This window comes from Streptomyces sp. CWNU-52B, from assembly GCF_047444975.1.
GTDB lineage: Bacteria > Actinomycetota > Actinomycetes > Streptomycetales > Streptomycetaceae > Streptomyces.
The window spans coordinates 113,065-225,807 of sequence record NZ_JBLFJV010000011.1; the positions used below are offsets into that span (position 1 = coordinate 113,065).

Here is a 112,743-nt window from a genome sequence, read left to right on the forward strand (position 1 = left end):
CGCCGTTCGGGGCGAGTGCGCGGACCCGTTCGACGAGGTTGTCGCCGTAGACGAGGGCGGTGGCGCCGAGAGAGGTGACGTAGTCCTGGTTGGCGGGCCCCGCGGTGCCGATGACGTGGGCGCCGCGGGCGGCGGCGAGCTGGACGGCGATGGTGCCGAGGGCGCCGGAGGCACCGTGGATCAGCAGGGTGTCGCCGGTCTTGACGCCGAGGAGGTCCAGGACGCGCTCGGCGCCGTCGCTCGCCACGGGCAGCGCGGCGGCGTGGGTCCAGTCCAGACCGGCCGGCTTGGGGGCGAGGACGGCCGGGTCGGCCAGTGCGTACTGGGCGTAGGAACCGGTGTCGGACCAGCCCAGTACCTCGTCGCCGACCTCGAACCCGTCGACGCCTTCACCGAGGGCGTCGACGGTTCCGGCGATCTCGCCGCCGGGGACGGCGGGCAGGGTGGTGGGGAAGATGGCTTCCATGACTCCGGAGCGGATCTTGCCGTCCACCGGGTTGACGCCGACGGCGTGGACCCGGACCCGGACCTGACCGGGGCCGGGCTGGGGCACCTCGATCTCCGTCTCGTGCAGGACCTCGGTGCCGCCGAACGCGTTGAAAACGATGGCCTTCATGGCTGTTGTCTCCTTGGTGGATCGGTTGATGGATCGGTTGGTGGGGCGGTCCGGCGAACCGATTAGGTGGCTAGACACATAAAACGTAGCAGTAATTAGGTGGCTAGCCAAGTATTCGGGTGAAGTGGTGCCACGAGATGGATTCGCGTCAGGCGCCGGGTGCGACGATGACGGCCTTGCCGTGCAGCCCGCCTGCGGCGGCGCGGGCGTGGACGTCCGGCAGCTCCGCCGGTGGCACCCGCTGCGCGACGTCGACGCGCAACTCACCGGCGTCGATCAGGGCGTCACGGTCCTCGCCGGTCTGCTGGCGCCGATGAGGGACCACATGCGCTCGACGCCGCCCCGCTCGGCCGTGCCGCGCCGTCGCAAGGGCGACGCATCAGGACTCGGCTCCGGCACCTGCTCGCCCCGTCACCTGCCGGTGGTCCGTGCGAGGACGCCGGGCAGCCGTTCCACCTGGGCGGGGTCGGCCAGGGTCCCGCCCAGCGACACCGCGGCGGCTCCCGCGTCGAGGAACTCCGCCGCGTTGTCCAGGTGCATTCCACCGGTGGCGACGAAACGGGCCTCGGGGAACGGGCCGTGCATGGCCCTGATCCACTCCGCGCCCAGGACGGCCGCAGGGAAGGCCTTGAGCCAGGTCAGCCCCAGGGCCAGGGCCTGCTGCACCTCGGTCGCGGTGGCCACGCCGGGCAGGTGCGGCAACCCCGCCGACAGCGACGCCTGTGCCACCTCGCGCGACAGGCCCGGGGACACGGTGAAGCGGGCCCCCGCACGCTCGACCTGCGCCACCCCCTCCGTCGTGGTCACTGTGCCCGCGCCCACGACCGCTTCGCGCTTCTCGCCCGCCTCCACCGCCGCGCGCAGTGCCCGCAGGGAGGCGGCGTTCTGTACGGGCACTTCGACGAGTCGGATGCCGCTGTCCCAGGCGATGTGGCAGAGCTCGACCGTGCGGTCGGCGTCGAAGCCTCGCAGGATGGCCATGAACGGCGCCGCCCCGAAGGCGGTCGCGAAGGTGTCTGCCGGTGGTGTCACGATGGTGTCCGTCCAGTCTTCGGTCGGTGATCGTCAATCGTCCGGGTCGTCCGGGTCGTCCGGGTTGTCGGGGTCATCGGTTGCCCGTGCCTGCCGGGTCCGGGGCGGGCACTCACCCCACTGTGCGCAGGGACGACGCGTCGGTGTGGTCGCCGAGGGATCCCAGGGCGAACGCCGCCACGCGATGCCCTGTCAGCAGGCGCTCGCGGGGGTCGGCCCCCTGGAGCCAGGCCGACAGGTACCCCGCCGCGAACGCGTCCCCGGCACCCACCGGTTCGACCACCTCGGCCGGCTCGGCGGGGACGAACACGCCGCCGCGCGCACCCGGTTCGAAGAGCGTCGCACCGATGTCGGCGTTCTTCACCACGATGCTCACCGAGGAGCCGATGAGGTCGCGTACGTCCTCGGGAGTGGCGACATCCCAGACCGCCCGCGCCTCGTCGAGACCGACGAAGACGACGTCGGACCGCCTGGCCAGCGCGAGCAGGGGAGCGCGGGCGGTGTCGGCGTCCCAGAGCCCCGGCCGGTGGTTGACGTCGAACGAGCGCGGCACGCCCGCCGCGCCCGCCCGGGCCAGCAACTCGGTGGCGGTCGCCGCGCAGCTCGCCGACAGCGCGGGCGTGATCCCGGACAGGTGCACCAGCCGCGCCGAGGCGACGGGGAGGCGGTCCAGGTAGGTGGGGGTCAACCGGGACGCCGCGGAGCCGGCGCGGTAGTAGTGCACGCGGGTCCCGTCCGGAGCGGGGTCCTTGAAGAAGACGCCCGTGGGCGCGGCGGGGTCCCGTTCGACGTGGCGCACATCGACACCGGAGCGGCTCAGCTCCGCCAGCACCCGGTCGCCGAACGGATCGGCGCCCACCCGGCTCGCCCAGGCCGTGCGGTGACCGAGGTCCGCGAGGTACTGGGCCACGGTCGACTCGGCGCCCGCCACCGCGAGGGCCGCACTGCGGGAGTCGGCGAGGGGCTGCCCGTCCATCGGTGTCAGCGACACCATCGACTCTCCGAGGCACAGCACTTCGGCATCGGGCACGGGAGACCTCCGCATTGATCGTTCTGGATCGATGAACACACTCGACGGATCTGACTCTACGGATCTGACCCGACCCGACCTGATCTGGGCTGACCTGACCTGGCTCACGGGGATCACGGACGGGCGAGGTGCGGTGAGTGTCCGTCGCCACGCACCGGAAGGCGCGGTAAGGCGTAGTATGAATATTGGAGTGCACAACAAAAATGTTGCACACTCCAATATTTTTCCACCGAGAAGGCCCGCGAAGGCCGAAACAACCGACAAGGATGTGCTTGCGATGCTGCTCGTCACCACCGCCGGCAAAGTGGGTGCGGAGACCGCGCGCCTGCTCGCCCGGCGATCGGAGCCCGTGCGGATCCTCGTCCGCGACCGGGGGAAGGCGTTCGCACCGGCGCAGGCCGGTGTCGAGGTCGTCGAGGGGGATCTGGAGGTTCCGGCGACCGTCGACGCGGCGATGCGCGGTGTCTCGGCCGTGGTTCTCGTCAGCCCGGCGATTCCCCGCCAGGAGCTCAACGTCGTGAACAGCGCTGTTCACGCGGGTGTCGGTCACATAGTGAAGATCACCGGTGAGTCGTCGTCCGACTCACCCATCGCCCGGAGGCGTGGTCAGGCCGAGATTGAGGCCGGGCTGATCGCCTCGGGGCTCGACTACACGCTGCTGAAGAACAACGCGTTCATGCAGAACTTCTTCGTGCAGGCGCCGTCCATCGTCACGGCGAACAGTTTCGGCTCGTCGGCGGGGGACGGCCGAATCGGCATGATCGACGCTCGGGACGTCGCCGCTGTCGCGGCGGAGATCGCCGTCTCACCCGAACCGCACAAAGGGAAGACCTACTGGCCCACCGGTCCGGAGAGCCTGTCCTACGTGGAAGCGGCTGTGGTGTTCTCGAAGGTGCTCGGCCGGCGGATCAGCTTCCGGCCTCTGACGTTCGACGAGCAGAGGGGGGCGATGGCCGCCGCCGGGCTGCCCGAAAGCGTCGCCGAGGACAACGCCAGGGCGCTCGCCCTGTTCGCCCAGGGCGACGCCGACTACACCACCGACGACGTGCGGTCGATCCTCGGCCGGCCGGCCCGCACGTTCGAACAGTTCGTCACCGACCACGCCACGGCGTTCTCATAGGGGCAGTGCGGTCGGTCTTCCTGGCGCCGGGCGGAGTCGGCCGGGGCAGCCCGCGGCCGGCCGGGTCACCGGGGGGTGAGCCAGTGATCGAGTTCGTCAAGAATGTTCTCGACCATCGGATACAGCTCGCCGGCGATCTCCGCCTGGCCCAGGCCTTCGCGGGTGCGTCGGGCGACATGACTGACGATGAACTGGAACACGCCGGCCAGCGCGATCCCCTGGAACTTCGCGATCTCAGGCCTCACCGGCGTGCTGTCGCCGATGGCGGCGGCGAACGCCGCGGCTTGGCGGTCGGTCAGTTCGAGCGCCAGCCGGTAGACGGTGGGGCTGGCTCCCGCCAGGTGACCGAGTTCGCCGCGCCAGAGAGCCGGCGAAATGCTGCCGATTCCGGCGACGAACTCAAGGACGAAGCCGCGGACGGCGGCCACCGTGGTGACGTCGGCCGGGCGGGAGCGGATCAGGTCGCACAGGCGTTCCTGGATCTGCTCGTCGCGATCGGTGACCAGCCGTTCCTTCGTCGGGAAGTAGTTGTAGACCGTCTGCTCGGCGACTTCGGCCTTGCGGGCGACATCGCTGACAGAGACGTGCTCGTAACCGTGATCGGCGAACAGGCTTGCCGCGCAGTCGGCGATGAGCCGCCGCGTACGAGCCTTCTTCCGCTCACGCAGTCCCGTTCCGTTTCCGTCCATCCCGACCAGGTTAGCGCCGCGTGGACCGTAGGAATTTCGAGATCCAGGAAGTGAGAAACGACATGAACCCGCGCAAGGAGTTCCGGACAGGGCGACTGCTCATCTCCGCGGTGGCGATCACCACGGCTGTGGGGCCCTTCGCCGCCGACTGGAACGAGACCCACATCCACAACCCCGACTGGCCGCCGCACGCCAAGTTCCACAACGCCCAGACCATGAGCCTGGGACTGTCGCTGGCCGCCACGAGCCTCTACCACCTGTGGAAGAGGCCGACGGCCGGAAGCCCCACCCGTGAAGGACTCGACACCGCGGCCGTCTGCGCGAGCCTCTACTGGCTCACCCAGATCTCCGCCCTGGCCTATCCCGGCTCCGCCGCGGTCGACCCGCCCGGCACGGCCAGGTTCCCCCAGGGCAAGTTCGCACTGCCGTCCCTGGCGCTGGTCGGACTCGGCTACGCCCTGGAACGCACCCGCACCCGCACCCGCTCCCGCAGTGTGCCGCACGGCCCACAGGGATGGCGCGTCAACCAGCCTTGAAGGCGGGGTGGACCTCCTCGACGCGGTCGCGTCTGGTGTACATGTCCCAGTAGAGCGCGGCGAGGTCGGCCGGGTCGACGACAGGGAACGCGGCCGTCATCTCCGAGGCGCCTGCCGCCTCTGCCGCCTCGCTGCCCTCGATGAACGCGGCGACCGAGAGAGTGCCGGCGTAGATGCCGGATTCGGCGAGTTCACCGTTGAGGGAGTAGAGCCAGTTTCGGGCGGCCGCCATCAGCGGGCCGACTCCGCTCGCTCGGGGCAGGGGGTGGACCGCGGTGGCGCCGGTGGTCATCAGGAACGCGCCGTCGCCTCGCTCCTTCCACTCCGGCAGCACGGCCTGGACGACGGCCAGCGGCGTGAGCAGGAGCAGCGGGACACCCTGGACCAGGGTGGCGGGGTCCAACTCGGCGGCCGGGGTGAAGTGGACGCTGGGGATCGGGCCGTAGACGACCACGTCGATCCGGCCGAACCGCTCGCGTACGGCCTCGATCAGGTCGGGGATCTCATCGGGCTCGGACAGGTCGGCGGCGAAGCCGGCCGTGTCGATTCCCTCGGCACCGAGCTGGTCTACCAGGGCGTCAAGGCGGTCCTTGCGACGCGCCACCAGGGCGACACGGAAACCCTCGGCGGCGAAGCGTCGGGCGACGGAGGCGCCGAGCCCCTGGCCGGCACCGAAGATCGCGATCACTTTGGACATGGAACTCTCCTCCGACTGATGCGGCAGTGGTGGTGGTTGACGGAGCGTGGGGCGCGGACGGCCCGGTCGACGGCGTCAGGCGGCTCGCCGTGCGCCGAAGGCCGTGGCGAGGGCGCGGGCCTTGTCGTGAGCGGCCGTCATGGACGCCTCGTGCAAGGGGAGGAGAGGGGCCAGGGCCGGAGCGGTCGGGGCCATGGTCAACTCGGGTGTCACGGTGGTGACGTCCAGGCCGAGGACATGGCCCAGCACGGCTTCCAGGGTGGGCACCACGTGGTCGAAGCCCTCCTTGGGAGTGCCGGGCCCGTAGCCGCCGCCCCGGGCCGAGATCACCAGGGCAGGGCGGCCCGCGGTGGGGGAAGCGCCGGTGAGGTTCAGGGTGCGTTCGCTGATGATGATCTGGTCCAGCCACGCCTTGAACACCGAGGGCATCGACAGGTTGTACATCGGCACCGTGAACAGGTACGCGCCGGCCCCGAGGAACTCCTCGATCAGCTCGTCCTGGAGGGCTGCGGCCTCGGCCTGCTCGGGGGTGTGCCGGTCGGGGGCGGTGGCTCGGGCGGTGATGCCCGCCGCCGTCAGATGGGGCACCGGGCGGGCGGCGAGGTCGCGGTGGACGACGGGGCCCTGCCACTGGTCGCGGAAGGACCGGGCGACCTGACGGGAGACGGAGGCCTCGCCGAGCGAGGAGGAGTCGATGTGCAGCAGGTACGACATTGCGGCAGCGCCTTTCGAGGAGTACGAGACGGGTGAGTGGGTGATCTCGGGCCAGACCGCTACCTTCACGGCCTGACCTCCAATTCCTCTTATTTGTTCGTAGCGCCATGATGCGCCAGTATGAAAGGCGTTACAAAAGGCACTTCGGTGTGCGCGACGGAGAGGAATGGGTGCCATGCAGGACGGCGCAGGTACGGACATGGCGGCGGCGATCGGGCCGTGCGCGGGCATTCCTGCCGGTCACATGGCTTTCATCCGGCAGATCCTCGACCGGGTCGGCGACAAGTGGAGCATGCTGATCGTCGCCGTCCTGGAGGACGGCCCGCTGCGGTACACCGAACTGCAGCGCCAGATCCCCGGCATCTCCCAGCGCATGCTCACCCACACCCTGCACCAGCTGCGGGAGGACGGTCTGCTCACACGGACCGCCTACGCCGAGGTGCCGCCACGAGTGGAGTACGCCCTCGCCCCGCTCGGTCGCGGCCTGCACGAGATCGTCATGCAGCTGATCGGCTGGGCCGCCGACCATCACGACGAGATCCGTGTCAACCGCGACAGCGCGGGCGCCGCCGCCTCGTCCCGGTCGCGAGCCGGAACCGGAGCCACCGAGGCTGCGGCGAAGCGGTGAACGGGGCCCAGGTCACGAACCGCGACCCGTCCTGACCGCCGAGCCGGAGGCGGGCACGCGGACCGGAATCTGAAGTGCTGTCACTCCCAGACCACGATGTTGCGCCGCACCGGCACCGACGACGCGTCCGCGGCGAACAGTTCGGGTGAGTGCGCGCGGATGCGCTCGATGTCGTCGAAGACGGCTCGCAGGTGTGTACGCATGGCCGCGCGGGCGAGCGGCACGTCCCCGGCCACGATCGCGTCGAAGATCTCGCGGTGCTGGGCGACGAAGACGGCCGGGGACACGTTCTCGTGGAGGCCGAGACGGCGGGCCCGGTCCAGGTGGCTCTTGGCGGCGGCGACCGTCGTCCAGACGTTCCCGTGTCCGCTGAGCCGCATCAGGCCCTGGTGGAACGCCTCGTCCAGATCGAAGAACTCCTCCAGGCCGAGGTCCGCGTGCCGCTGCCGGTCCAGGTTGTCCCGCAGTTCCCCGACGACCGCGGGGTCGATCTCCGCGGGCAGGTCGTCCAGTGAGGCGAGTTCCACCGCCTCCCGCAGGAACTGCGCGTCGGCGACCTGCGCCGGATCGACCCGGGACACGAACGACCCGATCTTGGGAAAGACCTGCACCAGGCCCTCCTGGGCCAGCAGGATCAGGCTCTCCCGCACCGGCGTGCGGCTGACGCCCATCGACGCGGCGAGTTCGTTCTCCGAGAGGGCGGCGCCCGGAGCGAGTTCGAGGGTCAGGACCATCTGGCGCAGTTTCAGATAGATGTCGCGCCGGTTCGTCCGCCCGTTCGTTTGAGCCATGGGCACATCGTACGTAGAACCGCGGCACAAGTATTGCCGTACTGCGCGACAAGTGCTTGTATACAAGTGCTTCGCGACCGGAGCGGGGTGCCGTGGGGTCCGCTGAGCGCCAGGAAGTGCCCGAGAGGCAACGAGGAACACCGAGGAGTGCCTGTGAGCAGGATCGAAAGTGTCGAGGTCTTCGTCGCCTCGCCCGGCCGTACTTTCGTCACGCTGCGGATCACCACCACGGACGGAGTGACCGGCCTCGGCGACGCCACGCTCAACGGCCGGGAACTGGCCGTCGCGAGCTATCTGCGCGATCACGTGGTCCCGCTGCTGATCGGCCGTGACCCGTCCCGTATCGAGGACATGTGGCAGTACCTCTACAAGGGTGCCTACTGGCGGCGCGGGCCCGTCACGATGACCGCGATCGCCGCCGTCGACACCGCCCTGTGGGACATCCTCGGCAAGACGGCCGGACTGCCCGTGTACCAGCTCCTCGGCGGCCGGTCGCGCACCGGCGTACTGGTCTACTCGCACGCCAGCGGCACCGACGTACCCTCGCTCCTGGACGACGTCGAGCGCTATCTGGAGCTGGGCTACAAGGCCGTACGGGCCCAGGCCGCCGTGCCGGACGTCGGAGGCACGTACGGGGTGCGCAAGGGCAAGGTCTACGAGCCGGCCGCGACCGAGCTGCCCGACGAGCAGCCCTGGGACACCGAGGCCTACCTCGACTTCGCGCCCAGGTATCTGGAAGCGGTGCGGGAACGCTTCGGCTTCGGCTTCCACCTCCTGCACGACGTGCACCACCGGCTCACCCCGAACGAGGCCGCCCGGTTCGGCAGGAGCGTCGAGGCCTCCCGGCTGTTCTGGATGGAGGACCCGACCCCGGCCGAGAACCAGGAGTCCTTCCGACTGATCCGCCGGCACACCACGACCCCGATCGCGGTCGGCGAGGTGATGAACTCGATCTGGGACGTCCAGCACCTCATCACCGAACAGCTCATCGACTACGTCCGCACCACCGTCGTCCACGCGGGCGGCATCACACACCTGCGCCGGATCTTCGACCTCGCCGCGCTCCACCAGGTACGGACCGGATCCCACGGCGCCACCGACCTCTCGCCCGTCAGCATGGCCGCCGCCGTGCACCTGGACATCGCCGTGCCGAACTTCGGCATCCAGGAGCACATGGGCCACCCCGACGAGACCGCCGAGGTGTTCCGTACGGGGGTGACGTTCGCCGACGGCATGCTGTACCCCTCCGACGCGCCGGGCCTCGGCGTCGAGTACGACGAGAAGGCCGCCGAGCGCTACCCCTACCAGCGGCGCTACCTCCCCGTCGCACGCCGTCTCGACGGCACCGTGCACGACTGGTGAGCGCCGACGAACTCCTCGGCCGCGCGGTCCTCCCGCGACTCGCGCCCGAGCAGCGGCCCGCCGTCGACCCGGCCGGACTGCGCACCCGCGTCGTCCACTTCGGCCTCGGCGCCTTCCACCGGGCGCACCAGGCCGTGTACACCGAGCACGCTGCCGCCCGCTCCGGCGAGCCCTGGGGCATCACCGCGGTCGCGCCCCGCTCGGCCGCCACCGTGCGCGCCCTGCGGAACCAGGACTGCCTGTACTCGCTCACCGAACGCCGCCCCGACGGACACCTCACCCGCGTCGTGGGCTCGGTCGTCGGCGCGCTGGCCATAGGCCCCGACGCCGAGGCCGTCGACGCCCTGCTCACCGACCCGGAGGTGACGGTGGTGACCCTGACCGTGACGGAGAAGGGCCATCACCGTTCCCCCGCGACCGGCGGACTCGACCTCACGGCCGGGCCCGTCGCCGCGGACCTCGCGGCCGGACCCGACGGGCCGCTCACCACGGTGGTGGGGCGGCTGGCCGCCGGACTGGCCGCCCGGATGCGGGCGGGCGCGCCCCCGGTCGACGTCGTGTCGTGCGACAACATGGCGGACAACGGCGCCGCGCTGGCCCGGGTGGTCCGCGACTTCGTCCGCGCGTCGTCCTGGCCGGACCGCACACGGATCCTGGACCTGATGGCCGGGGCCGTCGCGTTCCCCGCCACGGTCGTGGACCGGATCGTGCCCGCGACCGGTGAGGCCGACCGGGTGGCCGCCGGCGCCGCACTCGGCGTACGCGACGCGCTCCCCGTGACGGGCGAACCGTACCGCCAGTGGGTGCTGGAGGACTCCTTCGTCGCGCCCCGGCCGCCCTGGGAGCTGGACGGCGCCCTGTTCGTCCCGGACGTCGCGCCCTACCAGCTCACCAAACTGCGGCTGCTGAACGGTTCGCACTCCGCGCTGGCCCACCTCGGTACGGCCGCCGGGCTCGGCACGATCGCCGAGGCCATGACGGCGGACTGGGGCGAGCGTCTCGTACGGGCCCTGTGCGCGGAGGTGTCTCCGACGCTCCCCGCGGGCGGCCCCGACCCGGCCGCGTACGCCGACGACCTCGTCGTACGCTTCCGCAACCCCGCCATGCGCCACCTGCTGCGCCAGATCGGCTCCGACGGATCGCTGAAGGTCACCGAGCGCTGGCTGCCGGCCCTGCGCGAACTGCGCGCCCGCGGCGCGAGCACCCCGGTGCTCGAACTCGCCCTCGCCGCCTGGGCGCACGGCACCCGCCCGCGCGACGCGTCCACGGCCGAGGCGTCCGAGACCGCCTCGTCCACGGTCGGCGCGTTCGCCGCCGGCGCGCCCTGCGACCCCGCCGCCGAGGCGCTCGCCGCCTGCTGGGGGTCCGCCACCCGCCCCGCCGAGACGGTACGCGCGCTGCTGCGCGTCCTGGGCGCGCCGGATCTGGCGGACGACGACGCCCTCACCGCCGCCGTCGCGGACCGGCTCCCCGCACTGCGCGCCGGACGCGTCGAGATCTGACCTGGGATCCGAGCGCGCGACCGAGCGCGTGACCGACCCGCGGATCCGCTCGCCCCCGCTCTCCACCCTGCCCCAGGTGTCCGAACGCCGCCCCCCGTCCCCAACAGCTCTCCCGGTTCCGAACAACGGAGTTCACGATGAAGGACAGCGTCATAGCCGCTCAGCAGACGCCTTCCGCCCAGCGCAGTACCCGCGATCTGACCCGCGCCGCCGTCTCGGGCTGGCTCGGCACGGCCATGGAGTTCATGGACTTCCAGCTCTACTCGCTGGCCGCCGCGATCGTCTTCAACAAGATCTTCTTCCCTGATGTCAGCCCGGCGATCGGGCTGATCGCCGCCATGGCCACGTACGGCGTCGGATACGTCGCACGGCTCGCCGGGGCCGTCTACTTCGGGCGGATGGGCGACCGGGTCGGCCGCAAGAAGGTCCTCTACATCACCATCCTGCTGATGGGCGCCTCCACCACCCTGATCGGTGCCCTGCCCACCTACGCCACCATCGGCCTCCTCGCGCCGATCCTGCTCGTCGTACTGCGCCTGGTGCAGGGCTTCGGCGCGGGCGCCGAGATCGCCGGGGCCACCGTGATGCTCGCCGAGTACGCGCCCGCCCGCCGGCGCGGTCTGATCTCCTCGCTGGTGTCGCTGGGCACCAACTCCGGGACGCTCGCCGCGTCGGGCCTGTGGGCGATCCTGCTCGGTGTGCTCAGCGAGGACCAACTGCTGTCCTGGGGCTGGCGGCTGCCCTTCCTGCTGAGCTTCCTGCTCATGATCTTCGCGGTCTGGGTGCGGCGCAGCCTCAAGGAGAGCCCGGTCTTCGAGGAGCGTCCCGACGTCGTGGACGGTGTGGCGCTGGCCCGCGACGAGGTCGAGTCCGTGATCGCCACGGCCGACGAGCACGAGGGCGGTGTCCTGGCGGCGGGGATCCGGCAGCGCAAGGGCAAGGCGTTCTTCCTCGCGCTGGGACTGCGCTTCGGCCAGGCGGGCAACTCCGGCCTGATGCAGACGTTCCTCGTCGGCTACATCGCCACCAACCTGGCGGTCGGCCGCTCCGTGCCGACGGACGCGATCGTGTACGGCTCACTGGCGGGCTTCGCCACGGTGCCGCTGGTCGGCCTGCTGGGCGACCGCTTCGGACGCCGCTCGGTCTACCTCGCCCTCTCCGCCCTGACCGTCGTCCTCGCCTTCCCGGTGATGCTCCTCATCACCTCCGGCTCGACGCCGGGCGTGATGATCGGCATGGTCCTCGGCCTGAACGTCGGAGTCCTCGGGCTGTTCTCGCTGGAAAGCGTCACGATGGCCGAACTCTTCGGCTCCCGCACCCGGTTCACCCAGCTCGCGCTCGCCAAGGAGATCGGCGGGATCCTCGCCACCGCGATCGGCCCGGTCCTCGCGGCCACGCTCACGGCCGTCACCGACAGCTGGTGGCCCATCGCCGCCATGCTCATCGTCTACTCGCTCATCACCCTCGTCAGCGCGTACCTCGCGCCCGAGACCCGCGGACGCGACCTGGTCCGACTGGAGGACGCCGTATGAAGACCACCACCGAGCCGGGCCCCGGGCCCGTGGCCGGCGCGGACCCCCGGATGCGGGCGGTCGTGGTGCACGGTCCCGACGACGTACGGATCGACGAGCGGGCCCGGCCCTCGCCCGGCGCGGACGAGGTGCTGCTGGCCGTGGAGTGGGGCGGGATCTGCGGATCCGACATCGCGTACTGGAAGAAGGGGGCGTCCGGTACCGCCTCGCTCGCGCACCCGCTGGTACTGGGACACGAGTTCGCGGGCCGGATCGCCGAACTGGGCGACCGGGTCACGGGGCTGCGCGTCGGGCAGGCGGTCACCGTCCACCCGGCCAGGCCGGTGGGCGACGGCGTCCTTCCCGAGCGGATCGCCGGCCGGACGAACCTCTACCCGCGCGTGCGCTACTTCGGCTCGGCGGCCTTCGACCCGCACACCGACGGCGGGTTCAGCGAGTACCGGACGGTCCACGCGGCCCAGATCCGGCCGCTGCCCGCCGGCGTCACCACCGAACAGGGCGCACTCGCCGAGCCGTTGGCCGTCGCGCTGCACGCCGTCGGCCGGGTGCCCGACCTGCGCGGCCGTACGGTCCTGGTCAACGGCTGCGGACCGATCGGATCCCTGGTCGTCGCGGCGGCCGGGTACCGCGGTGCGGGCCGCGTCGTCGCCGCCGACCTGGCGGCGTCCTCGCTCGCCGTCGCCCGCGCCATGGGCGCCGACGAGACGCGCGACCTCGCCGCGGGCGAGGGGCTGCCCGAGGACGTGGACGTGGTCTTCGAGGCGTCCGGCGCCCCGGCCGCGCTCGGTCCTGTGCTGCGGGCCACGGCGCGGGGCGGCACCCTCGTCCAGGTGGGCAACCTGCCCGGTACGGCCGTGCCCGCGGCCCTGGGCGACCTGGTGACCCGGGAGATCACCTGGATCGGGTCGTACCGCTTCGTCGAGGAGATCGACGACGCGCTGCGTGCCCTCGGGGACGGTCTGGACGTGGCCCCGCTGATCACCCACCGCTTCCCGCTGGAACGGGCCGCGCAGGCACTCGCCGTCGCCGCCGATCCGGGCAGCGGGAGCAGCAAGGTGCTGCTGCGGCTCGCCGCCGAGGGGTGACACGGCGCCGCGACGGACGACCCGCCGTCCGAACCGCGCGCCCCGCCCGCCGGGCGAGCGTCCGTGCTGTCCACCCCGTCCGCCCCACGCAGCCCGTACACCCCGTCCAGCCCGTCCACCAGGAGAGTGAGCCCCGTGTCCCTGCCGTCCCCTTCCCGCGCCGTCGACAGCCATGAGCGGGTGGCCGACGTCGTGTGCGTCGGCGAGACGATGGCCGTTCTCAGCCCACCGGACGCCCGCCCGCTCGCCGAGCAGTCGACGCTGAGCATGGCGGTGGGCGGTGCCGAGTCCAACGTCGCCTGCGGGCTGGCCGGACTCGGGCACCGCGCCGCCTGGCTGAGCCGCGTGGGCGACGACCCGTTCGCGCGCCGCATCCTGGCCGAGCTGACCGCGCGCGGCGTGGACGTGAGTGCCGTGGAGACCGACCCGCGGCGCCCGACCGGCGTCTACTTCAAGGACCCGAACCCCGGCCCCGGCCCCGGGGAGGCGTCGGACCCCGGCCGCGGTCATCCTCGTACGCACTACTACCGCGGCGGGTCCGCCGCGTCCGCGATGGGGCCGGACCTGGCCCGGCACCCCCTGCTCCGCAGGGCCCGGATCCTGCATCTGTCGGGTGTCGCCGCGGCCCTGTCCGACAGCTGCGCCCGTCTGCTGGAGACGCTGCTCGCCGGACGGCACGACCGCGGCGCACCGGGTCCGCTCGTCTCCTTCGACGTGAACCACCGTCCCGCGCTCTGGCGGGTCCGCGGCACGGACGCCGCGCGGAGTCTGCTGACGCTCGCCCGCGCCGCGGACATCGTGTTCGTCGGACGGGACGAGGCCGAGGAGGTGTGGGGCACCGCCCGCCCGGACGACATCGCGGAACTGCTCACTCCCGCACCCGTCGTGGTCGTCAAGGACGCCGAGCACGGAGCGACCTCGTACGCCGGGGGCTCGCGGACGTTCGTGCCCTCGCTGCTCACCGAGGTGGTCGAACCGGTCGGCGCGGGTGACGCGTTCGCCGCCGGATACCTGGCCGGTGTGCTGGAGGGCCGCGACGAACGCTCCCGGCTGCGCCTCGGTCATCTGGCGGCCGCCGCGGCACTGCGGACGAGGGACGACGTACCCGCCATGCCGCCGCGCACGGAGACCGACCCCTGTCTCGCCGTGGACGACGACGCGTGGGCCGCCACGGCACGCCGCTGATCCGCGAGGGGCAGGAGAGACACAGCAGAGGCACAGGGGAGGGGACAGGGGAGGGAACGGCGAAGGAATCAAGCCAACGGGTGGCCGAACAGGGCAGATTGGGCACGGAAGATTCACCTGAGCCGAGTCGTGAGGAATAACGTGGGCGCCCACGACTGGTGTTCGACGGTTCGTGGTTCTCACACTACGTACGCACAGGAGCGTCCATGACTGATGAGGCAGAGAACTCCGACCAGGAGACGCTCTCCAGGATCGATACCTCCGTGCCGCAGTCGGCCCGGATCTGGAACTACTGGCTGGGCGGCAAGGACAACTACGAGGTCGACCGGGTGGCCGGCGACGCGTTCCGCGCCGTCTTCCCCGGCATCGAGACCGGAGCGCGTGCCGCCCGGTACTTCCTCGCCCGCGCAGTCCGCCATCTGGCCGCCGAGGAGGGGATCCGGCAGTTCCTGGACATCGGCACCGGACTGCCCAACGTCGACAACACCCATCAGATCGCCCAGCGGGTGGCACCCGAGAGCCGGATCGTCTACGTCGACAACGACCCGCTGGTGCTGGCCCACGCCCGCGCGCTGCTCACCAGTACGACGGAGGGTGTCACCAACTACGTCGACGCCGATCTGCGCGAGCCGAGCGCGATCGTGCGCGAGGCCGCGAAGACGCTGGACTTCGACCAGCCGGTCGCTCTCATGCTGATGGGCATCCTGGGCCACATCGAGGACTATGACGAGGCGCGCTCGATCGTGCGGCAGCTGGTGGACGCCCTGCCGTCCGGCAGCTACCTCGTGCAGTACGACAGCACCGACACCAGCGCGTCCTACGTCGAGGCCATCCAGGGCTACAACGAGGGCGGCTCGATTCCGTACATCCTCCGCAGCCCCGCGCAGCTGGAGCGCTACTTCGACGGTCTGGAACTGCTCGAACCGGGTGTGGCGTCGTGCTCGCGCTGGCGTCCCGACACCGAGGCCCTGGGGCTGCCTGCCGAGGTGCACCAGTACGGCGGTGTGGCCCTCAAGCGCTGAGCCCGTCTGGGCCGGCCGTCGCCCGGCCGGCCCCCGGGCCCGGGCTCAGGTCTCCTGGAGGACGCGGTGGAGGATCGTCGGTGTCTCGTCCGGTGACTCGGCCTCTATCACCAGGCGGTTCATGACATCCCAGTAGCGCTCGATCTCGGCGGGCTTGTCGGGGTAGAGGGCGCCGGCGAGCTGTTCGAGGTAGACCATGTCGGGCAGCTGGCCGCCGGGCAGGCGGAGGATGGTGACCGGACCGCCCTCGGCGGCGTAACCCCCGCTGAGGAACGGGATGATCTGGACGGTGACCTGCGGGAGCCGGCAGATCTCGATGAGATGCCTGAGCTGGGCGCGCATCGTGCCGGCGCCGCCCACCGGGCGACGGAGCGCCGCCTCGTCGATGACGGCCCAGAGCCGGGCGGCCGGCTGCCGGTGCAGGATCCGCTGGCGCGACATCCGCAGCGTGACACGCCGCCCGATCTCCTGCGCGTCGGCGTCCGGGTGGGCGAGGCGGAGGGTGGCGCGCGCGTAGTCCGGGGTCTGCAGGAGGGCGGGAACGCGTTGGACCTCGAAGCAGCGGATGACGCTCGCCGCCTGCTCGGCCCCGAGGTAGATCTGTGTCCAGGAGGGCACCACGTCGCTGTAGTACTGCCACCAGGCAGGGGTGTTGGCCTCTTCGGCCAACGCCAGCAAGGTGGCGCGCTCGGCGTCGTCCGTGACGCCGTAGAGGGTGAGCAGGTCGGTCACGTCACGCAGTTTGAACCCGTGGCGGCCGGCCTCCAGTCGGCTGATCTTGGACCGGGAGGCGCGGATGAGGTGCCCCGCGGCCTCACGGGAGATCTCCTTCCGCTCCCGCAGCGCGCGCAGCCGGGCGCCCAGCACCAGGCGCGGCACCACCGGACCGGCCGAGTGGCCGTCCATGACCCTGGTGTCCGACGGTGAACTCAACGCCTCTGCGGTGCCCATGGGCTATCTCCCTGCGGTGGACGCAACGTGGCGGCTTTCGAACATCGCGCCCGGCCATCCTAGAAGGCGTTCGCAAGACCGCCCGCCCCGGCCCGGTCGCTGCCTGGACGGGACCTGGACGGGACCTGGGCGGGGGGCCTGGTCCGGGCCGCCCCACCGCGCTGTTTGAGCCGTGCGGCTCAGGGCTTCGAGCGGGACACCTCGTCCAGTCTGCGGGCCCGCGCCGCCTGCTCGAACGGGGTGTCACCGTGCGCCCTGCGGTCACCCAGCGAGGCGTACAACTCGGCGATCGCGGTGGAGTCGTGGTGGGAGACCAGCTCGGCGAGCTCCGGTGAGACCGTCGTCAGGATCTGCCGGAACCGGATCTCGGCGAGCGGCCCCAGGCGGTCGTAGATCTGGGCGAAGACCCACTGCGCGCGGGGCCGGTCCCAGTCGGGCGGCAGCAGTTCGGCCGGCAGGTCCGGGTCGGTCTCCGGGAAGCGCCGCCAGGCGACCCGCAGCTCGGTGCGCGTGCGCAGCGCCTGCGCCGGGCTGATGAGACCGGCCTCCAGGTTGTCGAGCACCGACTCGTAGCGCTCGATGAAGCTCCGGTACTCCTTCGTCAGCGTCGTCAGGTCGAAGGCGGACGTCGGGTCGCCCTGCCGGCTCCCGCCGGGCACCGTGGCGCAGCGCAGCACGGTCGCCGTCCCGATGCCGAGTTCCCGCAGCAGTTCCTGCGCGTCCTCGCCGAGGTCACGCGGTGACACCCACACCCCGTCGTAGAGTGCGGCGAATCCCAGCACGCGCAGCCGGGAGCGCAGAGCCGTGCGCAGACCGCGGTCCTGTTCGGGGACGGAGAACGCGACGACCGTCCACTGGCCGTCCCACTCGGGCGCGGTGGCGCCGAACGTCAGCATGCGATGGGTCCGCTCGACGATCACCTCGGAGGTCCGCGCGGGGATGCCGTACGCCGTCGTGCGTCCGCTGCGCGAGGTGTCCAGCAGGCCGCGGGCCACGAGCCGGCGCATGGCCGCCCGTGCGCCGTCCGCCGTCACGTCGAAGTCGGAGAGGAGCCTGACCAGCGCGGTGGCGGGGATGTGCTCGTCGCGCCAGTACCAGAAGTCGCCCAGCAGGGAGGTCAGCAGCAGCTGGGGTTCGGCCCCGTTCTGGGCCCGGGGCAGCTCGGCCTTCGACGGGTCCTTCCCCATGGCACCTCTGTTTCTGGCAGGCCTTCAGGTCGGACTGAAGTATCGCACGACTCTTGTCATAGGCGACACCTCGTGCGACGCTCGGCATCGATACCGACAATGACGCGGATCTCACTTCATGCAAGGGAACGCCTTCATGCGTAACTTTCGAGCCCACCGGCGGTGGCGAACACGTAGCACGCTCACCCTCGCGATGATCTCCGCGCTGGCTCTCGCCGGCTGCGGTGCGTCCGAGGAGGAAGGCACCTCGTCCCCGGCCGTCAGCGCGGTGCCCGCACTGCACGACGCCCTGCCCGAGTCCGTCAAGGACTCCGGTGTCCTGCGCTTCGCGGGGGACTCGCACCCGCCCTTCCGCTCCGTCGGCGCCGACGGTTCCGTGACGGGCATCGACAGGGACCTTCAGGAGGCCCTCGGGCAGGTGCTCGGAGTGCGTACCGAGGTCAAGATCGTGAACAACCTCCCCGCGGCGCTGCAGGGCATGCTCAGCGGGCGCTACCAGGCGTTCAACGGACCGGTGCAGGCCACGGCCGAGCGCGAGCGCCAGTTCGACACCGTCACCTGGATGACCAGCCGCACCTCCTACGTCCTGCCGAAGGCGGCCAAGGGCGAGGTCTCCTCGGCCGCCGACCTCTGCGGCAAGAAGGTCGCCGTGGTCAAGGCGAGCGTCGTGGAGGGCCAGCTGGCCAAGCTGTCCAAGTACTGCGCGGCCCAGGGCAAGAGCCCCGCGAAGTCGATCGGCCTGGACGACACCAACGCCACCCTGCTGGCCGCGCGGTCCGGCCGCGCCGACGCCGCCGGGATGACCCAGGCCGCCGCCATCGACGTGTCCAAGACCCAGTCGGACACGTACGTCTACGTGACGCAGACCGAGGAACAGGGCGCCACCACCGACTACCTCGCCCTGCTCGTGCCCAAGGACAGCGGGCTCGGTCCCGTGGTCCATAAGGCCTTCCAGGAACTCGTCGACAACGGCGAGTACCGGCGCGTCATGGAGCACTGGGGGCTGAAGGACGTGATGGTCGACAAGCCCGTCCTCAACCTCGCCAGTGAAGAGAGCTGAACCGTGGCAGGACCGATCTCCCTCAAGGACAGTCCCGTCGGCGCGCACGCCGACGACGTCGCCCGCGCGACGAAACGCGTGCGGCCCTGGCGCGTGGCCGGCGGCGTGCTGCTCGCCGTCGTGGCCGCGCTGCTCGTCCGCTTCCTGGTGACCAACCCGCGCCTGGAATGGGACGTGGTCGCGGACTACCTCTTCGACCCCTCCGTGCTCTCCGGCCTCGGCACCTCGGTGTGGCTGGCCGTGGCGGCCACCGTCATCGGCGCGGCCGTCGGAGCGCTCCTGGCGGCGGCCCAGCTGTCGGACTTCGCCCCCGTCCGGTGGGCGGCCACCCTCTACATCGGCGTGTTCCGCGGCATCCCGCCGCTCGTACAGCTCATCTTCTGGTTCAACCTCGCCTACCTCCTGCCGCGGATCTCGGTGGGCGTCCCCTTCGGCCCGGAGTTCGTGTCCTGGGACGCCAACGACGTGATCACCCCCGTGACGGCCGCCGTGATCGGCCTGTCCCTGGTGGAGTCGGCCTACATGGCGGAGATCATCCGGGGCGGCCTGCTGGGCGTGGAGCCCGGCCAGCGCGACGCGGCCCGCGCGATGGGCTTCACCCCGGCCCAGACCTTCTTCCGGGTCGTACTGCCCCAGGCCATGCGGGTGATCATCCCGCCGGGCGGCAGCCAGTTCATCAGCGTGCTCAAGGGCACCGCGCTCGTCTCGGTGATCGCCATGGCCGACCTGCTGCACTCGGTCCAGGTCATCTACAACCGCACCTACCAGATCGTCCCGCTGCTCATCGTGGCCTGCCTCTGGTACCTCGCCGTGGTCACCCTCTTCACCGTCGGACAGCGCTGGCTGGAACGGCACTTCTCCCGCGGCCACACCACGAGCGGCCCCAGCACGGGCGGCCGTACCGCGGGCGGCCACGGCCGCCGCCCGAAGAACACCCTGGACGGAGCGTCCGCATGACCGGTGAGCCCGCCCTGCGCGTGCGGGGCATTCGCAAGAACTTCGGAGACCTCGTCGCCCTCGACGGCGTGGACCTCGACGTCGCCGACGGCGAGGTCGTCACGGTCATCGGACCCTCGGGTTCCGGCAAGTCGACCCTGATCCGGTGCGTGCACCAGCTGGAGACGATCGACTCCGGCGCGATCTACCTGGACGACGAACTCCTCGGCTACGAACGGCACCGCGGCGCGCTGCGCCCGTTGAGCGCCCGCCGCGTGGCCGCCCAGCGCAGCCGGATGAGCATGGTGTTCCAGCAGTTCCACCTCATCCCGCACTTCACCGTGCTGCGCAACATCACCGAGGCCCCGGTACGGGTCCACGGCCGCTCCCGGCAGGACGCCGAGGCCCAGGCCCGCGACCTGCTCGGCCGGATCGGGCTCGCCGACCGTGCCGACCACTACCCGCGCCAGCTCTCCGGCGGCCAGCAGCAACGGGTGGCCATCGCCAGAGCCGTCGCGGCCCGGCCCCGCGTCATGCTCTTCGACGAACCCACCAGCGCCCTCGACCCCGAACTGGTCGACGAGGTGCTCGGCGTGATGCGCCAACTGGCCACCGAGGGCATGACCATGGTCGTGGTCACCCACGAGATCGCCTTCGCCCGCGAGGTCGCCGACCGCTGCGTCTTCATGGAGGCCGGCCGCGTCGTGGAGAGCGGGCCGCCCCACACCATGCTCACCGCCCCCGGCACCGCACGCCTGCGTGCCTTCCTGGCCCGGCACCGCGAAAGCACCGAACCCACTCAGGAGCACGCCTCATGATCACTGTCGCCTCGGTCGGGGACCTCATCCTCGACGAGCCCGACCCGGCCTCGTTCCTGGCACCCTCGGCCGCACTGCTGAGAGCGGCCGACGTCACGGTCGGACACGTCGAGGTACCGCACTCGACCACCACCGTCCAGCAGAGCAGCGACGTGCCCGCCCCGCCGGCCGACCCGGCGGCCCTGTCCGCGCTCGCCGACGCCGGCTTCGACATCGTCACACTGGCCGGCAACCACATCTACGACGCCGGTGACGTCGGTGTCGCCGACACCGTCGCGCACGCCCGCCGGGCCGGCCTGCTCCCCGTCGGAGCCGGCGCCGACCTCGACGAGGCCAGGACACCCGCCGTGATCGAGCGCGGCGGACTGCGGATCGGCGTGCTCTCCTACAACTGCGTGGGACCGCGCGAGTCCTGGGCCACCTCCCGCAAGGCGGGCTGCGCCTACGTCCACGTCCTCACCCACTACGAACTCGACCACGCCAGCCCCGGCGGCCCACCGAAGATCTACACCTTCGCCGCCCCGGAGAGCCTGGCCGTCCTCGAAGCGGACGTGGCACGCCTGCGCGAGGAGGCCGACGTCGTCCTCGTCGGACTCCACAAGGGAGTCGGACACACACCGGCGGCCGTCGCGATGTACGAGGGACCGGTGGCACGGGCCGCCATCGACGCCGGAGCCGACGCCGTGTTCGGCCACCACGCCCACATCATGCGCGGCATCGAGACCTACCGCGGCCGGCCGATCTTCCACGGACTCGGCAACTTCGTCACGGTCACCCGCGCCCTGACCCCGGTCGCCAACAGCCGCTCCAGCGCCGAACTGACCGAATGGGCCCGGCGGCGCACGAAGCTCTACGGATTCGCCCCCGACCCCGACATGCCCGCCTACCCCTTCCACCCGGAGAGCCGCAACACGGCGATCGCCTTCTGCCGCTTCGACGGCGAAGGGCTCGTCGAGGCGGGCTTCGAACCCTGCTGGATCGACGACTCGGGCCGCCCGGTGCCCTGCGGCGACACCGACGAGGGCCGACGCGTCGCCGACTACGTCGAAGGCATCACCCGCGCCGCGGGGCTCAACGGCCGGTTCGTCCGCGAGGACGGCCGTGTCCTGATCCAGCTGAACACCGAAAGGGCCTCATGAGCGACCAGCCACTTGCCGGACGGACCGTCATCGACCTGACCACCGCACTCGCGGGGCCCTACGCGACCCTGCTGCTCGCGGGCCTCGGCGCCACGGTCATCAAGGTCGAGAACCCGGCCACCGGCGGAGACTCCTCGCGCAACAACGCGCCCTACGTGGGCGGCGACGGACTGTCGATGAGCCGGCAGGGGCCCGACGACATGTCGGTCTCGATGCTCGCCCGCGGCCGCAACAAACTCAGCGTCACGCTCAACCTCAAGGACAGCCGCTCCCAGCGGGTGTTCGCCGACCTCGTCCGCGACGCCGACATCCTCGTGGAGAACTACAGCCCCGGAGTCACCGGACGCCTCGGCATCGACTACGCCGCCGTGCACGAGCTCAACCCCCGGCTCGTCTACACGTCGATCACCGGGTTCGGCAGCCAGGGCGGACCCGGCTCGGGCAAGGCGATGGACTCCATCATCCAGGCCCTGTCCGGGGTGATGATGACCGCGGGCGAACCGGACGAGAAGCCGGTGCGCTTCGGCCTGCCCGTCGGAGACATGCTCGCCCCGCTGTTCGCGGTCATCGGCACCCTGTCGGCCCTCATGCAGGCCGACCACACCGGCGAGGGCCAGCACGTCGACGTGTCCATGCTCGGCGCGCTCACCTCCCTGGTGGCGTGCGAGCCCTTCGACGCCTTCGAGGCGGTCGGCATGCCGCAGCGGACCGGGGCCATGGTGCCCCGCCTCGCCCCCTTCGGCATCCTGCCGACCGCCGACGGACACCTGGCGCTGTCCGCGCCCACCGACGCCTTCGCGCACGGAGCCCTGCGGGCGATCGGCCGCCCCGACCTCATCGACGACGACCGCTTCCGCACCCGCGACCAGCGAGTCCGCCACGCCGACGAGATCCACCACCTGATACGGGAGTGGACCCGGGCGCGCCCCACCGCGGAGGCGCTGGGTGCCTTCACCGCGGAGGGCGTTCCCGCGGCCGAGGTGCGCGAGCCACGGGAAGCCGTACAGGACCCGCTGGTCCAGCAGCGCGAGGAGGTCGTACCGGTGACCCACCCCACGCACGGCGTCGTCCCCGGTCTCGCCACCACCGGCGTGCCCATCCGGTTCTCCGCCGCGCGGGCCGGCTTCGACCGCCCTGCCCCGGCCCTCGGCGAACACAACGACGTGGTCTACCGGGAGAAGCTCGGCTACAGCGCCGAGGACGTCGCCGAGCTGACCGCCGAGTCGGTGATCTGACCCGGCCTCGCCCGAGTCACGCGCCCGAGCCACCGGCTCCATCGCACCCCGCACCCCCTGGAGGCACCCCCATGTCCGCTGCCCTGGCGCAGCTCACCTCCCACGGCACCGACCGCACCGCGGCCGCCGACGCCTGGAGAGCGCGCGGTCACGGCCGCGTGATCGGGTACGTCGGCGCCGACGTACCCGTGGAGTACATCAGCGCGGCCGGCCTGCTGCCCCTGCGCCTGTCCGGGAACCCGGACGCGCCGAGCACGGCGGGCGACCGGTATCTGGGCACCGGCCTGGACCCCGTGGCGCGCTCGGTCCTCACCCGGATCGTCGGCCGGGAGTACGGCCCGCTGGACGGGATCGTCGTCTCCCGGGACTGCGAGGCGTCCCTGCGGCTGTTCTACGCACTGCGCGAACTGCGGCGCGTCGAGCCGGCCTCGGCTCTGCCACCGGTGCACCTGGTCGACGTGCTGCACCTGCCGCACCGGACGACCACCCGCTATGTACGCGCCAAGCTCGACCAGCTGCGCGCCACCCTGGAGACCTGGGCCGGCCGGCCGATCGCCGACACCGCGCTCAGCGAGGCGACAGCGGCCCACGACCGGCTGCGGGACCTGCTCACCGGCGTCGCCGCCCTGCGCAGAGACCGCCCGGCCCGGCTCACCGGCACCCAGGCGCTGTCCGTGGTGGCCGCGACGACGGCCCTGCCCGTGGAGCGCGCCACCGCACTGCTCGAACAACTCCTCACGGAGGCAGACCGGCTGCCCGAGCACGAGGGGCTGAGGGCGTTCGTCACCGGAAGCTCGCACGACACGGCCCACGTCTACAGCGCGCTGGAGGACCGGGGATTCCTGGTCGTCGGCGAGGACCACGACTGGGGAGACCTGCTGTTCCTGCGCCGGACCGGAGCACCGACCGAGGCCGCGCTCGCCGAGCGCTACCAGTACAACGGCCCCGCCGCGCCCCGGGCGTCGATCCGGGCCCGCGCCGCGCACACGAGCACCGCGGCACACGCCTGCGGCGCGGAGGTCCTCATCGGCTACGCACGCGTGCACGACGACGCCCCGCCCTGGGACCACGCGGCCCAGGAGACGGCGAGCGGCCTGCCGGCCGTGCGGCTGTCCCGGCAGCCCTACGGCGCCCTCGACCAGGAAGCGGCCGACGCGCTCGCGGACCTGCGCCCGCACGCGGAGGCGGCCCGATGAGCGCCCGGCTGACCTCCGCCTCGGCGGCCACCGCCTACCAGCGGCAGTGGTTCGCCGACCTCCAGCGGGAGGTGGCCGACGGCGGGGACCTCGCCCTGGTCAACGCCGACGCCCCGCAGGAGATCTTCCGCACCATGGGCATCCCGTACGTCGTCAACCAGTGGTGGTCCTCGGTCGTCACGGCCAAGCGCCGCGCCCAGGACTACCTCGGCCTGCTCCGCGCACGCGGGCTGCCCGACGACAGCGAGCAGTACAGCTCCATCCCGCTGGCCTCGGCCTTCGACACCGACCCGGGCTCCGCTCCCTGGGGCGGGCTGCCCCGGCCGTCCATCGTGCTCGCCGAGACCACGGGCGACGCCTCCCGCAAGATCTTCGACATCTGGGACACCCAGCCCGGGGTCTCCTTCTACCCGTTGGAGAGCGCCGCCGAGAACGACGTACCCACGCGCTGGTGGGAACTCATGCCGCGGAACTGGGAACAGGCCGTGGGAACCGACCGGCTGGACCTCATGACCGGTGAACTCGAAGGGCTCATCCGGTTCCTGGAGCAGACGACCGGCCGGGTGTTCTCCGAGACCCGCTTCGCCGAGGTCATGGCCCTGGTCAACGAGCAGCAGGAGTGGAACCGCCGCACCCGCGACCTGATCGCACGGGCCCGCCCCTGCCCCCTGCCCGTCAACGACAGCATCCCCAGCGTGATGATCCCGCAGTGGCACCGCGGCACCACCTGGGCACGCGACGCGGCCCGCGCGTTCCACGACGAGGTGGCCGAGCGCGTCTCGGACGGGACGGCGGTCTGCCCCACGGAGAAGGCACGCCTGATGTGGGTCGGCCGGGGGCTCTGGTTCGACCTGGACTTCTACCGGCGCTTCGAGGCCGACCACGGCGCGGTGTTCGTGTGGTCCATGTACCTCGCGATCGCCGCCGACGGCTATCTGCGGTACGGGGACGATCCGCTGCGCGCCCTCGCCGCCCGCTTCGCCGCGTTCTCCGACCAGCTCTACACCCCGCCCTGGTCGGCGGAGTGGTACGTCAAGGAGGCACGTCACCACGGTGTCGACGGCGTCGTGCACCTGGTGTCACAGGACGCGCGGGGCAGCTACTTCACCACGCGCGCGCTGGAGGCCGCCGGCATTCCCGTGCTCGAACTGCACGCCGACAACGTGGACGCGCGCAGCGCCGACCCGGACCACCTCACCCGCACCGTCGGCGACTGGCTCCAGCGGCGTGTCCTGCCGGGTACCTGAACCGGTGTCCGAGCCTGTGCCTGAGCCGGTCCCTGAACCCGTGTCCGAATCCGATCCCGGACCCGCGTCCGGACCGCTGCCCTCCATGCCGGCGGTGCTCTCCGGGGCCCTGGCCGCCCTGTTCGTCGGCTCCCTCACCAACACCGTCGTCGGCATCGCCCTGCCGACGATCGCCGGCGAACTCGGCGGCCAGGACCAGGTGCCCTGGGTGGCGAGCGCCGCCCTGCTCACCATGACCGTGGCGACCCCGCTGTGGGGCAAGGCCGCCGACCGGCGGGGCCCCAGACCCCTGCTGCTCGCCGCGCTCGGGGTGTTCGTGGCCGGCTCCCTGCTGGCCGGCTGCGCTCCCTCGATGAGCGTGCTGCTGGCGGGGCGGGCCGTGCAGGGCGCCGGGACGGGCGGCATCCTCGCGCTCACCAACGCCCTCGTCGCCGGGCTGGTCCCGGCCCGCGAACGCGGCCTGTACACCGGCTGGTTCGGGGTGTCCTTCGGGACCGCCTCGGTCGCGGGACCACTGGTGGGCGGGCTGCTCGTGGGTGCGCCCGGACTGGGCTGGCGCTGGTGCTTCCTCGGGGTGATCCCGGTGGCACTGGCCGCGGCGGCCCTCGTACGGCTCGCGCCGCACCACGTGCCGAAGAGCCCCCGCGGCGGCGTCGACGTGCTCGGTGGCACCCTGCTCGCCGGGGGTGCCTCGGGCCTGGTCGTGCTGCTGTCCGCGGGAGGCAGGGCCTGGCCCTGGGCGTCCTGGCCGACCGCCGCGCTCGGTGCCGGAGTGCTCGTCCTGGCCGCGGCCGGGGTCCGGCACGAGCGGCGCGCGTCCGATCCGATCCTGCCCCCGCGACTGTTCCGGCGACGCAGCTTCACCGTGGCGTGCGCGACCAGTTTCCTGGTCGGCGCGGTCATGTTCGGCGGTGTCATCTACCTCCCGCAGTATCTGCAGGTGGTCCGGGGGCACGGCCCCACCTCGGCGGGGCTCCTGATGCTGCCCCAGGTCGGCACGATGATCGCGGCCTCGGCCCTGTCCGGCTACCTGATCAACAGAACCGGCCGCTGGAAGGTGTTCCCCGTCACCGGCTGCGCCCTGGTGACGGCCGGCGCCGTGCTGCTGTCACCGATCGCGCCGGACACCTCCGTGTGGTGGCTCGCCGGTGCGATGGCCCTGCTGGGAGCCGGCATCGGACTCACCCAGCAGGTGCTGGTGCTGGCCGCGCAGAACTCCGTCGACGCCGGTGACGTGGGGGTGGCCGGGGCGGTGGTCACCTTCAGCCGCACCCTGGGCGGAACGGTCGGCGTGGCCGCGTTCGGCGCGATGATCTCGGGCCGCCTGCGGTCCGGCCTGCCGTCCGGCGAGAACCCGCGTGACCTGCTCGGCACACCGGAACACGTCGCCGAACTGCCGTCCCAGGTGGCCGAGTCGGTCCGGGTCGCCTACACGGCGGGGCTGGCGTCGGTGTTCCTGCTGACGGTGCCCCTGGCGGCGATCGCGCTCACCGCCGTCCTGCTCGTCAGGGAGACCCCGCTCGGCACACGCGGGCGGGGCTCCTGACGAGCCGTGTCCCTGCGAACGTCAGCCGAAATAGGGGCGGTTGAAGACCGGCGGCCGGTAGGACACGTACCGTCCGGGGGCGTCCTGGGCCGACTCGGTGAGCCGGTTCAGACTCCGCGGCGTGGCCGTGTCGGCCCAGCGCCCCGTGGACAGACGCTTCGTCATGACGGTGATGGCGGCGACCTGTTCCTCGGGGGTGAAGGTGCAGTGCCCCACCGTGTCGAGGTAACTCTGCCGCAGCAGCGCCGACTTGCCGGCCTTGCGCGCCGCGAGACCGTAGGACTGCTGCTGGGCCACGGTGGAGATCTGGTCGCCGACCGGGTTGACCGTGAGCACCGGGATCCGCAGGTCACCGTCGAAGACGATGCCCTTCTCCAGGTACTCCACGGCGGACGGCTCGGCCGGGATCCTCGGCGTACGGGCCAGGGTCCGCAGGTCGGCACGGATGTCCAGGCCGGCGCGCGCGTACAACTCCCGTACGGTGCGCCGCTGTTCCGTGCTCGCCGCCGCGAACTGGCGGGAGTAGTCGACCCCGGTGTTCCATGACGGGTTGCCGCCCGCCAGTGTCTCGATGGCACGGCGGCTGCTCATCGCCTGACCGATGTACGGCTGGGCGCCACCGGACAGGGCGAGGTACATCCCCTCCTGGACGGCGTCCGGGTCCGCGGGATCGGGTTTCGGCGTCGCGCCCCCGTCCGGGGCGAGTCCCCAGCCCGGCAGCTGGCCGATCGCCGCGGCCAGCGCGATCCGGGCCCGGCCCCGCGGGGTCGCCTGGGCCTCGGCGAGCGCCGAGGTCCAGTCCTGCGTGGCCTGCCCGGTGTCGGCGGGGATGCCGGTGACCGGGAGCGAACTGCCGTCGAAGAGCAGCGACTTGAGTGTGAAGACGGTGTCGAGCTTCTGGTTCCACTGCCCGACGGCACCGCCGAGGCCGCCGCAGAACGGGACCGCCGCGTCGAAGACCTCGGGGTGGACCTGCGCCGCGCCGGCCGAGACGAAACCGCCCATGGACTTCCCGGAGGCGACGGCCCACCGGGGCCGGCCGACGGCGTCCTCGAACCGTTCGAGGGCGGCGGCCTGGTTGTCGACGGCGGCGGCGATGTTCCAGCCCGTGACGGTACGGGTGGTGCCGCCGACGGCATAACCCCGCTCGGCCAGCCGGCCGGTCAGGGGCTCGTCGGCGGCTCGGCTCGCGAAGTCGAGGTCGACGATCACGATGCCGTTCCAGCGGTCCGGAACGACGAACCGGTACGGCGTGCCGTCGGCCAGTTCACCGCCGGTGCACACCACGCCGTCGGGGGACCCGTCGGGGCAGGGCTGTGTGTCGCGGGCGGTGGCGGAGGCGGTGGCCGGGGCGGCGAGTGCCGCGACCCCGACGACCGCCAGTTGTACGGCGACGGCCCGGCGAAGGCGTCCTGACGACATGGCTGTCCTCTTCTTCGTGTCATGTGTGTTCTTCATGGGGTGGAGCCGGGTGCGGGGTGGCGTTCCGGCGGACCTCATCGCACGACCGGCAGGGTGACGGACGACACCTGGGACGGCGCGCGGTACACGGTGTAGACCGGCGCGGGGCTCACTTCGGTGCGGGCGCTCTCGCGTACGTCGGCCCCGGTGATCGTGATCCGCAGCCGGTGTCCGGCCGACACGGTCCGGGAGAGCGGCAGCATGTCGAAGTCGACGCGCTCCGTCCCGTGGGCGGGCATCGGCTCCGCGTCGCGCGCGTCGCCGCGGTGCCAGGGCGTGCCGAGCACGTCGTACGGCGCCCGCTGGGTGTCGCGCAGCGTCAGACGGAGCCGGCCGTCGGTGAGAATGTGGACGGTACCGTCCGGCGCGACCTCGGAGAGATAGGCGAAGACGTTGCCGTCCGGGACGGTGGACGACATCCGCAGGGACACGACGGGGTGACCGGTCAGTTCCGTGTCCCGCTTCAGCGGCGCGGTGGTGTAGGTCAGCCCCTTGGCGTCCTGCGGGCAGGTCTGTTCCTGATCGAGCGGCTCGGGGCAACCGACCGAGTAGTCGACGGTGTAGTCGTCACTGCCGCCGTGTCCGCGCGGCCGGTCGGGGCCGAGCCGGCCGTCGTTGACCGACTCGACGGTGCCGCTCGTGCCTCCGTCGAGGTAGTAGCGGGTCTGCCGCGCGTGCGGGGCGGGCGGCCACTGTTCCGCGTCGCGCCACTGTCCCGCGGCCCTGAGGTTCCTGGTGCTTGTGGTGCTCTCGGCCGTCCTGGCGGTGTTCGCGTCGTCGGGGAAGTCGTCGGAGGAACCGGTGTAGTAGTGGACCGGCGGCTCTTCCATGATTCCGTTGTCGACGCCCTTGAGCCAGTAGTCGAAGAACCGGTGCCGTTCCGCGACGATGTCGAACCCCTCGCTTCCGCAGTGCGGCCACGGGCCGACCAGCACCTTGTGCGGGTTCGTCAGGCTCGCCGCGCTGACCAGGCTCTCCTTGCGGAAGTCGTCGTCCCAGCCGTCGAAGCTGTAGATGGGGACACCGGAGCGCTCGATGGCCTCCTTGTACGTGGCGACGCTGTACTCCCGCCACGGCTGGGTGTCGACCGAGTCGACATGGCTGTCGCGGTAGGGGGCCGACCGCCACATGTCCCGCAGCGAGGTGTTGGCCTGGTGCCCCTCCACGGCCTGGCGCAGCAGCGCGCCGTCGGGGTCGGCGTCGACCGGGAGGTTCAGCAGGTCCTCCTCGCGGGTGCGGTTGGGGCCGATGCCCCAGTTGGCGCGTATCCCTCCCCGCTGGAAGGCGTCGTACTTGTGGAACGAGTAGTTGCCGGCGAAGACGGCCTTGAGGTGGGGTGCCCCCGTGGTCGCCGCCTGCATCGCGGCGTCTCCCGTGTTGGAACAGCCGAACACCCCGATCTGCCCGTCGCTGAAGGACTGGGCGGCCAGCCACTCGGTGACCTCGTGGGCGTCGTCGGCCTCCGCGCGCGGGTGGTAGCCGGTCATGGTGCCGAACGAGGCTCCGTTGCCGCGCCGGTCGACGAAGGCCACCACATAGCCGTACGCGGTGAGTTCGGCCATGCCGCTGGTGACGCCGCGCAGACCGACCGAACCGTCCGCGGCGCGCGAGGCCCGGCTGAGCTGGTGCTCCCAGACCACGGGGAAGGGCCGGTCGACCGGCCTGCCGTCGATGGCGGGCCGGTACATGTCCACCGCCAGCCGGGTGCCGTCCCGCATGGGCAGGTACTGCGAGGTGCGTACCCACTCGTCGTAGAGAACGGGGGAGTAGCCCGCGTACCGGCCGGGCCGCGACACCCGTTCGCTCGTGGTGGCTGCCGCCGGCGCCACGGACAGGGGCGCCAGGAGGGAGGCCATGAGCGCCGCCATGAGCACCGTGGTCAGGAGCCGCCTCGTCGACGCGAGGGGCCGGCGGATGCCGGAACGGTCGCCGGAAGGAGTGGCTGAGGGAGAACGGGCGGAACGTTTCACAGGCTGACCTCTTCGTCGAGCTTCCTGGAGACCTGTCAGATGTCACTGGGAGTACGCTCGGAACAGAATGGTCTTCTTGTGATTCGATCGTCAACGTTAGTGTCGCCTATTATTTCTGATGAGACGTCACGGCCGTCGTCGCCCGGTTCGGACGACCAGTGATCCGTCCTCGATCCAGTTCCAGGCCTGGCCGATGTGGTCGCCCGCGAGGTGGGTGGGAGTCAGGCGCGGAGCAGGCCGGCCGAGACCGTCCACAGCCGTTCGGCCGTGGACGGGTCGAGCGCCCATGCCTTGACCCCGTGCGGGTGCCGCGCGAGGTCGGCGTCGTCCGGGACGGTGTAGGCCTCCTGCGCGTCGTCGAGGTAGTGGCCACCCGAGTGGGCGAACTCCGGGGCCACGGCCGCGACGACGCCGGTGGCGGCCCCCTGCTCGACGGTCTTGTACGTGAAGACTCCAGCGGCCTCGGCCGCGTCGAGCGACTGCCGCTGCCGCGGGGTGAAGTGGCGCTGGAGGCCCGTCGCGACGCCGCCCGGGTTCACCGCGTTGGCGACGATCCCGTCGGACGCCCAGCGGCGGGTCGCCTCGACGGCGAACAGGGAGTTCGCCGTCTTCGACCGGGCGTACGCGATCTGCGGATCGTAGGCGCCACGTTCGAAGTGGAGGTCGTCGAAGCCGACGCCGGCACGCATGTGCGCCGTCGAACTGACCGACACGATCCGGGCCCCGTCGCGGTCGGACGCTCCCCGGGCCAGGGCGTCGCGCAGGCCGAGGGTGAGTGCGAAGTGGCCGAGGTGGTTCGTGGCGAACTGCAATTCCCAGCCCTCACGGGTTCGTTCGAGGCCGCCGGTGACCACGCCCGCGTTGTTGATCAGCAGATGGAGCGGGCCGGTCCACCCGTCGGCGAATCGCGTGACGGTGGACCTGTCGGCGAGGTCGAGGTGGACGACCCGGGGCCGGATCGGGTGCCGGGTCCCGCTGGTCGACCTCTCGATCGACTCGGCGACGGCGGCGCCCGCGGCGGTGTTCCGGACGGCGAGCGTCACCTCCGCCCCCGCGGCCGCCAACGCGCGAGCCGTCTCGGCCCCGATTCCGGAGGAACCTCCTGTCACGACCGCGCGCACGCCGGTGAGGTCGACACCTCGCAGCACGTCGTCAGCGGTGCTGGAGGCGGTGAACGGGGTGGTGACGGGGGTGGTGACGGAAGGGGTGACGGCCGTGCGGCCGGGTTCGCGAGGAGTCATGACGCGACTATACGTACTGGATCTAATTTGTATAGTAAGTGTCGTACTCGTATGCTCGCCCCATGAGCAGTCCCGATGCCAGTCCCGATGTCGGCCACCCGCCGTCGGCAGCCGTCGGCACCGACCGGCGGGCGACGGTGCTGGACTCCGCCCTGGTCACGTTCGCGCGCTTCGGATACCGGAAGACCTCGATGGAGGAGGTGGCCCGTGGGGCGCGCATCTCCCGGCCCGGTCTCTACTTCCTGTTCTCCTCGAAGGAGACGCTGTTCCGAGCCGCGGTCACCCAGGCCCTGGAGCGCGACCTCGCGGCGGTCGCACACGTCCTGGCCGACACCGGCCGCCCCCTCGCGGCGCGGCTCGTCGAAGCGTTCGACCAGTGGGCCGGGCGCTACGTCGGTCCGCTGACGCGCGATGTCTCCGTGGTCATCGAGGACAACCCCGGCCTGCTCGGGGCGGTCGTCGAGACCGCGCCACGACGTTTCGAGGAACTGGTCACCGACGCGATCGCCGTCGAGTCGACGGCGGGACGGGAGACGGCCCTGCCGGTGGCACAGACGCTGATCAGCGCCTCGATCGGCCTCAAACACCAGGCCCCGACACGGGAGTTCTACCGCGAACGGCTGGAGACCGCCGTCAGCCTCCTGACGCGCTGAGGCCACGTCGCGCGGCACCCGGAAACCCGGGCGGACCGGTGGCCCGGCCCGTAGCGCCTCAGATCAACCCGGCCCTGATCGCGTACGACACGGCATGGGCGCGATTGCGGGTCCGGGTGCGCTTCATCGCGCCGTACAGGATGTAGCGCACCGTGCGTTCGGAGTACGAGAGTTCCGTCGCGATCTCGTCGCACTGCTTCCCCTCCGCGATCAGACGCAGTACGTCCACCTCGCGGGAGGTCAGCTCGGGTGCCGTCCGGACCCGGGCGGTGGTGACGCTCCGGCCCGTGCCCTCGGCGTGCCGCACCCGACACGCAGACACCTGGGGCGGGAGCGGCGCCGGCTCGTCGCCGGCGGCCACCGCGTGCACGGAGCGGGCGAAGACGTCCGGGCTGCAGAAGTCCCACCACACGACGGCCCGGACCCCCCGCCTGCGCGCCGCCGACATGTCGGCCCGCCACTGCTTGCCCACCACGACGAGGAAGCGTGCGCCGGGCTTGTCGCACAGGCGGTGGAGCAGGTCGAGGGCGGAGGCGTCCGCCACGTCCACGGCGACCACGATCGCGTCGGCCTCGCTGATCCTGTCCGGCGGCAGTTCCTGCAGCCGCGGGTCCAGGGCGACGAAGCCGGCCAGTGCGGCACGGACCAAGGGGGCGGGCGCGTGAATCGCCACGCGCACGGTCTCGGTGAGTACTTGCTGAGGCACGCGCCCTCCCGACTCGCACCTGTGGTCGCACCCGAGCGCTGTGGACGTCCACGAGGTTCAGGGGAAGATGCTGCCACCTGCGACGACCCGACATCCGTGCCTGCGGCTCGTCGTGCCTCAAGCGAGGGAAATCTGGCGCGAGCGGCCGGCGGACTCCCGCAGCCGACCTGTCCCGAGGCCGAGCCGCGGGCGCGAGGCCGAGCCGCGGTCCCGAGGCCAGAGGGTCCGGCCGCGGCTGCGGGCCGAAGAACTTCCTGTACAGAACGGCAAGGTCTGCGGTGACGGCTTCACCGCGGGCGCGGGCCGCACGACGATGGCGTGAGAGCGCGCTCTGACGCACCGCCGGATGTGCGTCCGGCGGTGTCCGCCGTTGTCCGTCGTCGGCCGGTACACGTCGGGAGCGGAGTGTGCGCGCCGGTCTCCGTGGATTCCACCGTCGGTCCGGCGCGGCCGGAAACAGCGCGGACCGGCCTGCGGGGTGCCGTGCAGCCCGTGACGTCTCCTGCCAACCTCTAGTCACAAAGGTAGTCGCATGATCCCGTCCATCGTCCTGTCCGTGGTGCTCGGCCTGGTGCTGCTCGGGGCCGCCGCCGCACTGACCCGGCGCAGACGCAACTCCTCCTCGGAACAGGCCCGTACCGCCGCGCCGCGTACCGACCGCAAGGCGCTCGAAACGGTCGCGCTGGGCCTGCGGGCCGTGGCCGAGGGGCGGGTGCACGGCGCCCGCCCGCTGCCCGATGTGCACGCCGTCGTCCACTCGGGACAGCGGCTCACCTTGCGGCTCGCGGTGGCCGACGTCGCGCCGCCCGCGCCCTGGACGGCGGACGTCTCCGGCAAGGAGTGGTCGCTCGACCCCGCGAGCCTGCGCGGAACGGGCAACTCGGGCGACGGGCCCACACATCCGTACTCCCTGACCGTCACCCTCGGCCTGCACCGGGGGGACCGGGTGCTGGTCGACCTCGCGCAGTTGCCGGGGCCCATCGCGCTGACGGGTGACGACAACGAGGTGCTGCGGCTCGCGCAGGCCCTCATCACCGAAATCGTCTCGGGCCCGGTCGGGACCCTCGCCACGGTCGTCCTGGTGGGTTCGGCGACCACCCCCTCGGTGACCGACGGACTGGGCGGGCGGTCGGCCCGGCTGCACACCGCGGCCGACCGCGAGGAAGCTCTGGACCTCGAAGCCGGCAAGCCGTCCCGGGCCCTGTCGTCGGCGACGGCTCTCCAGACCTCGCAGCGGAACAGGGTCAGGGACGTGACGGCCGTGACGCACGGCCGCCGGCTCTTCGTGGTCACCGCCGCCCAGTTCCGCGACGAGCGCTGGGTGGACGCCCCGCTGCGTGCCACCGACGCGCTCCTGGTGCTCGGCTGGATCACCGACGCCCAGTGGCAGATCGGGGTGAACTCCGACGGCTCCCTGGACACCGGCCGGCTGGGTGTCCACGTCGACACCCACACGGCTCGCATCTCCTGAGACCTGGGACCTGAGACGCAGTTGTGGTCCGGGGCCGCGGAGCCCCGGTCGGCGGCCGGGGCGGTGGGCAGACCGCGCCGCCCCGGCACGTCACCGGCCGCCCGGCGCCGGCCGCCCGGACCCTGTGAAGGAACCCCCGGCCGTACCGGACGCACCGTCCGGCACCACCAGGCCGCGGTCGACGAGGCTGCCGTCCAGCCAGGCCGCGGCCAGCTCCGCCCGCGAACGGCACCCGGTGCGCTGGAACAGCCGGGTCAGCCGCCGCTCCACCGTCTTCTCGCTCGACGCGAGCCGTGCCGCGATCTGCCGGTTGGTCGCCCCGTCGCTGACCATCACGGTCAGCCGGACGTCCTCCTCGCTCAGCGGACCCTTGGCCGGGCGCGCTCGCGGCAGGACGAGGCTCCGCCGCCGCGCCATGTGACCGAGCGTCGTCAGGGTGGCCCGCCCGATGCCCAGTGACTGCGCGATGTGCGAGGCCTCGGCCAGCCGCTGCTCGGAGTCACCCCCGATCTCCACCAGGCACAGGCGGCAGAGCAGACCCATGTACACGTCCCCGCGCAGGTGCGCCGAGCGGAGGGCGGCCAGCGCGCTGTCCACGTCGCCGTGCACCAGACCGCGGCCGAAGAGCACCGCCTCGCGCGTCCTGAGGGAGCCCATCTCCTCGTGCAGCGCCTCCAGTTCGGCCAGCGCTCCAGGCATGGGCTCGGGCCTGCCCTCCAGCAGGGCGTAGGTCAGATACCGCAGCTGCACCTTCTCGACGCCCGCGAGCAGACCGCTCCCGCGAGCCCGCCGTACGCCCTCACGCGCTCCCGCGAACGCCTCCTCCACCTGACCCGACCAGTACCGCAGCCCCAGCCTCGCCCAGGCGACGAGCGGGTGGGCCACCGTGTCGGGGACCAGGTCGAGCCAGGCACGGGCCTGCCCCAACTCCCCGCGCGCGCAGTGGATCTCGGCGGCCAGGGCTCGGGCGGGCTGTGCGGCGGCGGCCCGTGTGCCACGGGTCCGGCTCCGTGCCTCGATCCGGCGGGCGGACACCAGGGCCCGGTCCCAGTCACCCTCCAGATAGGAGCGCACCATGGAGTGGTACCGCGCGGCGGTGCTGTCTCCCGCCCCCGTGTAGCGGTCGCCGAGCACGGCGGACAGGGCGTCGGCGAGGTCCGCGTGCGTGGCCGCGTCCCGCAGCCGGTCCAGGGTGTGCGCGCCGTTCTCGTCGGCCGTACCGTGCGCGTCGCGCGCACCGTCCTTGTCGGGCCCGCCGTTCTTGCCGGTCCCGCCGTTCGTCTCGGGCGGCAGGGAGCCGAGCGCGTTCAGCAGGTCGGCACGGCTGCTCGCGGAGGCGGCCAGCAGCCGCAGTTCCGCGGGCGAGGGCAGCGGCCCGGATCCGGACCGGCGGCCGGTCACCGGGACCTCGTGGGCGCCGCCGTCCGGCCGGTGCGCGACCCGGCCCAGCCCGTACGGACCGGCAAGGGCCGCGAATCCGGCGAGGGCGGGCAGGCGGGGGAGACCGTCGGCGCTCCGAGGACCCACGCCGTCGGCGTACGGCAACCGGTGCTCGTGCAGCGCCGCCAGCGCCCACACCCCGGCGACGTACGCCAGTCGGCCGCTCACGGCCCCGCCCCCGGGAGCCCCGCCCCCGCCCAGGCAGTCCCACAGGGGTTCGCCCAGGGCCAGCGCGCCGGCGTGGTCGGCGTGGCGCAGGCTCAACTCGGCGGACTCGTACAGCACACCGGGCGTCCTGCGGTCGTGCGGAGTCAGGCGCCGCAGCGCCGAGGAGTAGGCGCGGACCGACCGCGGCCAGTCGGACCTGGCGTCGGTGCGGGCCGCCGCCAGCAGCACCTCCACCGCGAGCGCGTCGTCCAACCTGGTCCCGGCGGCCGTCACATGGTCGGCCAGCCGGGGGTAACCGCCGCCCGCGGTCTCCGCGCCCAGCCGGTCGCTCAGCGACCTGGTGATCAGGGCGTGCAGCGACGACACGTCGTGGTGGGTGGGCAGCGCGCGCAGCGCGGCCGCGAGCGCGGGCACCGCGAACGACGCCGTGCCGTCCCCGTCCACGACCAGGATCCCGTCCCTCACCAGCGGGGTCAGGGCCCGGTCCAGGAGACCGGCCCGCCGGGGGCCGCCGGGCTTCAGCCGGTGCAGGTCGTCCAGCCGTATCTCGGCGTGCTCAAGGGTGCGCGCCACCGCCGCGGCGGCGGCCAGGGCGGTCGCGTCCGGCGGGCCGTCCGGCCAGCAGAGGCGGCGCAGTTGTGCCAGGTCCGCGGTGAGCCGCAGTGCCTCCCGCGGCACGGTCAGGCACACATGGCCGCCGAGTTCGAGGAGGTCGCCGTGCTCGTCCAGCGCGTCGAGCAGCGACAGCACGGCCTCGGGGGTGCCCGCCATCGGGCCCAGCGCACGCAGCACCGCCGTCACCAGGGCCGGTTCGACCGGCATGCCCAGCCGCCGTACGACCAGGGCCTCGACGTCGGCGGGCCGCAGTGGCGGCAGTTCGAGCAACCGGTCGGCCGCCGCCGCCAGTTGAGCGGCACCGCCGTCCTCGGGGCGTACCGGCCGGCCGGCCATCACCATCGGTACGCCGACCGGCGGGAACACCCGCAACAGCAGGCCGAGCGCGGAAGCCGTCGCGGAAGGTATCCGCTCGACGTCGTCGACCAGCAGCGCGAAGGGGGTGTCGCGGGCCGTGCTCGTGAGCGTCTCGCTGACGGTGGACAGCAGGGTCAACTCGCCGTGCTGCCCGCCGGGCTGACGCGGTGTCCGGCGGCCCGAGCTGATCCGGACGGTGCTCCGGCGGCTGTGGACCCGGGTGAGCGCGCTGTGGACGCCGTCGGCCAGGGCGCTCGCACCGGGCGCGCCCGCACCGTCGTGAAGTCGCAGCCGCAGGACCCGGGTGCCCTCCTCGGTCACCGCCGACCGTGCCTGTTCGAGCACGGCGGTCTTGCCCGTACCGGCCGCGCCGACGACCAGCAGGGCACGAGTGGGAGGACCCGCGGACGTCAGTGTCCGGGCCACCTCACGGATCTCGCTGTCCCTGCCCATGACAGATCCGCCGTCACGCACGCTCATGCCTCCCGATCCGGTGCCCCGCCGGTGGACGACCGCCAGGCGCAGGGGCGTTCACGGTGCCCTGGCTTCCCTGAGCGCACTGCCCGCCGGGCCGGCCCACAGGTGAACAGCCGCAGGTGAACGGCCACCGGCACATGACCATAATGGCTGTCGCCGGTCGAAGGCCCGGACACGGGCCGCCCGGCGCGGGCCGGCGAGGAGAGCGCGGTGGACCATGACTGCTCCGTCCGGAAACCCCTGGCTGCTCCACGGGGGAACGGCCGTGAGCCTGGACCGCACGACCGACCGGCTGGTCGGCCGCGCGCGGGAGTCGTACGAGGTCCACGGCGTCCTGAGTGATCCGGACGGGCCGCCTCTGGTGCTGGTCCGCGGTGAACGGGGAGCCGGGCGCACCGCGTTCGTGCACGCGGTCGGTGAACGGCTCCGTGCGCGGGGGACGGCCGTGCTCGCGCTGGACTGCGTGCAGGGCGACGACGCACGGCCGCTCCTGCTGGCGCTGCGGCTGATCATGGCGTTGGCGGAGCACCGGCCCGCGGCGGCACAGGTCTCGTCGGCGGCCGCGTCACCGGCGGCCGACGCGCTGCGGGCCGCCGAGCAGCGTGACGGGCGGACGATGGCCGGGCTGCTGCGTGCCGCTCTGGCACGGCCCGTCGCCGCGCCCGTGCTCGTGGTGATGGACGACCTCCAGCATGCCGACGCCGCTTCACTGGCCGTGCTCCGCGAGGCCAATCTCGCCCAAGTACCGTCCACCGTCCGGCTGTTGGTCTCGGCGGTGGGCCGCGGCCGTCCAGGTACGGGCGGCGTGGGCGAGGACACCTTCACCGCCCTGGCCGGCGTCCGGGGGACCCACACGGTCGTCCTGCCCCGTCTCGGCCCGGACGAGACCACCGCGATGGTGGCGCGGCGCCTGCGGGCCACCCCCGACACGAGCCTGGCCCGCCGCGTGCGGGACCTCACACGCGGGGTCCCCGGGGCGGTCGACGCCCTGCTGTCCGGATGGACGCGGCAGGGCGAGATCCGGGTCGCCGACGGCCATGCCTTCGTCGGCGCGAGGACGCCGGCACCGGTACTGCCGGACACCGACCGGTTCGTGACGGCGCTGGACGCGCTGGGGGAGCCGTGCCGGACGGTGGCCGGGGCGCTGAGCATCCTGTGGCCGCTCGGCGGACGGACCGCGGAGCTGATCGCGGCCTCGACCGGACTGTCCGCGGACGCGGTCGACGACGGGGTCCGCGCCCTGATCGCCGCGGAGATCGCCGAACCCCTGCCGGCGCCCGACGACGCCACCGCCACCGCCACCGCGGCTGAGACCGAGACCGCGACCGACCTCGCGACGGGGACCGCGACCGCGACACGAGGCTGGCGGCTCCGTCTTCCGCTGACCGCGCACGCCGTTCGCGAGCGGCTCGGGCCGCTGGAGCGCAGCCGCCTGTCCGCCACCGCCGTGGAGGCTCTGTGGGCCGACCGGGACGCGGCCCCCGCCCCGTACGCGCGAAGACCCTCGGTGGAGGAGGCGGCCCTGCCGCACGAGGCCGACGCGGTGGCCTACCTGGCCGACCGGGTCGCGGAGGCCGGGTCGCTCATCGACCTCGACCGTGCGGCCGCCGAACTGACGGCCGCGGCACGGACACTGCACCCGGACTCCGAGGGCAGGGGAGTGCTCCGGTGGTGCCGGGCGGCCGGCCACCTCGTCGAGCGCCCCGCCGACCGGGTCGCCGCCCTCCACCGGTACGCCAAGGCCGCCTACAACGCCGGGGACCACAGGACCGCCCGGACCATCGCCGAGTCGATCCTGCGCAACCTGGCGGACGTCCTCGATCCGCGGGCCCTGCAGGACACCGCGGCGCTCTTCACCGCGGCGACGGCCGACGACCTGGACTGGCGGGCGCTGTCCCGGCTGGCCACGGCGCGGTGGTGGGAGGAGCTGCGGCTGCCCGCCCTGGCCACCGTGACCGGCCGGGCCCTGGCCCTCGGCCAGCTGGAGAGGTGGCACGACGTCCTGGACCTGCTGTCACGCACGGAACCGGTGTGGACCGCCGATGCCGCCGTCCGTGCGAAGCCCGGCTACTTCCGCGCCGTGGCGGAACTGGCCCTGGGCCGCCCGGCGCGGTTCCGGGACGCACTGGCCTTTCCCGAGGCCCCGTACCTCGACGAGGGGCACGTGTACGCGCTCGTCACCGCCATGTCCGACGAACTGCTCAGCGGCCGGGACCTGGGCGCCGCGCAGAGCCTGCTGGACGCGCAGGGCATGGGAGCCGACGGGCTGCCGCCGCCCAGTCTGTTCCTGCGGCGCCACCTCCAGGGCCGGTGGGACGAGGCGCTGGAGGCGGCCCGCTGGATGCTGGCCAACAACCGGACCGGCACTCTCGCGGCGGACCGGCATCTGATCCCCGCGCGGACCTCGGGCATCCTGCTCGCCCGGGGCCGCACCACGAGCGCCCGGCGTCTCCTCGACAGCGCGCGCGGCCGTGCCGAGGGCCCGCTGGAGTACTCACTGGACGCCGCCGAGGCGGAGCTGCTGCGGACCCTCGGTGACCCGGCCGGTGCCGTGCGGGTGCTGCGTCACGGCCTGGACGCGGCGGCCGCCCGCGAGCACGTCGCCGGCACCGGCGAACTGTGGGCGGCGCTGGCCGAGGTGCACGCCGAAGAGGGGCGCACGGGCGAGGCGGCGACCTGTCTGGCGCGCCTCGAAGGAATCGCCGGCCGCTCGGGCAGCGGCCGGACACGGCTGAGGTATCTGCTCGCGTCGGCCGGGGTCCGGCGGCGGGACGATCCGGGCAGCGCGGCGCGGAGCCTGCGGGAGGCCGTGGAGCTGGCGCGCTCGCGCAGCCAGCCGTTCGAGACGGCGGTGACCCTGGTCGCCGCGGCCGACGCGGGCGCGGGCCCGCCCGAACTGCTGCACGAGGCCTACGAACTGTTCGGCCGCACCGGCGCCGCACTGTCGCGCTTCCGCACCAGGGCCGCCATGCGCGAGGCCGGGATCACCGTCCCCGGGCGCAGACAGGCCACCGACGAGAACGAGCAACTGCTGGCGACCCTGATCGCGGAGGGGCTCACCAACCGCCGGATCGCCACGGTGCTGCGGCTCAGCGAGGACGCGGTCGCCAACCGCCTGACCCGCCTGTTCACGCGCACCGGGCTCCGGTCCCGCACCGAGGTGGTCACGGCGGTGCTCACCAACTACCGCGTCCACGGGCACCCGGCGGCTTCGTAGACGGCGGCCGGAAGCGCGCTTGTTAGCCTTGAACGTGATCAGATACCCCATACCCACGCGGACTCCACGATGAGCACCGTCGCTTCCCCCGGGCCTGGCTCTCCCGGGGCTGGCTCCTCCGCGCCCGGTGCCTCCCCGCTCGGCGCCGCGACCACGCTCGCCGAACTCACCCGGGACCCCCACGCGCGACTGGCGCTGCTGCGCGCGCACGAGCCCGTGTCCTGGCTGCCCGAACTGGACGGCTGGCTGGTGACCCGGCGTGATCTCGCGCTGAGCGTGATGCGGGACGCCGAGACCTTCACGGTCGACGACCCCCGGTTCTCCACCGCGCAGGTCGTCGGGCCGAGCATGCTGTCCCTGGACGGCGCCCCGCACGCCCGCCACCGCGAGCCGTTCACCGCGCCCTTCCGACCCCGCGCGGTGCACGAGGGCTTCGCGTCGTTCATCGAGCGGGAGAGCGACCGGCTGATCACCGCACTGGCCCCGGCGGGCACCGCCGACCTGCGACGGGCCTTCGCGGGACCGCTCGCGGTCGCCGTCGTGACCGAGGCGCTCGGGCTGGTCGGCACGAGCACGGCCACGGTGCTCTCCTGGTACGACTCCATCGTGGCGTCGGTCTCGGACATCACCGCGGGACACGTGGCGGGCCCGGCCGGCACCGCGGCGTACGCCCGGCTGCGGGCCGCGGTGGAGGCCACCGTCGCCGACCGCGACGAGGCCTCGCTGCTCGTCTCGGCCGCCGGGCGGCTGACGGTGCCCGAAGTGGCGTCCAACGCCGCGGTCCTGATGTTCGGCGGCATCGAGACCACCGAGGGCATGATCACCAACGCGCTGCTGCACCTGCTGCGCCACCCCGGCCAACTCGCCCTCGTCCAGGCCGACTCGGAGCTGCTGGACAACGCGATCGAGGAGTCGCTGCGCCTCGAACCGGGCGCGGCGGTCGTGGACCGCTACGCCACCCGCGACACCGTCCTCGGCCCGGTCACCGTCCGCCGCGGCGACCTGGTCACGGTCTCCCTGACCGGCGCCAACCGCGACCCGGCGGTCTTCCCCGACCCCGACCGCTTCGACGTCCGCCGCGAGAACGCGCGCCTCCAACTGGCCTTCGCCCACGGCGCGCACCACTGCCTCGCCGCCCACCTGGCCCGCCTGGAGACCCGTATCGCCCTCAAGGACCTGCTGGCCCGCCTTCCCGCCCTGCGCCTCGACCCGGACCGTCCCGCCGCCGCGTCCGGCCTGGTCTTCCGCAAGCCGCTCAGCCTGCACGTCCGCTGGGACCGTCCCGTCTGACCGGTTCGGGCCCCGAGGGCCATTGCCGCCCGGTCCGAGTCGTCCGAATCTGGAGGCACGTGCCGGGCGGTGAGGAGGACGGGTGATGACGACGGACAGTGGCGCACCGGACGCCGAGCGGCGACGGCTGGCCGAGGCCGACGAGGGCACGGTGCCCTGGCGGCGCTGGGGGCCGTATCTGAGCGAGCGGCAGTGGGGGACGGTCCGGGAGGACTACAGCGCCGACGGCGAGGCCTGGTCGTACTTCACCCATGACCAGGCCCGCTCACGCGCGTACCGCTGGGGCGAGGACGGTATCGCCGGGGTCAGCGACGACAAGCAGCGGCTGTGCCTCGCCCTGGCCCTGTGGAACGGCCGTGACCCGATCCTCAAGGAGCGGATGTTCGGCCTGACCAACAGCGAGGGCAATCACGGCGAGGACGTCAAGGAGTACTACTTCCACCTCGACAGCACCCCCACCCACTCGTACATGAAGTTCCTCTACAAGTACCCGCAGGGGGAGTTCCCCTACGGCGACCTGGTCGCCGCCAACCGGGCCAGGGGCCGCCGGGACGGCGAGTACGAGCTGCTGGACACCGGGGTCTTCGACGAGGACCGCTACTTCGACGTGTTCGTCGAGTACGCCAAGGCGGGCCCGGAGGACCTGCTGGTCGAGATCACCGCGCACAACCGCGGTCCGGATCCGGCCACGCTGCACCTGCTGCCGACCCTCTGGTTCCGGCACACCTGGTCCTGGGCCGGCGGCACCGCCGTGCCGTCCCTGCGCCGGACGCCCGGCGGGATCCGCGCCGACCACGAGGAGCTGGGCACCCGTTGGCTGTACGGCGACACGGACGCACCGGCGCTGTTCACGGAGAACGAGACCGACAACGAGCGGATCTTCGGCAGCGCGAACCCCACCCCGTACGTCAAGGACGGCATCGGCCGGTACGTCGTCCACGGTGACACCGCGGCCGTGAACCCCGCAGGGACCGGCACCAAGGCGGCCCTGCACCAGGTGCTCACCGTGCCCGGCGGCGGCAGCGCCCGCGTCCGCCTGCGCCTGACCGACACCGAACCCGCCGATCCCTGGCGGGAGTTCGACGCGGTGCTGGACGCCAGGCGGGCCGAGGCCGACGCCTTCTACGAGGGAGTCCATCCGGAGGGGACGAGCGAGGACGAGCGGCGGCTGGTCCGGCAGGCGCTGGCCGGGATGCTGTGGAGCAAGCAGTACTACCACCTCGACGTCGAGCGCTGGCTGACCGAGCACGGCGTCGACCCGCTCGCCGCCGACCCCCGCGTCCGCAACAGCGCCTGGTACCACATGGTCAACGACGAGATCATGTCGATGCCGGACACCTGGGAGTACCCGTGGTTCGCGGCCTGGGACCTCGCCTTCCACGCGGTCGCCCTGGCCATGGTCGACATCGGGTTCGCCAAGGGCCAGCTGGACCTGCTGCTGCGCAGGCTCTGTCTGCATCCCAACGGCCAGATTCCCGCGTACGAGTGGAACTTCGGCGACGTCAACCCGCCGGTGCACGCCTGGGCGACCCTCTTCGTCTACGAACTGGAGAAACAGCGCACCGGACACGGCGACCGGGCCTTCCTGGAGAACGCCTTCCACAAGCTGACGAAGAACTTCACCTGGTGGCTCAACCGCAAGGACGCCGACGGCAACAGCGTCTTCCAGGGCGGCTTCCTCGGCCTCGACAACATCGGCGTCTTCGACCGCAGCGCGCCCCTGCCGACCGGCGGACAGCTCGACCAGGCCGACGGCACCGCCTGGATGGCGCTGTACTGCCAGAACCTCCTGGAGATCGCGGTCGAACTGGCCGCGGACAACCCGGTGTACATCGAGCAGGCGCAGACGCTGTTCGAGCACTTCGCGTGGATCGCGGTCGCCATGAACCGCGTCGGCAAGGACAACGAGAGCCTGTGGGACGAGGAGGACGGCTTCTTCTACGACGTGCTGCGCCTGCCCGACGGCGACGCGGTCCGGCTCAAGGTCCGCTCCCTGGTCGGGCTGATCCCGCTCGCCGCCACCAGCGTGGTCGGCGGCTGGGCCGACCGGCGCTTCCCCGAACTGGTCTCGGGGGCGCGGGAGTTCATCGACCGCCACCCGGCCGTGCGGGCCGTCCTCGCCTCCCGGCACGTCCAGGGGCCCGGCGTGGGCGGACGGCATCTGTTCGCCCTGTTCGGCGAGGACCGGCTCCGGCGGGTCCTGGCCCGCATGCTCGACGAGGAGGAGTTCCTCGGCCCGTACGGTATCCGCTCGCTCTCCCGCCACCACGCCGCGCACCCGTACACCTTCCAGGTACAGGGGCGGACGTACGGTGTCGGCTATCTGCCCGCCGAGTCGGACTCGGGCATGTTCGGCGGCAACTCCAACTGGCGCGGCCCGGTGTGGTTCCCGGTCAACATCCTGCTGGTGCGCGCCCTGCTGAACCTGCACGCCTATCACGGCGAGGACTTCACCGTGGAGTGTCCGACCGGATCGGGGCGCCGGATGACCCTCTACGAGGTCGCCCGTGAGATCTCCGACCGGCTCACCGCGACGTTCCTGCGCGGGCCGGACGGCCACCGCCCGGTGCACGGCGCCCAGGCGAAGTTCGCCAAGGACCCGCACTGGAAGGACCTGCTGCTCTTCTACGAGTACTTCCACGGCGACAACGGCGCCGGCCTCGGCGCCTCCCACCAGACCGGCTGGACCGGGCTGGCCGCCGTCACCGCGACCCTGTTCCGGCTGGTCGGCTCGGGGGACTGGGGCGCCCTGCGCGAGGAGCCCCTGTCATGACGGTCGTCCACGAGATCAACACCCTGATCTGGCTCGGGGAGCTGAGCGAGCGGTACGGGCGGCGCGTCACCCTGGGCGGGGTGCCCGGCGAGGTCTGGGACGAGGTCGCACGGCCCGGCATCGACACCGTGTGGCTGATGGGCGTGTGGGAACGCAGCCCGGCCGGACTGCGGATCGCCCTGCGCGACGAGGGACTCCGGGCGTCGTTCCGCGAGGCACTGCCCGATGTCACCGACGCGGACATCACCGGATCCCCGTACTGCGTACGGAACTACGTCGTCGACGCGTCGCTCGGCGGACCGGCCGGGCTGGCCGAGGCACGCGCCCAACTCGCCGCACGGGGACTGCGGTTGATCCTGGATCACGTACCCAACCATGTGGCGCCCGACCACCCCTGGCTCACCGAGCGGCCCGACTGCCTGATGCGGGGCACCGCCGACGACCTGGCCCGCGCGCCGGACGCCTTCGTCGAGGCCGGCGGACGGATCTACGCCCGGGGCCGCGACCCGTACTTCCCGCCCTGGCCGGACGTGGTCCAGCTGAACGCCTTCAGCGACGGGCTGCGCGCGGCGGCCGTGGACACCCTGGTGTCCATCGGCGACCAGGCGGACGGCGTGCGCTGCGACATGGCGATGCTCCTGCTGAACGACGTCTTCGCGAAAACCTGGGGAGAGCGGGCCGGCAAGCCGCCCGAGGACGACTTCTGGGCGTACGTCCTGCCACGGGTGCGCGCACACCACCCGGACCTCCTCCTCGTCGCCGAGGCGTACTGGGACCTCGAAGGGGAACTCCAGCGCCAGGGCTTCGACCACTGCTACGACAAACGCCTCCACGACCGTCTGCTCCACGAGGACGCCGCGTCCGTCCGCGCCCATCTGCGGGCCGACCCCGGCCACCAGCACGGCCTGGTCCGCTTCCTGGAGAACCACGACGAACAGCGGGCCGCCGCCTGCCTGCCCGGTGGGCGCGGGCGCGCGGCGGCCGTGGCCGTGGCGACCCTGCCCGGCGCGACACTCTGGCACGAGGGGCAGTTCGAGGGGCGCCGGGTCCGCCCGCCGGTGTTCCTCACCCGCAGGCCCCGGGAGCCCGTCGACGAGCCGCTCCACGCGTTCTACGGCAGTCTGCTGCCCGCCGCGGACGCCGTACGCCGGGGCACGTGGCAGCTCCTGGAGCCGACCGGCTGGCCGGACGACGACACCCACCGCGACCTGCTGGCCTGGACGTGGACGCATCCGGACGCGCGCCACCTGGTCGTCGTCAACCACTCCGACCGGCCGGCCCAGGCGCGCGTGCCCCTGCCGTGGGACGACCTGCGGGGCCGCCGCCTGCTCCTGACAGACCTGCTCACGGCCCGGACGTACGACCGCGACGGCGACGAGCTGGCCGACGCCGGTCTGTACGTGGCACTGGACGCCCGGCACAGCCATGTCCTCGCCGTCGAGCCGTCGAGGGCGGCCCTCACCGGCCGGGAGCCCCCGCGCGCAGTCCGTCCATGACGAGGTCCAGGAGGCGGTCGGCGCGCGACTGCCAGTCCCCGTGGGGGTCGAGCTGCCACAGGCCCGCGATGGCGAGGAGGAAGTCGTCGCCGGTGATTCCCGGGCGGATGGTGCCGGCCTCCTCGTTGGTGCGCAGGAGCAGCTCCGCCGCTGCCGTCACCGGAGCGGGTTCCGGTTTCGCCGGGCTGTTCGGCGCGCTGGTGGCCTGCCGGATCGCGTCCGCCAGACCTGCCTTGGTCATGGCGAAGCGGGCCAGGTGGTCCATCCACGCACGCAGGGCCCGGTCGGGCGCGTACCGGCAGAGCAGCTCGGTGGCGGCCTCGGCGACCTGCTGCATCTCGTGGCGGTAGATCTCCAGGACGAGCGCCTCGCGGTTGGGGAAGTTGCGGTAGAACGTGCCCTGCCCGACGCCCGCCTTCTTGGCGATCACGCTGAGCGGCGCGTCCGCGCAGAGCGTCAGCTCGGCCACGGCCACTTCCAGGATGCGCTCGCGATTTCGCTGTGCGTCGGAGCGCAGAGGTGTGTCCTTCTTCTGCTGCACTCGTCCTCCTCACGGGCTCGTGGCCGAAACCCGTCCTTGCTAAGCGGACAGCTGTCCATTACGTTTTCCGAGTGAGCGGACAACTGTCCGGTTAGGTCCACCTTACTAGTGGGTGGCCTCTGTGGACAGTGGTCGGCGGCCGGGGCCGGCCCTCCCTGCGCGCATCCTGCACGCTTCTGGCCCGCCGCCGCTACACGGCGTCCTCTCCCCCCGTCTTCCCGATGTCACATCCCCCCACCCGATCCCGAGCACCACGTCTTTGTGTTTTCCGTTCTCTCTGCCTGCCGGACCGTCCGCGCGACGGGGTCCGGGAATGCGAAAGAAGGCTGATCATGGCCGCAGCGCCCACGTCGACGTACAGCGCCGTCACGCTGAACATCAACGGCGAGAAGCACACGCTGACCGTCGACCACCGCACCACGCTCCTCGACGCCCTGCGTGAGCGCCTCGATATGACCGGTACCAAAAAGGGCTGTGACCAGGGTCAGTGCGGCGCCTGTACGGTCCTGATCGACAAACGCCGCGCCGTCTCCTGCCTGCAACTGGCGGTGGCGGCCGAGGGCCGGGAGATCACCACCATCGAGGGTGTCGCCGAGGGCGACCAACTGCACGCCGTGCAGCAGGCGTTCCTCGACCTCGACGGATACCAGTGCGGCTACTGCACGCCTGGCCAGATCTGTTCGGCCGTAGCCGTCATCGAGGAGCACGCCGCCGGCTGGCCGAGCGCCGTCACCGACGACGTACGCCCCGAGGCGGGACCACCGCCCCTGACACCCGACGAGATCCGGGAACGGATGAGCGGGAACCTGTGCCGCTGCGGCGCCTACGTGTCGATCGTGCAGGCCGTCGCCCGCGCCGCCGAGGCCGACGCGGCCGCCCGTGCCGCGGACGGCGACCTCACCGCGCGGAGCACGCCCGCCGTGAAGCACGAGGGGGCGGCGGCATGAAGGAGTTCACCTACGAGCGCGCCGACGACGTCTCCGGCGCCCTGGCACTGCTCGACGCCGACCCCGACGCCCGCTTCCTGGGCGGCGGCACCAACCTCGTCGACCTGATGAAGACCGGCGTGGAACGCCCCGGCCGCCTCGTCGACGTGCGCGAACTCCCGCTGGACCGCGTCGAGTCCACCGAGGACGGCGGCCTGCGCATCGGCGCGACCGTCACCAACAGCGACCTCGCCGCGCACCCCGAGGTGCGGCGCGCCTACCCGGCGCTGACGCAGGCCGTGCTGGCCGGCGCCTCCGGGCAGCTGCGCAACATGGCGACCGTCGGCGGGAACCTGCTGCAGCGCACCCGCTGCGGCTACTTCGCCGACGTGACCAAGCCGTGCAACAAGCGGGTCCCCGGCAGCGGTTGCCCCGCGATCCAGGGCGAGCACCACAACCACGCGATCCTGGGCGCCTCCGACCACTGCGTGGCCACCCACCCCTCCGACATGGGAGTCGCGCTGACGGCCTTCGACGCCGTCGTGCACTACGAGACGGCCGACGGCACGGGTCAGCTGCCCCTCACCGAGTTCTATCTGCCGGTGGGTGACACCCCGCACCGGGAGACCGCCCTGCCGCCGGGAGCGCTGATCACCGGCGTGACCCTGCCACCCGCCCCGGTGGCCGCCAACTCCCGCTACCGCAAGGTGCGCGAGCGTGCCTCGTACGCCTTCGCGATCGGCTCGATCGCCGCCGCGCTCGACGTCCAGGACGGCGTCGTACGGGACGTGCGCCTGGCCTTCGGGGCGGTCGCGTCCCGGCCGTGGCGTGCCCACGCGGCCGAACAGGCCCTGATCGGCGGTCCGGTCGACGCCGAGGCCTTCGCCGCGGCCGCCGACGCCGAACTGGCGGCCGCCCGGCCGCTGCCGCACAACGGATACAAGGTGACCCTGATGCGCAACCTCGTCGTGGCCGTGCTGAGCGAACTCGCCGAGGAGGCCGGCCGATGACCACCACCACGACCGGGATCAGGGCGGTCAAGGCCGTCGGCAGCGCGCACACCCGCGTGGAGGGCCGCGACAAGGTCACCGGAGCCGCCCGCTACGCCGGCGAGATCCCCTTCACCGAGCTGGCCCACGGCTGGCTGGTGCTGTCGACGATCACTCGAGGGCGCATCAGCTCGATCGAGGACGCCGCCGTCCTGGAGATGCCGGGCGTCCTCGGCGTCCTGCACCACGGGAACGCCCCGCGGGTCGACATCGACTACACGAGCATGCTCGGCATGTCGCCCGACCCGACGATCGCCGTCTTCCAGCACGACCGGGTGCCGCACGCCGGGTGGCCGGTGGCGCTGGTCGTCGCCGAGACCTCCGAGCAGGCCAGGGAGGCCGCCGAGGCGCTGGTCGTGCATTACGAGGAGGAAGCGCACGACGTCACCTTCTCCGGCGACCACCCCGACGCGTACTCGATCGCCGGCGCCGGCGGTCCGGGCGTCACGGGGAAGGGGGACCTCGAAGCCGGACTGGCCACGTCCGCCTTCGTCGTGGACTCCGAGTACTCCACGCCGGAGGAGCACCACAACTCGATGGAGCCCCACGCGGCGACGGCCCACTGGGACGGCGGCCGGCTGGAGGTCGTGGACTCCAACCAGGGCACCATGTGGGTCGCGGCCGAACTCGCGAATCTCTTCTCGCTCGACCCGGCCTCGGTGCGGGTGCGCTCCGAACACGTCGGCGGCGGCTTCGGCAGCAAGGGCGTCCGCGCGCACCAGGTGGCCGCGGTGATGGCGGCGACCGCCCTGTCGCGCCCCGTCCGCGTCGTCATGACACGGCGTCAGATGTTCTCGCTGGCCGGCTACCGCAGCCCCACGACCCAGCGGGTGCGGCTCGGCGCCGACGCCGAGGGGCGGCTGCGCGCGCTGGACCACAGCTGCCTGAGCCTCACCTCGACCGTGCACGAGTTCATCGAGTCGGGCGCCGGTCCGGCGCGGACGATGTACGACGCGCCCGCCCACCACACCGCCAACCGGGTCGTACGGCTCGATGTGCCGAGCCCGACCTTCATGCGTGCTCCCGGTGAGGCGCCGGGGTCGTTCGCGCTGGAGTCGGCGTTCGACGAGCTCGCCGAGAAGACCGGCATCGACCCGATCGAACTGCGTCTGCGCAACGAGCCCGAGGCGGGTCCGGTCTCCGGGCTGCCGTTCAGCACCCGCAACCTGCCCGAGTGCTTCCGGGAGGGCGCCCGCAGGTTCGGCTGGGCCGACCGTGACCCGCGTCCCGGTGTGCGCAGGGACGGGCGCTGGCTGCTCGGCACCGGGACGGCGGCGGCCTCCTTCTTCGCGGGAGCGGCGCCCTCCACGGCGGCCGCGACCGCGGAGGCGGACGGCACCTTCACCGTGCGGATCAACGCGGCGGACATCGGAACCGGAGCACGGACGGCGCTGACCCTGGTCGCCGCCGACGCCCTCCAGGTGCCGACCGACCTGGTGCGCGTACGGATCGGCGACAGCGACTTCGGCCAGGCGATGATCGCCGGCGGTTCGATGGGCACCCGCTCGTGGGCCTGGGCCGTCACGGCCGCCGCCGAGGAACTGCGGGAGCGGGTGGCCCTGAGCGACGGCATCCCGCCGGAGGGCATCACGGTCCGCTCGGACACCACCGCGGCCGTCGGAGCCCTCACGCAGAAGGAGCGGCACTCCTTCGGGGCGCAGTTCGCCGAGGTCGCCGTGGACGTGGCCACCGGAGAGGTGCGGGTGCGCCGGATGCTCGGCGTCTTCGCCGCCGGCCGGATCGTCAACCCGCTCACCGCCCGCGGCCAGCTCACCGGCGGGATGATCTGGGGCATCTCCATGGCCCTGCACGAAGAGGCCGTCAGGGACCAGAACACCGGCGCCCTCTACGGCGCCGACTTCGCGGGCTATCACGTCGCCTCGAACGCCGACGTGCCGCTCGTCGAGGCGGACTGGGTGGACGACCCGGACCCGGACGACCCGGTCGGGATCAAGGGCATCGGCGAGATCGGCATCGTGGGGGCCGCGGCGGCGATCGCCAACGCCGTCTGGCACGCGACCGGTGTACGCCACCGGAGCCTGCCCATCCGGCCCGACCGCGTGCTCACGGCAGGCTCGCATGCTTGACATCGCCGACGAGCTGGCCCGCTGGACCGAGGAGGGCCGGGAGTTCGCGGTCGCCACCGTCGTGTCCGTCGGCGGCAGCGCGCCGCGCGGGCCGGGCGCGGCCCTCGCCGTCGACAGCGAGGGCACGGTCATCGGCTCGGTCTCCGGCGGCTGTGTCGAAGGCGCGGTGTACGACCTGTGCGTCCAGGCGCTCCAGGACGGCGAGAGCGTCGTGGAGCGGTTCGGCTACAGCGACGAGGACGCCTTCGCGGTCGGACTGACCTGCGGCGGGGTGCTCGACATCATGGTCACCCCGGTCGGCGCGCAGGCACCGGCCCGCGAGGTGCTCCGGTCGGCCCTGGTGGCCGCCGCCGCGGGCGAGCCCAGGGCGCTGGCGCGGGTCGTCCGGGGCCCGGCCCGCCTCATGGGCAGGGCCCTGCTGGTGCATCCCGACGGGACCTACGAGGGGTCGTACGGCAACGGCTCGGCGGAGCTGGACCGGACGGCCGCGGCCGAGGCGCGGGCGATGCTGGACGCCGGCCGGACCGGCACCCTCGACCTGGCGGAGGACGGCACGAACTGCCCCGGCGGGCTCACGCTGCTCGTCGAGTCGAACGTGCCACCGCCGCGCATGATCGTGTTCGGCGCGATCGACTTCGCGGCGGCGCTGGTGCGGGCCGGGAAGTTCCTCGGCTACCACGTGACGGTGTGCGACGCCCGTCCCGTGTTCGCCACCCGGGCCCGCTTCCCCGAGGCCGACGACCTCGTCGTCGACTGGCCGCACCGCTATCTGCGGGGTACCGCGACCGACGGGCGCACGGTGCTGTGCGTGCTCACGCACGACGCCAAGTTCGACATCCCCCTGCTGGAGCAGGCCCTGCGGCTGCCGGTCGCGTTCGTCGGGGCGATGGGCTCGCGCCGCACCCACGCGGACCGTGACCGCCGGCTGCGGGAGGTCGGCCTGACCGACCGGGAGCTGGGACGGCTCAGGTCGCCGATCGGGCTCGATCTCGGGGCCCGTACGCCCGAGGAGACCGCCCTGTCCATCGCGGCGGAGATCGTCGCGGCCCGGCGCGGTGGAACCGGCGTCCCCCTCACGAGCTCGCAGACCCCGATCCATCGCGACGGGGCACGGCGGGAGGCGGCGGAGGCCGCCTGACGACCCGTACGACCCGGCCCCGGCCACCCCGACCGCCGTGCGCGGCGAGCGGGTGTCCGGGGCCGACCCATGGGCCGGTGCGGCGGCGGATCCCGGCCCGCTGTCCCCGCCGCCTGCTGCCCGCCGCGCGGGGTCACCCGTCGGCCCGCCATGGCCGACCATGAGTCACCCGACGCGCGCCCGTGCCGTCGGGCAGTGGGCGGCGGCCGGTGCCACCGGCACGCCCGGATCGCATCGGCACGCGCGCGTCCACGGGCGAAAGAGGGACAGACGTCCTGGGCCCGCTGCCGCTCCACGAGCCCGGCGCCGAGCGTGGCCGCCATGTGGGCGCCGTACTCGGTACAGGCCCGTGCCCCGACGACCGCGACGGAGCGCAGCGCCCATAACCGCAGGCTGGGCAGCCCTCGCACCCACAGCCCCGCCGGCCTCGCGTCCCCGAGATCGTCCAGCTGCGCGGGCCACTCGGCGTCGCCGGGACACCCGAACCGTGTCCCGCCGGCAGGGGCGACCGCGCCCCTCGTGCACGGTTCCGGCCCACGTCTTCGTCCGCGAGCTCCGCCGTGGGCCAGCGGCGCGCGGCAGGCGGGCGAGGCCCGGTCGGGTATCTCGCCGGACGCCGCCGCACGCAGCGCCGTCCTCGTCTCCGGCGCGCCCCGGACCTCGCCCCTGGCGGTGTCGACGGGGCCGGCCACATCGCCGCGCGCCGCCTCCGCTGATCGCGTCCGGGTCTTGCCCGGTCGCCGGAAAGACGTCACACTGATACCGAACGAATGGTCGGTAGGGAAGCTGGTAATCGATGACCACGACACACTCCGCCGAGACGGCCCTCCCGGAGCAGTTGTTGCAGGAGCACTTCGACGCGACGATCGCGCGGGACCAGCGGATCGAGCCCCGCGACTGGATGCCCGACGGCTATCGCAGGACGCTCGTGCGGCAGATCGCGCAGCACGCGCACTCGGAGATCATCGGCATGCAGCCCGAGGGGGAGTGGATCACTCGCGCCCCGTCGCTGCGCCGCAAGGCCATCCTGTTCGCGAAGGTCCAGGACGAGGCCGGGCACGGGCTGTATCTGTACTCGGCCGCCGAGACGCTGGGCGCCGACCGCGCGGACCTGACCGAGCGGCTGATCGAGGGACGCCAGAAGTACTCGTCGATCTTCAACTACCCGACACCGACCTTCGCCGACGTCGGGGTGATCGGCTGGTTCGTGGACGGCGCGGCGATCTGCAACCAGGTGCCGCTGTGCAGGAGTTCGTACGGGCCCTACGCGCGCGCGATGGTGCGGATCTGCAAGGAGGAGTCGTTCCACCAACGGCAGGGCTACGAGCTGCTGTTGACCATGATGCGCGGCACCGTGGCGCAGCGGGACATGGTCCAGGACGCGGTGGACCGCTGGTGGTGGCCCTCGCTCATGATGTTCGGCCCGCCCGACGGCGACTCGCCCAACTCGGCGGCCTCGATGGCCTGGAAGATCAAGCGCCACACGAACGACGAACTGCGGCAGAGGTTCGTCGACATGACGGTCCCGCAGGCCGACAAGCTCGGTGTGACACTCCCGGACCCGGACCTGCGCTGGAACGCGGAGCGCGGCCACCACGACTTCGGCACCCCCGACTGGTCCGAGCTCAAACGAGTCATCGGCGGCGACGGACCGTGCAACGCACAGCGGACGGAGCGCCGCAGGTCCGCCCACGAGGAGGGCGCCTGGGTCCGGGAGGCGGCCACGGCCCACGCGGCCAAGCAGGCGCGGCGCGCGCGTGAACGCGAAGGAGCGGTGGCATGAGCGACTCCGTCCCGGGCGCCGCCCCGGAGCCCGGACAGGGCGCCTCCAGAGGCGACTGGCCGCTGTACGAGGTGTTCGTGCGCGGCAAGCGCGGGCTGAACCACGTCCACGTGGGGTCCCTGCACGCGGCCGACGACACCATGGCCCTCACCCACGCGCGCGACCTCTACACCCGCCGCAACGAGGGCGTCTCGATCTGGGTGGTGCGCTCGGAGCACATCGCCGCCTCCACCCGCGACGAGAAGGACCCGTTCTTCGCGCCGAGCGCCGACAAGGTCTACCGCCACCCGACTTTCTACGACATCCCCGACGACGTCCCGCACATCTGAGGAGCAGGGCATGAGCGACGACCATGTCTACCTGTCCCTCGCCGAGGGACACGAGGACGACGCCCGCTGGGCGTACGGCACCGGCTTCGAGGACCCGCTGCACGGGGTGGACACCACGGTGCCCGAGGGCGTCGACGCCGGCCGGCTGGCCGCGGACTGCGTGGCCCTCGCCGACGACGCCCTGGTGAGTGCCCAGCGGCTGGCCGAGTGGACCACCCGCGCCCCCGAACTGGAGGAGGAGGTCGCGCTCGCCAACATCGGCCTCGACCTCCTCGGCCAGGCCCGCCTGCTGTACGCGCGAGCGGGCCAGGCCGACGGCACCGGGCGCGACGAGGACGCGTACGCCTACTTCAGGGACGCGACGGACTTCCGGAACGTACGGCTGGCCGAACTGCCGGGCGGCGACTTCGCGTTCTCGGTCGTGCGGCTCCTCATGCTGTCCAGCTGGCGGCTCGCGCACTTCGAGGCACTGTCGTCGCACCCCGACCCGGTCCTGGCGGCCGTCGCCGCGAAGGGCGTCAAGGAGCTGACGTACCACCGGCAGTACGCGGCCGAGTGGGTGGTGCGGCTGGGCGACGGTACGGACGAGTCGCACCGTCGTACGCGCGGGGCGCTGGAGCAGGTCGCGCCGTACCTGGGCGAGTTGTTCACGGCGTACGACGTACGGGACGAGGTGGTCGCCGTACTGCGGCAGGTCACGGAGACGGCCGGACTGCCCATGCCGGTGTACCGGCCGCTGCCCGAGGCCGGCCGGAGCGGGGAGCACACGGAGCATCTCGTGCCGCTGCTGGCCGAGTTGCAGAGCGTGGCCCGCGCGCATCCGGAGGCGACATGGTGACCGTACCGACAGATCTGTCCATGGACGTACGGCGCGCCCGGCGCATCGCCGAGCAGGTGCCGGACCCCGAACTGCCCATGCTCACCCTGGCCGACCTCGGCGTCCTGCGCGAGGTCCAGGTGACCGGGGACGGCACCGCGGTCGCGAGCCTGACGCCGACCTACTCGGGCTGTCCCGCGATGGCCGAGATGCGGGCGGACGTGGCGGCACGGCTGCGCGGCGCCGGCTTCGCGCGCGTGGAGATCCGTACGGTCCTGGACCCGCCGTGGACCAGCGACTGGATCACCCCGGAGGGCCGTCGCAAGCTCACCGAGCACGGGATCGCGCCGCCGGGAGCCGCACCCCGGCACGCGGCGGGTCCGGTGCCTCTCGTGCTGACGCCCACCCGCCGCACGGTGGCGTGTCCGCTCTGCGGTTCGGCGGACACCGAGGAGACCTCCCGTTTCGCCGCCACGTCCTGCAAGGCGCTGTGGCGCTGCCTCGCCTGCCGCGAGCCGTTCGAGTACGTCAAGGAGATCTGATGCAGGGGATGCAGGGGATGCAAGGGGCGGAACAGCCGGCGCAGGAGAAGCAGCAGGGGAAGCAAGGGGGAGGCCCCGCTTCCGCTTCTGCGGTGTCCGCGGTGTCCGCGGTGCGTCCGCGGGTGCGTCGCCGCCCGGCCTTCCACCCCCTGCGCGTCGCCGCCGTGCGGCCGCTGTGCGAGGACGCGGCCGCCGTGAGCTTCGAGATCCCGGCCGGGCTGGCGGCGGAGTTCACCTTCGCGCCCGGACAGTCGCTCACCCTGCGGCGCGAGGTCGGGGGACGCGACGAGCGGCGTTCGTACTCGATCTGTTCCGCGGCAGGTTCGGCGCCCCGCATCGGCGTGCGCGTGGTGCCGGGCGGACTGTTCTCGGCGTGGCTCGTGCACGAGGTGCGCCCGGGGGACACCGTCGAAGTGATGGCCCCCACCGGCACGTTCACCCCCGACCTCAGTACGCCAGGCCACCATGTGCTGATCGCGGCCGGCTCCGGTGTCACGCCGATGCTCTCCATCGCCGAGTCCGTCCTGGCGGCGGATCCGCGCTCGACGGTGACCCTCTTCTACGGCAACCGGCGCACGGACACCGTGATGTTCGCCGACGAGCTGGCGGATCTGAAGGACCTGTATCCGGCGCGGTTCCAGCTCGCGCACGTGCTGTCCAGGGAGCCCCGCGAGGCCGAGCTGCTGTCGGGCCGCCTCGACGCGGAACGCCTCTCGGCGCTCGTCGGCTCGCTGGTCGACGTGACGGCGGCCGACCACTGGTGGCTGTGCGGACCGCAGGGCATGGTGGCCGACGCCCAGCGGGTCCTCGGCGGCCTGGGCGTGCCCGGCGACCGCGTCCACCGGGAGCTGTTCTACGCCGAGGACGAGCCCGCACGAGAGGTACGTCACGAAGAGGCCGCCGTGCTGGGGCCCGTCAGCCAGGTCACCGTCACACTCGACGGGCGCTCCACCACCTCGGCCCTGGTCAGGGACCGGAGCATCCTCGAAGGCGCCCAGCGGACCCGCCCCGATCTGCCCTTCGCCTGCAAGGGCGGGGTCTGCGGCACCTGCCGGGCCCTGATCACCGACGGCAAGGCCGACATGCGCCGCAACTTCGCGCTGGAGGACGCCGAGGTGGACGCGGGCTATGTCCTGACGTGCCAGTCGTATCCTGTCTCGGAGACACTGACGGTGGACTACGACAGCTGACGTGAAGCCGAGTGCCGCGGCGGGGGTCTCGACGTCGGCCCCGCGCGTCTTCGCGAACATCGACTCATAAGTCGGCCTTATGGGGTCATAGATCCAACCCGGCTACTGACTTAGGCTAGCCTTAGTTTAGGCTCCCGGTGAGTACTCCTGATCACCGCTCGAAGGGAACCTGATCATGCCTCGCCCCCTGCGGGTAGCCATAGTCGGAGCCGGCCCCGCCGGGATCTATGCCGCCGACGCGCTGTTGAAGTCCGCAGTGGCCGTCGAGCCCGGTGTCTCCATCGACCTCTTCGAGCGGATGCCCGCCCCGTTCGGCCTGATCCGCTACGGCGTGGCCCCCGACCACCCGCGCATCAAGGGCATCATCTCGGCCCTGCACCAGGTGCTCGACAAGCCGCAGATCCGCCTCTTCGGCAACGTCGACTACCCGGGCGACATCAACCTGGACGACCTGCGCGCCTTCTACGACGCGGTGATCTTCTCCACCGGGGCGACGGCCGACCGGGCCCTGGACATACCCGGTGTGGGCCTCGACGGCTCGTACGGCGCGGCGGACTTCGTCTCCTGGTACGACGGGCACCCGGACGTGCCGCGGACCTGGCCGCTGGAGGCCGAGAAGGTCGCCGTTCTCGGCGTCGGCAACGTCGCACTCGACGTGGCGCGCATCCTCGCCAAGACCGCGGAGGAACTGCTGCCGACCGAGATCCCGCCGAACGTCCACGAGGGGCTCAAGGCCAACAAGGCCCTGGAGGTCCACGTCTTCGGCCGCCGGGGTCCGGCGCAGGCCAAGTTCAGCCCGCTGGAGCTGCGGGAGCTGGACCACTCGCCGAACATCGAGGTCATCGTCGACCCCGAGGACATCGACTACGACGACGGCTCGATCGCGACCCGGCGCGGCAACAAGCAGGCCGACATGGTCGCCAAGACCCTGGAGAACTGGGCGATCCGCGATGTGGGCGAGCGGCGGCACAAGCTGTTCCTGCACTTCTTCGAGTCGCCGACCGAGATCCTCGGCGAGGACGGCAAGGTCGTCGGCCTGCGCACCGAGCGCACCGCCCTCGACGGCACGGGCAACGTCAAGGGGACCGGCGAGTTCAAGGACTGGGACCTCGGCGCGGTCTACCGTGCCGTCGGCTACCTGTCCGACAAGCTGCCCAAGCTCCCCTGGGACGTCGACTCCGGCACGGTCCCGGACAAGGCGGGCCGGGTGATCGAGGAGACCGGCGACCACCTGCGGTCGACGTACGTCACCGGCTGGATCCGGCGCGGTCCCGTGGGCCTCATCGGCCACACCAAGGGCGACGCCAACGAGACGGTCGCGAGCCTGCTCGACGACCACACGAACGGCCGTCTGGGCACTCCCGCCTCGCCGGACCCGGAGTCGGTGGACGCGTTCCTGGCCGGCCGGAACGTCCGCTACACCACCTGGGAGGGCTGGTACCGCCTGGATGCCGCCGAGAAGGCGCTGGGGGAGCCCCAGGGGCGCGAACGGGTGAAGCTCGTGGAGCGTGAGGACATGATCGAGGCGAGCGGCGCGTAGGCGCGGGAGCGCTGATTTTCCAGATCCCCAGGAGTGGCCCCGCTGTGACAGCGGGGCCACTCCCTTTTTGTGCCGCCCCGGGTGGCGGCTTGCTTTGTGAAACCGATCGGTTTACCGTCTGGGCATGGACGGAAACCGATCGGTTTCCGCGTGCTGAGGTTCGGAGAGTGTCATGACCGCAATCGAGGGTTCCGTCGTCCTGGTGACCGGCGGCGGCCGGGGCATCGGCAAGGCGCTGGTGGAAGGACTCTTCGACCGGGGAGCCAGGAAGGTGTACGCCACCGCCCGCGACCCGCGCACCGTCACGGACCCCCGGGCCGTGCCGCTGGCCCTGGAGGTCACCGACCCCGAGTCCGTCGCGGCGGCCGCGGAGCAGGCGGGCGACGTCACCATCCTGATCAACAACGCGGGCGTCTCCATGAGCACGTCGTTCCTGGAGTCGCCGGTCGAGGACATGCGCAAGGACTTCGAGACCAACTTCTACGGGCCGCTGCTCACCGCCCGTGCGTTCGTCCCCGTGATCGAGCGCAACGGCGGCGGCCACATCCTGAACGTCCACTCGGTGCTGTCGTGGATCGGCCTGGCCGGCTCGTACAGCGCGTCCAAGGCCGCGCTCTGGTCCCAGACCAACTCCCTGCGGCTGGACCTCGCCCCGCGGGGGATCGGCGTGACGGGTCTGCACGTCGGGTATGTCGACACGGACATGACCGCGTCGATCGACGCGCCCAAGTCCTCTCCCGTGGACGTGGCGGCCCAGGCGCTCGACGGCATCGCGAGCGGGGCCTTCGAGGTGCTGGCCGACGACCTGACCCGGCAGGTCAAGTCCGGCCTCTCGGGCGACCTGTCGGTCCTGTACCCGCAGTTGGTCGCCTGACCGCCCCGGTACACTGATCGGTTTCCCGTTGTCGTGCGCCGGAGGTAGCCTCGCTCCCATGGCCACCAGTACGGACAAGACATCCACGAGGGACCGGCTGCTCGACGCGGCGATGGAACTCTTCTACCGCGACGGCGTCTCCCTCGGCGTCGAGGCGCTGTGCCGGGCGGCCGGGGTGTCCAAGCGCTCGATGTACCAGCTCTTCGCGAGCAAGGACGAGGTGCTCGCGGCGAGCCTGGAGCGGCGTGCGCCGGAATACGGCCGGATGCTCCACCTCGGCCCCGAGGACCCCCGGCCGCCCAGGGAGCGGATCCTGTACGTCTTCGAGCAGTTGGAGCGGGCGTCGGTGGCGGACGACTACCGGGGCTGTCCGTTTCTGTCGGCCATGGTCGAGCTGAAGAACCCCGAGCACCCGGCGAGCGTCGTGGCCCTGCGGGTCAAGGGCCGGCTGGTCGAGGCGTTCCGGGCGGACGCCGAGCACGGCGGAGCCCACGACCCCGACCTCCTGGCCCGCCAACTCACCCTGGTCTTCGACGGGGCGAGCGCCAGGGCGGGCGCGAAGGCGGAAACCCTGGAGGGCCTGACGACATCGACAGCCAAAGCCCTCCTGGACGCGGCAGGAGTGAAGTAGCCACCCCTGAGCGTCCCCGCCCCTTCAGGGACGCGGGGAACGGCGCGCCAAGCCCCCACGCTCCCACAGAACCCAGCCAAGGCCCGGCCCCGCCCTTTCAGGGACGCGGGGAACGGCGCGCCGAGCCCCCACGCTCCCGCAGAACCCAGCCAAGGCCCAGCCCCGCCCCTTCAGTGGCGCGGGGAACGGCGCGCCGAGCCCCCACGCTCCCGCAGAACCCAGCCAAGGCCCAGCCCCGCCCCTTCAGGGGCGCGGGGAACTGCGCGAAAGGCCCCCACCGTCCGGCAGACGACCGACAAGCTCAGCCCACCCCCCTCGACGAACCCCACGTCACCCCCGGGCCGAACGGCCGATCGACTCCACCAGTGGCAGCACCCGCCGCGGCACCCTCTCCCGCAGCACCACCTCCGTCCGCGTGCGCACAACCCCCGGCAGGCTGATCAACGACTGGATCACGTCCTCCAGATGCCCGTTGTCCCGCGCGACCACCCGCGTCAGCAGATCCCCGCCACCGGTGATCGAGAACGCCTCGATGATCTCCGGCACGGCGGCCAGCGCGTCCCCCACGTCGTCGAGATTCCCCTGGGTGACCTCGATGTGCACGAACGCGAGCACCGGATGCCCCAGTGCCGCCGGGGAGAGTGAAGGCCCCGTCCCGGTGATCACCCCGTCCCGCTCCAGCCGGTCGAGCCGCGCCTGCAGCGTCCCGCGGGCGACCCCGAGGACACGGGCGTACTCCCGCACGCTGGTGCGCGGCTGTTCGAGGAGAAGCCGGAGGATACGGGTGTCGAGCTCGTCCACGGCCATGGTCCGTTGGCCTCCCTCTGGTCGCCGATGATCGTTCTCGACTGTACCAATGGCCCAGCATCTCGTCGGCCTGTTGAGCCACTGTCCCGCTCCCCCCTAACGTAGGGGTATTGATGGCGTCGTGACGCGCCGGACGGCAAGGAAGCCGCACCGGACCAACGGCGCCATTCCCATGCCCCCGGAGGTGCCGAGGGAGTGTGGTCGACGCGAGACGGGGGCGGGCTGCCGACGGTGAAGAAGATGTTCATGGCTCCGGATCCGGGCCTGGTACGGCTGCGGATCTCCCTGCGGGCGGTGCTCGGCATCGGCCTCGCCGTGACCGTGTCGGAGCTCGCCGGCCTCTCGCTGCCCGCCTCGATCACCGGCGGCCTCACCGCGCTCCTCGCGCTGTTCACGGTCGGCGACGCGACCGTGCGCGGCCAGGCGGTCACCACCGCCCTGCTCCCGGCCGTCGGCTTCCCCGTCCTGGCCCTCGCGGCGGTGCTGCACGCGGTACCGACCCCGCGCGACGCGATCTGGCTCGTGGTGATCTTCTGCGGGGTGTACGCCCGCCGCTGGGGTCCACGCGGCCACGCGCTCGGCATCTTCGCGTTCATGACCTTCTTCATCGCCCAGTTCCTGCACACGGTCCCCGCCGAACTGCCGCAGCTGTACACCGCGATGGCCCTGTCACTGGCCGCGGCCTCGGTGGTGCGGTTCGGCGCCTGGTGCGTCGAGAGGCGCACTCCGGCACCGGTCACGCCCATCGCACCGGCCGCCCGCGGCCTCCTGCGGCCGACCACCCGCCAGGCCTTCCAGGCGACGGCCGCCTGCGCCTTCGCGATCGCCGCGGGCCAGGTCCTCTCGCACGAGCGCTGGTACTGGGCCGTCGGCACCGCCTGGTGGATCTTCGTCAACACGTCCTCGCGCGGCGAGACCCTCGTACGCGGCTTCCGGCGCGTCCTCGGCACGGTCGCCGGCATCGCGGCCGGGCTGCTCGTCGCCGTACCCCTGGACGGCGCCCCGGCGCCCACGGCCGTGATCGTGGCCGTCTGCGTCTGGGGCATCTTCTACACCGCGCCGCTCTCGTACAGCTGGATGATGTTCTTCGTCACCGTGCTGGCCGGCCTGCTGTACGGACTGCTCGGTGTGCTGGATCCGGCCCTGCTGGCCCTGCGGGTCACGGAGACCGGCGTCGGCGCACTCGGCGCCGCGCTCGCCGTCGCCGTGATCCTGCCGGTCACCACGCACGCGGTCACCGACCGCTGGGTGGGCCAGGCGGTACGCGCCGTGCACGGCTGCACCGCGGCGGCGGCCCGGCGCCTCGCCGGTGATCCCGACGCCGATCCCGCGCCGCGGGCGGCGGAGCTGGAGGCACTGCTCGGCCGGGTCCGGTTCACGCTCGCGCCCCTCGTGCACCCCCTCAACCCGGCGCGGGCCCGCAAGGAACGCGCCCGTCAGGTGCTCGCGCTCCTCGACGACTGCGCCCGGGAGGCACGAGGTCTCGCGGCCGTCGCCGCCGACCCGGACGCCTCCCACGACGCACGCCTCACCGCCGCCTGCGGACGTGTGGAGACGGCGGTGGAGGTCCTGGTCGGGGCGGTCCCGGAACGCGCCGTGACGGTGACGACCGACGTGCCCGGCCACCACCCCGGGGCGGAGCAGGCCCTCGCCCACCTCCACGGCCTGGAACGGGCGCTCGCCGCCCTGGCCGCACCGCTGCGCGGCTCGCTCGTGAGCGCCTGAAGACCTGAAGACCTGAACTCCTGAGCGCCTGCCGTGCGGGCGGTCGCGCGGTGAGGCGCAGCAGGATTCGGCTTGGTCTAGGCCATTCGCTGCTACCGTCGCCCCCAAGTATCGGGAGCACCGAGAGGGGACGCAGTGGCGATCGGCGGCGGAGCGCGGCGACGGGCGTACATCGGCTCGTTCACGGCGGCGGGGGGCCTGGGCGTGCTCACCGCGTCGGTGGACGGGGAGAGCGGCGCGCTGACGCCGCTGAGCGCCGTGAACAGCGTCGCCGACCCCTCCTATCTGGCGCTGTCGCCCGGCGGGGACATGCTCTACGCGGTGAGCGAGACGACGCAGGGCGCGGTCGCCGCCTACCGGGTGAAGGGCGACGAACCGTCCCTGGCCGGCCCGTTGGTGCCGGTCGGGGGCAGCGGGCCCACCCATCTGAGCCTCTTCGACGGGCACGTGCTGACCGCCAACTACGGCTCCGGCAGCGTCAGCGCCCTGCCGGTGCGCCACGACGGGAGCCTCGGCGCCGTCTCCGGTGTGCTGCGCCACGAGGGCACCGGCCCGCACACGCAGCGCCAGCAGGGCCCGCACGCCCACCAGGTCCAGCCCGATCCGAGCCGCCGGTGGGCGGTGAGCGTCGACCTGGGCACCGACTCGGTGCGGGTGTGCGCGCTGCGCGACGGCACGCTCGCCCTGCACCGGGAGATCGCGCTGCGGCCCGGCTCGGGCCCCCGCCACCTGGCGTTCCACCCCGACGGCGAACGCGCGTACGTCCTCAACGAACTCTCGCCGACCGTCACCGCCTGCCGCTGGGACGCCGTCAGGGGCGCGCTCAAGCCGGTGGGGGAGTCGTCCGTGCTGCCCGACCTGCCGGACGCCGACGCCTATCCCTCCGGCATCGTCGTCTCGCCCGACGGCCGCTTCGTGTGGACCGCCACGCGCGGGCAGGACGTCGTCTCCGTGCTCGTGCCCGGCGCGCCCGACGAGGGGCTGAGGCTGGTCGCCACGGTGCCGTGCGGCGGCGTCTGGCCGCGCGCGCTCACCCTCGACCCGACGGGCCGTTTCCTGTACGTGGCCAACGAACGCTCGGGGAACGTCACGTGGTTCACGGTGGACCCCGGCACGGGCGTCCCGCGGCGCGGCGGGTCGGTCAAGGCACCGGCGGCGTCCTGTGTGGTGCTCGACTAGGGCATCTTCAGCGGACCACCTGGCGGGGTCCGCCGGAACCCCGAAGGGCCCGGCTCCGGAAGCGGAGCGGGCCCTTCGGGGTTGGTGCCTGCGCGGGGCCGCCTCGTCAGCGGACCGGCGCGCCCTGCGGCTGCGGCGGCGTGATGCCGAGCGCCGCCGTGTACTTGGCGAGCGCCAGCTTGCCGATCGCCGGGTACGCGCCCAGCGCCTCGGCGGCGGAACAGTCCGCCTCCTTCGCCGCCTCGTCGAGCAGACCCGGGTCGAGCTCGGGGCCGATCAGGTACGGGGCGAGCGCCAGCTGCTGGGAACCGGAGGAACGCAGCTGCTCGGCGATGGCCGCGATCGCGCCCTCCTCGTCCAGCGCCGCCGCCATCACGGGCACAGCGAGCCGCGCGGCGAGCAGCATGCCGGTGATCCCGGCCGCCTGCACGGCCTCGTCGCCGCCCACGGACGCCAGGATGATGCCGTCCGCGGCGGTCGCCACGGTGAACAGCCTGGCCCGGTCGGCGCGCGCCAGACCGGCCTCGGAGAGGCGCACGTGCAGCGCCTCGGCGAGCAGCGGGTGCGGACCGAGCACATCGGTCAGGTCGGCCGCGACACGGCTGTCCATGACGGCCTGGCGGACGCGGCGCAGCAGCGCGCTGTCCGGGCCGGCGAGCAGCGGTACGACCACGGCCACGGGCCCGTCGGGCTCCTCCACGTCCACGCCGGCCGCGCGGGCCTGCTCGAAGCGGGCCGCGCGCTCCTCGGCGGCGTGCGCCAGCACGGTCTGGAGGGTGAGGAACTCGGAGTCGTCGCCCTCCAGGTACCCGATCCGGGCGTCGAGGCCGGGCAGCTCGGAGCGCGCGATGCTCACGACCTCCTCGGCGAGCCTGCGGGTGGCGGTGCTGGGCGTGCCCGGCACCGCGAGGACGAGCGCGGGCGCGCCCTCGGGAGCCGCCAACGGTTCCGGTCGGCGGTGCCGGCCGGGCTGGCGGGGTCGCGGCATTCGTACTGGCAGGCCGGACGCGGGCCCAGTGGGGGAGCTCATGGCGCCGAATGTTACTGGTTTCCTGGGCTCCCCTGTTCGGGGAGGGTGCAGGTGAGCGGTATCCGTCCGGTTTTGTCTGATGAGTTACGCCCAGATTGATCTCACTGGTTATCTGTGGATCACGGTGAGCGATTATCTGAACGGGTGTTCGAGGTGATCGTGGGTGTCCGTGCCGTCCGTCGCGCTGCCCGTGGCGTCCCGCACGACGTACAGCATGCTGTCGTCGCGCGGCAGTGTCAGCCGGTCGTCGGCCAGCTCGACGGCGATACCGACCGCACCGTCCAGCGGGTCACCCGCGGCCGGAACCTGACGCGCGTACGGCAGCCGGTCGGCGAGCGCGGCCCGCAGCGGTACGAGGAGGGGGTCGCCCATCTTGAACAGCCCGCCCGTGAGGGCGAGCCGCACCTCGCCCGGGGTCTCCCCGCCTTCCGCCTCCGCCGGTGCGGGGCACACCGCGGCGGCCGAGTCGGCGATGTGCCGGGCCGCGGCGGCCAGGATGCCGGCCGCCGTCGGGTCGCCGCCGTCGGCGCAGGCGGCCACCTCGGGTGCGAAGGACGCGAGGACGGCAGGCCGGTCCGGGCGCGGATAGAGCTGTCCGGGGAGGGCCGGGGCCGAGCCGAACACGGCCTCGGTACGCGCCAGGAGCGGCGCCGAGCCCTCGGGCCGCCCGTCGTAGGCGCGCAGGGCCGCGTCGAGCCCCGCCCGGCCGATCCAGGCCCCGCTGCCGCTGTCGCCGAGCAGGTGGCCCCAGCCGTCGGCTCTGCGCCACTCACGCAGGTCCGTGCCGATCGCGATCATCCCGGTGCCGGCCGCGACGACCGCGCCCACCCGCTGTCCCAGGGCGCCCGTGTAGGCGGCTACGGCGTCGGCCACCAGGGCCAGCCGCCGTACGCCGAGTTCACGGGCCAGTCCGGCGGGCAGGTCCGCGCGCAGGGAATCACCCAAAGTGGTGAGTCCCGCGGCGCCGACGGTGACGGCCCGGAGTGTGCCGACCTCCGCGTCGGCCATCAAGCGCCGTGCCATCGGCACCAGTTGCGCCAGCAGATGCCCGGCGTCGATACCGCGCGGACCGGTGCGTACGGGCTCCCTGGAAGCCAGTGGCGCGGTGACCCGGCCCCCGTCGACAGCGAGGACGACCCGCAGCCCCGACCCGCCGGAGTCCACCCCCAGCACGCCCGACCCGCCGCCGGGACCGGTCACGGCAGTCGCCAGTCCACGGGTTCGCCGCCCTGCCCCGTGAGCAGGTCGTTGGCCCGGCTGAAGGGGCGTGAGCCGAAGAAGCCGCGGTCCGCCGACATCGGCGACGGATGCGCCGACTCGACCGACGGCAGGCTGCCCAGCAGCGGCCGGGCGTTGCGGGCGTCGCGCCCCCACAGGATCGACACGAGGGGCTTGCCCCGCGCGGCCAGTGCCCGGATCGCCTGCTCGGTGACCTCTTCCCAGCCCTTGCCCCGGTGGGCCGCCGGCTTGCGCGGGGCCGTGGTGAGCGCCCTGTTGAGCAACAGGACGCCCTGCCGGGTCCAGGGGGTCAGATCGCCGTTCGACGGCGGGGGCAGGCCGAGGTCGGTGCTCAGCTCCCGGTAGATGTTGATGAGGCTGCCGGGCAGCGGCCGCACCTCGGGTGCCACCGAGAACGACAGCCCCACCGCGTGTCCCGGCGTCGGATAGGGGTCCTGGCCGACGATGAGGACCCGGACGTCGTCGAAGGGCTGCTGGAAGACGCGGAGCACATTGGGGCCCGCGGGGAGGTAGGTGCGTCCCGCGGCGATCTCCGCGCGCAGGAAGTCCCCCATCTCCGCGATGCGTCCGGCCACCGGGTCGAGGGCCTTGGCCCAGCCGGATTCTACGATTTCGTTCAACGGTCGTGGTGCCACGGCGTCACCCTACTGCCGTACACGGGTGATCGATCAACTCGAGGCCGTCGTACGGCCGGCAAGGACATCTCCCGTACCACCGGCGGGTGTTGACGCCCCGGCGGACGAGCGCTGCGGCCCGGGAAGCGCGCTCGTGGGGGTTCAAGCGATCACCGAGGCCCGTACACAGAGCACGTCCGGCAGGTGGGACGCCAGCAGTTGCCAGCTGTCGCCGTCGTCGGCCGACGCGAACACCTCGCCGTTGCGGTTGCCGAAGTACACGCCCGCCGGGTCCGCGCCGTCCGTGCACATGGCGTCGCGCAGCACCGTGCCGTAGTGGTCCTCCTGCGGCAGTCCCGCCGTCAGCGGCTCCCAGTTGCGGCCCGCGTCCGCCGTACGGAAGACACGACATCGGCGGTCCGCCGGGACCCGGTCGGAGTCGGCGTTGATCGGGAACACGTACGCGGTGTCGCCGCGGTGGGGGTGGGCGACCGCGGCGAAACCGAACGTGGAGGGCAGGCCCTCGCCGATGTCCGTCCAGTGCGCTCCCGCGTCGTCGCTGCGGTACACACCCCAGTGGTTCTGCAGATAGAGCCGGTCCGGTGTCGCCGCGTCCTGTGCGACCTTGTGGACGCACTGGCCGAACTCCGGGTCCGGGTCGGGCAGGAACACCGCGGAGACCCCGGAGTTGGACGGCTCCCAGCTCCGCCCGCCGTCCTGGGTACGGAAGACGCCGGCCGTGGAGACGGCCACGGTCACCGCGCGCGGATCACGGGCGTCGGTCAGGACCGTGTGCAGGCCTTCACCGCCGCCGCCCGGCACCCACCGGGAGCGGGTGGGGTGCTCCCAGAGCGGGCGGACCAGCTCGAAGGACTCGCCGCGGTCCGTCGAGCGGTACAGCGCCGCAGGCTCCGTGCCCGCGTACACCACGTCCGGCTCGGCGGCCGCCGGGTGCAGCTGCCAGACCCGCTCCAGCGAGGCCCCCGTGTCCCGGGGGAACTTGACCGCGGCCCTGGCCGGCTCGGTCCAGGTGCGGCCCAGGTCGTCGGAGTGGAACACGGACGGGCCCCAGTGCGCGCTGTCGCCTCCGACGAGCAGCCGCGGTGTCCCGCCGCGGGTGTCGATCGCGAGCGAGTAGACCGCCTGGGCGTTGAAATACGGGCTGTCGTCGAACTCCCAGACATCGTCGCGACGCCGCCCCACGAACAGTCCTTTGCGCGTGCCCACCGTGAGCAGTACCTCGGTCATGCCGACCACCTCCGGACGCCGTTGTCCCAGATCCGTCTGATCTGTCTCAGGTATCGGCCAGTCTGCACCTCGGCACTGACAGTCACCCCTGGGCGGCATATCGGTGCAGGTCAGGGCGTTTCTCATGGGTGCCTCGGATGTGGGGCACGTCTCGTGAGCAACCAGGCGGCCGTCCCCGTAAGGGAGGACATCCGGTGCGCGCGCGGACGGGCCGGTGCGCGGGTGGGATGCGACGAGAGGGGCCCCGATGGCGGCAGTGCGTGGTCCGAGGGCGTTGCTGTGGCGGTGGTGGCCGAACCCGCTGCTGCGCCGCAGCGACAGGTTCGAGGCCTGGATCGTGCTCGCCATGTGGGTCCTGTCGCTGCTCGCCGGGACGCTCACGGGTCTGTGGGCGACGCGGTCGGTCGAGGAGAACTTCGCCCGGGAGCGTCTGGAGTGGCGTCCCGTGGTCGCGCTGCTCACCGAGCACGCGCCGGGCACGGCCGCCGGTTCCGAGCAGGTGTGGGCCGAGGTCCGCTGGTCGGCGGCGGACCGTTCCGTCCACCAGGGGCAGACCCGGGTCGAGCCGGGCAGCGAGCCGGGCACCCCGGTCACCGTGTGGACCGATCTCCAGGGCCGCCTCGTGACCAGGCCCGCCACGGAGTCCCAGGCGAGCCTGCGGGCGGCGCTGATCGGCACGCTGGTGGGCGTGACCGCGTCGGTCGTACCCCTCGCGGGCGGCCGGCTGCTCCAGGGGCGGCTGGTGCGCAGGCGGCTGGACGGGTGGGAGACGGAGTGGGAACGCATCGGCCCCCAGTGGCGGTGGAAGGCCGGTTGGTGACGCCTGCCGCCGCCGGTCGGTGACGCGGGCTGTCACAGACGCGGACCCTGTCCGGTCTCAAGGGTGAGCAGGTCCGATTCCGTCGGACGAAACCGGAAAGGTTGCCCCATGAAGATCGTAGTGATCGGCGGTACTGGGCTCATCGGGTCGAAACTGGTGACCAGGCTCAGGGCGGACGGCCACGACGTCCTGCCGGCCTCCCCGAACACAGGCGTCAACAGCATCACCGGAGAGGGCCTCGACGACGCGCTGGAGGGCGCCTCGGTGGTCGTCGACGTGTCCAACTCGCCCTCTTTCGAGGACAGCGCGGTACTGGAGTTCTTCCGCACCTCCACCGGCAACCTCGTCGCGGCCGAGGCGAAGGCGGGCGTGGGGCACCACGTCGCCCTGTCGGTCGTGGGCAGCGACCGGCTCCCCGCCTCGGGCTATCTGCGGGCCAAGGTCGCCCAGGAGGAGCTGATCAAGGAGTCCGGGATCGCGTACTCCGTCGTCCGGGCCACGCAGTTCTTCGAGTTCGTGAAGGGCATCGCGGCCGGGGCCACCGACGGTGACACGGTCCGGCTGCCCTCCTCGCTCCTGCAGCCCCTCGCGTCCGACGACGTGGTCGCGGCGGTCGCCCGGGTCGCCGTGGCGGCTCCGCTGAACGGCACCACCGAGGTGGCGGGCCCCGAGGAGCTCCACCTCGACGAGTTCGTCCGCACCGGCCTGGCGGCCGAGAAGGACCCGCGCGAGGTCGTCACGGACGAGTCCGTCGGCTACTTCGGCGCGCACGCCGAGGGGCGCGAACTGCTGCCGGGGCCCGACGCCCGGCTCGCCGAGACCCGGTTCGCCGACTGGCTCGACCGTCAGCGGTAGACCGCGGCGGCAGCTCCCGGAGACGGGTTCCTGCGCCGGGACCCGGCGCAGGTGGCGGGACCGGGATGGCGCCCGGTCCCGTCAGACCGAGCGGTGGTACTGGTCCGGCACGTGCACGGCGTCCCCGAGTCCGCGGGCCGCGCGCTGGGCCCAGGAAGGGCTGCGCAGCAGTTCCCGGCCCAGGAGCACGGCGTCGGCCTCACCGTTGGCGAGGATCTTCTCGGCCTGCTCGACCTCGGTGATGAGACCGACGGCGGCGACCGCCATGGAGGTCTCGTTCCTGACGCGCGCGGCGAAGGGGACCTGGTAGCCGGGGCCGACCGGGATGCGTACGCCGGCCGCGTTGCCGCCCGTGGACACGTCGAGCAGGTCGACACCATGGGCGGTCAGCTCGGCCGCGAACCGGACCGTGTCGTCGGGCGTCCAGCCGTTCTCCGTCAGCCAGTCGGTGGCCGAGACGCGGAAGAACAGCGGCTTGTCGTCGGGCCACACCTCGCGCACCGCGTCGACGACCTCCAGCGCGAAGCGCACCCGGTTCTCGTACGAGCCGCCGTACGCGTCCGTGCGCCGGTTGGAGTGCGGGGAGAGGAACTCGCCGATCAGGTAGCCGTGCGCACCGTGGATCTCGGCGATCTCGAAGCCGGCGTCCAGCGCCCGCCGTGCGGCGTCGGCGAACTGGCCGACCACCTCACGGATGCCGTCCACCGTCAGCTCGGCCGGCACCGGGTGGTTCTCGTCGAAGGCGACCGGGCTCGGCCCGAGCGGCTGCCAGCCCAGCGCGTCGGATCCCAGGGGTCCGCCGCCCGTCCAGGTCCGGTCCGTCGAGGCCTTGCGGCCGCTGTGCGCGAGCTGGATGGCGGGCACCGTGTTCTGGGACACCAGGAAGCGGGTGATCCGCCGGAACGCCTCGACCTGGGTGTCGTTCCAGATGCCCAGGTCGTACGGCGAGATGCGGCCCTCGGGGCTGACCGCGGTGGCCTCGACGATGACGAGGCCGGTCCCGCCCGCGGCACGCGCCCCGTAGTGCGCGAGGTGCCAGTCGGTGGGGGCGCCCGTCGAGGGGCCCTCGGGCGCGGCCGAGTACTGGCACATCGGCGCCATCCAGACCCGGTTCGGGACGGTCAGCTCGCGCAGGGTGTAGGGCTCGAAGAGCGCGCTCACGGCGGACTCCAATCATGGTGGGACCGGGTTGACGACTCGTACGATAGGCATCGTAATACGGTGAGTGTCAAACTACGAGAGTTCTCGTACAATGGGGTCGCCGGAGGCACCTCCGGCCCCGCGCCCCGACCAGACTGGAGCCGCCGTGACGACCGTCGCCCCGACCGGCAGCAGCCGAGACCTGCCGCATCCCCCGCACACGGAGATCCGGCTGGAGGCCGTGCTGCACGCGCTGTCCGACCCGATCCGGCTCCAGGTCGTGCGCGAGCTGGCCGCCGACGGCGACGAGCTGTCCTGCTCGCAGATCGACCTGCCCGTCACCAAGTCCACGACCACGCACCACTTCCGGGTGCTGCGCGAGGCGGGTGTGATCCGGCAGGTCTACCGCGGCACCGCCAAGATGAACGGGCTGCGCCGGGACGACCTAGACGGTCTCTTCCCGGGACTTCTCGACAGCGTCCTCGCCGCCGCCGCCCGCCAGGCCGTCCGGCTCGGGAGCCGCTGAACCGCCTTTCGCGCGCAGGTGGTTGAAGAGCAGGTTCAGCACGATCGCCGTGAGGCAGCCCGCGCTGATGCCGCTGTTCATCACCGTCTGGAACCAGTCGGGGAACTTCTCGTACACCGTGGGCACACCGACGGGCAGCATGCCCACGGCCACCGAGACGGCCACGACGGTCAGGTTGTCGTTGCCCCTGAAGTCCACCCGGGCCAGGGTCCGCAGCCCGCTCGCGGCGACCGAACCGAACATGACCAGCCCCGCGCCGCCGAGCACCGGGGCCGGTATCGCCGCCACCACCGCGCCCAGCTTGGGCAGCAGGCCGAGCAGGACCAGGATGCCGCCCGCGGCGGCGACCACCCAGCGGCTGCGGACCCGGGTCATGCCGACGAGCCCGACGTTCTGTGCGTACGCCGTGTACGGGAAGGTGTTGAACACCCCGCCCAGGACCGTGGAAAGCCCGTCGGCACGCAGCCCGTCGGCCAGCGCCCGGGGCTCGATCCGCCGGTCGGTCATCTCACCGACCGCGATGAAGTCACCCGTTGTCTCGGTCATCGTCACCAGTGCCACGACCAGCATCGACGCGACGGCCGACGCCTCGAAGACGGGCGCGCCGAAGTGGAACGGCGTACTGATCCCGAGCCAGTCCGCGTCCCCGACCCCGCCGAAGTCCGTGAAGTCGAGCGGGACCGCGACCGCGAGGCCCACGACGATGCCGGTCAGCACCGCGATCCGGCTCAGGAACGCCGGCGCGAACCGCTGCACCGCGAGCACCACCGCCAGGACGAACGCGGCGAGCGCCAGGTTCCTCGGCTCGCCGAAGTCCGGTGAACCGGCCCCGCCCGCCGCCCAGTTGCCCGCCACCGGCAGCAGCGAGAGCCCGATGACCAGGATCACCGTGCCCGTGACGAGCGGCGGGAAGAACCGCAGCAGCTTCCCGAACACCGGCGCCAGCAGGATGATGGCGAGTCCGGCGACGATCACCGAACCGTAGATGGCGGGCAGTCCACCGCCGCCCGTCCCGATCAGCACCATCGGCGACACGGCCGCGAAGGTGCATCCCTGCATGATCGGCAGCCGCACCCCGAACCGCCAGAAGCCGACGCACTGGACGAGCGTCGCGACACCGCACACCAGCAGGTCCGCCGTGATCAGGTACGCCAGGTCCGCGGGCGACAGCTTCATCGCGCTGCCGACGATCAACGGGACCGCCACGGCGCCCGCGTACATCGCCAGGACGTGCTGGAGACCGAAGGCGGCGAGGTGGCGGACGGGTGGGACCTCGTCCACGGGATGCACCTGCCGTGCTGGGGAGGCGGCGGGCGTGGGGGCAGGGGTTGCCATGGGCACTCCTGAGCGGCGGGGGAGCGGGGACTGTGGACGACCGTAGGGGGATTGAACAGTTTGTTGATTTCTGGGGTGTTGCCGCCGGGTGTCCTGCCCGGGGAGGAGCGAGGTCATCCGCGGGATCAGGCGCCCTCTGCTCGGGCCGCCTCCATCAGCGAGTGCCAGTCGGGGAGTTTGACCACGTTCCTGCCCAGGGACGCGCCCAGGGCCGCCTCCGCCCGCTCGATGGCCTGCCAGCCCGCCCACCCGACCGGACGCAGGCCCTTCGACCGCAGCGCCGCGAGCGGATCCGCCGCCACCTCACGGCGTACGAGCGCGGGGGCGTCCGCCAGGAGCGACGCCACCGTCTCCTTCGCGCAGGGCCGGTTCGTACCGATGACGCCCGTCGGACCGCGCTTGATCCAGCCGGCCACGTACTCGCCGGGCGCGACCGAGCCGTCCCGCAGGACGCGGCCCGCGCGATGCGGAACGGTGCCGCTGTCGGCGTCGAACGGCAGGTCCTCCAGGGGCACTCCGCGGTAGCCGACCGAGCGCAGGACCAACTGGGCCCCGAGGTCCTCGTACCGCCCCGTGCCCGTCACACCGCCGAGTCCGTCGGGGAGGGTCCGTTCGCAGCGGACCGCGCCCACGCGCCCGCGGACGTCCGGGAGCAGTGCGACCGGCCGCAGGGAGAAGCGGAGCCTGATCCGCCGGGACCCGGCGCCCGGCCCCCGCTCGGCCCACCCGCGCAGCACCTCGACGTTGCGGCGCTGTGCGGCGGGCAGCGCGGACGGGTCCCCGTACGCCGGGTCGAGCGCCAGCTCCGCCGGGTCCACGACGACCTCGGTGTCCGGCAGAGCGCCCAGTTCGCGCAGTTCCTTGGTGGTGAAGCGGGCCTGCGAGGGACCGCGCCGCCCCACCATCTGGATCTCCCGGACCCGGCTGCCGGACAGCGCGGCGAGCGCGGCCTGGGGCATGTCGGTGGGGCTCAGCTCCGCGACGCCGCGGGCCAGTATCCGGGTCACGTCCACCGCCACGTTCCCCACGCCGATGACGACCGCGGCCCGCGCGCCGGCCGTGAACCGGTCGGACGCGACGTCCGGATGCGCGCTGTACCAGGACACGAAGTCGGTCGCCGACCAACTGCCCGGCAGCTCCTCCCCGGGCACGCCCAGACGCCGGTCGGCGGCGGCGCCCACGCAGTACACGACCGCGTGGTACAGCTTCCTCAGCTCGGCGGTCGGCAGTCCGTCGGGGCCGACCCGGACACCGCCGAGGAACCGGACCCGCTCGTGCTCCAGGACCGTGCGCAGGGTGTCCTGGAGCGACTTGATCTTCTCGTGGTCGGGCGCCACGCCGTAGCGCACCAGGCCGTACGGGCACGGCAGCCGGTCCAGGACGTCCACCCTGACCCCGGGCACCCGCTCCTGCTGGACGAGACCCTGCGCGGCGTACACCCCACTGGGCCCGGAACCGACGACGGCGACCTGCAGCACGGCACAACCCCTTCCCCGAGAAGAACGAGGAGCCGGTGGTGCCTTCCAGCATCGCACCGGGCCGCACGCCGGGACAGGGCCAGGACGGGCAGGGACGGGGGCGCTGCGCCGACGGTGTGCCGCGCGAGCCCGGCGCGCGTGCCTGTCCGCAATGAATCTGATCATGCGGTTACGTTGTGTATGTGCTGGAAACATCCTTTCTTAATCTTTCTGATCGCGATGAGCCGGACGGGGCGGTGTCCGTGCGGCGCGCCTGGGAAGTGCGGGAGAACGACACCGCCACGACGTGGTGCGACGTCCGGCTGAGCTTCGACGACGGTGCCGGCGTCGATCTGCTCGCGACGGTGTGCGAGGGGAGTGTCTCCATCGAGGACGTACGCGCCAGGCCCGCGCTCTCCCTCGACGACCTGGCGGTGCTCGCGGACTGGATCGAGAGCCCGCTCCTGGAGGCGTGCGGGGGCGCGGACGAGGCGCCGGGCGCCGGCGGGAGCCCCGACAGACGGCACGCGCGCCCCGCCCTGCCGCCCGGTACGGAGAGCCGCCGGCTCGTCGCCGGCGAGTATCTGGCGGCCCAGCGGGCGGGGCGGGACCCGGTGCTCGCGGTGATGGCCGCGACCGGGCACGGCCGGCGCCGCTCGCTCAGGCTGATCGCGGGGGCGCGGGACGCGGGCCTGCTCACTCCGCGCCATGCCCGGCGCTGAAGCGCGCCGCGGGTCGGAGGTCGGCCGAGGGGTGTTGACCGACGGCTGTTTCGGGGTGCGGGTCCGTGGGGGCTGGGCGCGCAGTTCCCCGCGCTCCTTACGAGGCGCTCCTTGACGGGACGCTCCTTGCGCGGCGTCTCGAAATGATCCTCCGTCACATCTCGCGCATCCGGTTGATCTCGCTCGTCTGCTGGGCGATCACGTCGTCGGCCATCTCGCCGATCTGGATGTTGTTGCCCTGCGAGAGGACGTCCGTGGCCATGGTGATCGCCCCGTCGTGATGGGTGATCATCAGTTTCAGGAAGAGCTCGTCGAACGCCTTGCCCTTCGCCGCGCGCAGCGTCTTGAGCTGAGCCTCCGTCGCCATGCCCGGCATCACGTCGTGGTGATGGCCCTCGTCCTTGCTCTTCCGGTCGCCGTCGTGGTTCTTGAGCCAGGCCCTCATCGTCTCGACCTCCGGTCCCTGCGACGCGGAGATGCGCTCGGCGAGCCGTTTCACCGGCGTCGACGACGCCTGTTCCGGGGCGAGTTCGGTCATCTCGATGGCCTGGGTGTGATGCTCGATCATCATCCGGGCGTAGTCGTAGTCGGCGGAGTTGGGAGTGTCGTCGTCGGAGCGCTGCTCGGCGGCGTCCGCGGCGGAGAGGGTCTCGGCGGCCTCGCCCGGTCGGCCCGGGGCGATCACCGAAGGGCCGGTGTCCGGCGCGGACTTGGTGTCGTCGTCCGAGCCCGTGCAGCCGCCGAGCGCGAGAACGGCGGCCGTCACGGACACCGTGATCAGACGGCGGGACGTACGGCGAGCGAACACAGTGACCTCCTGCGGCACATGAATCGGCAGACACCTCGTGGGGCAGACACCTCGTGAGTGTCGATGACCGTCCTAGCACGCTTCCGCGCGCCGATGATCAAAAACATTCATTACGAATGCGTTGCCACCTGTTGATCTGTGCATGATGAAGACGATACTGCGGAGGTACCTGAACCGTTCGACCGTGAACGGCTACTAGGGAGGACGCAGTGATCCTGTTGAACAATCACCGAACGCGGCGCAGACGGCTGGGCGTCGTCGCCACAGCGGCGGGCCTTCTGGCCGCACTGCTCACGGCGGGTCCCGCGGTCGCGACCCCCGACCCCGGGGACGCTCCGGTGACCTCGGAGAAGGTCTCCAAGAGCGCGGCGGCCGAGGCCAGAGCGGCGATAGCGAACGGCGAGATACCCGGGCAGGACGAGATCGTCCACTCGGCCAACATCGAGCACCTCACGAACATCCCCAAGGACGCGCTGCCCGGCACCAACTCGGACCTCGCCTTCCAGGGCAAGTACGCGTTCGCCGGCAACTACGACGGCTTCCGCATCTTCGACATCAGCAACCCGAAGGCCCCGAAGACGGTCTCCCAGGTCCTCTGCCCCGGCTCGCAGAACGACATCACCGTCTCCGGCGATCTGCTCTTCCTCTCCACGGACTCCTCGCGCAGCGACAACTCCTGCAACAGCACCACGCAGCCCGCGACCGAGAAGTCCTCCTGGGAGGGCATGAAGGTCTTCGACATCAGCGACAAGAAGAACCCGAAGTACGTCGCGGCCGTCGAGACCGCCTGCGGCTCCCACACCCACACGCTGGTGCCGGAGCGCAAGAACGTCTACATCTACGTGTCCTCGTACTCGCCGAGTGCCACGTTCCCCGACTGCCAGCCGCCGCACGACGGCATCTCGATCATCAAGGTGCCGCGCAAGGCTCCGCAGAAGGCGGCGGTCGTCGACTTCCCCGTCCTGTTCCCCGGTGAGGGCGAGGACGGCGGCGGCAACCCGGGCGCGCCCACCAACCCCGGCGTCTCCAAGACCACCGGCTGCCACGACATCACCGTGCTGCCCTCGAAGGACCTCGCCGCGGGCGCCTGCATGGGTGACGGCATCCTGTTCTCCATCAAGGACCCGGAGCACCCGAAGATCATCGACCAGGTCCAGGACAACGTGAACTTCGCGTTCTGGCACTCGGCGACCTTCAACCAGAAGGCCGACAAGGTCGTCTTCACCGACGAGCTGGGCGGCGGTGGCGCGGCCACCTGCAACGAGGCCGTGGGCCCGGACCGCGGCGCGGACGGCATCTACGACATCGTCGGCAAGGGGGACAAGCGCAAGCTCGTCTTCAAGAGCTACTACAAGATCCCGCGCCACCAGGCCGACACCGAGAACTGCGTGGCCCACAACGGCTCGCTGATCCCGGTCAAGGGCAAGGACATCATGGTCCAGGCCTGGTACCAGGGCGGTATCTCGGTCTGGGACTTCACGAACTCCTCGAAGCCGAAGGAGATCGCCTACTTCGAGCGGGGTCCGCTGAGCACCACGACCATGGTCACCGGTGGCTCCTGGTCCGCGTACTACTACAACGGCTACATCTACTCGAACGACATCGCCAAGGGCTTCGACGTCCTGAAGATCAACGACCGGCGTACGGACCCGGCGAAGTCGAACCGGCAGAGCGAGCTGAACGTCCAGACGCAGCCGGACTACTTCGACTGACCGGTCACGTCCGTCGTGCGGCTCTTCTCATGACCGCGACCGCGATCGTGACCTCGGCTGTGGCCGTGGTCGTGGTCGTGGCCGTGCTCAGGTTCTCGGCTCCCGGGCGCGAAGAACCGTGAGAGATCCTCGTGGTACGTCCCGTCGGGCGCTTCGGCGTCCGGCGGGGCACCCCGCTCCCAGTCGAGTCCGTAACGCCGGAACAACTCGGCCCGCAGCACCGGCACCGGCATCGGAACCCCGGGCACCAGAGCCGCGAACACCGCGCCCATCAGCAGCGCGCGCAGCATGGGGTAGTCGACGACGGCGTCCGGCGAGCCGTAGCGGGTCATGGTGTCGCTGAGCAGTTCGGCCAGACGCTGCTGCTCCGGGCACTGCTTGAACCCCTCGCCCTGGAGGATGCCGGCCATGTGCTGGCGCATCAGCACGGGGTGATCCCGGGCGAGGCCCAGAATCGCGTCGATGGCCCGCGCCATCCGCTCCCGGCCGTCGTCGGTACGCGGCTCACGCTCCAGCGCCTCCTCCAGCGTGCGGTGCATCAGCCGGTGCACGGCGGACTGGACGAGCAGACGCTTACCGGGGAAGTAGTACGAGACCAGACCCCGTGCGGAGCCCGCGCGGTCGGCGATGTCGCCCAGTGTCGTGGCGTCGTACCCGCGCTCGCCGACGAGCTCCAGCGCCGCCTGCAGAAGCCTCTCCCGCGAACGGCGCCGCAATTCTTCATTGACCGATGCGCTGCGAGGGGACATCCTATGTACTCCTGCGTTGACTGGCTGCCAGCCAACCATACTCAACGCGTCCGGACCGGGTCCCACTGGGATCCGACCCGGGCTGCCGTCCGTCCGGGGCGACGCGGGGGATCGTCCCGGACGGACGGGAAGGACACCGGTCACGGTGGAGGCCACCCAGTTCTCAGGGGGCCGGGGCCTGGGCTCTCACGGGACCAGGTCCAGGACCGGGCGCAGCGCGCTCGGCCGTTCGGCCACCGGCAGATGGTCGACGAAGTGCACCGCGCAGCCCACGGCCACCGCCCCGCCGTCGGCCTGGCGGTCGTCCCCGACCATCAGCGTGTCGCGAGGATCCGTGCCGAGCGCGTCGCAGGCGGTCGCGAAGAGCCTGGCGTCCGGTTTCTGGACGCCGTGCTCGTACGACAGGACGTAGGCGCCCACGTACGCGTCGAGGCCGTGCTCGCGGAACACGGGCCGCAGGTCCCAGCCGATGTTGCTGACCACACCGATGGCGACCCCGCGCTCGCGGAGCGCGTGCAGCACCTCGACCGCGTCGGCGTACGGACGCCAGGCCGCCGGATCCATGTGCCGGTCGTACAGCGCGTCGTACAGCCCCGGATCGGGCAGCGCCACCTGGCGGCAGGCCCCGGTGTACGCGGCCCGGTGCGACTCGGCGCTCCGGTCACGGACCTCCCACAGGGCGGCCAGTTCGTCGGGCACCGGCCCCGGACGGGGAGCCCCGCCCGGCAGCGCGCCCGCCGCCTCCAGTTCCTTCGCCGCCCGGATCAGCTCCTGCTCCGGGAGGGGCACCTCGGCCTCGGCGAGGACGGCGCGCAGCCACGACTCGGTGGATTCGATACGGAAGAGGGTCCCGGAGAAGTCGAACAACACGGCAGCCATACGGGGGAAGTTACCCAGGGCGTGGCCAGGTCACGTCTCGCGGGACGGCCGGTGTCCGGCGGCGGCCTCGGGTCCGGCACAGGCGGCGGTGTCGCGGGCGCGGGTGGCGCGCAGGGACGAGAGGAGCCGCAGGCGTTCGTCGTCCGCGCTGCCCGGTTCGGCCGTGTAGACGAGGAGGACGGGGCCCGGGTCGCCGGGCAGGGGGTAGGTGTCCCAGTCGAGGGTGATCGGGCCGACCTCGGGGTGCCGGAAGAGTTTGGTTCCGTGGACGTTCTCCCGTACGTCGTGACGGGCCCACAGCCGTCGGAAGTCCTCGCTGTGGATGCTGAGTTCGCCGATGAGCGTCGTGGCACGCGGATGATCCGGGTCGGCGGCGACGGCGGCGCGCAGCATGCCGATGTAGTCGAGGGCGAAGCTTTCCCAGTCCGGGCACCGCAGCCGGGCCCCGGGGTCCCGGAACAGCGCGACGAGCAGGTTGCGCTCCGCCGGGGGCATGGCGGTGGGATCGCCGAGCAGGGCTTCGGCCGACGGGTTCCAGGCGAGCACGTCGAGGTGCAGGCCGAGCACCAGCGCGGGGGTGGCCATGACGTGCAGCAGCCGCCGCGTGCTGTCGGGCACTCGCTCGGGACCGCGGTGGGGACGGACGGGCGCCGGCCGGCGGGCCGCGCGGGCCAGGGCCGACAGGTGCCGGCGTTCCTGGTCGTCCAGGTCCAGGGCGGACGCGATGGCGTCGAGCGCGTCGGCTGAGGGCCGTACCTCGCGGCCCTGTTCCAGGCGCTGGTAGTAGTCGGTGCTCAGCCCGGCCAGCAGAGCGATCTCCTCGCGGCGCAGGCCGCTCACCTTGCGCCGGCCGCCCGGTTCCAGCCCGACGTCCTGCGGGCGCAGTCGGCTGCGCCGGGCACGCAGGAAGGCGCCCAGCTCTCGCGCGTACGGATGATCGGTGGCCATGCCGACAGTGTGCACCGCGGCGGGTGGCCGAAGGTAGGTGTGGCATTCCCAGGCAACGGTGTACGACGTGGACGCGCCCACCGGTTCCTAACGTCGTGGTCGAGCGGTCCTCGATACACACCGACGACCGTCCCGGCACCACCCGTCCCGGCACGGCCGGCACGTCCCGACATCTCTCAGGAGCATCACCATGGCCAAGGACGCCTGGAGCGCCCGCCAGATCCCCGACCAGCGCGGCAGGGTCGCCGTCGTGACCGGTGCGAACTCCGGTCTCGGCCTGGTCACCGCGACCGAGCTGGCCCGGCACGGGGCGAAGGTCGTGCTCGCCGTACGCGACACCGCGGCCGGCGCGCGGGCCGTCGCCCTCATCGAGGACGCGGTGCCCGCGGCGACGGCCGTGGTGCGCGAGCTGGACCTGGCCTCGCTGTCGTCGGTCCGGGCGTTCGCGAAGGGGCTGACCGCCGACTTCCCGGTGGTCGACCTGCTGATCAACAACGCCGGACTGGTGCTGCTCGGCCCGGCGCACACCACCGCCGACGGGTTCGAACTGCACCTCGGCACCAACATGCTCGGCCACTTCGCACTGACCGGGCTGCTGCTCGACGCACTGGGCCGGGCCGAGGCACCCCGGGTGGTCGGCCTCAGCTCGATCACCCACAAGAACGCCCACCTCGACTTCGACGACCTCATGTCGCAGCGTGCCTACGACGGCAGCCGCGCCTACGGCCGTTCCAAGCTCGCGACGACCGTCTTCGGCCTCGAACTGGACCGTCGGCTGCGTGCGGCGGGCTCGTCGATCGCGAGCGTGCTCGCCCACCCGGGGCTATCCAGTTCCAACCTCACGCCACGGGCCTGGGAGCACCGCGGCCGCGCCGGCCGGGCACTGGCACGGGCCGGCCTGCTGGTCACCCAGCCGACCGAACGCGGGGCACTGCCCCAGCTCTTCGCCGCGACCGCCCCCGGTGTGCGCGGCGGACAGTTCTTCGGGCCGTCCGGCCGCTGGGAGATCCGCGGCGACGTCACCGAGGTCCACCCCAGCGCCGAAGCGGCCGCACGGGACACAGGACAGCGCCTGTGGACGGCGTCCGAGACCCTGACCGGGGTCACCTATCTCTGACCCGTCACCCGTCACCCGCCTCCGACCCGGCAGGTACTTCTGACCCGTCAGGGCGCGGGTCGGTCGAGGTCGGACAGATCCAGGACGAAGCGGTGGCGGACGTCGCCCCGCTCCAGACGGGTGAGGGCTTCCTCCACGCGGGCCGAGGGGAGTACCTCCACGTCCGCGGTGATCCCGTGCTCGGCGCAGAAGTCCAGCATCTCCGCCGTGTGGAGCCGGCCGCCCGTGCCCGACGAGGTCAGCTTCTTGCGTCCCTGGACCAGGTCCAGGACGCGCACCGTGGTCGGCATCGGATAGCCGAGCGGGGCAGGTCGGCGCAGAGATCGTGGGGTCGTTCCGCGGGCCGCTCAGCGTGCTCGCTTCCGGCTTGGTGTCGTGGCCGATCGACGGCTCACCGACCCGTCAGGTCCGTGGCGTCGAAGGACGTCACGTCCCGGCCCGTACCGTCGACGATCCACCAGTCCCGGCCGTACTTCGGCTGGTAGGAGGTGGCCAGGACCAGTTCGTCGCGGCCGTCGCCGTCGAGATCGGCCGCGCCGGCCGGCCGGCCCGACCAGTCCTGCGGATTCAGGGGGTCGGGGTCGGGCACGTGGCGGGAGCGGTGCAGCTGACGCCACGGGCGGGAGCCGAGGCCGGGTGAGGAGCCGCCGTGGAGCACGTCGACGCTGTCGTGCGTGCCCTCGCGGTCGCCCGCGCGCTGGACGGCGAGGTCGTCGCAGCCGTCGCCGTCCAGGTCCCCGGCGATCAGGCCGATGCCGAAGCCGCCCTTGGGCGCGCCGCCCTCGATGACGACGGGCGCTCCGGGCGCCTTGCCGTAACGGAGGGTCACCCTGCCCCTGCGGTCGGCCGGTGCCAGTTCCTCGTCCGTGGGAATGCCGCTGTCGCCGACGGCGATGTCGGCCAGGCCGTCCCCGTCGAAGTCACCGACGGCGATGTTTTCGCCCCTCGGCAGCCGTTCGGGTTCCTCGGCGAGCCCGGTCGCCGTGTCGGCGCCGCCGACGAGGAGCAGCGGCGTGCCCGGTTCCCCCTGCTCGTGGACGAGCAGGTCGGTGGCGCGGTCACCGGTGACCTCCGCCGCGATCAGCTGGAGGTCGAGCGCGACGTCGGCGCCCCGCGGGTCCGGGTCGGCCCGCTCACCGGTCCGCGCGGGCTCTCCCGTACGCGTGAACGGGCCGTGCAGGACCACCAGCCGCCGCTCGGCCTGGTCGCCGCGGTAACCGGTGCGGTAGGTGGCCAGATCGGCGTGGCCGTCGCCGTCGAAGTCCCCGGCCACCGGCAGGTCCGTATAGACGCTCTCGCCCTCGCCCCGGCTGTCGACGGCGGAGCGGCCTTCGCCGACCTGGGGAAGCCGGACGCGGGCGGGCGTGCGACCGGGGTCCGGGCCGTCGGGGCCGCCCCACTGCACATGGGCGTCGGCACCCGCGACCAGGTCGGGGTGGCCGTCGCCGTCCAGGTCGGCGACGGTCGGAACCGACAACGCGCCGGTCATGCCGTCGTGTTCGGGCAGCTGGAAGTCGTCCGGCGTGAACATCGTCCGGTGGCCGGGCCGCGGCCCGTGCGCCGAGCCGTTCACCACAGCGATCCGGCCCGTCTCGAAGACGTCCCCGTTGCCGGCCGGCACGTCCAGTGCCGGATCGGGGTGGCCGTCGCCGTCGAAGTCGGCGGCGGGGGTGCCCACCCGGCCCGCGAGTCCGGACGAACCCGCCGACGCCGACGCCGAGGTCGACATGGACGCCGACGTCGACGGCAGGCAGGCGCTGTTCGGGACCGGCGGGGGGACCTCCTGGTTCCGGGCGGCCGTCGCGGTGCCCATCACCAGTACGGCGGCGAGGAGGCCGAGGCTCCCTCGCCGCCGAAGGCCCTTGCTGCGTTCCGCTGCCGATCCGTCGTTCATCCGGTCACTTCAACAAACGTGCACGTCCGGTTCCAAGACCCGAGATCACTTCGTTACGCCCGCGAGGACTGGAGGTCCGTCGTGGGCGGCAGCGGATCGAGGACGGGGTTGGTGAGGTGCTGGTAGATGATCGAGGTGCGGAAGGCGACGATCTCGCGGCGGTCGGTGAAGTGGTCCAGGAGAAACGCGTGCAGGTGGTCGATGTCCTGCGCGGTGACGTGGACGAGGAAGTCGTCGCTCCCGGCCATCGTGTAGACCGAGACGACTTCCGGCAGCCGGGTCACCGACTGCTCGAAGGAGGCGACGACGTCCCGGCGCAGGGGCCGCACCTGAGTGAACACCATGGCCTGTACCGACCGGTTGAGGGCCCGCAGCGAGACCTGGGCCCGGTAGCCCTGGATGATGCCGCGCCGGTGCAGCAGCCTGGTGCGTTCCAGACAGGTGGACGGGGCGATGCCGAGCTTCTCGGCGAGGGCGCGGTTGGACTGCCGACCATCGGCCTGCAGTTCGCGCACGATCGCCGTATCAAGTTCGTCCACGGCTTCCTCCAAGGCTCGCAGTCCGAATTAAGTTCGGCACATCTCCCGATGCTCCGCGCAACACCCTAACTTCAGCGGCATGAGTCGATCATTCACACATGAAGAGGTCGTCGTCCGGCACGGCCGGCGCTCCGGTCTGCCGCTGATCGTCGCGGTCCACTCCCGGGCTCTGGGCCCGGCGGTCGGCGGCTGCCGGCTGCGCCGCTACGACACCTGGCAGGACGGACTGGCCGACGCGCTGCGCCTGTCGGAGGCGATGACGTACAAGGCCGCCGTGGCCGGTCTGGACTTCGGGGGCGGCAAGAGCGTGATCGCCCTGGACAGGGACACCCGACTCACCCCGCGGCTACGGGAGTCGGCACTGGAGGACCTGGGCGAGCTGATCGCCTCCTTCGACGGTTCCTACCGCACCGGCCCCGACGTCGGCACCGGCCCCGAGGACATGGTGGTCCTGCGACGCTTCTCCCCGTACGCGTACTGCGCGCCCGAGGAGCACGGCGGCACCGGGGACTCCGGCGGCCCCACCGCCGTCGGCGTCCTGGCCGCGCTGCACGCCGGCGCCCGGCATGTCTTCGGCGCGGCCTCCTGCGCCGGCAAGGTGGTGGTCGTCAGCGGATTCGGCTCGGTCGGCAGCCGTATCGCCGCCGCCCTGGCCGCCGAGGGCGCGCGCGTGGTGGTCTCGGACGTGGACCCGGCACGCGAGGACGCCGCTCTGGCGAGCGGGTACGAGTGGGTCGAACCCGGCCGCGCCCTGTCGGCGCCGGCCGACATCCTGGTCCCGGCGGCGGTCGGCGGGGTGCTCGACGAGGCAGCCGTTTCCCGGCTCACCGCGTCGCTGGTCGTCGGTCCTGCGAACAACCAGCTCACCGAGGAGTCCGTCGCCGAGGCCCTCGCGGAGCGCGGCACGGTGTGGGTGCCGGACTACGTCGCCGGCGCCGGAGGCATCGTCTACACGCTCAGCCGGGAGTCGGACGGGTGCGACCACGAGGCCGCTCAGGAGCGGGTGTCGGGCATCGGCGACACGGTCGGACACCTCCTCGACCTCGCGCGCACGACCGGAGTCACCCCGTTGCGGGCCGCCCAGCGGATGGCCGAGCGCCGCATCACCTCCGCGGACGCCCCCGCGTCCGCCTCGGCCCGGCGAGCGGTTCTCAACCGATCGTGACGACACGTGCCCAGGCAGGCGGGGTGTCCGGGACGTAGTCGGGGTTCTCCTCGGCCCCTCCGGAGCCGCGGCGCGGGAAGAGGCCGACGACCGTACGGCAGGGCGGCGGCGCGGAGGGCCAGGGCGTCTGGCCGTCCGTGAGGGCGACGATCACATCGGGGCGCGGCCGGGAACGGAGCGCACGGGCGAAACCGGAACGCAGGTCCGTGCCCCCGCCGCCGACCAGCTCGATGCTCTCGGCCCGGCAGAGCGGGACGGCGACCCCGGCCGCCGCGTCGCAGGAGATCACCGAGACCAGGTCGCGCCGGCCGCCCACGGCCCGGGAGATCGCCGCCACCTCCAGCAGCGCGCCGCCCAGTTCGGCGTCGCTCACCGACCCCGAGGTGTCGATGACGACACAGACGCTGGGCGGCGTACGCCGCAGACTCGGCAGTATCACCTTGGGGACACAGGCCGAGCGCCGCGACGGACGCCGGTAGCTGTGGTTCTCGCCCGCACCCGGCGCACCCGCCGCCGAGCGGACCGCCGCGCCCAGCAACTGCCGCCACGGCTGCGGCGGTTGGAACGCCTCGTCCGCCCAGCGCCGCCACCCCTGCGGTGCGTCGCCCGGCCGGCCCTTGATCCCCTCGGCGACCCGGAAGCGGACGGCGTCCTGCTGCTGCCTGCTCAGCCCGTGCGCCCCGTCGGGACCCAGCTCCCACGGCCGGCCCTGCCCGTCGGCGCCGCTGCCGCAGTCCAGCCAGGCCAGCTCCGAGGCGAGGCCGGACAGCGACGCCGTCTTCAGGTACTCCTCCATCAGCAGCCCCTCGGGCAGCCGCAGCATTGACGGCAGCACCGCTCCGGCGGGCCGGAGCAGGCCGTCACCGTAGATGTCGTCGTTGATCTCGAAGTCCGCGGCGATGTTCCGGCGCAGCCTCTCCCAGCCGTCGGCTGGGCGGACCCCCGCCTCGCTTCGCTCGCCCGGACCGTCCTCGTACTGCCGCGCGTACCGCTCGCCCCTCCTGTGGTGGTCCCGGAGCAGGTGGGAGACCTCGTGCACCCAGACACCGGCCAGTTCCTCCGGCGGGGTGCGGGCCACGAACCCGGGGGAGACGTAGCAGCGCCAGTGGGCGTCCACCGCCATGGTCGGCACCGACCGGTCCTCGACGACGTGCAGGGCGAAGAGGGCACCGGCGAGGTAGGGGCGTACCTTCACCGCGTGCAGCCGGGCGGCCAGCAGCTTCTCCATGTCCAGCGGGAGCCCGGACCGGTCGGCCGACGGTTTCGGCCGGGCGGTCCCTACGGGACGCGGCGGCGCGGGCCGGGACATCGGCCGAGGCACGGGGCGAGGCATCGGACGCTGTGCCGGACGTGGCTGTGGACGCGGTGCCGGGTGCTTCGGGGTGTCCGTCATCGGCGCGCACCCGCCGCACGCCCGGTGGCCGCCGCTGCCGCCGCGACCCGTTCGACCGACCGGTCGGCCTGCTCGACGAGGCCGACCAGTCCGGCCAGCCGGTCCATCGTCTCCGGCACCTCCCAGTCGTCGCGCCGTAGCGCGGCCAGCGTCGTCGCCGGGGCGACCAGCAGGTCGGCGGTGCCGGTCTCCAGCGCCCGGACCAGTACGGCCCAGCCCGCCTCCCACCGTTTCCGGTCCGGCCGCGCTCCGACGGCGGCCACCACAGCCTCCAGCGTCGCCTGGCGAAGGTCTCCCCGCTCCGGCAGCTCGGCGGCGGCCGGGTCCGCGAGGAGTGACTCCGGGTCGGGCAGGTCCATCCGGTCCAGGTAGGCGAGGAGTTCGAGCCCCGGTCCGTCGCCCACCGCACCCCGTACGAGCAGGGCAAGTACCTCGCGGGAGACCGAGGCCGCCGTGCCGAAGGCCAGCAGCGTCAGCGCGGCGTCCCAGCTCCGCGGCGAGGGCCAGGCACCACCGCGGCGCGTCTCGGTGCTCGGCAGACGGTGGATCAGCGTCGGCCGGGCGGCCAGGAAACCGCAGACCATGCGCCGGGCGAAGGCCACCGCCTCGGGCAGCGACTCCCGTACCAGACGCGGCAGTTCCGCCCTGGGCCAGACGCCGCCCAGCCCGCGCACCACCACCTCCTGGTCGTGCACCCAGTACAGATGCACGAACCGGTTGGCCAGCGGCGGGCTCAGCTCCCACCCGTCCGCCGCCGAGGCACGCGGATTGGCGGCGGCCACGATCCGTACGCCCGGGGGCAGTTGCAGGGCGCCGACCCGCCGCTCCAGGACGACCCGGAGCAACGCGGCCTGAACGGCCGGGGTGGCGGTGGAGAGTTCGTCGAGGAAGAGCAGCCCGCGCCCGGCTCGTACGAGCTCCACGGCCCACTGCGGAGGAGCCATCGGCACACCCTGTGTCGCGGGGTCCTCGCCCACGATGGGCAGCCCGGAGAAGTCGGACGGCTCGTGGACGCTGGCGATCACCGTGGTCAGCGGCAGGTCGAGGGAGGCGGCGAGCTGGGTGAGGGCCGCGGTCTTGCCGATGCCCGGCTCGCCCCAGAGCAGCACGGGCAGATCCGCGGCCACGGCCAGGGTGAGTGCTTCGAGCTGTTCGTCGGGGCGCGGTTCGGTCGTGGTCGTCCGCAGGAGGGCCAGGAGGTCGTCGGCGAGGGCGAGACGGGTGTCCGTTCCCGGTGTGAGACCGGGGCCAGGCAGGGGTACGGGTACGGGTACGGGAGTTCCGTCGGCCGGGACCGGGGCGGGCAGAAGGGTGCTGGTCGTCATGGGCATCACCTGGAGGGGATCGGGGAACGGGCGAACCCGTCCTGGAGGTCATGGGGGCGTGCGGCACCGAACGCGCCGTACGGGGAAGGGACTTCGGCGAGGTCGCCGGTCACGCGGCCAGACCGGTGCGGGGCCGGGAACGGCTGTTCAGCTTGCGGCGCACCGGCTTCGGCGTACGACGGTCGATCCGGGGACGGTGTCCGGCCTTCCCGCGCCCGGCGTCCGAGAGGTTCCCGCTCTCGGCCGCACCGTCGGCGGGGCGCGGGGCGACCAGCCCCGAGCGGAAGAGCCCGTGTTCGACACGGCGGGCCGCGGCCGACTCCAGTTCCTCGCGGAGCGGCCCGTCGCGCAGGACCGCACCGGGACCGAGCAGCTCTTCGACGACGGCCAGTGCCCCGGCGACGTCTCCGTGCCCGAGCCGTTCACGGACCGCGGGCAGCGCCTCCGGATCACGGTGCACCGTGTCGATGGCCCGCAGACAGGGCAGCGCCGGACCGCCGAGGGCCACGAGCAGTTCCTCGCGCCGCAGTTGGGCGGGGTCGTGATCGACCGCCGTCAGTACCCCGTCCCGCAGCGCGATCCGGTGGAGCCGGCCCCGGCACTCCACGCGGTGCGGATCACCGGGCTCGGGGACGGGGCCGTCCAGGGATGCCGGAGCGGACGCCGCCAGGCTCGGGGCGACGAGCGGATGCAGCCGCCCGGCGACGACGAGCCCCGCCCGCAGCAGTTCCAGATCGGGCAGGACCCGGGCCGCCGCCTCCGGCAGCACCGGGAGCGCGGCGATCTCCTGCGCGGGCAACGCGCCCTCGGGCAGTCGCCGGAACGTCGGTACATGGCTGTCGTCGGGGGCGACGAGTTCGAGCACGGCGCGTCTGCGGGCGCCGAGCCGCACGGTGAAGGCCCCGCGAGGGAGCCCTTCGGCCCGCAGCAGCAGCTCCGCCTCGACGGCCCAACTCCCCACCGCCCAGCCGGGGCCGAGCGCGAAGAGCGGTTCGGGTACGCGGCCGCGGTCGGGCGGCGCCGGGAACCGTACTCCCCGCGCACCGGCCCGTGCTGCCCCGCCCCGTGTCGCCAGTTCGCCGCTGCGGTCGGCATCCCAGAGGTGCCGGTGCAGGTCGAGCCGGAAACGCCGGTCGGGATGCGGATGGGGGTGGAGGTGGAGGTGGGGGCGGTGCCCGGGGACGCCGGTCCCCGACCCCTCCCACAGGGCGAGGGACATGCGCTGTCCGGCGTCGGCCCAGGCCGGCGGCGTCCGTACCACCAGGTGCAGCGGCGTGCCGCCGGAGCCGCGGTAACGGGCGAGCGAGAGGGTGAGTCCGGGCCGGAGCCGTCCGTCCGGGGCGACGCGGGGCATGTGCCAGCGGAGCAGATCCGGCGCCAGCCGACGCAGGTCCGCACGGAGCCGGGTGACGACATCGGTGCCGTGGCGACGGCGCACGGCGCGCAGATCGAGATCGACGTAGACACGGGCGGCGGCGCAGGCCCCCGCCCAGTCGCCGGCCGCGCGACGGGCGGTCGAGTGCTCGATCATGGACGGTGGCACGGCGTACTCACGTACGCGCTGCCACATCAAGAGGTGGGGCGGAATCCCGTTCGCGAAGTGATGTGCCATCAGCACTCACCTTGCGCGAATGATTCCCCCGTTCCGTGCGAGGAGAAGGTGTTCATCGCCAGGATCGTAACCACGCCGACGACGGCCTGTCATTCTTTTTTCGATCAGCGCACGTGAACAACCCCGACAGGGACCCGCGTTGTCAGTCCCGGGCGTTTGAATGGCGGCATGAACCTCCACGACGCCGCCCGGCAGCTGCCGAGTGCCGCGGCGCTCCACGACCACTGCCGGGCACTGGCGGTCCTGCACGCGATCCTCGAACCGGACGCCGACCGCCGGGGCTGTACCTTCACCGCCGCCGCCCCGTCCGGCACCTCGAAGGGCGGGCCGCGGACGGCGCGACTGCGGCACCCGGACGGCAGGTGGCTGCGCGTCAGCTTCTCCGGGGCAGGGGCGATGCTGCACTGGCACCGGGAACCGGGACAGGGGCGGGCCGGAGCGCTGGAAGGTCTCCCCGAGGCGCTCCGGGCCGTCCTCGAAGACACCCGGTGCGCGTGCCTGGACGACCCGCGGCTGATGGCCGGTGCCCTCTGGCGGGAGGCGGGCGACGACGGCTGGCGCGCGACGGACGACGCACCCCTGGGGACGGCGACGTCCCTGTTCCGCTGTCTGACCGACCGCTCTCCCGAGCGGGCCCGCCGGTTCGCCTACAAGCACTACGGCACGCCCCCGAGCCTGGCGGCGGTCAGGCAACTGCTGGATCTGCGGCCGCCGACGGACGCACTCGTGGCCGAGCTCAACCCCGCTCGTACGCAGGCGGACCTCGGACCGGACCTCGGACCGGACCTCGGACCGGACCTGGAGTCCGCGGGCCACCTTCTTCCGACGGACCTCCCGCCGCTGCTCCGGCAGGCCGGTCCCCGGCGCGGCGTCGAACTGTTCCGCCGCCGTGACGCCTCCGGGCTGATCACCACCGCGGCCTTCCGGCACCGGGCCGACCGGAACCAGCAGCACTTCACCGACCTCCGGGCCCAGGTCGACGGCGACATGGTGGCGATCGGCGGTGGCGCCACCGCCGTCGACTCACCGCACGGCGCGCTGCTCACCGCCTCGTACCCGGCGGACGACGGATCTGCCTGGCTGGCGTCGTCCAAGGACCACAACATCCCCCAGCCGCACCGGCTGACCTCCTTCGCCATCGGCATGAAGATCGACGGAGTCGGCCGGGAGCGGCTGGCCCGGGAGCTGCTGACGGTCGTCCGGACCCGAAGCGATCACGCGGCGCACCCGTTCGCCTCCGCGCGGGTCCCGGTCGGGTACACGCTGATCGGCGGGGGCTTCCGCGTCAACTGGCGGGACACCAGGGGCGGTTCGGCCGAGGGGAACCTGGCCACCGCCTCGTTCCCGCGCGCGGGCGGCGCCTGGACCGTGCGCTCCAAGGACCACCACCTGAGCAGCCCCTGCACCGTCGACGCCTTCGCGGTCTGTCTGAAGTCCTCCTTCGAGATCGACGGCGCCGAGTACAGGGTCGATGCCTGGGCGGACTTCGCGGACAGCGACGGCGGACCGGTACCCCATCCCTCCGTCGTCCTGCCGCTCCCCGCGAGCGGACACGTCCTGACCGGCATGGGCGCCGAGGCGCTCCCCACCGAACCGGGCTCGCTGCTGTGGCGGTTGGAACCCACGACGGACGGTACGAATCCCGGTGTCAGGGCGGGCTCGAAAGATCACGGGGAGCGGTCTCCCGACACGCTGTGCGCGTGGGCGCTGGGCATCCGGCTGCTCCGGAGCTGACCGCACCGGGCCGTCGTCAGGTGCCGAAGAGGCCGGAGACGGCGTCCACCAGCCCGTCGAGGAGACCGGGTGCGGACGTCCCGGCGGGGGAGGGCTCGGCGGAGGGAGCGGGGGACGCGGGGGTGGCCGGACTCGGTTCCGTCGTCGGCTCCTCGCCGGCGCCGGGAGACGCCGGCGGGCTCGGCTGCCCGGCGACCGCGCCAGAGTCGTCGGCGGGTCGTGATCCGGTGTCGTTCGTCGTGTTCGTCGGGGCGGACGGGCTGCCGTCGCCGGGCCCACCGGGCGAAGCGCTCGCGCCGCCGTCGCCCCGCCCCCGACCGGCCTCCGGCTCCGCGGCCAGGGCGTCGGCCCGCTTCCGGACCGGCGACCCCGCGGCGGTGGCCGAAGGACGGTCGGCGGCCCGTGCGCCGGGCTCCTGCCGCTCCGGCCGAAGCGCCTCGTCCGCGCTCCGGTTCTGGCTGTCGCCGCCGAGCACGGCGGGCAGATGGAGCCAGGGCGCGGTGGAGTCGCCACCGGTGACCGCGACGCCCAGCGTGGCGGCCGAGCACACGCATCCGGCCACCACCAGCCAGCCCATCCGCCGCATCCGGCCGGCCCGCCGGCCACTGGGATCGACGAACACCGGTGCGCCACTCGGTGGCGGGGCAGCCGCACCGCCGGTGCCTGCCGCGAGCCAGGCACGGCCCATGCCGTCCGTACCGCGCTCGGGGCGTATGTGCCCTTCCTCGCCCGCCGTGCCTGTCATGCAACTGCCCCTTCTCCGAAGGTGGATGAGAAGACCTGCCGCTCATGCGTCCGCGTACCGGAATCCCGCGCAACCAAAGCCCGCGCACCTGATCCGTCGCCGCCACGGCCCACGGATTGGTCCGAAGGGGTAAAGCCTCGAACGTGGGCGGTTTCCGTGTCGGTGGGTACGTCGTTGACAAGGTTGGCTAATCGGATTAGCTTATAGCTAACGCAATTAGCCAGACCCGAGGAGATGTCATGACCGAGTACCTTGCCGTCGACGGTGGCACGATCGCCTACGAGGTGGCGGGATCCGGACCGCTGGTCGTTCTCGCGCACGGCATGGGCGACAGTCGTGCCGCCTACCGTGCCGTGATCCCGCCGCTGGTGGCGGCGGGCTACCGGGTCGCCGCGGTCGATCTGCGCGGCTGCGGCGAGTCCAGTGTCGGCTGGCCTGCCTGGAGCCGTACCGCCATCGCCGGCGACCTGCTCGCCGTGGTCCGGCACTTGGGCGGCCCCGCCGTGCTCGTCGGCCACTCGATCTCCGGCGGCGCCGCCACCATCGCCGCGGCGCGGGAGCCCTCGCTGATCACCGCGGTCGTCGAGCTGGCGCCGTTCACCCGCAAGCAGTCGGTCCGCCTCGGCGACCTGCGGGTGAAGGGTTTCCGGCAGGGCATGCTGCGACTGCTCGGCGTGGGCGTGTTCGGCAGCGCGCGGCTCTGGCGCTCCTACCTCGACCTGGCCTACCCCGGCGTGAAGCCGGCCGACTGGACCGAGCGGATCGGCCGCGTCGACGCCCTCCTGGCTGAGCCCGGCCGGATGAAGGCGCTGCAGGGCATGGGCCGCGGCACCCCCGCCGACGCCGGCGCCCAGCTCGGCAACGTCCGCTGCCCGGTCCTGGTCGTGATGGGCACGCTCGACCCCGACTGGGCCGACCCGCACGCCGAGGGTTCGGCCGTCGTCGAGGCCCTGCCGTCCGGCCTCGGCAGCCTGGAGATGATCGAGGGCGCCGGGCACTACCCGCACGACCAGTTCCCCGACCAGGTGGTCTCGCTCGTCCTCGGCTTCCTCCGCTCGGCGGCCGCGCGTGCCTAGGGCCGGTCTGGACCCGGCGGCCGTGGTCGCGGCCGGCGCCGCCCTCGCCGACGAGGTGGGCCTCGCCAACCTGACGATGGGTCTGCTGGCCGAGCGGGTGGGCGTGCGTACGCCTTCCCTGTACAAACACGTCAGCGGCCTGGAGGACCTCAACCGGCGCATCGCGGCCCTGGCGCTGAGCGAGGCCGCCGAGGCCGTCGGCGGCTCGGTCCAGGGGTATGCGGGCCGCGACGCCCTGGCGGCCGCGGCGCGCTCCTTCCGCGCCTTCGTCGTGGAGCACCCCGGCCGCTACGCGGCGACGATCGGCGTGGAACCGTCAGGCCCGGACGACCCGCTGGCCCTCGCGGGGGAGCGGGCGCTCGGCGCCTTCAGGGCGGTCCTGCGCGGCTACGAGATCGCGGAGTCCGACGTGGACCACGCCCTGCGGATGCTCCGCAGCCTCTGCCACGGCTACGCCACGCTGGAGTCGGCAGGCGGCTTCCAGTGGAGCGCCGACATCGACGAGAGCTTCGAGTGGCTGATCGCCTTCGCCGACCGGGGGCTGCGCGCGATGTGAGCCGGCTGCCCCGTGTCCGGAGCATCCGTCCGCCCGCGCGGGCGGCGTTGCCCGACCGCCGGGGGAGTACTCCCGGATACGTCGGGTACGCCGGGCGCGTCGGGTACGAAGCGCGGCGGGCCCGGGGCCGGGATACCGGTGACGCCCCGCCCGCGGGGGGACCACGGCGGCGTCAGCCTTCCCGGCCCGCCCCCGCGAGAGCGGCCCGCTCCCGTGCCGCGCGTACGGCCGTGGACAGGGCGGTGATGTCGTAGGCGCCGTGATGGCGACGGCCGTTGACGAAGAACGTGGGGGTGCCGGACACCCCGCTGAGGTCGGCGGACTCCACGTCCGCGGCGACCCTCGCGGCACCCGCGCCGGACCGGAGGTCGGCGCGGAAGCGGTCGGTGTCGAGACCGATCTCCTCGGCGTGGCGCAGCAGGTCCTTCGGCCGCAGCTCCCCTTGATGGCGCATCAGCTGTTCGTGCATCTCCCAGTAGCTGTCCTGGTGGGCGGCGGCCTCGGCCGCCTCCGCGGCGAGCTGGGCACCCGGGTGCACATCGGTGAGCGGCAGATGCCGCCATACGTAGCGCACGTCACCGAAGTCGGCCAGCAGGTCGCGCACCACGGGCTCGGCCAGTCCGCAGTAGGGGCACTCGAAGTCGCCGTACTCCAGGAGGGTCACGGGCGCGTCCAGAGGGCCGCGTACGTGGTCGCGGTCCATGTCCACGGGGTCGCTGAGGTCGACGATGCTCTGCCCCGTGCCGAGCAGGGCGCGGGCGCGAGAGGGCCCGGAGAGGGCGCCGATCACCCCGGTGACCAGCCAGGTGAGGAGGAAGGAGCAGAGCACGGCGGCGAGGATGCCGATCTTCGCCTGCGCCAGCCGGTCGCCGTCGAAGGCGAGGGTGGCGATCAGCAGGGACACGGTGAAGCCGACTCCGGCCAGGGTGCCGCCCGCGGTGATTGCGCCCCAGCCGACCGGTGGCCGCAGCCGCCCCGCGCTGACCCGTGTCGTGAGCCAGGCCGCGCCGATGATGCCGAGCGGCTTGCCGAGCACGTAACCGAGCAGGATGCCGAGGGCGACCGGCGAGGTGAAGGCATGGGTCAACTGGCTCGCGCTGAGCGTGATGCCGGCGTTGCCGAGGGCGAACAGCGGGACGATCACATAACTGGTCCAGGGATGGAGCATGCGCTGGAGCCGGTCGTTGGGGGAGAGCGTCGAGGCGATCTGCCGTCGCACGGTGCGTTCGAGATCGGGGGTCGGCTGCTCGCGGAAGCGTCGGAACAACCTGCTGGCCTGTTCCAGGTCGTGGCGCTCCGCCGGGCGGGCGTAGATCAGCAGGCCCATCGCCAGACCGGTCACCACCGGGTCCACCCCGGACTTCAGGAGCGCCACCCAGATCGCCGCGCCCAGCAGCCCGTACACGGCGGGGATCCGTACGCCGACGGCGCGCCGCAGCAGCAGGACTGCGGCGAAGAGGCCGAGCGCGGTCAGCAGCGCGGGCAGGGCGATGGCGCCGCTGTAGGCGAAGGCGATGACGGCCAGGGCCAGGAAGTCGTCCACGACGGCGACGGTCAGGATGAAGACCCGAAGACCGCCTGGCAGCCGGTTCCCGAAGACGGCGAGCATGCCCAGGGCGAAGGCCGTGTCCGTGGACATGGCGGCACCCCACCCGTGGACGGAGTCCTCGCCCGCGTTGACGGCCAGGTAGACCGCGACGGGCACGAGCATGCCGCTGAGTCCGGCGAGCAGCGGCAGGGTGATCCGGCGGCGTTCGCGCAGCTCGCCCATGTCGAACTCGCGCCTGGCCTCCACTCCGACGACGAGGAAGAACAGCGTCATCAGCCCGCTGTTCAGCCACTCCCGCAGATCCAGCGAGACTCCGCCCGAGCCGAGGCGGACCGACAACTCCGTTCCCCACAGCGTCTCGTACGAGCCGGCGGCGACGTTGGCCCAGACGAGTGCGGCGAGGGCGCCGGCGAGCAGCACCGCCGCGCTGCCGGTCTCCGTCCGCAGGAAGATCTTCAGCGGGCTGCGGGCGTCGTCGCCGCACAGGGTCTGTCCCGACGGGGGCGAGGTCTCGGATGGCACGGTCACCCCCCGATTCTGACCCCACTCATGATCCGGCACCCGGCGAGGCCCCGATCGACCGGCACGCGTCGCCGGCCGACACCGCTCCCCGCCGCGCCGGCCTGGCCGTGGCGGGGAGCGATGTGAGCGGTGTCTGTGGTGTCAGCGGTGCGCGGCCGACGAGAGAAGCATCGGCAGCGAGAGGAAGTCGCCGAGGGCCCGCTGGCCGGCGATGTTGACGTGGACCCCGTCGCCGGTGTCGTAGGCGGGATCGATGCCGTTGGGCCTCAGCGGGTCCTTGAGCACCTGGTCGAAGTCCAGCACGCCGTCGCAGGTGTCGTCGCAGGTGTTCCGCTTCTTGACGTGGGTGCCCACGGCGTGGCGGTCGAGGTTGTTCTGGTCGGTGTAGCCGGGGCGCGACGTGATGGGCGTGACGTAGACCTTGACCCCGGCGGCGTGCAGACGCCGGAACACCTCGTCGTAACTGCGCAGGATCTGGGCGGCGTCGCAGCCGTTGGCGAGGTCGTTGGTGCCGTAGTAGTACAGGACTCCGGTCACCCCGTGCAGGTCGAGCACGTCACGGTCCAGCCGGGCCGCCGCGTCGAGGCCGCGAATCCCGGCGGGGTTGCGCGGGCAGTCCGCGGAGCTCGTCGTGCCGCCGATGCCCGCGTTCGCGATCGCGAGCTGCCGGTCGCGCGGGAGTTCGGCGTCGACACGCCGGGCGACCTCGTCCGTCCAGCGGTGATCGGTCCCGTCCGGTGTGCAACCGGTCCCGCAGTTGTCGCTGCCGGTCCCGTCGACCACCGAGCTCCCGTACGCGACGATCGTGCCCTTGAGCGCCGGGTTGTGTACGTCGACGGCGCTGACCAGATACGTGGAGCCGACCGTCTGCGTGTACGCGGAACCGCTCGCCTCGGACGTGTGGTCGCCCGAGCCGGGCGGGGTCAGGTAGTTGGTGCGGAAGGCGCCGGTGTGTCTTCCCGGGGTGACCGTGCCGGACACGGAGAGGGAGACCGCTATGTCGTCCTGCGCCCGGGTCTTCAACTGCGAGGCGTCGCTCCACACCTGGCCGCCGGGCGGGACGACGACCCCGGGCAGGCCCTCGAAGGTGACGGCGCGGACGTCGCCTTCGAGGGCGGCGCCTCCCCCGTCGCTCCTGCCGACGGTCGCGGCGTCGACGGTCAGCGGGGTCGTGCCGAAGGTGTTCTGGATCCGGACCCGCAGCGCCCCGCCGCCCTGGCTGAGGTGCGTGATCATGCGAACGGACTGGTCACGCAGGGGAGTCGGGGCCAGTTCCTGCTGGGACTGGGCCCAGGACGTGAACCATGCCCGCTTCGCGGGCCCTGCTGAGGACGAGGCCGCGGACGAGGACGCGGACGGGGCCGTGGTGGACGCCGTCGCGGTCGCGGTGGTGGCGGAGACCGCCGACCCGGACGCCACGAGTGTCAGGGCCAGCGCCACCGCGGCGCGCCGCAACGATCTGGTTCGCAGGGAGTCGGCGCGCGGTGAACTCGTCCGTGACGAGGTCGTCCGCCATGGCTTCGTCCGCCATGAGTTCGTGCGGCGTGAAGGTGTGCGCGGTGGGGCGGTGCGGAAAGAGGGCACGGGGATCCCTTCGGGGTCGTACGGCCCCGGCACGGGTGGGACTGCCGGAACCGCAGCGGCTCAGTCCCGTATGGCTTGCCCCTGGGGTCGCTGTGTCAGACGTGGCGGTCCGTGCCAATCACCGATCGCGCGCGACCGGTCCAACTGGTCCGCCCGGCCCCGCACTTGCCCGTACCGCCGACTCTGCCCCGGTGTCCCGGCCCCTGCTCCCCACCCCGTGGTCACGAGGTGCGGGCGACTCCCACGTAGATGCCGCTGCCCTCGGGTGTCGGCTCCTCGCCCGGGGCGGCCCACTCCGTCGCCGTCACCAGGCCGGGCGCCACGAGGTCGAGGCCGTCGAAGAAGCGCCCCACCTCGGACCGGGTGCGGAAACCGAGCTGGATACCGCCCTTGGCGTACTCGGCGGTGACCTGTGCGGCGAGTTCCGGATACAGGTCAGAGGCGGCGTGCGACAGCACCAGATAGCTGCCCGGCGGCAACGTGTCGACCAGGGCACGGACGATCGAGTGGGCGTCCTGCTCGTCGGGGATGAAGTGCATCAGCGCGATCAGGGACAGCGCGATCGGGCGGGAGAAGTCCAGGACGTGCCTGGCGTGCTCGACGATGGCCTCGGGCTGCCGTACGTCGGCCTCGATGTAGTCGGTGACCCCGCCGGGGTGGCTGATGAGCAGCGCCTCGGCGTGCCGCAGGACGATCGGGTCGTTGTCGGTGTAGACGACCTTCGCCGTCGGCACGACGTTCTGGACGATCTGGTGGAGGTTGGGCTCGGTGGGGATGCCGGTCCCGATGTCCAGGAACTGGTCGATGCCCTGGGTGGCGAGCCAGGCGGCCGCGCGGTGCATGAACTGGCGGTTCTGCCGGGCCGCGTCCTTGGCCTCGGGCGGCAGCTGTTCGCCCACCGCCTCGTCGACCGGGTAGTTGTCCTTGCCGCCCAGCAACCAGTCGTAGACGCGTGCGGGGTGCGCCTTGTCGGTCACGATCTTCGGGAACTGCTGTGGGCCGGTGGACATGGCAACTCCGTCGCGCCAAAAGAGCCAAATGAATGGGGCGGATCGACTGTTCGATCACCTTGGTGGAGTACATCATGTGACCCGCGCGCGAGGAAAGTACCACCCTGCCCCACGAGGACAACCCGCCTCACACGAAAACCCGACACCCTGTCAGCCCGAGGCCCCTGGCCTCCCACGCCCCTTGGTCCCCCCCCAGGCCCTCGGGCCCCACGGCCGCGGTCACCGCGGCGCCCGCGTCCGCCGCGGCCGAAAACATGTGCCCGCGGTGACGAACGCGCAGCAAGCAATGGTCAATTCAAGCCGTTGTCTTGTCACATCCATGACAACCTGTGCGCCTGATGTCACTCTGCTGTCGAACGTTCACCCTTCGTTCACGACGTCACACCCCCCACTCACACATCCCCCGCATTCTCACGTCTCACGCGCCGCCGAGTTCTCCGGCGCCTCCGTGTGCACCTCGTGCTGCGCTTCTTCCCGCTCCACCCCCGGTTCCGGGCCGGCCGTACCCAGTCGGCCCGTTCGCCGCCGGCCCCCACCAGGAGCCGGCTGTCGCAGGAGGAGAAGACCTTGTCCGTGTCCCACCGCTCAGCCCGCCGGCGCAGACGCGCCGCAGCCCTGGCCCTCACGACCGCGAGCTCGATGCTCGTCCTCGGCGTCCAGGTCGGACCCGTGTCCGCCGCACCCGCCGACCCCGGCTCCTCGAAGATCGTCGCCACCCCGCGCGCCGGCGCCGCCCAGGTCACCCTGTCGCCCACCGCGCGCGCCGCTCTGCTCAAGAGCGCCACCGCCGAGTCCGGTGACACGGCCGAGGAACTCGGCCTCGGCTCGAAGGAGAAGCTGGTCGTCAAGGACGTCGTCAAGGACGCCGACGGCACCACCCACACCCGGTACGAGCGCACCTACGCGGGGCTTCCGGTCCTCGGCGGCGACCTCGTGCTGCACGAGAAGAGCGGCCGGAGCACCACCTCCAAGGCCACCCGCGCCACCATCAAGGTCGCCACCACCACGCCCAAGATCTCCGCGGCCCGTGCCGGGGACAAGGCCCTGGCGGTCGGCAAGGCGGCCGACGTGGAGCGGTCCGAGGTCGAGGGCAAGCCCCGGCTCGTCGTCTGGGCCGCCGGATCCGCCAAGCCGGTCCTGGCCTGGGAGTCCGTCGTCGAGGGGTTCCAGGAGGACGGTACCCCCAGCGAACTGCACGTCGTCACCGACGCGAGCAGCGGGAAGGTCGCCGCCCGGTACGAGGGCGTGCACACCGGAACGGGCACGGGTCAGTACAGCGGCGAGGTCTCGGTCGGCTCCACGCTGTCCGGTTCGACGTACCAGCTCGTCGACGGCGACCGCGCCGGGCAGCGCACGTACGACCTGAACCAAGGGACCTCGGGCACCGGCACACTCTTCACCGATGACAACGATGTCTGGGGTGACGGCACGCAGGCCAACCGGCAGACCGCCGGGGTGGACGTGGCCTACGGCGCGGCGGCGACCTGGGACTACTACAAGGACACCTTCGGCCGCAACGGCATCCGCAACGACGGTGTGGCCGCCTACAGCCGGGCCCACTACGGCAACAGCTACGTCAACGCCTTCTGGCAGGACTCCTGCTTCTGCATGACGTACGGCGACGGCTCGGGCAACGCCAGCCCGCTGACCGCGCTGGACGTGGCGGCCCACGAGATGTCCCACGGCGTCACCAGCGCCACCGCCAACCTGAACTACTCGGGGGAGTCGGGCGGCCTCAACGAGGCGACCTCGGACATCTTCGCCGCCGCGGTGGAGTTCCACTCCGACCTCGACGCCGACGTCCCGGACTACCTGGTCGGCGAGAAGATCGACATCAACGGCGACGGCACCCCGCTGCGTTACATGGACAAGCCCTCCCAGGACGGCCGGTCCCGTGACTACTGGGACGCGTCGCTGGGCGGCATCGACGTCCACTACTCCTCCGGTCCCGCGAACCACCTCTTCTACCTGCTGTCCGAGGGCAGCGGGGCGAAGACCGTCAACGGGGTGTCCTACGACAGCCCGACCTACGACGGCGTGCCCGTGACGGGCATCGGCATCGAGAACGCGGCGAGCATCTGGTACCGCGCCCTGACGACGTACATGACCTCGACGACCAACTACGCGGGCGCCAGGACCGCGACGCTGCAGGCCGCCACGGACCTCTTCGGCGCCTACAGCGAGACCTACCTCGCCGTCGCCGCCGCCTGGGCCGGCATCAACGTCGGTGACCGCATCGCCCTCGGAGCCAACCTCGCGCCGATCGGCGACCAGACCTCCGGTGTCGGCCAGGAGGTGTCCCTTCAGCTCGAGGCCTACACCACCAACTCGGACGCGACGCTGACCTACGAGGCCACCGGCCTGCCCGACGGCCTGACCCTCAGCGACAGCGGGCTGATCTCCGGCGTCCCGACCGCCACCGGTACCAACGAGGTGACCGTGACGGTCACCGACAGCACGGGTTCGGCCGTCACGGACACCTTCGAGTGGCGGGTGGCCTACATCTACGGCAGCAGCACCCGCGTCGACATCCCCGACGCCGGCGCCGCGGTCGAGTCGCCCATCACCATCACGGGCCGCCCGGGGAACGCCTCGGCGACCACGGAGGTCTACGTCAACATCGTCCACACCTACCGGGGCGACCTGACGGTCGATCTGGTGGGCCCCGACGGGACCGTGTACTCGCTGCTGAACCGCAGCGGGGGCTCCGCCGACAACGTGGACCAGACCTTCACGGTGAACGCCTCGGCGCAGTCCGTCGACGGCACGTGGAAGCTGCGGGTGCGTGACCTGGCGGCCATCGACGTGGGGTACGTCCAGCAGTGGCGGATCACCCCCTGACCTGCCGCCGCGCACGACCAGGGCGGTGAAGGACGACCGCCCGCCCGGACCGCCCGCCCGGACCGCTCATCGGTCGGGGCGGGCGGTTCCCGTCCCGTCTCCAGGGGGCGGCGTCAGCTCCAGGGGGCGCGTCAGCGCGCCGCGCCGGCGCCGCCCCGGAACCGGTCGTACGAGAGGACCGCGAGCGCCACCGTCAGCGCGCCCAGGAGCCAGCCGCCGAGCACGTCCGACGGCCAGTGCACGCCCAGCCAGATCCGGGTGAACCCGACACCGGCGACGGACACCACCGCCACGGCCAGCGCGGTACGCCACAGGACGCGCCCGGCGCCGTAGAGGCGCAGCAGCCACAGGAGCAGGCCGCACACCACCGTGGCCGTCATGGCGTGCCCGGAGGGAAAGGCCGCGAAGTGGGCGGAGTCCACAGGGTCGGGCCAGACGGGGCGTTCACGGCCGATCGCCGCCTTGAGCCCCTGCTGGAGCAGGGTGCCCAGGACGCAGGTGACCGTCAGCCACAGGGCGAGCCACCGGGCGCCGTGGCGCAGCAGCAGCCAGAGCACCGCGACGGTGATCAGGGCGCGCATCGCCCAGGGATCCCACACCCAGTCCGTGAGGACACGGAACACCTGGGTCAGATCGGGGTCGTCGACCGCCCAGCGGTGGGTGGTGCGGGCGATGTCGCCGTCGAGGTCCATGAGCGGGCCCCAGGAGACCGCGACCAGGACGAGCAGCAGCACGGTGGGAAGGGCGAGGGCCGCGGCGACGCGCAGGGCGATCCCGGGGCCGGTCGCGCGGGGCGGCGAGTCGACGGGAGAGTGCATACGCCGATCCTCGCCGACCGGTGGGGCCCGAGGCGAACCCGGGTTCGTGACGCCGGCGCGAAACCTGTCCGGCCGAGGTCTACCCGAGCGCTCGCAGACCCGGCACGAAGGCCACCAGGACCGGGACCACCGGGACCAGCGCCGCGGCCGCGGTGAGCTTCAGCCGACGGGTGGGCGGGAGGCGGTCCGGCGGAGTGAGCAGCCGGTGCACCCGCTGCGGAACATGGGCCTGCGGGGTCGGGCAGGGGCCGAACACGCCACGGTCCTCGTTGAGTTCGACCAGCGCGAGAGCGGTCGTCAGCCGGCCGAACCTGCGTGACGCCATGTCGTCGGCGGCGAGTTCGACCAGCCGGTGCATCTCGTCGCGGAACGCGGAGAACACCGGTACCTGGGGGAAACCGCCTGCCAGCGCGGCCGAGGAATGCAGCAGCCAGTCGTGCCGGGCGCGCGCGTGCCCCTGTTCATGGGCGAGTACGGCGTCCAGTTGCTGCCCCTTGAGACGGCGCAACGCGGCTGTGGTGATGACGAGTTGGGGTGCGGCGCCGGGCAGCCACCAGGCGTCGGGGCGCTCGCCCTCCAGGACGACAAGTCGCTCGCTGCCCGGCTCCTCACCGGGCAACAGCGGTGCGCGTACGAGGAGTTCGCCGCGCCGCCTGCGCCGGCGGGTCCTCGCCCGGCTGATCTCACGGGCCAGCATGGTCGCGGTCCAGAGACCGCCGAGCGCCAGGGTCACCGCCGTCGCCGCGGCCCAGGGCCCTCCGGTGAGCGCGTAGGCCTGCACCACGCCGTGCGGGGCGGGGGCGAAGACCTGGCCGCGCACCGCCTGCCAGGCGGCGGCCGCGCTGAGCGTCATGGAGAGCGCGCAGCAGAGCAGCACGGCCACCACCACGCACTGCCACACCCACAGGGCGACCACCGGTTCGCGGTCCTGCCAGTCCGTCCGGGCAAGCAGCCGCGGAGCGAGAACGGCGGCCAGTGCGCCGAGCAGCAGCAGTGCCGCGGGGACCATCATGGGGGCAGCCTATGAGCGCGGCGGCGCCGTCGGATACGGCTCGTGGTGGCAAGTGACGCAGACCACGATTCCGTACGGCCGGGCCGGGGGAGCGGGGCCCCTGCCCAGAGCGTGAGACAAAACGGCTCAGAGTGCGAGAAGCATGGCGAGCATCCCTATGCCCATGGAGAGCCGGCATGCCCGCGCCAGCTCCAGTCGGTCACCCCAGCCGGCCGGCTGGACGCCTCCGCCCGTGCCCCCGCCGCCCGCGCTCCCCTCCGCGCTCCCGCCGGATCCGGCGACCGTGACCGGGACCGTGACCGGTACGAGCCGCGTCCCGGTCCACAGCACGTAGGCCGTGAAGTACGCGAGCAGCACCCCCGTGAGGACGGGAACCCCGGCATGCGCCCCGCTCGCCATCACCGCGGCCATGTAGACCATGGCGAACGCGCCCACCAGATGGTGCAGATGATGGGAACCGCTCCGCGCCGCCCACAGGGAACGCAGCGCGGCCAGCCCGAAGACGGCCACGTAGCCGCCCCAGGCCCAGCGGGGCGGCGCCAGGACCGCCGCGGGCACGGACATCGCGGCCATGCCGAACCCCATCAGCGCCTCGCCGCCCGCGGCGCGGCGCTGCTCCTCGTCCCCGCTGCGCATCCGCAGCAGGCAGTAGGCGCCGGTCGCCGCGCACAGCGCGACGAGCAGCCAGCCGGGCGACCCCGGTCCGTGCGGTCCGTGCACCGTGTACCTCCCCGATCGACGGCGTCGGACAGTTCGGTCGATTGATGCCCGGACGGACCGAGGCGCAAGCGAGCGCAAGGGGGTACGCGGGGAGCGTGCGGGAGTGCGTGCCGCGGGGAGTCATGACCGGTGATGTATCTTTCACGAGTAAAACACCTGCTAATCTTTTGGTCATGCCCAGTGTCCGACCCCGTCCCAGTCATGCCGCTCCCGCCTCCGGTCCCGGTCCCGCTCCCGCTCTCGTGCGGCGGATGCCCCTCGCCGGTGTCCTGCGTCTCGGCCGACCGTCCGACATCTGGTTCAAGCCGGCGCTGAGTGTCGTCGTCGCCGTCGGCGTGCCGAACCTGACACTGCTGGCGCTCGGGCGGCTGGACCTCGCCCTCTCCACGATGGCCGGGTCGCTCTGCGCGCTCTACGCCCACAACCTCCCGTACGCGGCCCGCCGCCGCACCCTCGCCGGAGTCGTCCTCGGCATGCTCGCCTCGGTCGCCGTCGCGCTGCTCACGGCGTCGCTCACGTCCTCCGCCGTGGTCCTCGTCGCGGTCGGAGCACTGCTCGCCGCCGCGCACAAGACGGTGTGCGACATGACGCGCGTCGGCCCGCCGGGACCGGTGATCTTCACCTTCATCAGCTCGGCCTCCCTCTTCGCCCCGGTGACCCTCGGCCAGGTCCCCGGGCATCTCGCCCTCGTCGCGGTGGCGGGCGCCTGGGCCTGGCTCGTCGGCATGGCACCGGGGCTGCTGCGCCCGCACGGGCCGGAACGCCGGGCTACGGCCCGCGCGCTGAACGCGGCCGCCGCGTACGCCGAGGCGTTCACCACCGGCACGGGCCGCAGCAGGAGCGGCGGTACGGGTGGCGGTACGGGTGGCGGTACGGGCGGCGGTACGAGGAGCGGTCACGAACGGGCCCGTGCCGCCGCGGCCGCCGCCGTGCACGCCGCCTGGCAGTCGCTCCTCGTCACCGGTACGCGTCCGGAGCCCCGCCGCGCCCTCGAACGGCTCGTCGTACGGGCCGAGGTCGCGCTCGCCGCCCCGGCCGACGCGGACCCCGCCCGGCTGCGCTCCTGGGCACGCGACCTGCGCGGCACGCACCCCGTACCCCGGGTGGAGCCGGCCCCGGCCGCCGACGAACTGCTCGGTGCGGAACTCGAACTGGCCGCCGGGAGAGGCAAGTGGAGCAGCAGGCTGGGGCCTCTCCTCCCGCTCGCCCTGCGCACGGCACTCGGCTGTGCCCTCGCCGGTTACGCGTCGTCGGCGCTCGGTGTCGGCCGCCCGTACTGGGCCCTGGTCACCGCCGCCTCGCTCTACCAGGCGAACACCACGCTGACCTGGAGCCGCGGGGTCCAGCGCGTCGTCGGCAACCTCGTCGGCGTCCTGCTCTTCGCGGCCGTCGCCCCGCTCGCCCACCTCGGCCCCGCCGCGCTCGTCCTGTGCTGCCTCGCCTTCAACTTCGGCGCGGAGGCCCTGATCACCCGCAACTACTGGCTCGGCAGCGTCTGTGTGACCCCGATGGCTCTGCTGATCACCGAGTTCACGGGCTTCCAGGAGCCCGGTGGGCTGATGGCGGACCGGACCGTGGACACCCTCGTCGGCGCGGTCGTCGGCTTCCTGGCCGCGGTAGCCGTCACCGACCGGCGGGCCCCGGACCGCATCGAGGACGCTCTCGACACCGTGGAGCGGGCGCGCGAGCACGCGGTACGGCAGGTCGCCGCCGAGTTCCCCGCGCCCGGCGCGCTGGACCTGGCCCGTCGCCGGCTGACCGCCGCACTCGTCGAGCTGCGCGCCACGGCCGACGCGGCGGCCGGCGAGTGGTGGCAGCGCGCCCTGCCCGAGGAGCGGGTGGTGCTCGCCGAGCGGACCGGACACCGTACGCTCGCCGCGACGGTACGACGGCAGGCACCGCACCTTCTGGAGGACGTACAGGCATGACGGCAGCGAACGGGCCCGGAGCGGTCGGATCCGATGCCCCAGGTGACACGTCGCACGGTGGCAGATCGCACGGTGGCGAGTCGGGCGAGTCGGGCACGTACGGCGCGTCGGGCGCGTCGAACGGCGGCGCGTCGTACGGGGCCGCTTCGGCCCGGGACATCTCGGCCCGGGACACGTCGGAGGGGCGGCGGCCGGGCGCGGGGGACACCGTCGCCGCGGTGGTCCGGCAGTGGGAGGTGGTCCACCCCGACCTCGACACCGGACCCATGGAGATCATCGGCCGCATCAACCGCTGTGCCGCGCTCCTCCAGCAGGCCGACGACGCACCGCTGCGGCACGCCGGACTCACCCGGCCCGAGTTCGACCTCCTCGGCGCACTGCGCCGCACGGGTCTCGAACTGACCCCCGGTGAACTGGCCAGGGAGACCTTCTCCTCCGGCGCCGCCGTCACCAAACGGCTGAAGCAGCTGACCGAGCGGGGTCTCGTCGAGCGCCACGGCGACACCCGTGACCGCCGCGTCGCCCACGTCCGCCTCACGGACGCCGGCCGCGCCCTCGTCGACGGCATCCTGCCCCGCCAGCTCTCGTACGAGACGACGGTCCTGTCCGGGCTCGACGGCACGGGGCAGCGCGAACTCGCCGCTCTGCTCGGCGACCTGCTGGTCCAGCTGGAGGGCCGGCTGCGCGCCCCGCGCGTCTGAGCCCGACGTCCCGGGCCGCCGCGTTCCCCTGCCCCGCGCCCCACCGACCTCACAGGACCCAGCGTCCTCGTCGGCCAACTGCCTTACGTCCGTTGACGGTTGCCACGGGCGGCTCTACTGTCCCGGACGCACTCTCGAAACTTTGCAGAGGTCTCCCGGAGATTCCGGGAGCGACGTGAAGCCATCATGAGAGGGACGTCCATGAAGCCCCAGAGCTTACGCAGAGCCGCGTCCGTGTTCCTGGCCGCGGCTTCGCTCGTGATCGGGGGAGCCGCCTCCGGTCACACCGCCGCCGGCCCGGGACAGACCGGTACCGGCAGGCAGGCCGCCGCCGAACCCGTACTGCGGGACCTCGCCGCCGCCGAGGGCCTCTACTACGGCACGGCCGTCACGGCCTCCAAGCTCAACGGCACCTACGGCACGATCGCCGCAGAACAGTTCGACTCCATCACACCGGGCAACGAGATGAAGTGGGGCTCCGTCGAACCGACCCGCGGCAGCTTCAACTGGTCCGGCGCCGACGCCGTGGTCGACTTCGCCGAGGCACACGAGCAGAAGGTTCGCGGCCACACCCTCGTCTGGCACAGCCAACTGCCCGGCTGGGTCAGCAACGGCAGCTGGACCGCCGACACCCTGCGGACCGTGCTGACCGACCACATCGCCACCGAGGCCGGCCGCTACCAGGGGCGCATCGACCACTGGGACGTCGTCAACGAGCCGTTCAACGAGGACGGCACGCGCCGCCAGTCGGTCTTCCAGACGGCGATCGGCGACTCGTACATCGCGGACGCGCTCACGGCGGCCCGCGCCGCCGACCCGACGGCGAAGCTGTACGTCAACGACTACAACGTCGAGGGGGTCAACGCGAAGAGCACCGCGCTCTACAACCTCGTGAAGTCCCTGAAGGAACAGGGCGTCCCGATCGACGGCGTGGGACTGCAGGCCCATCTGATCCTCGGTCAGGTGCCCGCCACGCTGCAGGCCAACATCCAGCGCTTCGCCGACCTCGGTGTGGACGTGGCCGTCACCGAGCTCGACATCCGGATGACGGTCCCGGCCACCAGTGCCCAACTCGCCCAGCAGAAGGCCGAGTACAAGGCGGTCACCGCCGCCTGTGCGGCTGTGGCGCGCTGCGAGGGCGTCACGGTGTGGGGCTTCACCGACTCCGACTCCTGGATCCCGGACGTGTTCACCGGGTACGGCGCCGCGACCCCGTACGACGAGAACTTCCAGCCCAAGCCCGCTTTTTACGGCATCGCCGAGGCGCTCGGCTGGACCGACGACGGCACGCCCGACCCGGTGGGCGCCTGCGCGGTCACCTACGTCGTGCAGAACCAGTGGAACACCGGCTTCACCGCACAGGTCACGGTCAGGAACACGAGTACCGCCGCCGTCGACGGCTGGCGACTGGCGTGGAGCTGGCCCGCCGGGCAGAGCGTGACGCAGGCCTGGAACGCGACCGTCACCCAGTCCGGCTCCGCCGTCACCGCCGCCGACGCCGGGTACAACGCGATCGTCGCACCGGGCGCGGCGGTCACGTTCGGCTTCAACGGCTCCTGGTCCGGCGGCAACACCGCACCCACGGCCTTCGCCCTCAACGGGACGGCCTGCACGACGTCGTAGGGGCCCGGGTGCCGACGGAACCGTAAAATCCCTCGGCACCCGCACCCGCACCCGCACCCGGGCCGCCGTTCTTCGCCGTCGCCGGCCCAGGCGGACCGTGTCCGTCAGCGCGGGTGCCGGAGCGCGGACGCGGTGGGCACCGGGGCCGAACCGTCCGCGCGCAGCGGGTGGAGCACCAGCGGCGCGGCGGCCTCCTGGGCTCGCAGACCGTACGCGTCCCACCACTCGGAGCTGCCGTCCTCGATGCAGCGCAGCAGCACCCCTTCGCGCAGCGCCCACGGGCAGACGGTCACCTCGTCGATGCCCATGAGCTTCATCGTCGTGTGCGCGACGATCGCACCGGCCAGGGACTGACCGGAACGGGCCAGGGAGATGCCCGGCAGCAGGGCGCGCTCGGCGGACGGCAGCGCCGCAAGCTGCTTCACGGCCCTCTCCAGGTCGGAGCGGGCCATGCTGCGCGGAGTGAAGGGTCCCGACCGGCCGGGGGCGGCCCCGCACAACCGGCCCAGCTGCTGGAACATCCGCGAGCTGACGACCGCCGTCCGGGGAGCCTCCCAGCGGATACGGGCCGCGACGTCGCGCAGCTGATGGCGCACGTGGCGGCGCAGCTGCCGGGTCCTGTTCGGCGACGGCGGGTCCTGGCCGCGGAAGAACTCCCGGGTCAGCCGGTTGGCGCCGAGCGGCAGCGAGATCGCGAAGTCGGGCAGCTTGCTCCGGCCGAAGGCCACTTCCAGCGAGCCGCCGCCGATGTCCAGCAGGGCCAGCGGCCCCGCGCGCCAGCCCATCCAGCGCCGGGCGGCCAGGAAGGTCAGCTCCGCCTCCACCTCGCCGGGCAGTACGTGCAGCGGCACCCCCGACTCGGCGGCGACCCGCGCGAGCACCTCGGAGCGGTTCGGGGCGTCCCGCACGATCGCGGTGGCGAAGGCGAAGGGCTGGGCCACGCCCCAGCGCCTGCCCTCGTTCCGGGCGTCCTCCACGGCCTCCACCAGCCGGTCCACCTGTTCCGCCGGCAGCTGACCGCCGCGTTCCACATGGGCGGAGAGCCGCAGCCGGCGCTTGGCCGTGTGGACGGGCAGCGGAACCGCGCCGTCCGTCTCCGCGATCACCAGCCGCACCGTGTTCGAGCCGACATCAAGTACACCCATTCGCATCCCCTCCCCGTACCCCGGGTTTCCCTCGGCATACCGGAATTCCTTCATCACGAGGGATTGAACGGGCGAAAAGCGGGCACCCGGGGCCGCTTCGCACCGGGAACGGCGGGGAACGGCGTGAACGGCTGGCATGAACGGCTGGCATGAACGGCTGGCGTGAACGCCGAGCACGCCGGAGGACACCGGGAACGTTTCGGGGACATCCCCACTGGCTACTCGGACCGCATGGTGCACATCGGATACACGATGATGACCGAGCAGGCCGGGCCCCGTGACCTCGTGGCGCACGTGGTCGCCGCCGAGAAGGCGGCCTTCGACTTCTCCGTCACGTCGGACCACTACTTCCCCTGGCTGGCGGAGCAGGGGCACGCGCCGTACGCGTGGAGCGTCCTGGGCGCCGCCGCGCAGGCCACCTCCACGATCCCCCTCATGACGTACGTGACCTGCCCGACGACCCGCTACCACCCGGCGGTCGTCGCGCAGAAGGCCGCCACCACGCAGCTGCTGGCCGAGGGCCGCTTCCGGCTCGGACTGGGTTCCGGCGAGAACCTCAACGAGCACGTGGTGGGCCGGGGCTGGCCCGCCGCGCACGTACGCCTCGACATGCTGGAAGAGGCCGTCGAGATCATCCGCGCCCTCTTCGAGGGCGAGAACGTCAACCACCACGGCGCGCACTTCGACGTGGTGAACGCCCGGCTCCTCGACCTGCCGGACGAGCCGCCGCCCATCGGTGTGGCCGTCTCCGGCGAGCGCTCCTGCGCCCTCGCCGGCCGGCTGGCCGACCTGGTGATCGCCACCGAGCCGAAGGCCGAGCTGATCGACTCCTTCGACCGGCACGGCGGCAGCGGCAAGCCCCGGGTGGGCCAACTGCCCGTCTGCTACGACACGGACAAGGACGCGGCGGTGGCGCGGGCGCACGAGCAGTTCCGCTGGTCGCTCGGCGGCTGGCCGGTCAACTCAGAACTCCCCGGCCCGGCGAGCTTCGACACGGCCACCCGGTACGTACGGCCCGAGGACGTCGCCCGGAGCATCCCCTGCGGCGACGACGTGGACGCCTTCGTCGACGCCGTCCGCCCCTACGTCGACGCGGGCTTCACCGAGGTCGCCCTGGTCCAGATCGGCGGCGACCACCAGTTCCCCTTCCTGGACTGGGCACAGAGGAAACTGCTGCCCGCGCTGAGAGACCTGTGAACCGTCCGGCACACGCACCGCACACGCACACTCAGGACCGGACCGATGAGTTCCTCGGCGGACTCAGGTCTTCACCTGGACGGAACGCACGACACGGCCTGCCCGAGAACATGACGGACGGGCTGGACGGCGTCGGCTGACCGGTACACGTCGGCTGGACATCTCTCATCGACGAGGACACACCATGGCGGACAGTGAACCGGATGTCTTGTTGGGGCCCTTCTCGTCCCCGGGCGCGCGAGCGACGCCATGGGCGTCGGTGTCGGCGATCCTTGGGGAGGCGGAGGTCTTCTGGCTGTCCACGGTGCGGCCCGACGGGCGCCCGCACGTGACGCCGGTGCTGGCGGCCTGGACTCTGGGCGGACTGTGCTTCACCACGGGCGGCCAGGAGCGCAAGGCGCGAAATCTCGAGCACAGTCCCCGCTGTGTGCTGACGACCGGCACGAATGCCCTGACCGGTGTGGACGTCGTCATCGAGGGTGCCGCATCCGTGGTGGACAGGGGCTCCGAGCGCGCACGGGCCCTTGCGGACTTCGAACGGAAGTACGGTACGCATCTGACCGGCCCTGAGGGTGCCTGGTACGGGTTGCGCGAGGCCGTCATGGCCGACGAGGTCAGGCTGTACCGGGTCGAGCCGATCGTCGGATTCGCTTTCGGCAAGCTGCCGACCTCCAGTGAGACCCGCTACACCTGGCCGAGCCGGTGACGACGATGCCCTCACTGCGGCGGCAGATCCAAAGTGGCGTCGACGAACTCGTCGATACGGGAGCCGAGACGGGCCTGCAGGTCGCCGTGTACCACCGCGGTGCTCTGGTCGGTGACGCCGTCGCCGGTGTCGCCGACAGCCGGAGCGGGCGCGCGGTGACCTCGCGGACCCCGTTCTTCAGCTTCTCCGCGGGCAAGGTCATGACGTCGCTGATCGCTCACCTGCTCGTCGGGACCGGAGCCGTCGGTTACGACACACCCGTGGTCGAGGTGTGGCCGGAGTTCGGTGCCCACGGCAAGGAGATCGCGACTCTTCGGCACGTGCTGACCCACTCGGCCGGTGTGCCGGGGATGCCCCGGTGTATCGGACCCGCCGATCTGACCGACTGGCCGCGGGTCTGCGGCGCGATCGCCGGTGCCGAGCCGCAGTGGCGACCCGGGACCCGGACGGGGTACCACGCGTTCACCTTCGGCTTCCTGGTCGGTGAATTCACCCGCAGGGCCACCGGCAAACCGATGCGGCAGCTCCTGCGCGAGTGGGTCACCGAGCCCCTGGGCATCGACGGCGACCTGTATTTCGGTGTGCCCCGCACCGAACTGGCCCGGTTGGCGCGGCTCGAAGACGCAGCCCCTCAACCGGCAGCCCCTCAACCGGCCGCGGCACCGGACGGCGGCGCCCTTCTCGCGCCCTGGGAACTGCGGCCGACCGCGGCCATGGGGAACAGCCACGAGATCCTGTCGGCGGACATCCCGTCGGTCGGTACCTTCACCGCGCGGGGAGTCGCTGCCATGAACGCGGCGCTGCTCGAAGGGCGGCTCATCGACCCGCACCAGCTCGACGAGCTGACAGCGGTGGCCTTCGAGGGAACCGACCAGGTCTTCGGCAACCACGTACGGCTGGCCCTGGGCTATCCACTCGGACGTATCGGTGCTCGGCCGGACGAGGCGTCCACCGCGTTCGGCTGGGCCGGCGGTGGCGGCAGCTACGTCTACGCCGACACCACCACCGGCGTCTCCTTCGCGCTGACCAAGACCCGTCTCACTCCCCACCTCGACACCGCGCGGCGACTCTCGGACATGACGACCGCGGAGATCGACCCGCACGCTTGAGCCTCGGCACGATGGGGGATCGAGCAGCCCCGCGCCTGACGGCCGCCGACCCGTGAGCCGCCGGGGCACCGGTACCCGGCCGGATGCCGGATGCCGGGGGACCGTCAGGGCCGTTCCAGATGCGCGAGCACCGCGCGTACGGCCCGGGACACCGCCGCACGGGACTCGTCCGTCGGTTCGTCGAGCTCGAAGCCGTGCCGGCCGTGCGGGACCTCGACGATCTCGACCGGGGCCTTCACCTCCTGTGCGGCCGTCACGAACTCCTCCACCGTGGCGGCGATCTGCGGCGTCTCCAGGCCCGCCCTGGTGAGCACGACCGGTGGCGGCGTCGCCCCGGCGGCGCGGAGCGCGGAGACCGGGCCGAAGCGGGGGCCGACCGCACCCCAGCCCGGCAGCGGGGCCATGATCGGATACGTGAGGGCCAGGCAGCGCAGCCACGGCGGCGGAGCGGCCAGCCAGTCCGCGGCGAGCAGCCCGGCGCCGGAGAAGATCCACAGGGCCACGCGCTCCGCGTCCACCCGGGGATCGGCCCGCAGCACCTCGACGGCCCCGGCCACGTCGTCCGCGGCCCGCGCGTAGTCGGTGATGTCGTGCAGGCGGTGGTCCACGACGGCACCCACCACGCCCAGGCTCGCCGCGTGGCGGGCGTAGCCGAGGTAGAACGCCGTATCGCGCGGCGTCGGCACGAGGCCGGGCGGCACCGGACCGCCGTGCACGAACAGCACCGCGGGCCGCGGCTCCGGCGCGCCGCCCGGTTCCGGCAGATGCAGGTCCACCCGTCCGTCGCGCACCCGCGGCCGCTCCGGGGCGTCGAGCAGGAAGGGCCGCGGCGACGCCGGTCCGTCCTCGGGCACCGTCAGCCGCCGCCCCTCGCCGGCGGCCGCGCGCAGCAGCACCTCGGCCAGTTCGCCGGGGCGGGAGAGCATCGGCCAGTGGCCGGTGGCCAGTTCGAAGAAGCCCACCCGCGGATCGGCCAGCTTGCGGAACTGCGGCGGCCCGGTGCGTACCAGCGCCTCGACCAGCTCCAGCGTCATCCCTCCCGCCGTGCACAGGATCCCGCTGGTGGGCACGGCCTCGGCGGCGCCGGTCAGCCGCAGCGGCTGCGTCAGCGTGCGCGCCGGCTGCGGGGCGGCCAGCCGGCTCAGCAGCTCCAGCCGCCGCGCCGAGAGGCCGTCCGTGCTGCCCCACCGCTGCCACTGCTCCGGCTCCGGCGGCGGGAGCGGCTCGTGAGGGCCCGGCGCGCGCAGCAGTTCGTGCGCCGCCGGGTCCCGCACCAGGGCCAGCGCCGTGTCCCCGTCCTGCGGCAGCCCGGCGTCCAGGTGGACGATCCGCGCGACCCGCTCGGGGCGGCGGTCCGCCGCGCCCAGCACGGGGTGGACGGCGTAGTCGTGGCCGACCAGAACCAGCTCCTCGGGCTCCTCCCCGGGCTCCGCCAGGGAGTCGATCAGCCGGACCACGTCCTCGACATGGGTCCCCAGGCCGGCGTCGGGCCGCCTGCTCAGCGTCACGGGGTGCGCCTCGGCGCCCGACTCCCGCAGCCGTTCGGCCACCTCGCTCCAGATCCGTCCGTCGGTGAACGGGCCGGAGACCAGGATGAACACGGACATCGCACCTCCAGGTGGTGGGTTCGTCCCGGGTAACCTAGGAACTCCCCTTGAGGGAGGTTCAACCCTTGCCACCCGACGACACCC

General features: G+C 72.5%; 97 protein-coding genes and 2 pseudogenes (2 of these 99 cut by a window edge). 55 read left to right on the forward strand and 44 right to left on the reverse strand.

Annotation, left to right across the window (positions count from 1 at the left end):
• The 4 genes from ACLVWQ_RS13615 to ACLVWQ_RS13630 all read right to left on the reverse strand — a co-directional run.
• Positions 1-616 carry the 5' portion of an NADP-dependent oxidoreductase gene (locus ACLVWQ_RS13615; protein WP_414108772.1) on the reverse strand. 299 nt of this gene lie to the left of the window's left edge, so 616 of the gene's 915 nt are visible here — the first part of the coding sequence; the start codon lies at positions 614-616; its stop codon lies beyond the left edge, outside the window.
• Positions 617-764: 148 nt separating this feature from the next.
• On the reverse strand, positions 765-941 hold the full coding sequence (locus ACLVWQ_RS13620) for a hypothetical protein (protein ID WP_414108774.1): 177 nt from the start codon (positions 939-941) through the stop codon (positions 765-767).
• A gap of 86 nt (positions 942-1,027) precedes the next feature.
• Positions 1,028-1,648, reverse strand: coding sequence for a bifunctional 4-hydroxy-2-oxoglutarate aldolase/2-dehydro-3-deoxy-phosphogluconate aldolase (locus ACLVWQ_RS13625; RefSeq protein ID WP_414108775.1), 621 nt, complete (start codon positions 1,646-1,648; stop codon positions 1,028-1,030).
• A 112-nt stretch (positions 1,649-1,760) separates the two neighbouring features.
• Entirely contained in the window at positions 1,761-2,678 is a 918-nt protein-coding gene (locus ACLVWQ_RS13630; protein ID WP_414108776.1) for a sugar kinase, read from the reverse strand.
• A gap of 31 nt (positions 2,679-2,709) precedes the next feature.
• Here ACLVWQ_RS13630 and ACLVWQ_RS13635 point away from each other — a divergent pair, with 31 nt between their 5' ends.
• Complete coding sequence (locus tag ACLVWQ_RS13635) at positions 2,710-3,798, forward strand: NmrA family NAD(P)-binding protein (RefSeq protein ID WP_414108777.1); 1,089 nt, start codon at positions 2,710-2,712, stop codon at positions 3,796-3,798.
• 65 nt (positions 3,799-3,863) lie between these two features.
• On the opposite strand, the gene ACLVWQ_RS13640 is transcribed toward ACLVWQ_RS13635, so the two are convergent.
• Positions 3,864-4,487 carry a TetR/AcrR family transcriptional regulator gene (locus tag ACLVWQ_RS13640; RefSeq protein ID WP_414108779.1) on the reverse strand — a complete coding sequence of 208 codons (624 nt, stop codon included), beginning with the start codon at positions 4,485-4,487 and terminating at the stop codon, positions 3,864-3,866.
• A 62-nt stretch (positions 4,488-4,549) separates the two neighbouring features.
• Here ACLVWQ_RS13640 and ACLVWQ_RS13645 point away from each other — a divergent pair, with 62 nt between their 5' ends.
• Complete coding sequence (locus ACLVWQ_RS13645) at positions 4,550-5,023, forward strand: DUF6640 family protein (protein ID WP_414108780.1); 474 nt, start codon at positions 4,550-4,552, stop codon at positions 5,021-5,023.
• Here the strand turns inward: ACLVWQ_RS13645 and ACLVWQ_RS13650 are convergent.
• Both ACLVWQ_RS13650 and ACLVWQ_RS13655 read right to left on the reverse strand, forming a co-directional pair.
• Complete coding sequence (locus ACLVWQ_RS13650; RefSeq protein ID WP_414108781.1) at positions 5,010-5,720, reverse strand: SDR family NAD(P)-dependent oxidoreductase; 711 nt, start codon at positions 5,718-5,720, stop codon at positions 5,010-5,012. The genes ACLVWQ_RS13645 and ACLVWQ_RS13650 overlap by 14 nt on opposite strands.
• A 75-nt stretch (positions 5,721-5,795) precedes the next feature.
• Positions 5,796-6,434: an FMN-dependent NADH-azoreductase gene (locus tag ACLVWQ_RS13655; RefSeq protein ID WP_414109050.1), complete on the reverse strand. Its 639-nt coding sequence runs from the start codon at positions 6,432-6,434 to the stop codon at positions 5,796-5,798.
• A 166-nt stretch (positions 6,435-6,600) separates the two neighbouring features.
• On the opposite strand from ACLVWQ_RS13655, the gene ACLVWQ_RS13660 reads away from it, so the two are divergent.
• Complete coding sequence (locus ACLVWQ_RS13660; protein WP_414108782.1) at positions 6,601-7,062, forward strand: winged helix-turn-helix transcriptional regulator; 462 nt, start codon at positions 6,601-6,603, stop codon at positions 7,060-7,062.
• Positions 7,063-7,142: 80 nt separating this feature from the next.
• Here ACLVWQ_RS13660 and ACLVWQ_RS13665 read toward each other — a convergent pair whose 3' ends face one another.
• Entirely contained in the window at positions 7,143-7,853 is a 711-nt protein-coding gene (locus ACLVWQ_RS13665; RefSeq protein WP_414108784.1) for a GntR family transcriptional regulator, read from the reverse strand.
• Positions 7,854-8,006: 153 nt separating this feature from the next.
• On the opposite strand from ACLVWQ_RS13665, the gene manD reads away from it, so the two are divergent.
• The 6 genes from manD (at position 8,007) to ACLVWQ_RS13695 (ending at position 15,541) form a co-directional block, all read left to right on the forward strand.
• Entirely contained in the window at positions 8,007-9,215 is a 1,209-nt protein-coding gene (gene manD / locus ACLVWQ_RS13670; RefSeq protein ID WP_414108785.1) for a D-mannonate dehydratase ManD, read from the forward strand.
• Positions 9,212-10,717, forward strand: a complete 1,506-nt coding sequence (locus ACLVWQ_RS13675; protein WP_414108787.1) for a mannitol dehydrogenase family protein — start codon at positions 9,212-9,214, stop codon at positions 10,715-10,717. Before manD ends, ACLVWQ_RS13675 begins: the two co-directional genes overlap by 4 nt.
• 137 nt (positions 10,718-10,854) lie before the next feature.
• Positions 10,855-12,249, forward strand: coding sequence for an MFS transporter (locus ACLVWQ_RS13680; RefSeq protein WP_414108788.1), 1,395 nt, complete (start codon positions 10,855-10,857; stop codon positions 12,247-12,249).
• Entirely contained in the window at positions 12,246-13,334 is a 1,089-nt protein-coding gene (locus tag ACLVWQ_RS13685) for an L-idonate 5-dehydrogenase (protein ID WP_414108789.1), read from the forward strand. Before ACLVWQ_RS13680 ends, ACLVWQ_RS13685 begins: the two co-directional genes overlap by 4 nt.
• 135 nt (positions 13,335-13,469) lie before the next feature.
• On the forward strand, positions 13,470-14,519 hold the full coding sequence (locus ACLVWQ_RS13690; RefSeq protein WP_414108790.1) for a sugar kinase: 1,050 nt from the start codon (positions 13,470-13,472) through the stop codon (positions 14,517-14,519).
• A gap of 206 nt (positions 14,520-14,725) precedes the next feature.
• A complete protein-coding gene (locus tag ACLVWQ_RS13695) occupies positions 14,726-15,541 on the forward strand; it encodes an SAM-dependent methyltransferase (protein WP_414108791.1) in 816 nt (271 codons plus the stop codon).
• Between the two features lie 45 nt (positions 15,542-15,586).
• Here the strand turns inward: ACLVWQ_RS13695 and ACLVWQ_RS13700 are convergent, their stop codons facing one another.
• Together ACLVWQ_RS13700 and ACLVWQ_RS13705 are read right to left on the reverse strand one after the other, a co-directional pair.
• On the reverse strand, positions 15,587-16,492 hold the full coding sequence (locus ACLVWQ_RS13700) for a helix-turn-helix domain-containing protein (protein ID WP_414108792.1): 906 nt from the start codon (positions 16,490-16,492) through the stop codon (positions 15,587-15,589).
• 179 nt (positions 16,493-16,671) lie between these two features.
• Positions 16,672-17,679, reverse strand: coding sequence for a PaaX family transcriptional regulator C-terminal domain-containing protein (locus ACLVWQ_RS13705; protein WP_414108794.1), 1,008 nt, complete (start codon positions 17,677-17,679; stop codon positions 16,672-16,674).
• 136 nt (positions 17,680-17,815) lie between these two features.
• Between ACLVWQ_RS13705 and ACLVWQ_RS13710 the strand changes: the two genes are divergently transcribed.
• The 8 genes from ACLVWQ_RS13710 (at position 17,816) to ACLVWQ_RS13745 (ending at position 26,856) form a co-directional block, all read left to right on the forward strand.
• Positions 17,816-18,739, forward strand: coding sequence for a transporter substrate-binding domain-containing protein (locus ACLVWQ_RS13710; RefSeq protein WP_414108795.1), 924 nt, complete (start codon positions 17,816-17,818; stop codon positions 18,737-18,739).
• Between the two features lie 3 nt (positions 18,740-18,742).
• Positions 18,743-19,696 (forward strand): amino acid ABC transporter permease, encoded by a 954-nt coding sequence (locus tag ACLVWQ_RS13715; protein ID WP_414108796.1) that lies wholly within the window; start codon positions 18,743-18,745, stop codon positions 19,694-19,696.
• The gene (locus tag ACLVWQ_RS13720) at positions 19,693-20,493 is read left to right on the forward strand and encodes an amino acid ABC transporter ATP-binding protein (RefSeq protein ID WP_414108798.1); all 801 of its coding nucleotides are present in this window, start codon (positions 19,693-19,695) and stop codon (positions 20,491-20,493) included. The genes ACLVWQ_RS13715 and ACLVWQ_RS13720 overlap by 4 nt, the downstream gene beginning before the upstream one ends.
• Complete coding sequence (locus tag ACLVWQ_RS13725; RefSeq protein WP_414108800.1) at positions 20,490-21,632, forward strand: CapA family protein; 1,143 nt, start codon at positions 20,490-20,492, stop codon at positions 21,630-21,632. The genes ACLVWQ_RS13720 and ACLVWQ_RS13725 overlap by 4 nt, the downstream gene beginning before the upstream one ends.
• Positions 21,629-22,867: a CaiB/BaiF CoA transferase family protein gene (locus tag ACLVWQ_RS13730; RefSeq protein WP_414108802.1), complete on the forward strand. Its 1,239-nt coding sequence runs from the start codon at positions 21,629-21,631 to the stop codon at positions 22,865-22,867. The genes ACLVWQ_RS13725 and ACLVWQ_RS13730 overlap by 4 nt, the downstream gene beginning before the upstream one ends.
• Before the next feature lie 71 nt (positions 22,868-22,938).
• The gene (locus ACLVWQ_RS13735) at positions 22,939-24,063 is read left to right on the forward strand and encodes a 2-hydroxyacyl-CoA dehydratase (protein ID WP_414108803.1); all 1,125 of its coding nucleotides are present in this window, start codon (positions 22,939-22,941) and stop codon (positions 24,061-24,063) included.
• On the forward strand, positions 24,060-25,310 hold the full coding sequence (locus ACLVWQ_RS13740) for a 2-hydroxyacyl-CoA dehydratase (RefSeq protein WP_414108804.1): 1,251 nt from the start codon (positions 24,060-24,062) through the stop codon (positions 25,308-25,310). Before ACLVWQ_RS13735 ends, ACLVWQ_RS13740 begins: the two co-directional genes overlap by 4 nt.
• A gap of 40 nt (positions 25,311-25,350) precedes the next feature.
• Positions 25,351-26,856 carry an MDR family MFS transporter gene (locus ACLVWQ_RS13745; protein WP_414108805.1) on the forward strand — a complete coding sequence of 502 codons (1,506 nt, stop codon included), beginning with the start codon at positions 25,351-25,353 and terminating at the stop codon, positions 26,854-26,856.
• A gap of 21 nt (positions 26,857-26,877) precedes the next feature.
• On the opposite strand, the gene ACLVWQ_RS13750 is transcribed toward ACLVWQ_RS13745, so the two are convergent.
• The 3 genes from ACLVWQ_RS13750 to ACLVWQ_RS13760 form a co-directional block, all read right to left on the reverse strand.
• On the reverse strand, positions 26,878-28,278 hold the full coding sequence (locus tag ACLVWQ_RS13750; RefSeq protein WP_414108807.1) for a hypothetical protein: 1,401 nt from the start codon (positions 28,276-28,278) through the stop codon (positions 26,878-26,880).
• Between the two features lie 74 nt (positions 28,279-28,352).
• Positions 28,353-30,185, reverse strand: a complete 1,833-nt coding sequence (locus tag ACLVWQ_RS13755; RefSeq protein ID WP_414108809.1) for a CocE/NonD family hydrolase — start codon at positions 30,183-30,185, stop codon at positions 28,353-28,355.
• A 323-nt stretch (positions 30,186-30,508) separates the two neighbouring features.
• Positions 30,509-31,528 carry an SDR family NAD(P)-dependent oxidoreductase gene (locus ACLVWQ_RS13760; RefSeq protein WP_414108810.1) on the reverse strand — a complete coding sequence of 340 codons (1,020 nt, stop codon included), beginning with the start codon at positions 31,526-31,528 and terminating at the stop codon, positions 30,509-30,511.
• A 62-nt stretch (positions 31,529-31,590) separates the two neighbouring features.
• Here ACLVWQ_RS13760 and ACLVWQ_RS13765 point away from each other — a divergent pair, with 62 nt between their 5' ends.
• On the forward strand, positions 31,591-32,181 hold the full coding sequence (locus tag ACLVWQ_RS13765) for a TetR/AcrR family transcriptional regulator (protein ID WP_414108812.1): 591 nt from the start codon (positions 31,591-31,593) through the stop codon (positions 32,179-32,181).
• A 58-nt stretch (positions 32,182-32,239) separates the two neighbouring features.
• On the opposite strand, the gene ACLVWQ_RS13770 is transcribed toward ACLVWQ_RS13765, so the two are convergent.
• Positions 32,240-32,887, reverse strand: a complete 648-nt coding sequence (locus ACLVWQ_RS13770) for a response regulator transcription factor (RefSeq protein WP_414108814.1) — start codon at positions 32,885-32,887, stop codon at positions 32,240-32,242.
• Between the two features lie 532 nt (positions 32,888-33,419).
• On the opposite strand from ACLVWQ_RS13770, the gene ACLVWQ_RS13775 reads away from it, so the two are divergent.
• Positions 33,420-34,358, forward strand: coding sequence for a hypothetical protein (locus ACLVWQ_RS13775; protein ID WP_414108816.1), 939 nt, complete (start codon positions 33,420-33,422; stop codon positions 34,356-34,358).
• Positions 34,359-34,448: 90 nt separating this feature from the next.
• On the opposite strand, the gene ACLVWQ_RS13780 is transcribed toward ACLVWQ_RS13775, so the two are convergent.
• Entirely contained in the window at positions 34,449-37,418 is a 2,970-nt protein-coding gene (locus ACLVWQ_RS13780; RefSeq protein WP_414108817.1) for an AAA family ATPase, read from the reverse strand.
• Positions 37,419-37,632: 214 nt separating this feature from the next.
• Here ACLVWQ_RS13780 and ACLVWQ_RS13785 point away from each other — a divergent pair, with 214 nt between their 5' ends.
• The 4 genes from ACLVWQ_RS13785 to ACLVWQ_RS13800 all read left to right on the forward strand — a co-directional run bounded on the left by ACLVWQ_RS13785 (position 37,633) and on the right by ACLVWQ_RS13800 (position 46,191).
• Positions 37,633-40,632 carry an AAA family ATPase gene (locus tag ACLVWQ_RS13785; RefSeq protein WP_414108818.1) on the forward strand — a complete coding sequence of 1,000 codons (3,000 nt, stop codon included), beginning with the start codon at positions 37,633-37,635 and terminating at the stop codon, positions 40,630-40,632.
• A gap of 69 nt (positions 40,633-40,701) precedes the next feature.
• Positions 40,702-41,922, forward strand: a complete 1,221-nt coding sequence (locus ACLVWQ_RS13790) for a cytochrome P450 (RefSeq protein WP_414108820.1) — start codon at positions 40,702-40,704, stop codon at positions 41,920-41,922.
• Positions 41,923-42,007: 85 nt separating this feature from the next.
• Positions 42,008-44,695, forward strand: coding sequence for an MGH1-like glycoside hydrolase domain-containing protein (locus ACLVWQ_RS13795; RefSeq protein ID WP_414108822.1), 2,688 nt, complete (start codon positions 42,008-42,010; stop codon positions 44,693-44,695).
• Complete coding sequence (locus ACLVWQ_RS13800) at positions 44,692-46,191, forward strand: alpha-amylase (RefSeq protein WP_414108824.1); 1,500 nt, start codon at positions 44,692-44,694, stop codon at positions 46,189-46,191. The genes ACLVWQ_RS13795 and ACLVWQ_RS13800 overlap by 4 nt, the downstream gene beginning before the upstream one ends.
• Here ACLVWQ_RS13800 and ACLVWQ_RS13805 read toward each other — a convergent pair.
• Positions 46,154-46,732: a TetR/AcrR family transcriptional regulator gene (locus tag ACLVWQ_RS13805; RefSeq protein ID WP_414108825.1), complete on the reverse strand. Its 579-nt coding sequence runs from the start codon at positions 46,730-46,732 to the stop codon at positions 46,154-46,156. The genes ACLVWQ_RS13800 and ACLVWQ_RS13805 overlap by 38 nt on opposite strands.
• 332 nt (positions 46,733-47,064) lie before the next feature.
• On the opposite strand from ACLVWQ_RS13805, the gene ACLVWQ_RS13810 reads away from it, so the two are divergent.
• From ACLVWQ_RS13810 to ACLVWQ_RS13825, 4 genes are read left to right on the forward strand one after another with little or no spacing between them, the layout of a single operon-like run.
• Positions 47,065-47,679 carry a 2Fe-2S iron-sulfur cluster-binding protein gene (locus ACLVWQ_RS13810; RefSeq protein ID WP_414108826.1) on the forward strand — a complete coding sequence of 205 codons (615 nt, stop codon included), beginning with the start codon at positions 47,065-47,067 and terminating at the stop codon, positions 47,677-47,679.
• The gene (locus ACLVWQ_RS13815; protein ID WP_414108827.1) at positions 47,676-48,668 is read left to right on the forward strand and encodes an FAD binding domain-containing protein; all 993 of its coding nucleotides are present in this window, start codon (positions 47,676-47,678) and stop codon (positions 48,666-48,668) included. The genes ACLVWQ_RS13810 and ACLVWQ_RS13815 overlap by 4 nt, the downstream gene beginning before the upstream one ends.
• The gene (locus ACLVWQ_RS13820; RefSeq protein WP_414108829.1) at positions 48,665-50,794 is read left to right on the forward strand and encodes a xanthine dehydrogenase family protein molybdopterin-binding subunit; all 2,130 of its coding nucleotides are present in this window, start codon (positions 48,665-48,667) and stop codon (positions 50,792-50,794) included. The genes ACLVWQ_RS13815 and ACLVWQ_RS13820 overlap by 4 nt, the downstream gene beginning before the upstream one ends.
• Entirely contained in the window at positions 50,787-51,932 is a 1,146-nt protein-coding gene (locus tag ACLVWQ_RS13825; RefSeq protein ID WP_414108831.1) for an XdhC family protein, read from the forward strand. The genes ACLVWQ_RS13820 and ACLVWQ_RS13825 overlap by 8 nt, the downstream gene beginning before the upstream one ends.
• A gap of 287 nt (positions 51,933-52,219) precedes the next feature.
• On the opposite strand, the pseudogene ACLVWQ_RS13830 reads toward ACLVWQ_RS13825, so the two are convergent.
• A pseudogene (locus ACLVWQ_RS13830) lies at positions 52,220-52,624 on the reverse strand (DNA-processing protein DprA); the annotation flags it as partial.
• 104 nt (positions 52,625-52,728) lie between these two features.
• Between ACLVWQ_RS13830 and paaA the strand changes: the two are divergent.
• From paaA to ACLVWQ_RS13870, 8 genes are all read left to right on the forward strand, one after another.
• Positions 52,729-53,715, forward strand: a complete 987-nt coding sequence (gene paaA / locus ACLVWQ_RS13835; protein ID WP_414108833.1) for a 1,2-phenylacetyl-CoA epoxidase subunit PaaA — start codon at positions 52,729-52,731, stop codon at positions 53,713-53,715.
• The gene (paaB, locus tag ACLVWQ_RS13840; RefSeq protein ID WP_414108834.1) at positions 53,712-54,044 is read left to right on the forward strand and encodes a 1,2-phenylacetyl-CoA epoxidase subunit PaaB; all 333 of its coding nucleotides are present in this window, start codon (positions 53,712-53,714) and stop codon (positions 54,042-54,044) included. Before paaA ends, paaB begins: the two co-directional genes overlap by 4 nt.
• 10 nt (positions 54,045-54,054) lie before the next feature.
• The gene (gene paaC, locus ACLVWQ_RS13845; protein WP_414108835.1) at positions 54,055-54,882 is read left to right on the forward strand and encodes a 1,2-phenylacetyl-CoA epoxidase subunit PaaC; all 828 of its coding nucleotides are present in this window, start codon (positions 54,055-54,057) and stop codon (positions 54,880-54,882) included.
• Positions 54,876-55,403, forward strand: coding sequence for a 1,2-phenylacetyl-CoA epoxidase subunit PaaD (paaD, locus tag ACLVWQ_RS13850; protein ID WP_414108836.1), 528 nt, complete (start codon positions 54,876-54,878; stop codon positions 55,401-55,403). Before paaC ends, paaD begins: the two co-directional genes overlap by 7 nt.
• A gap of 17 nt (positions 55,404-55,420) precedes the next feature.
• Positions 55,421-56,593, forward strand: a complete 1,173-nt coding sequence (gene paaE, locus ACLVWQ_RS13855) for a 1,2-phenylacetyl-CoA epoxidase subunit PaaE (protein WP_414109051.1) — start codon at positions 55,421-55,423, stop codon at positions 56,591-56,593.
• A 175-nt stretch (positions 56,594-56,768) separates the two neighbouring features.
• Positions 56,769-58,133, forward strand: coding sequence for an FAD-dependent oxidoreductase (locus tag ACLVWQ_RS13860; RefSeq protein ID WP_414108838.1), 1,365 nt, complete (start codon positions 56,769-56,771; stop codon positions 58,131-58,133).
• A gap of 172 nt (positions 58,134-58,305) precedes the next feature.
• Positions 58,306-59,007 (forward strand): SDR family oxidoreductase, encoded by a 702-nt coding sequence (locus tag ACLVWQ_RS13865; protein ID WP_414108839.1) that lies wholly within the window; start codon positions 58,306-58,308, stop codon positions 59,005-59,007.
• 58 nt (positions 59,008-59,065) lie between these two features.
• Entirely contained in the window at positions 59,066-59,638 is a 573-nt protein-coding gene (locus ACLVWQ_RS13870) for a TetR/AcrR family transcriptional regulator (protein WP_414108841.1), read from the forward strand.
• 330 nt (positions 59,639-59,968) lie between these two features.
• On the opposite strand, the gene ACLVWQ_RS13875 is transcribed toward ACLVWQ_RS13870, so the two are convergent.
• A complete protein-coding gene (locus ACLVWQ_RS13875; RefSeq protein WP_414108842.1) occupies positions 59,969-60,445 on the reverse strand; it encodes an Lrp/AsnC family transcriptional regulator in 477 nt (158 codons plus the stop codon).
• A 240-nt stretch (positions 60,446-60,685) separates the two neighbouring features.
• Here ACLVWQ_RS13875 and ACLVWQ_RS13880 point away from each other — a divergent pair, with 240 nt between their 5' ends.
• Both ACLVWQ_RS13880 and ACLVWQ_RS13885 read left to right on the forward strand, forming a co-directional pair.
• Positions 60,686-62,170 carry an FUSC family protein gene (locus ACLVWQ_RS13880; protein WP_414109052.1) on the forward strand — a complete coding sequence of 495 codons (1,485 nt, stop codon included), beginning with the start codon at positions 60,686-60,688 and terminating at the stop codon, positions 62,168-62,170.
• A gap of 135 nt (positions 62,171-62,305) precedes the next feature.
• Positions 62,306-63,349 (forward strand): lactonase family protein, encoded by a 1,044-nt coding sequence (locus ACLVWQ_RS13885; RefSeq protein WP_414108844.1) that lies wholly within the window; start codon positions 62,306-62,308, stop codon positions 63,347-63,349.
• 106 nt (positions 63,350-63,455) lie between these two features.
• Here the strand turns inward: ACLVWQ_RS13885 and ACLVWQ_RS13890 are convergent, their stop codons facing one another.
• The 4 genes from ACLVWQ_RS13890 to ACLVWQ_RS13905 form a co-directional block, all read right to left on the reverse strand.
• Positions 63,456-64,379 (reverse strand): sirohydrochlorin chelatase, encoded by a 924-nt coding sequence (locus ACLVWQ_RS13890; RefSeq protein WP_414108846.1) that lies wholly within the window; start codon positions 64,377-64,379, stop codon positions 63,456-63,458.
• Between the two features lie 132 nt (positions 64,380-64,511).
• Positions 64,512-65,579 carry an N-acetylglucosamine kinase gene (locus ACLVWQ_RS13895; RefSeq protein ID WP_414108847.1) on the reverse strand — a complete coding sequence of 356 codons (1,068 nt, stop codon included), beginning with the start codon at positions 65,577-65,579 and terminating at the stop codon, positions 64,512-64,514.
• Positions 65,576-66,253 carry a uracil-DNA glycosylase gene (locus ACLVWQ_RS13900; protein ID WP_414108849.1) on the reverse strand — a complete coding sequence of 226 codons (678 nt, stop codon included), beginning with the start codon at positions 66,251-66,253 and terminating at the stop codon, positions 65,576-65,578. Before ACLVWQ_RS13900 ends, ACLVWQ_RS13895 begins: the two co-directional genes overlap by 4 nt.
• A gap of 141 nt (positions 66,254-66,394) precedes the next feature.
• Positions 66,395-67,480, reverse strand: a complete 1,086-nt coding sequence (locus tag ACLVWQ_RS13905; protein WP_414108850.1) for a WD40/YVTN/BNR-like repeat-containing protein — start codon at positions 67,478-67,480, stop codon at positions 66,395-66,397.
• A 247-nt stretch (positions 67,481-67,727) separates the two neighbouring features.
• Between ACLVWQ_RS13905 and ACLVWQ_RS13910 the strand changes: the two genes are divergently transcribed.
• Positions 67,728-68,300, forward strand: coding sequence for a hypothetical protein (locus ACLVWQ_RS13910; RefSeq protein ID WP_414108851.1), 573 nt, complete (start codon positions 67,728-67,730; stop codon positions 68,298-68,300).
• A 108-nt stretch (positions 68,301-68,408) separates the two neighbouring features.
• Positions 68,409-69,155, forward strand: coding sequence for an SDR family oxidoreductase (locus ACLVWQ_RS13915; protein ID WP_414108853.1), 747 nt, complete (start codon positions 68,409-68,411; stop codon positions 69,153-69,155).
• Between the two features lie 81 nt (positions 69,156-69,236).
• Here the strand turns inward: ACLVWQ_RS13915 and ACLVWQ_RS13920 are convergent, their stop codons facing one another.
• A complete protein-coding gene (locus tag ACLVWQ_RS13920; protein WP_414108854.1) occupies positions 69,237-70,316 on the reverse strand; it encodes an NADH:flavin oxidoreductase/NADH oxidase in 1,080 nt (359 codons plus the stop codon).
• Between the two features lie 145 nt (positions 70,317-70,461).
• Between ACLVWQ_RS13920 and ACLVWQ_RS13925 the strand changes: the two genes are divergently transcribed.
• A complete protein-coding gene (locus ACLVWQ_RS13925) occupies positions 70,462-70,821 on the forward strand; it encodes an ArsR/SmtB family transcription factor (RefSeq protein WP_414108856.1) in 360 nt (119 codons plus the stop codon).
• On the opposite strand, the gene ACLVWQ_RS13930 is transcribed toward ACLVWQ_RS13925, so the two are convergent.
• Complete coding sequence (locus ACLVWQ_RS13930; protein ID WP_414108858.1) at positions 70,741-72,156, reverse strand: nucleobase:cation symporter-2 family protein; 1,416 nt, start codon at positions 72,154-72,156, stop codon at positions 70,741-70,743. The two genes, ACLVWQ_RS13925 and ACLVWQ_RS13930, sit on opposite strands and share 81 nt — an antisense overlap.
• A 125-nt stretch (positions 72,157-72,281) precedes the next feature.
• Entirely contained in the window at positions 72,282-73,634 is a 1,353-nt protein-coding gene (locus ACLVWQ_RS13935) for an FAD-dependent oxidoreductase (protein WP_414108859.1), read from the reverse strand.
• A 236-nt stretch (positions 73,635-73,870) separates the two neighbouring features.
• On the opposite strand from ACLVWQ_RS13935, the gene ACLVWQ_RS13940 reads away from it, so the two are divergent.
• The gene (locus ACLVWQ_RS13940; RefSeq protein WP_414108860.1) at positions 73,871-74,335 is read left to right on the forward strand and encodes a DUF6214 family protein; all 465 of its coding nucleotides are present in this window, start codon (positions 73,871-73,873) and stop codon (positions 74,333-74,335) included.
• A 154-nt stretch (positions 74,336-74,489) separates the two neighbouring features.
• On the opposite strand, the gene ACLVWQ_RS13945 is transcribed toward ACLVWQ_RS13940, so the two are convergent.
• Complete coding sequence (locus tag ACLVWQ_RS13945; RefSeq protein WP_414108861.1) at positions 74,490-75,143, reverse strand: DUF305 domain-containing protein; 654 nt, start codon at positions 75,141-75,143, stop codon at positions 74,490-74,492.
• A gap of 209 nt (positions 75,144-75,352) precedes the next feature.
• Here ACLVWQ_RS13945 and ACLVWQ_RS13950 point away from each other — a divergent pair, with 209 nt between their 5' ends.
• Positions 75,353-76,855 (forward strand): LVIVD repeat-containing protein, encoded by a 1,503-nt coding sequence (locus ACLVWQ_RS13950; protein WP_414108862.1) that lies wholly within the window; start codon positions 75,353-75,355, stop codon positions 76,853-76,855.
• On the opposite strand, the gene ACLVWQ_RS13955 is transcribed toward ACLVWQ_RS13950, so the two are convergent.
• The 3 genes from ACLVWQ_RS13955 to ACLVWQ_RS13965 all read right to left on the reverse strand — a co-directional run bounded on the left by ACLVWQ_RS13955 (position 76,843) and on the right by ACLVWQ_RS13965 (position 79,431).
• Positions 76,843-77,604, reverse strand: coding sequence for a TetR/AcrR family transcriptional regulator (locus ACLVWQ_RS13955; protein WP_414108863.1), 762 nt, complete (start codon positions 77,602-77,604; stop codon positions 76,843-76,845). The genes ACLVWQ_RS13950 and ACLVWQ_RS13955 overlap by 13 nt on opposite strands.
• Positions 77,605-77,790: 186 nt before the next feature.
• Complete coding sequence (locus ACLVWQ_RS13960; protein ID WP_414108864.1) at positions 77,791-78,483, reverse strand: HAD family hydrolase; 693 nt, start codon at positions 78,481-78,483, stop codon at positions 77,791-77,793.
• Positions 78,484-78,513: 30 nt separating this feature from the next.
• Positions 78,514-79,431, reverse strand: coding sequence for a helix-turn-helix transcriptional regulator (locus ACLVWQ_RS13965; protein WP_414108866.1), 918 nt, complete (start codon positions 79,429-79,431; stop codon positions 78,514-78,516).
• A gap of 190 nt (positions 79,432-79,621) precedes the next feature.
• On the opposite strand from ACLVWQ_RS13965, the gene ACLVWQ_RS13970 reads away from it, so the two are divergent.
• The gene (locus ACLVWQ_RS13970) at positions 79,622-80,548 is read left to right on the forward strand and encodes an oxidoreductase (protein WP_414108867.1); all 927 of its coding nucleotides are present in this window, start codon (positions 79,622-79,624) and stop codon (positions 80,546-80,548) included.
• Positions 80,549-80,595: 47 nt separating this feature from the next.
• Here ACLVWQ_RS13970 and ACLVWQ_RS13975 read toward each other — a convergent pair.
• The 3 genes and pseudogenes from ACLVWQ_RS13975 to ACLVWQ_RS13985 form a co-directional block, all read right to left on the reverse strand.
• Positions 80,596-80,850, reverse strand: a pseudogene (locus ACLVWQ_RS13975) (NAD(P)-dependent alcohol dehydrogenase); the annotation flags it as partial.
• Positions 80,851-80,939: 89 nt separating this feature from the next.
• The gene (locus tag ACLVWQ_RS13980; RefSeq protein ID WP_414108868.1) at positions 80,940-82,442 is read right to left on the reverse strand and encodes an FG-GAP and VCBS repeat-containing protein; all 1,503 of its coding nucleotides are present in this window, start codon (positions 82,440-82,442) and stop codon (positions 80,940-80,942) included.
• A 53-nt stretch (positions 82,443-82,495) separates the two neighbouring features.
• Positions 82,496-82,981, reverse strand: coding sequence for an Lrp/AsnC family transcriptional regulator (locus ACLVWQ_RS13985; protein WP_414108870.1), 486 nt, complete (start codon positions 82,979-82,981; stop codon positions 82,496-82,498).
• 79 nt (positions 82,982-83,060) lie between these two features.
• Here ACLVWQ_RS13985 and ACLVWQ_RS13990 point away from each other — a divergent pair, with 79 nt between their 5' ends.
• Complete coding sequence (locus ACLVWQ_RS13990; RefSeq protein WP_414108872.1) at positions 83,061-84,146, forward strand: Glu/Leu/Phe/Val dehydrogenase dimerization domain-containing protein; 1,086 nt, start codon at positions 83,061-83,063, stop codon at positions 84,144-84,146.
• Here ACLVWQ_RS13990 and ACLVWQ_RS13995 read toward each other — a convergent pair.
• The 3 genes from ACLVWQ_RS13995 to ACLVWQ_RS14005 form a co-directional block, all read right to left on the reverse strand.
• Positions 84,133-85,374 (reverse strand): DUF2201 family putative metallopeptidase, encoded by a 1,242-nt coding sequence (locus tag ACLVWQ_RS13995; RefSeq protein ID WP_414108873.1) that lies wholly within the window; start codon positions 85,372-85,374, stop codon positions 84,133-84,135. The genes ACLVWQ_RS13990 and ACLVWQ_RS13995 overlap by 14 nt on opposite strands.
• Positions 85,375-85,535: 161 nt before the next feature.
• Complete coding sequence (locus tag ACLVWQ_RS14000; protein WP_414108875.1) at positions 85,536-86,864, reverse strand: AAA family ATPase; 1,329 nt, start codon at positions 86,862-86,864, stop codon at positions 85,536-85,538.
• Between the two features lie 109 nt (positions 86,865-86,973).
• Positions 86,974-88,476, reverse strand: coding sequence for a hypothetical protein (locus ACLVWQ_RS14005; protein ID WP_414108876.1), 1,503 nt, complete (start codon positions 88,474-88,476; stop codon positions 86,974-86,976).
• A gap of 168 nt (positions 88,477-88,644) precedes the next feature.
• On the opposite strand from ACLVWQ_RS14005, the gene ACLVWQ_RS14010 reads away from it, so the two are divergent.
• The gene (locus tag ACLVWQ_RS14010; protein WP_414108877.1) at positions 88,645-90,210 is read left to right on the forward strand and encodes a hypothetical protein; all 1,566 of its coding nucleotides are present in this window, start codon (positions 88,645-88,647) and stop codon (positions 90,208-90,210) included.
• A 16-nt stretch (positions 90,211-90,226) separates the two neighbouring features.
• On the opposite strand, the gene ACLVWQ_RS14015 is transcribed toward ACLVWQ_RS14010, so the two are convergent.
• Entirely contained in the window at positions 90,227-90,955 is a 729-nt protein-coding gene (locus tag ACLVWQ_RS14015) for a hypothetical protein (protein WP_414108879.1), read from the reverse strand.
• Positions 90,956-91,194: 239 nt separating this feature from the next.
• On the opposite strand from ACLVWQ_RS14015, the gene ACLVWQ_RS14020 reads away from it, so the two are divergent.
• Both ACLVWQ_RS14020 and ACLVWQ_RS14025 read left to right on the forward strand, forming a co-directional pair.
• Complete coding sequence (locus ACLVWQ_RS14020) at positions 91,195-92,031, forward strand: alpha/beta fold hydrolase (protein ID WP_414108881.1); 837 nt, start codon at positions 91,195-91,197, stop codon at positions 92,029-92,031.
• A 22-nt stretch (positions 92,032-92,053) separates the two neighbouring features.
• On the forward strand, positions 92,054-92,587 hold the full coding sequence (locus ACLVWQ_RS14025) for a TetR/AcrR family transcriptional regulator (RefSeq protein WP_414109053.1): 534 nt from the start codon (positions 92,054-92,056) through the stop codon (positions 92,585-92,587).
• Positions 92,588-92,759: 172 nt separating this feature from the next.
• Here ACLVWQ_RS14025 and nhaA read toward each other — a convergent pair whose 3' ends face one another.
• The 3 genes from nhaA to ACLVWQ_RS14040 all read right to left on the reverse strand — a co-directional run bounded on the left by nhaA (position 92,760) and on the right by ACLVWQ_RS14040 (position 97,252).
• Complete coding sequence (gene nhaA, locus ACLVWQ_RS14030; RefSeq protein WP_414109054.1) at positions 92,760-94,658, reverse strand: Na+/H+ antiporter NhaA; 1,899 nt, start codon at positions 94,656-94,658, stop codon at positions 92,760-92,762.
• 141 nt (positions 94,659-94,799) lie between these two features.
• Entirely contained in the window at positions 94,800-96,098 is a 1,299-nt protein-coding gene (locus ACLVWQ_RS14035; RefSeq protein ID WP_414108882.1) for an SGNH/GDSL hydrolase family protein, read from the reverse strand.
• A 365-nt stretch (positions 96,099-96,463) separates the two neighbouring features.
• Positions 96,464-97,252 carry an SAM-dependent methyltransferase gene (locus tag ACLVWQ_RS14040; RefSeq protein ID WP_414108884.1) on the reverse strand — a complete coding sequence of 263 codons (789 nt, stop codon included), beginning with the start codon at positions 97,250-97,252 and terminating at the stop codon, positions 96,464-96,466.
• Between the two features lie 567 nt (positions 97,253-97,819).
• On the opposite strand from ACLVWQ_RS14040, the gene ACLVWQ_RS14045 reads away from it, so the two are divergent.
• Positions 97,820-100,093: a M4 family metallopeptidase gene (locus ACLVWQ_RS14045; RefSeq protein ID WP_414108885.1), complete on the forward strand. Its 2,274-nt coding sequence runs from the start codon at positions 97,820-97,822 to the stop codon at positions 100,091-100,093.
• Between the two features lie 131 nt (positions 100,094-100,224).
• Here the strand turns inward: ACLVWQ_RS14045 and ACLVWQ_RS14050 are convergent, their stop codons facing one another.
• The 3 genes from ACLVWQ_RS14050 to ACLVWQ_RS14060 form a co-directional block, all read right to left on the reverse strand.
• Entirely contained in the window at positions 100,225-100,911 is a 687-nt protein-coding gene (locus ACLVWQ_RS14050; protein WP_414108886.1) for a phosphatase PAP2 family protein, read from the reverse strand.
• Between the two features lie 79 nt (positions 100,912-100,990).
• Positions 100,991-101,923 (reverse strand): M56 family metallopeptidase, encoded by a 933-nt coding sequence (locus ACLVWQ_RS14055; protein WP_414108888.1) that lies wholly within the window; start codon positions 101,921-101,923, stop codon positions 100,991-100,993.
• Positions 101,924-102,049: 126 nt separating this feature from the next.
• Positions 102,050-102,643 carry a DUF5134 domain-containing protein gene (locus ACLVWQ_RS14060; protein WP_414108889.1) on the reverse strand — a complete coding sequence of 198 codons (594 nt, stop codon included), beginning with the start codon at positions 102,641-102,643 and terminating at the stop codon, positions 102,050-102,052.
• A 251-nt stretch (positions 102,644-102,894) separates the two neighbouring features.
• On the opposite strand from ACLVWQ_RS14060, the gene ACLVWQ_RS14065 reads away from it, so the two are divergent.
• The 3 genes from ACLVWQ_RS14065 to ACLVWQ_RS14075 all read left to right on the forward strand — a co-directional run bounded on the left by ACLVWQ_RS14065 (position 102,895) and on the right by ACLVWQ_RS14075 (position 106,895).
• Positions 102,895-104,571, forward strand: a complete 1,677-nt coding sequence (locus ACLVWQ_RS14065) for an FUSC family protein (protein WP_414109055.1) — start codon at positions 102,895-102,897, stop codon at positions 104,569-104,571.
• Between the two features lie 158 nt (positions 104,572-104,729).
• Positions 104,730-105,272: a MarR family winged helix-turn-helix transcriptional regulator gene (locus ACLVWQ_RS14070; RefSeq protein ID WP_414109057.1), complete on the forward strand. Its 543-nt coding sequence runs from the start codon at positions 104,730-104,732 to the stop codon at positions 105,270-105,272.
• A gap of 201 nt (positions 105,273-105,473) precedes the next feature.
• Entirely contained in the window at positions 105,474-106,895 is a 1,422-nt protein-coding gene (locus ACLVWQ_RS14075; protein ID WP_414108890.1) for an endo-1,4-beta-xylanase, read from the forward strand.
• Positions 106,896-106,999: 104 nt separating this feature from the next.
• On the opposite strand, the gene ACLVWQ_RS14080 is transcribed toward ACLVWQ_RS14075, so the two are convergent.
• Positions 107,000-108,046: a Ppx/GppA family phosphatase gene (locus tag ACLVWQ_RS14080; protein ID WP_414108891.1), complete on the reverse strand. Its 1,047-nt coding sequence runs from the start codon at positions 108,044-108,046 to the stop codon at positions 107,000-107,002.
• 225 nt (positions 108,047-108,271) lie between these two features.
• Between ACLVWQ_RS14080 and ACLVWQ_RS14085 the strand changes: the two genes are divergently transcribed.
• From ACLVWQ_RS14085 to ACLVWQ_RS14095, 3 genes are all read left to right on the forward strand, one after another.
• On the forward strand, positions 108,272-109,237 hold the full coding sequence (locus tag ACLVWQ_RS14085) for an LLM class F420-dependent oxidoreductase (protein WP_414109059.1): 966 nt from the start codon (positions 108,272-108,274) through the stop codon (positions 109,235-109,237).
• 184 nt (positions 109,238-109,421) lie between these two features.
• A complete protein-coding gene (locus ACLVWQ_RS14090) occupies positions 109,422-109,943 on the forward strand; it encodes a pyridoxamine 5'-phosphate oxidase family protein (RefSeq protein ID WP_414108893.1) in 522 nt (173 codons plus the stop codon).
• A gap of 5 nt (positions 109,944-109,948) precedes the next feature.
• A complete protein-coding gene (locus ACLVWQ_RS14095) occupies positions 109,949-111,052 on the forward strand; it encodes a serine hydrolase domain-containing protein (RefSeq protein WP_414108895.1) in 1,104 nt (367 codons plus the stop codon).
• A 104-nt stretch (positions 111,053-111,156) separates the two neighbouring features.
• On the opposite strand, the gene ACLVWQ_RS14100 is transcribed toward ACLVWQ_RS14095, so the two are convergent.
• Positions 111,157-112,659 (reverse strand): alpha/beta hydrolase, encoded by a 1,503-nt coding sequence (locus tag ACLVWQ_RS14100; protein ID WP_414108897.1) that lies wholly within the window; start codon positions 112,657-112,659, stop codon positions 111,157-111,159.
• 65 nt (positions 112,660-112,724) lie between these two features.
• On the opposite strand from ACLVWQ_RS14100, the gene ACLVWQ_RS14105 reads away from it, so the two are divergent.
• A protein-coding gene (locus ACLVWQ_RS14105) for a MerR family transcriptional regulator (RefSeq protein WP_414108898.1) crosses the window boundary here: on the forward strand, positions 112,725-112,743 show its 5' end (the start). The gene runs 893 nt beyond the window's last position; only the first 19 of its 912 coding nucleotides appear in the window; it begins with the start codon at positions 112,725-112,727; its stop codon lies off the right edge, out of view.

Bases quoted from the DNA above. Each gene is read 5' to 3' on its own strand.
- paaA (WP_414108833.1), top strand. From the start codon at position 52,729: ATGACCACGACACACTCCGCCGAGACGGCCCTCCCGGAGCAGTTGTTG.
- ACLVWQ_RS13740 (WP_414108804.1), top strand. From the start codon at position 24,060: ATGAGCGCCCGGCTGACCTCCGCCTCGGCGGCCACCGCCTACCAGCGG.
- ACLVWQ_RS13930 (WP_414108858.1), bottom strand. From the start codon at position 72,156: ATGGCAACCCCTGCCCCCACGCCCGCCGCCTCCCCAGCACGGCAGGTG.
- ACLVWQ_RS13800 (WP_414108824.1), top strand. From the start codon at position 44,692: ATGACGGTCGTCCACGAGATCAACACCCTGATCTGGCTCGGGGAGCTG.
- ACLVWQ_RS13815 (WP_414108827.1), top strand. From the start codon at position 47,676: ATGAAGGAGTTCACCTACGAGCGCGCCGACGACGTCTCCGGCGCCCTG.
- ACLVWQ_RS13865 (WP_414108839.1), top strand. From the start codon at position 58,306: ATGACCGCAATCGAGGGTTCCGTCGTCCTGGTGACCGGCGGCGGCCGG.
- ACLVWQ_RS13650 (WP_414108781.1), bottom strand. From the start codon at position 5,720: ATGTCCAAAGTGATCGCGATCTTCGGTGCCGGCCAGGGGCTCGGCGCC.
- ACLVWQ_RS13720 (WP_414108798.1), top strand. From the start codon at position 19,693: ATGACCGGTGAGCCCGCCCTGCGCGTGCGGGGCATTCGCAAGAACTTC.
- ACLVWQ_RS13640 (WP_414108779.1), bottom strand. From the start codon at position 4,487: ATGGACGGAAACGGAACGGGACTGCGTGAGCGGAAGAAGGCTCGTACG.
- ACLVWQ_RS13765 (WP_414108812.1), top strand. From the start codon at position 31,591: ATGAGCAGTCCCGATGCCAGTCCCGATGTCGGCCACCCGCCGTCGGCA.
- ACLVWQ_RS13750 (WP_414108807.1), bottom strand. From the start codon at position 28,278: ATGTCGTCAGGACGCCTTCGCCGGGCCGTCGCCGTACAACTGGCGGTC.
- ACLVWQ_RS13665 (WP_414108784.1), bottom strand. From the start codon at position 7,853: ATGGCTCAAACGAACGGGCGGACGAACCGGCGCGACATCTATCTGAAA.
- ACLVWQ_RS13820 (WP_414108829.1), top strand. From the start codon at position 48,665: ATGACCACCACCACGACCGGGATCAGGGCGGTCAAGGCCGTCGGCAGC.
- ACLVWQ_RS13965 (WP_414108866.1), bottom strand. From the start codon at position 79,431: ATGGCCACCGATCATCCGTACGCGCGAGAGCTGGGCGCCTTCCTGCGT.
- ACLVWQ_RS14050 (WP_414108886.1), bottom strand. From the start codon at position 100,911: ATGCACTCTCCCGTCGACTCGCCGCCCCGCGCGACCGGCCCCGGGATC.
- ACLVWQ_RS13730 (WP_414108802.1), top strand. From the start codon at position 21,629: ATGAGCGACCAGCCACTTGCCGGACGGACCGTCATCGACCTGACCACC.
- ACLVWQ_RS13775 (WP_414108816.1), top strand. From the start codon at position 33,420: ATGATCCCGTCCATCGTCCTGTCCGTGGTGCTCGGCCTGGTGCTGCTC.
- ACLVWQ_RS14075 (WP_414108890.1), top strand. From the start codon at position 105,474: ATGAAGCCCCAGAGCTTACGCAGAGCCGCGTCCGTGTTCCTGGCCGCG.
- ACLVWQ_RS14020 (WP_414108881.1), top strand. From the start codon at position 91,195: ATGACCGAGTACCTTGCCGTCGACGGTGGCACGATCGCCTACGAGGTG.
- ACLVWQ_RS13860 (WP_414108838.1), top strand. From the start codon at position 56,769: ATGCCTCGCCCCCTGCGGGTAGCCATAGTCGGAGCCGGCCCCGCCGGG.
- paaD (WP_414108836.1), top strand. From the start codon at position 54,876: ATGGTGACCGTACCGACAGATCTGTCCATGGACGTACGGCGCGCCCGG.
- ACLVWQ_RS13725 (WP_414108800.1), top strand. From the start codon at position 20,490: ATGATCACTGTCGCCTCGGTCGGGGACCTCATCCTCGACGAGCCCGAC.
- ACLVWQ_RS13810 (WP_414108826.1), top strand. From the start codon at position 47,065: ATGGCCGCAGCGCCCACGTCGACGTACAGCGCCGTCACGCTGAACATC.
- ACLVWQ_RS13825 (WP_414108831.1), top strand. From the start codon at position 50,787: ATGCTTGACATCGCCGACGAGCTGGCCCGCTGGACCGAGGAGGGCCGG.
- ACLVWQ_RS13660 (WP_414108782.1), top strand. From the start codon at position 6,601: ATGGGTGCCATGCAGGACGGCGCAGGTACGGACATGGCGGCGGCGATC.
- ACLVWQ_RS13890 (WP_414108846.1), bottom strand. From the start codon at position 64,379: ATGAGCTCCCCCACTGGGCCCGCGTCCGGCCTGCCAGTACGAATGCCG.
- ACLVWQ_RS14055 (WP_414108888.1), bottom strand. From the start codon at position 101,923: ATGATGGTCCCCGCGGCACTGCTGCTGCTCGGCGCACTGGCCGCCGTT.
- paaB (WP_414108834.1), top strand. From the start codon at position 53,712: ATGAGCGACTCCGTCCCGGGCGCCGCCCCGGAGCCCGGACAGGGCGCC.
- ACLVWQ_RS14005 (WP_414108876.1), bottom strand. From the start codon at position 88,476: ATGGCACATCACTTCGCGAACGGGATTCCGCCCCACCTCTTGATGTGG.
- paaE (WP_414109051.1), top strand. From the start codon at position 55,421: ATGCAAGGGGCGGAACAGCCGGCGCAGGAGAAGCAGCAGGGGAAGCAA.
- ACLVWQ_RS13695 (WP_414108791.1), top strand. From the start codon at position 14,726: ATGACTGATGAGGCAGAGAACTCCGACCAGGAGACGCTCTCCAGGATC.
- ACLVWQ_RS13995 (WP_414108873.1), bottom strand. From the start codon at position 85,374: ATGGAGAAGCTGCTGGCCGCCCGGCTGCACGCGGTGAAGGTACGCCCC.
- ACLVWQ_RS13870 (WP_414108841.1), top strand. From the start codon at position 59,066: ATGGCCACCAGTACGGACAAGACATCCACGAGGGACCGGCTGCTCGAC.
- ACLVWQ_RS14095 (WP_414108895.1), top strand. From the start codon at position 109,949: ATGCCCTCACTGCGGCGGCAGATCCAAAGTGGCGTCGACGAACTCGTC.
- ACLVWQ_RS13910 (WP_414108851.1), top strand. From the start codon at position 67,728: ATGGCGGCAGTGCGTGGTCCGAGGGCGTTGCTGTGGCGGTGGTGGCCG.
- ACLVWQ_RS13705 (WP_414108794.1), bottom strand. From the start codon at position 17,679: ATGGGGAAGGACCCGTCGAAGGCCGAGCTGCCCCGGGCCCAGAACGGG.
- ACLVWQ_RS14085 (WP_414109059.1), top strand. From the start codon at position 108,272: ATGGTGCACATCGGATACACGATGATGACCGAGCAGGCCGGGCCCCGT.
- ACLVWQ_RS13710 (WP_414108795.1), top strand. From the start codon at position 17,816: ATGCGTAACTTTCGAGCCCACCGGCGGTGGCGAACACGTAGCACGCTC.
- ACLVWQ_RS13880 (WP_414109052.1), top strand. From the start codon at position 60,686: ATGTTCATGGCTCCGGATCCGGGCCTGGTACGGCTGCGGATCTCCCTG.
- ACLVWQ_RS13990 (WP_414108872.1), top strand. From the start codon at position 83,061: ATGAGTCGATCATTCACACATGAAGAGGTCGTCGTCCGGCACGGCCGG.
- ACLVWQ_RS13905 (WP_414108850.1), bottom strand. From the start codon at position 67,480: ATGACCGAGGTACTGCTCACGGTGGGCACGCGCAAAGGACTGTTCGTG.
- ACLVWQ_RS13755 (WP_414108809.1), bottom strand. From the start codon at position 30,185: ATGGCGGCGCTCATGGCCTCCCTCCTGGCGCCCCTGTCCGTGGCGCCG.
- ACLVWQ_RS13955 (WP_414108863.1), bottom strand. From the start codon at position 77,604: ATGTCCCCTCGCAGCGCATCGGTCAATGAAGAATTGCGGCGCCGTTCG.
- ACLVWQ_RS13655 (WP_414109050.1), bottom strand. From the start codon at position 6,434: ATGTCGTACCTGCTGCACATCGACTCCTCCTCGCTCGGCGAGGCCTCC.
- ACLVWQ_RS14080 (WP_414108891.1), bottom strand. From the start codon at position 108,046: ATGCGAATGGGTGTACTTGATGTCGGCTCGAACACGGTGCGGCTGGTG.
- ACLVWQ_RS13735 (WP_414108803.1), top strand. From the start codon at position 22,939: ATGTCCGCTGCCCTGGCGCAGCTCACCTCCCACGGCACCGACCGCACC.
- ACLVWQ_RS14065 (WP_414109055.1), top strand. From the start codon at position 102,895: ATGCCCCTCGCCGGTGTCCTGCGTCTCGGCCGACCGTCCGACATCTGG.
- ACLVWQ_RS13780 (WP_414108817.1), bottom strand. From the start codon at position 37,418: ATGAGCGTGCGTGACGGCGGATCTGTCATGGGCAGGGACAGCGAGATC.
- ACLVWQ_RS13970 (WP_414108867.1), top strand. From the start codon at position 79,622: ATGGCCAAGGACGCCTGGAGCGCCCGCCAGATCCCCGACCAGCGCGGC.
- ACLVWQ_RS14015 (WP_414108879.1), bottom strand. From the start codon at position 90,955: ATGACAGGCACGGCGGGCGAGGAAGGGCACATACGCCCCGAGCGCGGT.
- ACLVWQ_RS13680 (WP_414108788.1), top strand. From the start codon at position 10,855: ATGAAGGACAGCGTCATAGCCGCTCAGCAGACGCCTTCCGCCCAGCGC.
- ACLVWQ_RS14000 (WP_414108875.1), bottom strand. From the start codon at position 86,864: ATGACGACCAGCACCCTTCTGCCCGCCCCGGTCCCGGCCGACGGAACT.
- ACLVWQ_RS13645 (WP_414108780.1), top strand. From the start codon at position 4,550: ATGAACCCGCGCAAGGAGTTCCGGACAGGGCGACTGCTCATCTCCGCG.
- ACLVWQ_RS13980 (WP_414108868.1), bottom strand. From the start codon at position 82,442: ATGAACGACGGATCGGCAGCGGAACGCAGCAAGGGCCTTCGGCGGCGA.
- ACLVWQ_RS14040 (WP_414108884.1), bottom strand. From the start codon at position 97,252: ATGTCCACCGGCCCACAGCAGTTCCCGAAGATCGTGACCGACAAGGCG.
- ACLVWQ_RS13875 (WP_414108842.1), bottom strand. From the start codon at position 60,445: ATGGCCGTGGACGAGCTCGACACCCGTATCCTCCGGCTTCTCCTCGAA.
- ACLVWQ_RS14090 (WP_414108893.1), top strand. From the start codon at position 109,422: ATGGCGGACAGTGAACCGGATGTCTTGTTGGGGCCCTTCTCGTCCCCG.
- ACLVWQ_RS13785 (WP_414108818.1), top strand. From the start codon at position 37,633: ATGACTGCTCCGTCCGGAAACCCCTGGCTGCTCCACGGGGGAACGGCC.
- paaC (WP_414108835.1), top strand. From the start codon at position 54,055: ATGAGCGACGACCATGTCTACCTGTCCCTCGCCGAGGGACACGAGGAC.
- ACLVWQ_RS13760 (WP_414108810.1), bottom strand. From the start codon at position 31,528: ATGACTCCTCGCGAACCCGGCCGCACGGCCGTCACCCCTTCCGTCACC.
- ACLVWQ_RS13960 (WP_414108864.1), bottom strand. From the start codon at position 78,483: ATGGCTGCCGTGTTGTTCGACTTCTCCGGGACCCTCTTCCGTATCGAA.
- ACLVWQ_RS13790 (WP_414108820.1), top strand. From the start codon at position 40,702: ATGAGCACCGTCGCTTCCCCCGGGCCTGGCTCTCCCGGGGCTGGCTCC.
- ACLVWQ_RS13915 (WP_414108853.1), top strand. From the start codon at position 68,409: ATGAAGATCGTAGTGATCGGCGGTACTGGGCTCATCGGGTCGAAACTG.
- ACLVWQ_RS13795 (WP_414108822.1), top strand. From the start codon at position 42,008: ATGACGACGGACAGTGGCGCACCGGACGCCGAGCGGCGACGGCTGGCC.
- ACLVWQ_RS14100 (WP_414108897.1), bottom strand. From the start codon at position 112,659: ATGTCCGTGTTCATCCTGGTCTCCGGCCCGTTCACCGACGGACGGATC.
- ACLVWQ_RS13635 (WP_414108777.1), top strand. From the start codon at position 2,710: ATGAACACACTCGACGGATCTGACTCTACGGATCTGACCCGACCCGAC.
- ACLVWQ_RS13700 (WP_414108792.1), bottom strand. From the start codon at position 16,492: ATGGGCACCGCAGAGGCGTTGAGTTCACCGTCGGACACCAGGGTCATG.
- ACLVWQ_RS14010 (WP_414108877.1), top strand. From the start codon at position 88,645: ATGAACCTCCACGACGCCGCCCGGCAGCTGCCGAGTGCCGCGGCGCTC.
- ACLVWQ_RS13685 (WP_414108789.1), top strand. From the start codon at position 12,246: ATGAAGACCACCACCGAGCCGGGCCCCGGGCCCGTGGCCGGCGCGGAC.